Source organism: Pedobacter sp. GQ55 (assembly GCF_059758925.1).
In genome coordinates, this window is sequence record NZ_JCAXEI010000004.1 from 288,358 (window position 1) to 403,700 (window position 115,343).

A 115,343-nucleotide genomic window follows, 5' to 3' on the forward strand; every position below is an offset into this window, starting at 1 on the left:
CATTTAGCTCTTTAGCCACTTCAACAATATGTGTTGAAATAACAAAAAAGCTCCCTCTGATCTGGCTAAACGCTGTTATGATTGAAAGCGAAGCATCATAGGCATCTTTTACATTCGTTCCTCTAAACAGCTCATCAAATATAACCACCATATTCTTAGATGTGGTTACTTTTTGTGCAACTTGCTTTACCCTTAATACCTCATTATAAAAGTGGCTATATCCCTGATTCAAATTATCTGAAAGATTGATTGTTGTAATGAGGCCATCAAAAATGCTGGTTTCCATACTTTCTGCAGGAATAGGAAAGCCCAAATGGGCCAGGTATATGGATATTGCAATAGATTTTAGCAAGGTCGATTTCCCTGCCATATTTACCCCTGTAATGAAACAAACATTTTTATCAGTACTGAAATCGATGTTGTTGGGTATTGGGTGCTTGACAAATAAATGAAATACCCCTTTAATTACAATTGATCTCTCCTTTGAAGAACTAAATACAGGAAATGACAAGCCGTAAGTGCGTGCAGATTTTGCAACGGATAAATAGGCATCTAATGAATAACAAACATCCAGTAATTCTTTAATTTCTGTGATCTCTGAATTTCTGATTATAAAATCGTATTTCTCTAACTCAAAGAGTTTAAAGGCGTCAGGTCTTAATTGATTATGTTGTTTGATGCCGGGCCGTCTGTCTATAATTCCATGAACTTTATTGTGGAGTGATTTTAGTAGTTCAGGAGCGTTCTCAATAATTAATTCGCCGCAAAAATCATATAATAAATGGATCAGCTTTAATACTTCCTGAGCCCCGCGTTGCCTTAAATACTGCTGCTGACTGCTCTTAAAGAAAAATCTGGAAGTAACCCCTATAATATCTAAAGCAACTGGCTGGTTGGGCTTATCATTTTGCCGTAAGTAAAACTCAATGAAATCAAGCGATTCCTTATCGAACGCTATAGTTTTGTTATACTTCAACAGATATTCGACGAGTTTTTTTCGCTCTTCAATAATGTGAATATCAGTTTGAGGGTGATTAAAAAGGCTCCTAAGTTTTTCTTTCCCTCCTATTGTTGAGCTGAAGTCGAAAAAAGAGAAAATGCATCTTTCACTAGCAGCACTTTCAAATATCTCCAGATCGTTTAAAGTCTGATTATCTATATCAAATGGAACCATTTACAAAACATGTTGATTTTCGTCAATGAACATACAATAATTTATGCTTTTTAATGCATTTATTTTCTGATTAACAATGGTTCTTTTATGGAGCTTGGTATGCCCTGCGTTAACACTCGTTCGAGACTTCTTCGGAAAAAGGCAGCTGTTTTCCGAAGCAATGAGCTCCCAGTCGTTAACCTGCCTCGATTCAGCCAAACAAGAGATTACTAAAAGGCCGTCATCTCAACAATAAGAGAGATGACGGCCGTGGTAACAGAATTTTAGACACCTACTGTTTCCCAGTAAGCATTTTTATAGAATCGACCTCTGCTTTTTTATATGGGCTTCCGTCTTTTCTAAAAATATCATGAAACCATAGTTTAGGTTCGTTTCCATCAGGCATCGGGCTATCCCATGCATAAATTGTATTGGTTTTTCCTGCAACTAAGCCCCAGTTGTAAGCCCCAATATTTTCTTTTTTAAGGATAGGCATAATGTTGCTGAATAAGCTGTTTCTTGATCTTGCCATATATTCAGTACAGATAAGCGGACGCTTAGAGACACTTCTAAGTGTATCAATCCATTTTTCATGATCCTTTACATCACCATAATTATGATAAGTAGTTACGTCAGAATTCTGAATCTGATAATCTGAAAGTTCTTTCAAATCTAATTTCCATACCCCTACAGAAAGTGGCTGACTAGGGTTGACTGTACGGCCCCATTCAAATACCTTTTTAAGCAGATCCATGCTTTTGTTGCCATAGTTTGAGTTTCCAGGTTCATTATAAAGATCCCAAAGTACAATGCGTTTATCATCCTTAAACGTTGTTAATACATCTTTAACATAAGTTTCAAGCGTATCTACAAGCGTAGAGTCCTGATAATACAGATCTCCCGGGTCTCTTACCCAACCGGAATTGTGAATACCAATTTTTGGTTCCGGTTGTTTTCCGGTTTTAAAAGTTGGGTTCCAGCAATCATCAAATAGCACAAACAAGGTAGAGATGTGGTGCCTATCGGCGATATCAAGATACTGTTTTACCCTTCCCTTAAAGCCATCTTTATCTTGTTGCCAGGCAGCATGGTGCAGGTAAACACGCATTGAGTTCATGCCAATTCCTTCAGCATAACCTAGTTCCTTATCAATAGTTGCAGGGTCAAAAGTTTCCTTTTGCCACATTTCTAATTGATTGATTGCAGTACTTGGTATAAAGTCGCTACCTCTTAACCAGCCCCATTGCTCGTACCATTTGTTGGCCTGTTCTACAGTCCATATATCTCTTGGCTTTTGTTCTGTTTGTGATGTTTGATCCGCTGGTTTTTGTACGCACGACTGAAACGTAAGCCCAAGCAAGCATAGTGCTAGATAATAGGTTTTTAGATTTCTCATTTTTAAAGGTTCTAGTTATAATTTAGTGATTTGTTCATTCTGTATGTTTATTAAATGTGGTGTTTTTATTTGGTTTCGGCATCAGTAAAAAGAAGTTTAAATGTCGATTCATCGGCTTGCAGCACTTCATCGCCTTTGGCAAACTTTACATCTATAATTCCGGTTGACCGTGGCGAGACTTTTGTAGCAGAATGGTGAGTATGCATTACATACTTGTAATTTCCCACTTTATCGGTAAACAAATCGCCATGTCCTGTTCCGTTATACTTTAGCTTTTCTCTGCTTATGATCGGGCTGCCTGCATATTTTTTCCATGGCCCCGTAGGCGAAGTTGAGGTGGCATAACCTACTGCGTAATCCTTATTGCGAAAATCGTTTGCAGAATAGATCAGGTAATAAAGGTTTTTATGTTTTAATACTGTTGGCCCTTCGGTAACCGGCCAATCTGTTTTCTCTGTGTTTTCCCATGGAAGCACACCACTAATACATTCCTTGGTGGTTTCCTGCAATACATCGGAAAGATCAGGTTTCATCTCAGAAACAAAAATCCTGTTGCCTTCTTTAAGCTTTACATGGTACATATAGGTTTTGCCATCGGTATCGAAATACACAAAGGGATCTATCTGTTTGCCAATACCGGATAGCGACTTTATCTGCTCCTGCTTAAAAGGCCCCAACGGGCTATCGCTTTTTGCTATTGCAATCTGTTCATCAGCAGTGTAGGCCATGTAATAGGCATTTTTGTGTTTAAAAACCTGCGGGGCCCAAAAGCCTTTACTCCCAAAAGATTCTCCTTTTACAAGAGCGAAACCGTTGTTTTTACCTACAGGACCTTTCCAGTTCTTTAAATCTGATGATTCATATACCTCAAAGCCCTTATCACTACTAGTACCATATAAGTAATACTTGTCGTTATCCAGAAATATAGTAGGATCGGCAAGTGCTATAGGATCCTGCACCAAACGTCCTTTTATCATCCAAATTTCAGAATGGTCGGAATATGCATTTGTACTGGTTACCGCAACAATGGTATTGTCGTTTAAAACGGCTACACTACTCCATAAGCACGATTTGTTTGCTGGAATAATGAACGGTGTTGATTTTCTATTAAAATTACGAGCCTCATCATCTCCAATAACCACCTTCATATCTGCAAATTCCATTTTATTGGCGCGCCCTTCGGTGCCTTGATAGGAAAGTATGGTTTCGCCGGTTTTCAATTGCCTTAAATAAGGTGCGCCTGCATAAATATTGTCGGCAATTTTATCTGCCAGCGCATAGCTTCGGTTGGGGCTGCCAGCGTCTACAGTGTTTGCCCAATTGTCTTTTAAAGTATTTCTGATGATGTAAGGTTTAAAAGTATCAAACCCGTTGTCTTCTATAGCAAATACAATTTCTTTTCCATTATTAAGCAATAAGGGCACTGGCATACCATCTCGTTTCCCTGCTCTGAAACTTACAATTTGAGGTTTTCCGGTCCATGTTTGTCCGTTATCGCTGGAACGCAGCATAGAGATATTCTGCTCATCGGAATTGAGATAGTCTCCTTCGTTAGCGAAGTATAGCTGAATTTCTCCGCTGGGCAGTTGCAGGGCTGAAGGCTCCCAACATCCATTCTTAAATTCATATCCTGCTTCGTAAAGCAGCTTTTCGTCTTTCCATGTTAGTCCCCCATCATAGCTTTTCTTGGTACGGATACCGAATTTTCTGGAAGGTGAAATATCATAGGGCCTTGGGTTGTAGCAAGCCAGTAAGGAATGATCTTTTAATTCCAATATATCCGGGACAGACATATTTGTGCCATTGGCACGTTGGGCAACTGAAACAGGTGCCGACCAGGTAGCTCCCAGGTCGGTACTTTTTACAGCAACAATATTTCCATCGGCCTCATATATGGCTAAGAGCGATTGATCGTGCAATTGAATCATCCTGGCATATCCGCAATACCTTTCGCCTGCGGCAGATGATGAAACCTTTTTTAAGGTATTATAATCCCATTCGATATGGTTTTTAACAGATGGTTTTTGTGGAACACCAACCGTTTCGTTCTTTTTACCGCAGCCAAAAGACAACAGTGCGCAGAAGTGTACTATAGTACAGATTTGGATAGCTACTCTCATTCACCTGAAGGTTTTAGGATTGGCGTATCGATCTTTACAGGTTCACCAAAGTTTGGTGTTCCATCGGCATTCCAGCTAAACTTCTGCATCCTTGGGCTACGGTCGTTAGAACATGCTAACCCCGCTCTGGGATTAGCATGGTAAAGAATCCAGTCTTCCGTTCCATCGGGTGATTTAAAAAAGCTGTTATGGCCCGGGCCATAAGCTCCGCTTTCCGGTTTTTTAGTAAACACGGGTTTATCTGTTTTGGTCCAGTCTGCCGGTTTCAGCGGATCGCCGTTCTCTTTTAAACTGATCATACCTAACGAATAATCATCCGTCCAGCAACCACTGGCCGAAAATATCAGAAAGGTTCTGCCATTCTTGTTGGTTAGAATTTCGGGCCCTTCATTTACATGAGGTGAACCTATTTTTTCCCAGTCGTAAGTAGGAGTAGAAATTTCTGTTCTTGGGGTGGCCATCTTCCATGGTTCATCAGCTAACTGTGCAATATATAATCGCTGGGTATTATCAGTTGCTGAAATATGTCCGCTCCAGATAATGTAATTTTTACCGTTGTTAGAGAACACCGTAGCATCAATGGCAAAAAAATCAGCATTGTTGTCCTTTATCTGTCCCTTTACAACCCAGGTACCTTTTGTAGGGTCGGCATTACTGTTCTCCAACACAAACATGCGTTGGGTAGATAAATCTCCGGACGATCCCGCGGTATAATAGATGTACCATTTGTTGTTCAGAAAATGTAGTTCTGGTGCCCATATATTCTTTGAATCTGCCCCTGCAGTAGGCGCCTTATAAGCCACCGTAACCTCTGCTCTGCTTAACTGCGAAAGGGCTTTTGTTTTACGTATAGAAACCTGGGTTCCCTGAGTATTCATATAATAGTAATATCCATCCTTTTGGATAACCCATGGATCTGGTCCGCTGCTAAGCAAGGGATTTGTGAATGTGGTTATAGCAGGCGCAGGCTTGTCTTTATCAGGCTCAGATTTTTTCTGACTCTTGCTACAACCAACTATAGCTTGCAATAACAGAATAACGGTTACACTTCTTAAAAACATAGTTTCTGAATTAATAATTAGGGTTCTGTGAAAGATTGGTGTTATTGTCTACTTCGACCTGTGGCAATGGTAATCTGATGTGCTTTCCTACCACAAAGTTCTTAAAGTCGGGGTCGCGTAATGCAACTTTATCTACATTAGCTTTGTTGTCGAGATCACCCCATCGCTTTAAATCGGCCCATCTAACACTTTCACCACAAAGCTCTAAGCTTCTTTCTACTTTCAATCGTTCTCTGAACAGATCCTTGTTGTTACCAATTGCAGGATAGGCAGTAGCTAGGCCAGCCATATTTACCCTGGTGCGTACACGGTTTACGTACTGATAAGCATCGGCTGTTTGCCCAAGCTCGTTTAATGCTTCTGCATACATCAGTAAAACATCGGCAAAGCGAATTACCCTGTTGTTAACCTGATTAAAATAGTCTTCATTACTGCGCATATAGTCACGTGAATATTTTTTGAACCAGGCTTCATCAGCACCCCAGGCCCAACTTCTGCCATAAATCTTATCACCAAAATCAGCTTCAAGACCAGGGTAGAACAATGTATATCTTAACCTTGAATCAATTTTATTATCAATAGTTTTCTCTTTTTTAAACTCATTAACCAACCAGAATCTGGCTTGTCCATCTGACCATCCGATACTTCTAGGTGCAAAAAACTGCGCACGGTTACTGCCCATATTAGAGCTGGGAATATCGCCTTCAGCAGATTTGTTGGCATCAGAAAATTGAATTTCAAAAACAGACTCTTTGTTATTTTCGTTTTCTGCCCTGAAGTTATCTTTATAATCAACAAGATCATAATAATTTTTACCGGCACCGCTAACAAGGTAATCCAAAGCAGTTTTAGCGTCAGCCCATTTATGTTGCTGCAATAATGTCTTACCCAGCATAGCTTGTGCTGCGCCTTTAGTGGCGCGACCTACCTCATCTCCAGTCCATTGTTCTGGCAAATCAGCGCTTGCCTCTGTTAAATCTTTTTCCACCTGTGCCCAAACCTGAGCTAAGGTGCTTTGTTCAGGTAAATCTGTTGGTTTTTGAATGGTAGTTACAATAGGGAAGTTCTCCCACAATATAGCGGCATAGTAATAATAAAATCCTCTAAGGAATTTTGCTTGTGCTAAAATTTCCGCTTTTGCTTTCTCATCTGCAAATGGTATTTCAGGTACAAATGTCAAAACCTGATTACACCTAAAAATTGCTTTGTATGTATCTCTGTAAGTATTTACATTTCCTTCCCAGAAATTATAGTTAATGTACTGGAAGCGCGTCCAGTCGCCTAGTTCAGTCCACGGACTATTGCTCCATCCTTCGTCAGAAGTTAGGTCGAGTCTGAAATAAATCCACCTGTTCCATCCTCCATTTTGGTAAAACATGGCATACGCGGCATTTATACCTTTTTTTGCGTCTGATTCAGTTTTCCAATATTGATCAACTGTCAGTGTATTGGGGCTATCCTGATCCAACAACGACTTTTTACAGGAAGACATTAGAATTATTACGCCTAATATTAATATTTTTGAAATTATCTTTTTCATCTTGTTTTTTATTAAAATCCGAAGTTTAAACCAAGAGATACTGTTCTCAAATTGGGGAAAGCACCATAATCAAATCCTTTTTCGAAAATGCTGGCATTACTAAATTCAGGATCAAGACCTGTATATTTGGTAATGGTGATCAGATTCTGTCCGGAAAGTGTCACCCTTGCGGTACTAAACCCAATTTTCTTAAGGGCGGTAGCTGGAATGTTATAAGAAATACCGATATACTTCATGCGGGCAAAACTTCCATTCTCCAGCCAACGGTCGGTGTCACCTCTGGCATTAATTGTGCTTCCGTAAAAAGCACGGGGGATATTTGTATTAGGGTTTTCAGGAGTCCATGGCTGAACACCGGCGCGATAATTAGAGTTGTCGGAAAAATTATCTGTGACACTTCTTGGTCCGTTAAATACTTTAGCTCCAAAAGAGCCAAACCAATCCATAGAAAACTCGAATCCTTTATACGAAGCTCCGATGTTTAAACCCAACTCATAATCGGCCCACGGGCTCCCAACAACAACTTTGTCTTTATTTGTGATTTCACCATCACCATCGTTATCCTTATAACGAATATCACCTGGCTGAGCAGCGGGCTGAATAACTTTACCATTAGCATTTTTATAACTAGCAACTTCATCTGCACTCTGGAATAAGCCATCTGTTTGTAACACGTACCACATACCAAGTGGCTTACCAACTTCAGTAACGGTATTGCCGACAAATGTTTTGTTCTTACCATAACCAAGATCTAGAATCTTATTGTTCAGCGTAGTTAAATTTGCGGTCACATTGTATTTAAAGTCACTTGAATTTTCTGAATAAGTGGCAGTAAACTCCATGCCCCGATTTCCAAGATAAACACCATTTACAAATGGATTCCCACCATCATTTCCCGTTGAAATAAGAATAGGATATTGAAGAAGTGCATCTTTTGTTTTTGAAATAAAATATTCAGCAGTTACAGTTAGTTTATTATTTAAGAAGGATGCATCAAACCCATAATTTTGCTGACGTAATATTTCCCATCTCAAATCAGCATTTGCTAATTGCACCTGTGCAGCACCAGATTGAGTATGTCCATTTGGGCCAAAAGAAACTGTTGAGAAAGTATTTATTAAAGCGATATAATCATACGGACCAATATTTCCACTTCCCAGGGTACCATAGTTTGCTCTTACTTTCAGATCATCAATCCATGAGGATTTGAAGAAATCTTCTTTACTGATACGCCATGCAGCAGATATAGAAGGAAAGCTTTTAAACTTATAGTCTTTGCCTAAACGCGATGACCCATCAGATCTGATAATTGCATTAAGCAAGTACTTATCAGCATAATTATATTCTAACCTGCCAAAATAGGAAATCAAATCAACACGCTGTCTGTAACCACCGGTTTGCGGCTCATTTCCCTGATCCAGAACATCATAATAATGTCCTGAAGTTTGGTTCAGCAAAATATTACGTTTGGTTCCCCACATCGTTGCAAGATTATCCTTCTGGTAAGATTGGCCAGCAATAACATTTAGGGTATGTTTACCAAGTTCTTTATTAAAAGTTAAGGTATTCTCTATCAGGATTGTTGATGATTCTCCTCTACTTTCGTTAAATATAGCGGGATCATATGCCTGATTAAGTGTCCAGAATCCATCTTTTTTCAAATAAGTATAATGATCTCTGCTGGTTTCGTATCCCAGGCTTGTTCTAAATTTTAACGGTTTAATTAATTGGAGTTCGGCAAACAGGTTCCCTCTGATTCTTAGATTCTGATTAACCCTATCCTCAAGGTTAGCTATTGCAAGTGGGTTAGTTCCAAATGTACGGGCTTTTACTTCATCGCCATAACCATAACCACCTGGATGTGAGGGATCATAAACTGGGATTGTAGGAAGCATTCTAAAGATATCTACAATTGGATTTCCAGACATTTCATTTTTTTTGGCACTGGTAATTGCCAGATTTTCACCTATGGTAAAAATTCCCTTAGTCCCTTTGGTATTTACCCTGAAACTATACCTGTCAAAGTCTGTGCTGATAACAGTTCCTTTATTTCCAAAATATCCTCCTGAGACAAAATACGTTGCATCCTTAGAGCCTCCGGAAAAACTCAAATTGTAATCCTGCATATTTCCATTTCTAAATGCCACATCTTGCCAATCTGTATTTGTATTTAGATCCAATTTTTGGCGGTCTATCCCGGCATTATCATATGCCATGAAGTTTATCCTTGAAAATTCCTCAGTTCCGGCAAGATCATATCTAGGGATAGTTTGTATACTGCTTTTTCCTGAAAACTCAATTTTCATGGGCCCTTCTGCCCCTTTTTTGGTGGTAATGATAATTACTCCGTTGGCTGCCCTGGATCCATAAATCGCTGCTGCAGAGGCATCCTTCAGTATTTGAATGGATTCTATATCTGCAGGGTTAAAATCACGATTGGCATTTGTAATTAAACCATCAATAACATACAATGGGTTAGTCATCGATAAATTTTTTAATCCTCTGATTTGAATCTGGGCTTCAGACCCCGGCTCTCCCCCTCCCCTAACTTTGATCCCTGTAGCCAGTCCCTGCAAAGATTCAGCAACAGTAGTACCTTGTTTCTTATTAACATCTGCTGCCTTTACAACAGAAATGGCACCAGTCAGATCCTTTTTTCTTTGCGTTCCGTAACCAACAACTACTACTTCATTTAAATCAGAAGCTGATTCAACTAAGGACACATTTACGGTAGATCGGCCGTTAACCAGAACCTCCTGAGTAGTGTAACCAATATAAGAAAACACAAGAACTGCATTTCCGGCATTAGGCACTGAAATGGTATAAACACCATTCTGACTTGTCGTGGTAGACGCAGATGTACCCTTGACCTGCACCCCAACTCCTATTAATGGCCCAGATTTATCTGATACGGTTCCAGTTATGTTGCTCTGAGCAAATACTGCCTGGCAACAGAGGATAAATAATGAACTAAGAATAAAGCAGAGCTTTAACTCTTTGCTAAAGTGTAATTTTTTTTTCATGCTCATTTACAATTTATATTTGGTTGGTTCAATTCATTCCGTAACCGAGTGAATTGTTATGCTAATTGAGGAATTAACATTTGATCTTACTGATCAAACGTTGTTCAATTTGTCTCAATTCTCAGCATAATGGCAGAAATAAGGAATTCATGTTCCTTTTTGGGGGTTTTCGACCTATCTTTATAATAACCAATATAAAATAGCATTGAACAAGTTTTTATTGATATTATCCATACTCATTGGTGTGGTCATTTCAACATTCGCACAGTCATATACCTTCAGACATTATCAGGTTGAAAACGGCTTATCTTATAATTCTGTAATCTGCAGTTTACAGGACAGAAAAGGATTTTTATGGTTTGGAACTAAAGATGGTCTGAACAGATTTGACGGTTATACCTTTAAAATTTTCAGAAATGACGCCGACAATCCTAAAAGCATAGGCAATAATTTCATACACAGTCTTTATGAAGATAAGAATGAGAACATTTGGGTCGGCACACTGATCGGTCTATACAAATACAATCCTTTAAATGAAAGTTTTGACCTTGTTGAATCTACAAAAAACAGAGATATAAGAGATATTAAGCTGGACAGTAAAGGCAATATCTGGTATATAGCAGGTTTAACGCTTTGCAAGTATAATGAGAAATCTAAAAAGCTAAATACATTTGAACAAAGGGTACATTCAGGCGCTACATCTTTAAGTATTACTGCAAATGATGAGGTTTGGGTTTCGACAACTGATGGGTTTATTCAGAAATACAACGATAAAAAAAATACGTTTGAAAATTATAATGTATTTATTAATTCTAAACCAACCATCTCTTCCTGGATAGAAAAACTATATGACACGGGAAGAGGTTTCTTTTTTATCGGGACATCGAACCAGGGTATAAAAACATTTGACATCAACACCCTTACTTACAAGGATATTTTAGTTACCAATCCTGATCAAACACCCATTTATGCAAGGGATTTTATTGCTAAAGGTGAGGGGGAATATTGGATAGCTACAGAATCTGGTCTGTTCATTTACAACGTAAAAACAGGTAAATACAGTAACCTGCGCAATAAGTTTAACGATCCATATTCAATTTCTGACAATGCGGTATATACATTAGCCCGGGATAAAGAAGGTGGAATATGGGCAGGAACATATTTTGGAGGCGTAAACTATTATCCAAATCAATACACATCCTTCGACAAATTCTTCCCTCAGGGTGGAAGCAACAGTTTAAGCGGATATGCGGTTAGAGAGATTTGTAACGACAAAGAAGGTAATATCTGGATAGGCACTGAAGATGGGGGTCTAAATAAATTGAATCCTAGAACAGGTGTTTTTGAGCATTTTAAGCCTACCGGCGATAAGACCAGCATATCTCATACAAACATCCACGGACTGCTTGTTGTGGATGATGAATTATGGATTGGAACTTTTGAGCGTGGGCTGGATGTAATGGATATAAGAACGTCGAAAGTGATCAGACATTATCGTGCCGGGCAAGCCCCAAATGAATTAAAAAGCAATTTTATTGAAAGCCTGCTCAAAACCCGGTCAGGCGAAATTCTTGTGGGCACCTCATTTGGTTTGTACCGCTACAATAGGGCAAGCAATGATTTCACTTTGTTAAATGAGGTGCCGGGCAACCTGCATTATTCAAACTTGATTGAAGATAACCACGGTACGATTTGGGCGAGTTCTTTACGAGATGGCTTATACTTTTATAATCCGACCAACAGAACATCTGGCTATTACAAATACGAAGAAAACAACAGAAAAAGTTTAAGCGCTAATGCCATAAACAGCACGTTTGTAGATGCAAAGGGAGGATTGTGGGTGGCAACCGAAAATGGCTTAAATCAATTTAACGAGAAGGAGAGAAACTTTAAGAGATATAACAGCAAAAATGGTTTTCTGAGTAATGTATTCTATAAAATTCTGGAAGACAAGAATAGTAATCTGTGGATAAGTACCTCAAGAGGCCTGGTATGCTTTAACCCTGCTACCAATAGAATTAAATCATACACCAAGGCAAATGGGCTTCTTAGTGATCAATTTAATTACAGTTCTGCATTTAAAGATAGGAACGACAGGATGTATTTTGGCAGTGTAAAAGGATTGATTAGCTACCTGCCGGATCAGTTCAGGCAGAATAAATTTGTCTCACCGGTTTACATTACCGGTTTTCAGGTTTATAATAAAGAGATAGAAATTAATAAGAAGAATTCTCCTTTAAGCCGTTCCATTAATTTTACGGACGAGATTGAGCTGGCTCATGATCAATCGACCTTTAGCATAGACTTTGCCGCTTTGGGGTATACCGCACCAGAAATGACTGAATACACCTTTAAAATGGACGGATTGGATAAAAGCTGGACATACTTAAAAACCAACAGAAAGGTATATTTTACAAACTTGTTTCCGGGCACCTACGTATTCAAGTTAAAGGCAGCAAACAGTAGTGGTGTGTGGAGCAACAAGGTTACTGAGCTAAAGATCATTATAAAACCACCGATATGGGCCAGTCCGCTTGCCTTTTTATTTTATGCCTTAGTAATTGCGGTGGCTATATATTATGCGATCCGTTATTACCATCAACGCATCAGCAGCAAAAATAAACGTAAAATTGAATTGTGGGAATCGAAAAAAGAAAAAGAATTATATCACGCTAAAATTGAATTCTTCACCTATGTTACTCACGAGATTCGCACTCCGCTAACTTTAATTAAAGGACCGTTAGAGGAGGTAATGAAAAAAGCTGAAGAGATACCTGCTATTACCGACAACCTGGTGATCATGAAGAAGAATACCAATCGGCTAATTGAGTTAACAGATCAGCTACTTGACTTCAGAAAAACAGAAATCAAAGGATTTAACCTCAACTTTGTAAACATTAATGTAAGCAGGTTACTGGAAGAAAATTGCCTAAGGTATAAATCTGCGATGGAACAAAAAGGGCTTAGGTTAAGTGTTAACCTGCCGGAGAAACCACTTTATGCATATGCAGACCCTGAAGCATTAAATAAAATACTAAGTAATTTGATTGACAATGCAGTTAAATATGCCTCTGGGCAGATTGCTATTACTTTAAATTCAGATCTGAATAATTTTGATATCGAAGTAAAAAGCGATGGAGATCTTATTCCATTTAACTTGCATAAAAAAATCTTTGAGCCATTCTATAGAATGGAAAGCAATAAAAATCAGAGAGGTACAGGAATAGGTTTACCATTAGCACGTTCACTGGCAGAACTACATGAAGGAACATTGCAGCTTAGGACTGATGATGGCATTTGGAATGTGTTTTCTCTTGTTTTACCTAAACATCATGAAAGGGAATTTAAAATAAATGACGACTTATCAGATGAATTGCAAGTAGTTAGAGAGGTTTTTACAGAAAATAAAAACACAGAATCGCCAGTTATTTTGCTTGTTGAAGACAATATTGAGATCAGGGAATTTATAACAGATAAATTGATTAGAGATTTTCAGGTGATCCAGACTGGTAACGGAGAAGAAGCTTTGGATGTTTTAAAACAAAAAAGTATTCATTTAATTATTAGTGACATTATGATGCCCATAATGGATGGTTATGAATTGTGTAAGGCAGTTAAGGACAATCTGGAATACACCCACATCCCGATTATCCTGTTAACAGCTAAAAACACACTGCAATCTAAAATAGAAGGCCTGGAAGTTGGTGCTGATGCCTATCTGGAAAAACCATTTTCTCCGGATCATTTGCTAACCCAGATTTCAAATCTGCTTGCCAGTCGTGATAAGATTAAGAATTACTTTGCAAGCTCTCCTTTGGTGCACATTAAAAGTATGGCGTACAATAAGGCTGATGAAGCATTTCTTGAAAAGTTAAATGAAATTATCAATAAAAACATTGATAATAAGTCCCTGGACGTAGATCTGCTTGCAGATGCTATGAATATGAGCAGGCCAACATTGTACAGGAAGATAAAGGCGATCTCTAGTCTTTCACCACATGAACTGATTAATATAACAAGGTTAAAAAAGGCGGCTGAATTGTTAGTTGAAGGGCATTATAAAATTTTAAAAATTGCATCTATGACAGGGTTTAGCTCGCAAGCGCAATTTGGAAGATGTTTTGTTAAACAGTTTGGAATAACCCCATCTGAATATGCAGGATCAAAACATTTGGTTGGCACCGATGTGGAATAAAAAAAGGTCTGGTTCAAAATAGATTCCAGACCTTTTAAGAGGGTTAATATGCCGTATCAATTAATACGTATAGACACTAAACTCCGCAAGATGAGTCGACTTTTGCTTCCCTTCGAGCATGGTTAATTTTATGTGTTTATACCAATTGTGCTCAACCGGATATTCCTGAGCTTGTTTTACAGCCGGATTAAACACTAAATTATCACCAATAACTGTCCAGGTTGTGCCGTCTACACTTGCTTCAAGTTTAAAATTTGTAAAGCCGTTTGAATTGTTTTGACGAGGTGTCAGTGCAATTTTTGTAACGTAAGTAGAATCGACCATATCAAATGCTAGCCAATGTGGAAATGGTGGTTCCGCACTTGACCACGATGAGTGCCAGAAGGTATTAATATCTCCATCAATAACAGCTGCCACGCGGCCATTTGTAGCACCTTCTCCGCTCAATTCCTCAGTACTGGCAGTTACCTTCCATTTACCTCTGGAAGTTACTTTGTCTACCAGTTTAGGAACCACTATTAAAATTGTTTTTACGGTAGGATTAATTGTATAGCCTGAAGCATCAGTTATACTAATTGGTAAAAGATAATCCTTTTCTGTATCGAATTTCTTTGAGAAATATTTGACATTAACCAGTTCTGAAGATACTTCTCCTTTAGGAATAGTTAGATCTGTGCGATCTATATTATAGGCATCAGCTGGGAACTTTTGATAAAGAGGTAAGGCAGAATTGCTGCGTATCACATTTATACTATCAAAAGCCCTGTCGTCTATTGCCATTTTAACGCGAATTGGGCTTGCGGGTAAACCTAGAGCACCAAAGCCTACACCAAAACTAATGGAGCGTGCATCATCTGTAAACGGAAAGATCTGAAGTTCCTGCAAACCGCGGTTTGCCTTTGCTAAAAAAACCTGCGCACCATTTTTAGAGTCTGTCTCTTCGTCAAATACATTATTCTGCTTGCAGCCAAAGAATATACCTAGGCCCAGAACAATAAGTATGTTATATTTTATTTTTGTATTCATAATTTCTAATGTAGTGAAGTCTAAAATTCTACTTAGCTAGTAACCAGGGAATTGCACTAAAAGCTTATTCCTATCCATCTCGTTTTGTCCATATGGGAAGAAATAGTATTTCCTTTGCCACGTTTTTCTTATTGTTGCAACTGTACGCACATGGAATGCCGGGTCAGATAGGGAAGTACCTGCATCTATATTCATTCCGTACATTGCTCCACCTTGATTGGAGCCTGGCTTATCAGCTATTTTCCAACGACGCACATCAAAATAGCGCATACCTGCTTCATAGCATAATTCAATTCTTCTTTCCAAACGAATTTCCTTGCGCATTTCATCCTGACTAAGCGCTCCTGCTAGCGCTGGAAGGCCTCCCCTAACACGAATCTCATTTAAATATTTCAATATATCGGAGTTACCAGGTTCGGCTTCATTTAGTGCCTCCGCATAGTTTAAATACAATTCAGCTAAACGGATCAGCATAGCCGGTCTGTCGTTAGTTACCGAAGGATTAAAGTTAATGTTAGGTATAATGTTTTTGCGGGCTGTATAACCTGTTTTAGGCCAGTCGCGGGCATTACCATCTTTACCTGAGCTACCCGTTTTAAAGAATTCAACTCTTGAGTTGTTTTCTGTAGGTGTGTTTGCTTTTGCAACTCCCGGATTTACTGCGCCGTTGAAGGTAACATCAACATAAAAACGTGCTTCTCTGTTGCGGTACATTTGGTTGGTTCCGGCAACATACAGAGTTGTTGTTTTAGAGCCTGTTCCAATAATACCTTCGGTATTTGGATAGGTATTTTCATTGTAACTTGGGTTTCCGGCTATCGAAGAACCATCTTTCATTCTAAAATCATCTACCAGGCTTTGTAATACCCCCATTCCATTCCATGCACCACCAGAGATAGAGCGTGGACAAGAGTGACGTTCCCAGCTTCCGTTCTCATCAGACGCACTTCTCAACCAGATACCCTCTGTTTTCCATCCATCCCAGAACATGTTTCTGCACGACAAATAAGCCGCCCTAAATGGATCATCATCTGCAACCTTAAATAATCCTTTGCCATTGGTGATAGCCATGTCAATAGCAACTTTGGACGCATCTGCCGCTTTTTTCCAGCGTGTAGCATCGTAACTCTGATTAAATAGCTGCTTGCCATCAAAGTTTTTGAAATCGCCAAGTTCTGTATTACCATTAAACAAAGGGCTTGCATGGTACAGCAAAATCTGGGACTCGACGGATGAAACAATTAACTTATTGATTCTACCTGTTTGTGCAGGATCCAATTCAGTTGAACTTCCTACTGCATAGTTTTGCAAAGGCACGTCTGCTTTGGCAATGGCCATTTCAGCAAGTACAAAATTCACACACTCATCCCATGAGCTTCTTGGAATTTGGAAATCATCTTTTATACTTGCTGATTTTAAGGGCATTAATACCACCGGTCCTAATTCTTTCATCATTAACCAATAATAATAGGCTCTCATAAACCGGGCTTCGCCTTTATATTGTTTAATTAGTTCTGCTCCGTTAGGCAAAGCAAGAATCTCCTTATTGTTATCAATCTTTTCCAAAAAGATAGAAGCAAGGCGGATTTTCTCATAATATGCGGAAAAGTTTGATGGTGAAGCATCTGCAGTAATTGCTCCGTTATTAATTGATGGTGCTGTCCCTACCCCCCAGTTAGCAAATTCTATTTCATCACTTATACCCATATATTGATAGGTATATGGAGCGGCCCAAATGTCTGGAATAGAACTATACAAGCCGGCTAACCAGCGCTCTGTTTGACCTCTATTTTCGAATATATTATCAACAGTGATAATATTATCAGGTATATTATCAAAATATCCCTTTTTGCAACCCGCAGGTGCAAGCATTACCAGGCAAATAACACCTACCAACGCTTTTCTAATATTTTTATGTTTTAAAGTCATGATCTGTTATTGAAAGTTTGCACGTAAACCAAGGTTATAAGTAGTGATGTTTGGATATGAAGCACCCCTTGCATCACCGAGTTCCGGATCCCAGAATTTCCATTTAGAGAAGGTGATCAGGTTTGTACCATTTGCATATATTCTTAGACGCTTGATGGCAATTTTTTCAAGAAATTTTTTGGTAAAGGTAAAACCAACCTCTGCACTCTTTAAGCGGATATAATCTGCTCTTTTAATCCACCAGGTACTGGTGTTATAATTAGAGGTAATATCCTGACTGGTTGACATTCTTGGATAAAATGGTCGTTTGTTAGGATTATCAGGAGTCCAGCGGTCCATTGCATATTCATACATGTTTCCGAAGGTTGCTCCATTTGAAAACGGTTGTGTGGCAAAACCACTTGCATAATTAAAATCAACCAGTCCCGAACCCTGGAAAAACAAGCTCATATCAAATCCTCTATAGCCACCACCAAAACTAAGCCCGTAAACTACACGGGGAACGTTTCCATAACCTATAGCCGTTTGATCATTTGAATTGATGATACCATCGCCATTTAAATCTTTATAACGAATATCACCCGGTCTAACATCCCCTGCCTGAACCGCCGCATTGGCTATCTCATCTTCACTTTGAAACAAACCGGTTGCGACGTATCCAAAACGCTGACTGATAGATTGTCCAATACGATTTAGGTAATCATATCTCCATGGTGGCAAGCCGTCAAATTCTGCTAAGTTTTTATTGGTATTAAAGGTTCCTCTAAAAGAAAAGAAGTTTTCTTTAGTCCAGTTTTTGGTATAGTTTAAAGTGACATCAATTCCTTTATTGTTGGTAATACCAATGTTTCCGTAAGGAATATTGCCACTGGTAAAACCAGAGTTGTACGGAATTACATAGTTAGGCAATAAAATTCCTGTACGTCTTTCTTTAAACAATTCGACAATGAGCTGAAGGTCATCTTTAAGGAAATTTAATTCGACACCTAAGTTTTGACGACGAGCTGTTTCCCACTGTACATCTCCACCAATACGGCTTTCGACATATCCGGTATTTTCTCTTAGCTGACCAGGCTCACCAAAAGTATAGTCGCCGCCGCTTCCAATTGTCGTTAAATAAAGAAAGCGCAGCGCATTGTTATTAACGGCCGAATTACCTGATAAACCATAGGTATAGCGCAGTTTAAAATGTGAAATAACATCCTTAACTGACTCAAAGAACTTTTCGTTTGACACTACCCAGCCTGCTCCAATTGAAGGAAAAAGACCGAAACGACGGGAAGGCACAAAGTTGTCTGACCCAGAGTATCCGAAGTTACCTTCGATAAAATACTTGTTCATATAACCATACGTTGCCCTACCTACTACATTGCGCTGACGATAGGGAATGGCCTTGGTCCAGTTATCTATTCCACTTAAACCACTTCTGTAATCTGATTGATTAAATAACAACAATCCAGAAATATCGTGGTCACCGAATTTTCCTGTATAATTTAAAGATGTTTCTGTGTAAAATCTTCTATCGCTTTCATTACTCATTCCGAAAGCAAGGTCACTGCTTCCAGGAGTTGAAATAGTGCTAACAAGATTCCCGTCTGAATCTCTGGCCGTAGCATAGTATGTTTGCAGTGTTCTGAAACGACGCTGGGTATTAATCCCCTTAAAATCAAAGGCAAACATGGTAGATGCAGACAAACCTTTTACTAAAAAATTCAGATCCTGAGTTACCCTGATGTTTGACCTAACAGTATTGTTATAAGCGTTAGAAACACCGGACTGAGTTAAATACATCCACGGACTTGCTCCGGTTCCTGTTAATTGTGGCCATTGTCCGTTTGAATAACGGATTGGAATAACATGAGGTGATGTTTGAGTAGCAATATTAAAAATTGCATCAATACCATAATTGGGTTGATTAACATTGGTTATGAATCCATTGACACCTAAATCGAGTTTAGTGGTTTTGGTTAAATTTACACCGACATTACTGGTAAAGTTAAACCTGTCGAGTTTTAAGTCAGAGTTGTACGCCTGAGTTTCATCACGCTTAAACTGGCCCTGTTCTCCAAAATATCCGGCTGAGATGTAATATGTTGCACTTTCAGAACCTCCACCAACATTTAATGTAGCACGATGATTATAACCAAAATCATTGAACAACTCGTCATACCAGTTTACATTTGGATATAAATCAGGATCTTCCCCACTAGCGTGTTTAGCAATACGTTCTGCTGAATATAAAGGGGTTCTACCACGCATAGTTAAACCTTCATTATATAATGACATAAATCCTGGTGCATCTAAAAACTTAGGCAATTCGGTAAATTGGCTTGCAGCCTGATTAAACTCTGCATTTATGCTTGGTTTTCCAATCTTGCCTTTTTTGGTATTGATCAGGATAACACCATTAGCTCCCCTGGTTCCATAAACAGCAGTTGCTGAGGCATCTTTTAGCACAGTAAAATTTTCGATATCCTCCGGATCTATATTTGAAATGTCCCTATCTGGAACTCCGTCAACAACTAACAGAGGCCCTTGCGGGCTCGAGGCAAAGGTTGCAATACCCCTGATAAAGATATTAGAGCCGTCAAATCCGGGGGCTCCACCGCGTTGAGTGGCAACAACCCCGGCTAATCTACCAGCTAAAGCACTGGTTAGATCTCTAACCGGAAGCTTTAGTTCTTCGGGCCTTATAGTTACCTGCGACCCCACTACACTGGCTTTCTTTTGTTTACCAAAACCTACAATGGCAACCTCTTGTAGACCACCATCCATTGGTTCCATAATCACATCCAGATCAAGCCTGTTTCTTACCGGGATTTTTTGCTTGTTATAACCAACAGATGAGAATTCAAGGGTATCTGATGGGTTTACTTCGATTGAATATTTACCATTGTTATTTGTAGCTGTTCCATTTTTAGTACCTAGTACTCTTATTGAAACACCTGGCAAAGGCATTGCCAAATTATCTTTTACAGTACCCGATACTTTAAGTTTGGGTTCAGTTTGGGCTGTGGCATCGGAGATAAAAACTGCTCCGGAAAAAAGCCAAAGAAGTCCCCCTACGCCTATTAAGCGTAAAATTTTTGCATTCATACAATTGTAAGGTTGGTTTGTTTGTTAAAATTGGTTTGGTTGATCATTTACCAGAATTGACAAATGATATTGTCCCTGGCATCTTACTTTAAGATCCAAAGAGGATACAGAGAATTAATATAGTTTCATATTTAGCTAGTATTAGGTTAACAATAGGGTTAGCGTATTCCGGATACTTGTGTTAAGTTATACATAACAGCCACAAAATAATATCTGGGCCCAGTTTAATATCATGCAAACGTTTGCGTATGTAAATAAACCATCAGAATAGGGGCAAAAAATTATCTATGTTAACGATGCAAAAACCAAACAATCCTTTTCAGTGGATCTAAAACACTAAATACTAATGGGAATTAGGTTGATTGATCAATAGAAATACTGAACAAACGTTTGTTTTATCTTGATAATACGTTTTATCAATTGATAAACATTTATGATTAAAGGTAATTTTATTAATAGAATCCACATATATTACCAAATAGCCTGCAGATATTAACCGCAGGCTATTGAATAAATTAATCATAAGAAAATAGTTAAATTTCTTACTTAAAAAGTATGAATGCAATAATTAAAGTCACGATAATATTAAAACCTTGTGCAATTAAAAAGGCATAGAAAGGTTTTTTACTGTTTTTACCGAACAGATCCGCAAAGTTGGTTTCTAATCCGATACTGGTAAAGGCCAATACAAACCAAAGCCCCTGTAAGTTCTTTAAGCTACCCTTAACTTCTGCATTTACTTCTGGTGTAATGAAGAAAGAAAATAATAGTGATGCTGCGATAAAACCGATCACAAATTTGGGAAAACGCTCCCAAATCACCCTAAGTGTCGGCTTAGTTTCTTTATCTTTCCCGGCAGGATGTTGTGTATATGTCCAGTATACAGAAATCGCAAATGCTGCAATACCTAATAAAACATTCTGAGAAAACTTAACAATAGTACTGATTTTTAGCGCTTCCTCTCCTACCAAAGAACCTGATGCAACTACTGCTCCGGTGGTATCTATACTACCACCTAACCATGCACCCGTAACTGCCTGTGGGAAATGAAAGTAGGCTGCAATATACGGCATAAAGATCATCATAGGTATGGCTGTAATAAGCACCATAGATATCACATAAGATAGTTTTTTTGAATCGCCTTTAATGGCCCCTGATGTTGCTATTGCTGCTGATACGCCGCAAATAGATACTGCACTGGAAATCATCATGGTTAGCTCCTCATCTATCTTCATTTTTTTACATAGCCAAAATGCGAAATACCAAACAGAAAGCACTACTACCAAGGCTTGGATTAGGCCCAGAGAGCCCGCTTTTAATACATCTGAAAAGATTACACTTGTACCCAATAGTACCAATCCTATTTTAACAAATAGCTCGGTAGATAAAGATGATTTAAACCATTCCGGTAACTTAAAAAAGTTACTGATTGCCAAACCAATAGCCAGGCTAAAAATAACAGCTTCCAAATTCAATGCCTTAACCTGGCTATTGCCTGCAAGCACAAGTGCTATCATGGTCAAAACGTATACAGATGGAAAAGTTAGCACAGCACTTTTAACAGATTTACCCGTTAAAAAAGAACCTAATGCTGCTATAATGATTACCAATATAAATTGTAATCCAATATACCCCAGGTTAGCAGCAGTTAGTACCGATGAGGTAAGATCAGCAATGCTAGCCCAGTTAAATGCTGGCACTGGCAATAGCAGTCCGGAAAGCGTTAAAATAATTGTTAGTGCTCCCAGGATGACTACTACCCAATCTTCATGAATGTTTAGTTTTTTAATTTCTGACATTAGAATTTAGTTTGATTTGTGTATTGTATTTGTTTTGTTTTAAATTGAGATGGAAAAAATGTCTTTTAAAGCACGTTTTGCAGCATGATAGCCACACATTCCATGTACCCCTCCTCCTGGAGGAGTGGATGAGGAACACAGATATAACCCCTTAGCAGAAGTTCTATAAGGTGAACTTCGTAAAGCCGGTCGCGTAAAAATCTGACCAAGGTCGATTACACCACCATTAATATCTCCTCCTATATAATTTGGATTGTAAGCCTCCATCTGTGCGGTGTTCATGGTATGCTTTGCTAATATCCTATCCCTGAAACCAGGAGCAAAGCGCTCTATTTGTTTTTCAATAGTTTCAGTCATGTCTGTTACCGATCCATTTGGCACATGACAGTAGGCCCATGCTGTATGTTTCCCTTCCGGAGCCCTGGATGTATCAAATAAACTTTGCTGCCCAAGTAATACAAAAGGTTTGTCGGCATGTTTCCCCTGCCAGCTAAGCTTTTCAGATAAGGTAATTTCTTCCAGCGTATTGCCAATGTGTACTGTTCCTGCGCGGCGCGCCTCTTTCGCAGTAAAGGGAATGGCTTCATCTAAAGCCCAGTCAACTTTAAAAACACCCATTCCGTAACGATATCTTTCCAATTGCCATTTATAAATGGAAGAAAACTTATGACCAGCTATTTGCAGCAATTGCTTAGGTGTTACATCAAATAATACCGTTCTGGAAGAAGGCAATTCATCTAAAGATTTTATAAAACGTCCGGTTTCTATTTTACCTCCTAAAGCAATAAAATAAGACGACAATGCATTCGCGATTTCTTTAGATCCCCCTACGGGAACAGGCCATCCTTTTAGATGTGCCGCAGCCATTAACACTAGTCCTATTGCCGATGTGGTTAAGTTAGACAGCGGTTGAATGGAGTGTGCTGCCATTCCTGCCCATAATCCCCTTGCAGCTGTGGTTTTAAATCTTTTAGCTAAAAAAGTTGCCGATGTAAGCGCATTTAATCCAAATTTAGCCATAGCAACGGGGTGTTTAGGGAAATGCAAGGGACCTAGAACATCAGCTGCTATATCCGGCCAGTCTTTAACTAGGGGCTTTAATAATTTAAGATAGGCTTGCTCATCGTCGCCAAGTAATCTTGCAGTTTCTTCAATGGAACTACCCAGGACAGCCGCTGTGCCGTCATCAAATGGATGAGCAGCAGCAAGATCTGGAAATGTATAAAACAATCCATAATCCTGAAGTGGGAGTGTATTAAAAAACGGCGAGCCAATTGCAAGAGGATGAATAGCAGAACAAACATCATGCACAAAGCCAGGTAAGGTAAGTTCGGCAGACCTCAATCCGCCACCAATCTCATTCTTTCCCTCTATAATCAATACCGACAGGCCTTCCTGTTGTAATGCTATGGCAGCCGCTAAACCATTTGGCCCTGAACCAACCACTACTGCATCAAAATCTGGTTTTCCCACTATAATTTATTTCTTACTTAATGATAATTTATTTTCGTTTAACAACCTTACTACTGCATCGTGAAGGTAGGGATATTTGAATTTAAATCCATTCTTTTCCAAAATGGACGATACCACTCTTCTTCCTGAAAGGACAAGTTCTGCCTCCGTACCGATAAAAACAGCACCTATTTTTATAAATATAGCGGGGTTTGGTAACCCAAAGGGGATGTGAACGGATTGTCTGATTGTTTTCATAAATTCTTTATTAGTTACCGGAAAAGGGCTGGCAGCATGAATAATTCCTTTAACCTCAGCCTCTAAGATTGTATATCTTATCAGATCCGTGAAATCCTGCTCATGTATCCAGGTCATATATTGGTTACCTGTGCCTATTTTGCCGCCCAGTCCAAACTTAGCCATATTCAGGAATGGTTTTAAAATGCCACCATTTTGTTGCAAAACCATTCCTATTCTTAAAAACACTTTTCGTGTTTTCGGCGCATCATATTTAGTAAAAGCTTTCTCCCAGGCCTTACAGACTTCCGGAGAAAAACCATTTCCTGTAACTGAATCTTCAACTTTCACTTCATCGCCAGAATTTCCAAAAATAGCTGCAGAACCAGCATTAATCCATACTTCAGGTGGCTTATTCAATTCTCCTATTGCCTTTCCAATAATTAATGTTGCATCCACCCTCGAGTTAATGATTTCCTGTTTATTAGCATTTGTGTAACGACAGTTTACAGATCGCCCTACCAGATTAATTATGGCCTTGCTACCTTCCAGTTCCTTGGTCCAATTGCCTATGTTTTTGGCATCCCAAAGCACATATCGGATATGCTGTTCATCCTTCCTTACCGTTCTGGTCAGCACAACAATTTCATGATCAGGGAAAGCTTTTATTAACGCGGACCCTAAAAAACCTGTCCCACCGGCTATAATTATTTTGTTACTCATTGAATTCAAGGTTTAATATTCCTTTACTGAACTGTATCGACCTTCAACCAAGGGATACCTTTTATCAGATCTATCTAGCACTACATAAATAGAATCTCTAAATTCATTAATTCCGTTAAGAATAATTCTATTTGTCGTGGGCCTGCTGTAATGTAACACTTGTGTTTCTTCTTTATGATTCTTGTTTTTGTTCTGCAAATAAAGGATGTGGTTTACTGTATCTGCTTTATAGAAAAAGTACCTACGTTCTCCGGCCATGCCACCAACTTCCCATCTGGTTACTCCAAGGTCACGGTTTTTCTTTAGCTTATCTAATTGATCAGAATCTTGAGTATTCACCTGATTAAGTTTATTGTTCTTTTTATCATTCTTTACACGGAGCGGGGAATAGCCAATCATGCGGTCGGCAATGGCACCACGATTGGTTTTATAGCTTAATGACGACCAACCTTCAAATGTTGCATCTTGCCAGCGAATGGAGTCTTGAGGAGTAAAAGGAACTACCTTGTTATTTAACCTGTATTCTGTTACGCTATAATAACCTTTTGCTCCTGCTAAGCCGGGAGTGCTGGGAATGTTATAATTGTTTCCGTTAAAAAAACCATAGGCCCACAAACCCGCTGCAACTGGTACAAATAAGAAATTAAAGGTCCATTTTACACCTGCGGCAAGATTGCGCTGCCATTTTTCGGAGATGACCGGCTGATATCTGTATGGCAGAATATCTTTTTCATTTACCAGCAGGTTCCAGATTTTAGGCAAATCGTACCACACTATAAATATACCAATAATGGCAAAATAAGCGGCGGGCACTGCTACTCCAGCATCATAAGCATGGTTTGCAATACAGATGTTAAAAGTTACCACAGCCGCTAGTGCTGCTCCCAAGGGAGAAGTTTTTCTATTTAACAGCAAAAGTCCGGGAATGATTTCGGCAAATCCAAGGAATACAGTGTACCAGAAAGAAACACCAACATGCGACCAGTATAACTTTTTCTCTGCCATATCGATAAATGGCGTATTTAACATCCCTACTGTAGGGAAAACCATTTGCATTGGGAAAGCTTTCTTTAATCCCCATCCAATCATCCCATATGCCAGGCGATAGCGGGCAAGTACCCTGATCCAATAATAAAGCTTACTATATCCTGTTGATTTCTTATCAAGAGCAGTCCAGATCAATCCTCCGGCAACAGATCCTGCAAATAGCAGAATCAAGTTAATATAGTTTAGGAGTCCAAACACCCCTTCTTCGGATTCTATAGTTACAATCTGTGGGGGCCAGAACGCAACTATGGCTTGAAAATCATGATAGGTGATCTTTGAAAATTTCAAAGCAAAAAGCTCCTCATAGAACTTTGGATAAGTAGGAATACACAAAAAAAGCATATATAAAAACCCTATCCGAAATGCTATTTTCTGATAGTTCTTCCACTTGCCGGTTTTAGGCGATTCTTTAACTACTTCCTGCTCTTGTTTGTTTACTCCTGCTATATCTACAGGGGCATCCAGATTTATCTCTAATGTGGACATTTTAATTTCTTTTAAGTGATAACTAGATTTTTACAGGCTTACGGCGACCTTCGAACATCATATATTTCTTATTTATTTTGGCAAGAACCACATGTATCGAATCTCTGTTTTCGTTGATACCCGACAGTACTATTGTGGAATCATTTGGTCGCTCATATTTGAGTTGAAGCTTTTCATTCCGTTGATTTTTATTTTTATTCTGTAATGAAAGTGTATGGTTTACAGTATCAGCGTCATAGTAGAAATAGTGGCGCCCGGCATATCCCGCCAGTTCATAATTTCTATCAATATCTTTTTCATGAACTTCTTCGCCGCTCGATAAATCTATCTTAACCGGGCGATTCACTTTAATAGTTAAAGTCGACCATTTTTCAAAAACGACATCCTGCCATCTGTTCGGGTCAGTTTTAGAGTATGGTATAGTATCTTTATTTAATACAAACTCCTTTACATTATAATACCCAAATGCGTTACTTAAACCCGGTGTATGGGGTATCTTATAAGGATCATTTGTGTAATTGTCGTAAGCCTTATATGCAAAGAGTACAACAAAGGCCAGAAATGCTAATTTTAATCCTTTCCGTGCATTTCTTAAGCGACTGTCAGTAAATTTTGGAATAAACTTATTGGCATATGCCGGTTTTTCTTTAATGAGCAGATCATATAATCTGGGGATGTCGTATACAAATAAGAAAGTTGCTAAGAGCACAATAAAAGTACTTAGCGCCTGCTCACCTATATCATAAAATCCATTTGCTACAGCTACATTCCCTAAAAACCCAAATATTAGTCCTACACCAAACGTGACAGTCTTCCTGTTAAAAAGCAAGAAGGCAGCAAGTATTTCAACAAAACCTAAAAAAGATTCGTACTTAGGTGCTATACCTACCGTTTGGAAATAGATTTTCCAGGCAAAGTAATCTCCATAATTAGTCAGCAGATTGCTTAACGAAGGATACGGCATCTGCAACGGAAAAAATTTAATAAAGCCATAAGTAACCAGTACAAATGCAAGGCGATACCTCACCAGCACCCTTAACCAGTAATATAGCCTGGTATATTCCTTTCTGTTGGCGTCTGCTTTACTCCAAATCACAGTACCTATGGTTGCAATAATTATAAATACTACCCAGTTTGCAAAATCTCCTATGCCCCATTCGGCAATTTGATTTTCAGAAAAAAATTGAGCTTGGTACTTGGTTAACTTAAACAGATCGTGAAAATGCAGATGAAGCCAATTGATAGAGAATAGTTCTTTGTAAAATTTCCAATCTATCGGAATAATCTGTATCACCAGGAAGATAAAGAAGAACCGGAACAAATTCTTTTCCCAGGGTTTCCACTCCCGTGATTCCTTGTTCGTGTTGGTTGTTATTTTGCTCATAACAAATATATTTTAATGATGTTAAAATTTTAATTTCTGCCGTACCCCGGATTCTGAACAAGCGATGGATCAGCAATGATCTCTCCAGCCGGTATTGGAAAAATGTATTTATTAGGATCGTTCAGGTTCAGTACCGCAGGAGCTCTACCTGTTCTGACCAAATCAAACCACCTGAAGGGTTCCAAGGCAAACTCTACACGCCTCTCATTTTCTATAGCCAACAATACTTCATCTTTATTAAGACTTGTGCTTATTTCAGGCACACTCGACCTGACCCTTACCGCATTTATATCTGCAATTGCTCCGCTTAAATCAGGTACTGTTTTAAGTACACGTGCTTCGGCCCTGTTAAGAAATAATTCTGCCGTTCTGATAATGTATCCTGAAGAAGTGTTAGTAGGGTAAATACCGCCTATAAATTGTCCTGCAGCATTTTTTACGGAAAGAATTTTACGATCGCCACCAACAGCAGGATCATTCAAAAGATTGTGAATTACTGCTTTTGGCTCAAGTGCCCTATTACTGGTATTCCATTGAGAATAAGCCGCATTAACATCATTTACGCTATAAGAAAGTTCTAATACAGACTCTGAAGTTCCCGCAGCAAGATTAAAAGGTTTAATTAATTTATATCCGGGATTTGCCAACACGGTATTGATATCAGCCTCGGCCTCAGTATATTTTTTCTGATATAGATAAAGCCTGGCTCTTAATGCAATTGCTGTAAATTTGGTTATCCTGTTCCTCACAATAGTAGTAGGCAACAGGGGGTCTGCCTTGTTTAAATCTTCGAGCACCTGAGCAAAAACTTCAGCCTGTGTACTTTGCTTAACGCCTAATTTATCAGCCACCACATTCGTTGGCGTTAAAAATATCTGCACATTTCCAAACACGCGGGCAAGGTCAAAATAGGATAAGGCCCTAATGGTGTAAGCCTCACCTAACAGCTGATTTTTAAGATCATTGCCAAGTTTATTATCTGTTACCAAAGGCACCTTTTCTATAATATGATTGGTGCGGTTAATGGTGTTGTAGAAGTTTCCCCAATAGGTAGATAAGAATGCAATATCTGACCGCAGATCATAATTGATTACATTCAAATCCGTTTGCGCATTGTTTAGTGATTTTATGTCTCCGCCCGACTGAAGTATTGTATTCTGGAAAGCGCTTCCATAATTAAGACTTGCCAATCCGCGGTAAGCCCCTCTTACTGCAGCTTCCGCCGATGATCTATCATAGATCGTAGTTTCATCGGGTATGGTATCGTATGGTGAAACTTCTAAATATTTTTTGCAAGAGAACAGCGAAGAACTGATCAGCAATAAAAATAGGAATGTTTTATTTTTGGTATTCATGATTCTAATATTAAAATGAGATGTTGGCTCCAAACTGAATTCCTCTTGGTTGCGGTGGTGTGGCTGTATCCAAACCGTCGAGATTCTGGCCCGCACTACCCGAACTTTCCGGATCGGCACCTGAATATTTTGTTTTAAGCCAGAGATTAGTTCCCAAAACATATAGCCTTACTTTGCCCAACCTTAGTTTTGAAGTTACGGATACAGGCAAAGTATAGCCTAAAGAGGCCGCTTTGAGTCTGATGAAGGATCCATCTTCCAGATACCTGCTGTTCTGTTCGATGTTATAATTATTACCCACACTGGTAACTCGAGGTGTATTGGTAATATCTCCTTCTTTTTGCCACCTGTTCAGTTGGCTCTTTAAAATCGCTCGGGAGGCATCTCTTGTACCCCCACCTTCCAAAATGTATTTGTTGAAATTGAAGACTTTATTGCCATATTGGTAAGTAAACAAAACGTTCAAATCAAATCCTTTATAGCTGATATTATTGGAAAAACCTCCAAAGAAATCAGGAATAAGATTACCCATTAGCTGACGATCTGCCGTAGTCACAGTAGTTCCTGTAGTTCCATCAGCGTGTTGAAATATAGCATCTCCGGTTGTAGGGTCAACATATAGCTGTTTGTATAACCAGAAGCTTCCCAGTGCAGCCCCTTCTTGTGTTCTTCGATACTCTCTGGCTTCAAAGGTGATAGGGCTAACCAGTTTCTCAGCGCGGTTTACATTTCTTGAAATGTTAAAATTTGCTGACCATTCAAAGTCCTTAGATTTTATAATTGTTCCGGTTATCGCCAGCTCAATTCCCTTATTGCTTACTTCACCGGCGTTAGCTAATGTACTTGAATAACCTGTTGACTGTGGCACAGGCAAATAAAGCAAAGCATCTGTGGTGTACTTGTAGTAAGCATCAAAATTCAAAAACAACCTGTCCTTAAATAAACCCAAATCAATTCCTGCATTATAGGTAGTGGTTTTTTCCCATTTCAAATCCGGGTTTTTTAATTGAGCAGGTGCTACACCAGGTTTAGGTCCGCTTGTCAGGTTATCAGGATACGCCGCCGAGCCGGACCATAAACCCAGTGCGGCGTAGTCATTAATACCATTTTGATTTCCGGCAGAGCCGGCACTTAGCCTAAGCTTGAATTCAGATATAGTTTCCGAGTTTTGTAGAAAAGCCTCCTGTTTGATCCTCCATGAAGCGCCTATACCAGGAAAGAATCCCCAGCGGTTATTGGCACCAAATTTAGAGGAGCCATCAGCTCTGATTACACCTTCAAGAAAATATTTGTTATCGAGACTGTAGTTTAGCCTACCAAAAAATGAAGCAAGTGTAGACTTAGATCTTCTCTGATCAGCTGTCCTCACAGAAGCAGCAGAGATTTGCTGAAAGAAATTATTTGGGAAACCTTGTCCTACTTCCTGAGCTACCTTAACATCGGTACTCTGAACACTGTTTCCAATTAAAACAGTAATATTTTGTCTTGAATTAAGTGCTTTTACATAGGATAGTGTTTGTTCATTCTGAATAATCGTACTGGTAGTAAACACCTCTTTTCTATAGCCCAATGGATTGGGGCTGCCACCAATAATTGTTTGATCGTTAAAGAACTCACGTTCATTATAGTTATCGTAATCTAAGCCGATCGAAGATTTAAACTTAAGACCAGGTAAAATATTAACTTCTATAAACTGATTACCTATATACCGAATACTTGTGGTCGAGATATTGGTAATATCAGTATTTACAAGATTATCAATATTTTCATAAATAGAGCCCCTCGCTGGTGTTCCATCTGCGTTGTATAAAGGCAAATAAGTCGGGTGGTGCAAGGCCGCAAGTAAATGTCCGGCCTGCTGACCAGCGCCGCCTCGAACTTGTTGTCTGAACGTTCTGTAAACGCCGTTACTTGAACTAAGGGTTACTTTATCATTCAGCTTGCTATCAAGGTTTAGTTTGAAACTTCCCCGCTGGAAATCAGCTGGTTTTAATATCCCTTCCTGATCGGTATAACCCGCACCTATGTTATAACGGATCTTCTCACCCCCACCTTGAATACTAAGGTCATAATTCTTAACCTGCGCAGTTCTGAAAACCCTGCTTAATCGATCATAAGTCTGCTGATCTTCTGGATTACCTCTTCCTGGAACACCATTAATAACAGCTGTTACGGATCTGAACGGACGGTTCTCGTAGGTTTGATTTAGGCTGGGCTTGTCTTTACCAGAGTTTATCCATTGTTCGTTAACCAACATGGCATGCTCCGGACCAGTAGCGAGTTCCCATAATTTATCAGGATCAGCCTTTTGCCAGCCATGTGATATCTCTAAATTATATTTTGTTTTACCTAAAAGGTACTCTCCTCTTTTAGTGGTTACTAAAATAACTCCATTGGCTCCACGAGAACCATAAATGGCAATAGCACTCGCATCTTTCAGTACTTCAATACTCTCAATATCCGCGGGATTTATATCTGCCAGAGGCGATGTTTTTTTTCCTCCAAGATCAAGCGTTGACAAGGAGTTGTTGTTCACAAATACACCATCAATAACATATAATGGCTCATTACTCGCGTTAATAGAAGCAGTGCCTCGCACTTGTACTTTTACCCCTTCACCAGGAGAACCAGAGTAGGTTCCTACCTGAACACCTGCCGCCCTGCCTTGTAACTGGGCATCAAAACTGGCTACAGGAATCTGCTTGGTTTCGGCAGCATTTACTTTAACAATAGCGCCTACAACACTTTTACGCGTTTGGGCACCATATCCAACAACAACGACGTCATTTAGCTGACTTGCACTCTCTTTTAATTCTACCAGGATTGGGCTTCCGTTGGCCACAACCTGTTTTTTTTCGTAGCCTACATAAGTAATTTCTAAGGTATATGGAAACTTCTGACCGGTAACAAAATCGAACTTTCCATTCTTATCTGTCTGGACAACGTGTGTAGTACCGGTAATGTGAATGCTAACCCCGGGAATTCCAAGCTTTGTTACCGCGTCTATAATTTGACCTTTAAGCGTAGAATTAATGAGGGGTTGAGTTTGTGAGAAGGAAATAAGCGGCAATAAGATCATTACCAGGATACTGTTCTTCAATAGCAGTACCTTTTTTAACAAGGAATAAGCATTATACAGATGCTTACCCTTTTTAAAATTTTGCATAACTTTAAAAAGTTTTAATTAATAAAATTCTATTGGTTGAAACGAGTTGGCATTTCAGTAAGTGATTGGCGTTGCGTACTGAATGCTTGATAAAGGCAGGATTCTAATCCTGTCTTTATTATTACTTTATAGCTTGAAATGCTATTGCATGGAACAGCAACAACAGTGAGAAGAAAATCTCAATCGATTTAGACTGCAGAGCGCAATTTCTTTTTTTAAGTGTAGAATTCTTTTCATTGTTTGGTTTTGTTTCTTATCAATTCAAGGCAAATGTAATAGCATTTTTGCAAAAAACAAATAAAATCTATGGATTTAATAGAGTATTAGTGAAAAAAGATATAAAACGATACCTTAGGCTTTAATTAAGTTTAAACACATTATACTATCCAAACACATTAAAAATGAAGAAGTATCAACTTTTGCTCTGCCTTTCGTTCATAGCACTTTCCTTATCCGCACAAAAAAAATCAAAAGAGACTTCTGGAAATCCAATATTTCCAGGTTGGTATGCAGATCCTGAGGCAGTTATATTCGGTAACGAATATTGGGTTTACCCGACCTTTTCTGCCAAATATGAAGAACAGACATTTATGGACGCCTATAGTTCCAAAGATCTTGTTACCTGGAAAAAACACCCGCACATTATTGATACAAGCAATGTTAAGTGGGCGAAAAAAGCGGTATGGGCACCATCAATAACTAAAAAAGGAAATAAATACTATCTTTTTTTTGGTGCTAATGACATTCAAAATGATAATGAATTAGGTGGCATAGGTGTTGCCGTTTCAAATAAACCGAACGGCCCATTTAAAGATCTTATCGGCAAACCCCTGATCGATAAATTTCATAATGGTGCGCAACCAATTGATCAATATGTTTTTAAAGATAAAGACGGCCAATACTATCTATTTTATGGCGGCTGGTCTCATTGCAACGTTGTAAAATTAAGTGATGATTTTAAAAGCATTGTGCCGTTCCCTGATGGAACAACTTATAAAGAGGTAACGCCTAAGGGATATGTTGAGGGACCTTTTATGTTTATCAAAGATGGAAAGTACTATTTCATGTGGTCTGAAGGAGGCTGGACCGGTCCGGATTATTCAGTAGCTTACGCTATAGCAGATTCACCTTTAGGTCCATTTAAACGTATAGATAAGATATTAAAGCAAGATCCATCAATCGCTACCGGTGCGGGTCATCATTCAGTAATCAAGAATCCAAAAACTGGCGATTATTACATTATCTACCACCGTCGTCCATTAGGAGAAACTAATGGTAATCACAGGGTTACCTGCATAGACAAAATGGAATTTGATGAAAACGGATTGATCAAACCTATTAAAATCACTTTCGAAGGTGTAGGTGCTAATCCCCTGTAGGACGATTAGCATCACCCCAGTCGGATAACAACCGGAGCACTGGCTCAAGCGCCAAACCTAATTCTGTAAGCTTATACTCTACCCTGGGCGGAACCTCAGGGTAGATCATTCTACTTACCAAACCATCATTTTCCAATTCTCTAAGCTGTAAAATCAATATCCGCTCAGAAATATTAGGCATTGATTTACGAAGTTTGCTATACCTTAAACTTCCGTAATTTAACAGACGCCACAATATAGTTGGCTTCCATCGGCCGCCAATTAAATCTAAAGTATAGGCCATACCACAATTGGCATTTATCTGTACCTCGTTTTCGAGATTTGTTGAGCTTTCTTTTCTCATTACTTACATTTATGTTAGTACTATACAATTTTATCAGTACATGCAATTGTAAAAGTACAAATATACCTTTGCAATAAGTATTTAAACTAATATTTATTACAGAAAACAGATATGGAACATTTGAAAAACAAAGTAGCAGTAGTAACAGGTGGAACTCGCGGTATAGGAGCTGCAATTGTAAAAAGACTTGCAAAAGAAGGCGCAACTGTGGCTTTCACTTATGTAAATGGGAAAGAAAAAGCAGATGCATTAGTTAATGAGCTAACGGAAATAGGTTCGAAAGTTTTGGCAATTAAAGCAGATAATGCTATTGAAGGAGAAATAACAGCTGCAATACAAAAGGCTATTACAACTTTCGGGAAATTAGATATACTGGTTAACAGCGCCGGAGTTTACATTGGGAAACCATTTGAAGAACATACACTCGCTGATTATGATACAACCATGGCAGTAAACGTAAAAGCTGTAGTGGAGGCCTGCCTAGTTGCTGCAAAAAAGATGGAAAACGCGGGCAGAATCATAACCATAGGAAGTAATATGGCTGATAAAGTACCTGCCGCTCAGGGCACATTATACGCGATGAGCAAATCTGCTTTAAGCGGACTTACAAAAGGCCTGTCCCGTGACTTGGGCCCCAGAGAAATTACGGTTAATCTGGTGCAACCGGGTCCTATAAATACAGATATGAATCCTGAGACCTCAGAACATGCAGACTTTCAGCGCAGCTTAATGGCAATAAAAAAATATGGTAAACCAGAGCATATAGCAGATGTGGTAGCTTATTTAGCAAACCCCAACAGTGGCTATACCACAGGCTCAATAATTACAATTGATGCAGGAACTACCAGCTAATTGCGGCATACAGCGCCACCCTTTGGTGCGCGCTGTATTGTTGTTATTCCCAAATGTTATTTACGGCAGTAAGGATTACCGGCTTACCATCTGTAACCATTATAGTATGTTCATGTTGCGCTACGTAGCCACCTTTGTTACCAACTAGTGTCCATCCATCCTTTTCCTGGTCGGCATAAGTTGAAGCAGTGGCAATAAATGTTTCAATAGCCACAATAGAATTCTTTCTGAAGCGTGTAGTATTAAATCTATCATAGCAGTTCAAGATCTCATGCGGTTCTTCGTGTAAACTTCTACCTACTCCATGTCCGGCAAGGTTTTTAATCACCTTATATCCAGATTTACGGGCCTCTGTTTCAATCAATCTACCGATATCTGCAATCTTTACTCCTCCTTTTATCTGATCTATGGCTTTACGCAATATTTGTTTTGAAGCATCCACAAGCGGCTGAAGCTCATTTATATCTTTACCTAAAATAAAAGAACCGCCGTTGTCAGCCCAAAAGCCATTTAACTCGGCAGATACATCAATATTAATGATGTCGCCTTCTTTAAAAACTTTATTTTCTGTGGGAATCCCATGAGCAATCTCATTATTCACGCTTATGCACGTCCATCCAGGAAAGTCATAAGTCAGCTTAGGTGCCGATTTTGCGCCTAAGGCACTTAAAATTGCCCCTCCAAAATCATCCAATTCTTTAGCTGACATACCTGGAGCAGCATGCTCCCTCATTTGTTTAAGGGTTTCTGCTACCGCATTACTGATCTGCTGCATTCCTGAAAGTTCTTCGTCTGATGTAATTGACATGGTCTTTTTTTATACAAAGATAGGAATATTTAGACTTACCTGCTTCCTTGCTCAACAATCTGTAGAGGAACTCCACAGCTTTCCGAAACCCCCAATAAAATAAACCATTGAAAATCAGACCAGTGCCAAAAACCATATACTTAGGCACTATTATGTAGCATAGTCTAAACATAATTAACAAGAATATTAATTGAAATTTAAAATAAGTATTATGAAAAAGATCATTTTATCAGCAGCATTTTTAGCAGTAGCAGGATTAACAACAGTAAAAGCAAGCGACATTAAAAACTCAGTAGAAGTTGCTGTAAGACAAGATAGTACTACAAAAACTCCAGTTGAATTAAAAGACCTACCTGAGCCGGTTCAAAAAACTTTACAAGCTGAGCCAGCAAAAGAATGGACTCCAACTGCAGCATTCCTTGTTGTTAACGCAGACAAATCTGAGTATTACTTGATTAATGTTAAAAAAGGAGAAGAAACAGGATCTCTTAAGATCGACAAAGACGGTAAAGTGGTTCAATAAATCACGATACATATATAGCTAATACACACAAAAGCCGGAGGATTCCGGCTTTTGTGCTTTTTATTAAACCGATACTTAGAATAAATCATCATATTTAATCGTTGTATAGAAATATGAGAATAGGACTAATTACGCTTTTATTATTTTGCTGCTTTGCTACGTATGCTCAATCTTTTAAATATCCAGTGCTTATCCCTCAAGGAAAAACTATAAAATCACTCATTCCAGCCCAATGGAAGGTTATAGATTCTGTTTATGGAGATTTAAACAATGATAAAGTTGAAGATCTGGCCTTGATATATGAGTTTTATGCTGCTGTTAAAGAAAACAGGGCATATGGAGATAATACAACAGAACTTATCACCGAAATCCAAAGACCCAGGATGCTGGCAGTCTATTTTAAATCGGGCAGAAACTACAAACTAGTTACCCAAAACAATAATTTTATTTTAAGATCAGAAGAAGGTGGCTCAATGGGTGATCCCTTGCGTCCTTTGGTTATCGCTGATAATGTACTCAACCTCGCCTTCGAGGGAGGCGCAAATTGGAGATGGAAACTTAATTACAGCTTTAAATATCAGAATAAAGATTGGAAGCTTACCAAGGCAAGCAATTACTCTTATCATAGCGGATCTGGTGACATGAATAGCAAAAAGTATGACTTTGTAAACAAGAAACGCATTATTACTATTGGTAAAATCAATAATAAGGATTCAGGAAACGAGATTATTGAACAGAACTTAACATTTAAAACGCTGCGTACTTTTTCGAGCTTTAAAAAACCCTGGACCTGGGAATTGGGTCCTGATGAGTTTCTATAAACCCCTACCACATGTCAGACTCAAGTCAGACGCTGTTAAGCTATAGTAAAAGTTAAGTCTGTTTTAACGCAAAAAAGGGCCTGAAATGTTGATTCAGACCCTTTTTGGAATTATTTAATCCAAATTATTAACGTGAATAATTTGGAGCTTCTTTAGTGATTGAAATATCATGAGGATGACTCTCTCTCATTCCGGCAGCTGTAATGCGTACAAATTTAGCTTTCTGTAAATCTTCAATGGTTGCAGCACCACAATAGTGCATACCTGCTCTTAAGCCACCTACATATTGATAAATCACCTCGGCCAACGTTCCCTTATAGGGTACGCGACCAACAATACCTTCTGGTACCAATTTGGTAACTACATCTTCCTCATCTTGGAAATAACGGTCTTTTGACCCTTGTTGCATTGCTTCAACAGAGCCCATACCACGGTAAGATTTAAACTTACGTCCTTCGTAAATGATGGTTTCACCTGGCGACTCCTCTACTCCAGCGAATAAAGATCCTGCCATAATAGAGCTAGCTCCGGCTGCGATGGCTTTAACAATATCTCCTGTTTGTTTGATACCACCATCAGCAATTACAGGAATTCCTGTGCCAATTAATGCCTGAGCACATTCAAAAACTGCATATAACTGAGGTACACCAACACCAGCAATGATTCTGGTAGTACAGATAGAACCTGGACCAATACCAACTTTTACTGCATCAGCTCCGGCGGCTGCCAAAGCTCTTGCAGCTTCTGCTGTAGCAATATTACCTGCAATAACCTGTAAGTCTGGGAACTTAGCTTTAATGGCCTTAACCATATCGATAACACCTTTAGAGTGACCGTGAGCAGTATCAACTGTAACTACATCAACTCCTGCTTGCACCAATGCAGCAACACGATCAATGTTATCAGCAGCTACACCTACTGCAGCACCTACACGTAACCTGCCGCGTTCGTCTTTACAAGCTTTAGGATAGTTTTTATATTTTTGAATGTCCTTAAAAGTGATTAACCCGGCTAGCTTACCCTCTTTATCAATTACAGGAAGTTTTTCAATTTTATAATCCTGTAAAATTTCCTCTGCCTGTAAAAGGGTTGTACCCTCTGCAGCAGTGATCAGGTTTTCGCTGGTCATCACTTCAGAAACTTTACGTTGCATATCTTTTTGGAAGCGCAAATCTCTATTGGTAATTATACCAACCAATTTACCTTCTGAATCTATAACAGGAATTCCACCTATTTTAAATTCTTTCATGATCTGGAAGGCATCGGCAACTTTAGCATCTTTACTTAAAGTAACTGGATCCTGGATCATTCCGCTTTCTGAGCGTTTTACTTTTCTTACCTCCTCTGCCTGACGCTCGATGCTCATGTTTTTGTGAAGCATACCGATACCACCTGCCTGGGCAATGGCAATCGCCAATCCAGATTCAGTTACAGTATCCATTGCAGCAGAAACTACAGGAACATTAATACGTATTTTTTTTGTAAGGAAACTCCCTGTATCCACGTCACGTGGCAGAACTTCAGAGTAAGCTGGCACTAATAATACGTCATCGTATGTTAGACCTTCGGCGATAAATTTATTGGGATCGAGTTGCATAGCAAATAATTTATGAGTTACTATTTGCCGGGCAAAAATACGATTATTATTGATACTACGCAACAGTTTTGCAAATATTGAGCTTAGGTCCCAAAAGTTTACAATTAAATTAAATAGCGCCAAAAAATAATATTGAGCAAATTGTTTTATACTTTCGCGTAAAAATTAACGACATGAAGAAAACGCTCTTTTCAATTGCGATTGCAATTGCTACAACGGCTTGCTATGCCCAAACGCCAAAAGTTAAAACTGATACAGTTATAACGGATATAACTAATCTATCTGACGTAACTGTTGATCAAGCAACTCAGTCTCTAAAACCAACTACAGGCGCAATAGTGACGGAACTTAATTTCAATCCTTTTAAAGGAAACTTAAGTTTGAACAACTCTCTTAACCAAATTAAAGTAAGGTATTTTATTAGCCCTGATGTGGCTTTAAGATTAGGCTTTCATGCAAGCCAAAAGGATTCAACTGCAAACGTAAATAATCCTTATGGTCCACAAGGTGTTTTTATTAAAAATGAAAGGAAAAGCACTTTAATTGGATTTAACTTCGGTGTAGAAAAACATTTCAAAGGTACCAGACGCTTATCTCCTTACATCGCCGCAGATATTTCAGTAAGCAGTAAATCCGCAAACCAGGAAATTAAAGACAACGGCGTTTCTACATCCATTAAAAATGGCTGGCTTGAGACAATTTATTTACCAAACAATCAGAGCTATTACACTCAGTTGCAAGAAAACGCATATACTCGGTATGGCATTAATTTAATTACAGGCTTTGATTTTTATATAGCAAAAGATTTCTTTTTTGGCTATGAGTTTAATTTCAACTTATCTAAAACTGAATATAAGAATATCGAGACTACTGCGACAGGGACAAATACTGGCACAGGGCAACCTACCACCAATTTTAATGATACAGGAAAGAAATCTGCATCAACATTTGGCCCAACGCTAATAAATGGCGTCCGCATTGGTTATTCATTTTAATCCGAGACTCGATATGAAAAAGAATATACTATTAATAGCGATCACGCTAATTTCCTTATTTCAGTTTCAAAGCTGCAAAAAAGACAATCTTACAGGTCCAGAAATTCAAACGTTATCTGCAACCGCACTGGCGCCAAACGCAGCAACCTTTACAGGGAACATTGTCAGTAAAGGTAACTTTAATCCATCTGACTACGGTTTTATATACAGTACAACCGCTGATGTTAGCGATGTAAAAGGAACAAAAATTTCTCTAGGTAAAGATATACCTCAAGGAGAATTTACAAAGGAAATCCGCAATCTGAATTTAAGCAGTCCGTATTACCAATCAACCCTTTTTGTTAGGGCTTATATAACTGATGAAAAAGGAACCGCATTAGGAAAAACGATACAGATAAATCTACCTACTCAACAGGCTGGGAATGTTAGCCCAAATTCGGGGAAAGTGGGAGATCAGGTTAAGATTACCGGGAAATTCTATATAGAATCTGATAACGCAATTGAGGTTACATTTAATAACATAAAGGCCAAAGTACTGTCCTCTTCAGATACAGAAATTGTAGCTGAGGTACCCCAAGGAATTCAAGCAAGACATGGTAATCAACTTAGTGTAGAAGTAAGTATTAGCGCCCAGAAAGTATCAGTTTCAAATGGGTTTACCATATACGCCAATGTTAAAGATTTTTCTCCAAAGTCAGGACCAATAGGTACAATGGTTACTTTTACGGGTGACAATCTTCCCGACTACTATAATTACCCAAGTACTTTTAGCATATTTTTTGGAAACACACAAGTAAATACCCTGTATGGAAGCACCCCTCAAATATCTGTACCATCTACTGTTGAGTTGAAATCAGAAGTTTCAGTAAGATTAGCTGATAAAAAAATAGTTTTACCTGGCGAATTTACAGTTACTCCTCCGGTAATAACAGGCTTGAATCCAGCGATCACTTTACCCGGAACTTCCGTTGCAATTTCCGGTAATAATTTTCCAACTAATTTCGAACACAATCAAGGGATGCCTACGGCTACTATTGGAAGCACTGATGCGCAGGTTTTCCCTGATTATCAAGGTGGCTTTACGATGATCGTTCCTGAAAGCTTGTCTGCAGGTGATTATACAGTTACCTTTAAATCGGGCCCAAATGCGGTAACCGCACCTAACAAGCTTAAAGTCCTTTCTTATGCATTTACTAATTTTTCGCCCGCATCCGGCGCTCCCGGTATGGAAATAGATATTACAGGAAATTTTATTAAGGATCAGAGTTATTATGTTTACTTTGGAACTATACCATCTTCTGGTGTCGCTACTTCCGCAACAAGTTTAAAAATAGCAGTTCCAGGAGGAATTAATGCAGGAAATGTAAAGCTTTATCTGGAAGCTGGCGGAAAAAAATATACAATAGCTAAAGAATTTAAAATGCTTGGACCGGCTATTACTTCTTTTACACCAACATCTGCCGTTGCAGGATCCATTGTAACGATAAAAGGTGAGGGCTTTGCTCAGTATTATTATAGCACTGTTGTTAAATTCGGCACTATTGAAGCTCCGATTACAAGCATCACCGAAAACACAATCACTGTAGCCGTACCTTCCAATTTAAATCCAGGAACGATGAAATTAACTGTGATTTCAAATGGCCAAACAGTGATAAGTTCTACTAATTTCACAGCAACAAATTAAAAAGACTAACATATTATATTTAACTAAAAGAGCTTATCTCATGAATGGGGATAAGCTCTTTAAACTAAACAATAAATACTTACAATCCAGTATCAAAGCGCTTAACCCCTGTTCCTATCCTAACTGGTTCAGGATTCTTTGCAGGATTAAATGGATCGTAATAGTAAAGTGATGCTTGCTGAAACAGTCGCATATGCTTTTTTAAACGCTGCATAAATCCTTGGAAATCCTTTGCGTTTTTACTCCATGCAGCTTCTGCAAGTGCAGTTATTCGCGGAAACAACAGATAATCTAATCGTTGATCGCTTTGAATCGTCTCTGTCCATAAATCTGCTTGTATACCCAAGATCTGTTTTTTACTTACTGGACCATCTAAGTAATTATCCTGGGAAAAGGAGTAAACATTTTCTAATGCATTGTATAATTTATTGTTCCACTTGCGACCGTAGTTGTGAGTACTATCCTGAACAAAATCAAAATAAAACGGTAATCTCGGACATAGCACTGTTTCATAACCCTTTTTAAGAGACAGATTTAGCATATCAGGTTTATCATGTCTCCACCAGAAGATAATTGTCTTGTCTTTAGGAAGATCAACTTCTGCCATCTCGTCCCACACAAGTAATTTCGCATTCATATTGTATACCGAATCTGCCATGCGTTTCATGAAGTATTTTTCTACTTCTTTAACATTTGCCAGTCCCTTACTTTGCATTAGCGTTTTAATATCCGCATTTGTAGACCATTGCTGATTACCATAACTTACCTCATCGCCGCCAAGGTGAATCATCCCTGAAGGAAATAATGCATTGGTCTCGCGCAGGATATTTGAAAGGTATTGATAAGTACTTTCTTTACCAGGATTGAATGTGAATTCAGGATGTCCTTCAGACCCACCTCCGCTAAATTCAGGATATGCCCGGTTCGCGGCAGAAGCATGTCCAGGCATATCTATCTCTGGAATAACGGTGATAAATCTCTGGGCCGCATACGCCACTACCTCCTTCACCTGCTCTTGCGTATAATACTGTGAGGGTAAAGTTCCATTCAAAAAATCACCAATACCACCAATCAAGGCGAGTCCCGGATATTTTTTAATTTCAATACGCCATGCAGGCTCATCGGTAAGGTGCCAGTGGAAACGATTCAATTTATAGAAAGCCATCCAATCCAGAATAGATTTAACTTTTGCTACACCAAAGAAATGCCTTGATTCATCAAGCATCAAACCTCGCCATTCGTATAAAGGATTATCCTGTATCTTCCATCCTTCTAATGAAAGTGAACCCTTTAAATTTTTCGACTGTCTGGCAACCTGCAGCAGCGACACAACCCCATAGAAAGCGCCTTCAGCATCGCTAGCAGTTATTACAACTCCTTTTGAATTGATTTCCAGAGTGTATGCGTCTGAGCTTTTTTTCGATGTAAGCACTAATTTTACCCCAGATTCTTTTGATGCATTATAAACAGTTAAAGGCAATCCCTGTTCCTTTAGTAATTCCTGTTGAAGATAATAAGCTACCGGTTTTAAAAGCTCAGATTCTGCAACTATAGGACTATGCTGAGTGAGCACAAAAGAGCCATCGGTTTTAGCAAACTTTACTGGTTGAGGGATAATCGGACATACTTCCTGAGCACTTGTGATTTGATACCCAATCAGCAAACTACAAACCAGTATTAATCTTTCTAAATTCATTTACTCAGTTATTTTATACCATTATCTACCCATCCATCCGCCATCTACTGTCATCACGGTGCCGTGCATATAAGAAGAAGCCTCTGTAGCCAGGAAAACTATTGGACCTTTAAAATCTTCCGGTTCACCCCATCTTCCTGCAGGAATTCGCTCCATAATAGAGCGACTACGGTTCTCATCGGCTCTCAACGCAGTTGTATTATCAGTTGAAATATATCCGGGTGCTATTGCATTTACATTTACCCCTTTAGCTGCCCATTCATTAGCAAAAGCTTTTGTTAACTGGCCAATTGCTCCTTTACTGGCTGCATAACCAGGCACAGTAATGCCACCTTGAAACGTTAGCAGAGAAGCTGTAAAAATTACCTTTCCATGTCCACGCAAAACCATTTCTTTTCCAATTTCCCTGGTAAGGATAAAAGGAGCTGATTGATTTACGGCGATCACTTCATCCCAATACTCATCAGGATGTTCAGATATAGGCTTTCTTAAAATTGTTCCTGCATTATTTACAAGAATATCTATTATCGGATGATCCCTTTTTACCTGATCAATAAATAGTTTAAGTGAATTACGATTGCTAAAATCGCATTGATATGCATAAAATTTCCTACCAAGTAAGGTTATAGATTTTTCTATATCACTTCCCGATCGTTCTAAATTTGCGGATACGCCAATAATGTCTGCTCCTGCTTCTGCAAGGGCTTCTGCCATAGCCTTACCTATGCCTCTTTTACAGCCTGTTACTAAAGCCGTTTTTCCTTTTAAATTAAATAAATCAAGTATCGCCATTTTATATATTTCTTATTGCACTTTTATAACTAACGGCTGGTTTAACTTCTGACTAAAAGTATCCAGATGTTTAAACCATTCATTTGCTGTTGTAATTTCATTTCCCTTACTCCATGCAGAGCCATTATAGTAAACAACAGGTTCTTTGCCTTTAACCAAAGTATGGGTTAGCAAATGAACCTTATCGGTATTCATTTTCACCTTTCCACCTGGAATAATCGTTGCTACCCCTGTAATTCCATCTGCGCCATGCTCTGGCTCCCAGTAACCCATTATGCCTTGTTTTTCATCCATCAGGATAACCCCTGACTCGGCTCTTTTAACAATCCCTATTACTGCAGGAAGATCGGCTCCGTCTGAATAAGAGTAATCAGCTTGTATACGGTTAAAGTGAGAGCCTGCATCAAGAGATATTGTTTTTACTACTTTTACCGGTTTGCCTGCCACATCCCACTCATCATAACCTAACTGAAATGAGGTACGCAAAGGGCCATTATCCAATACTTTCCAGTTATGATAATTTTTAGAATAGTAAACAGAGTCGTTAACATAAGGAGCTATATCTCCTGCTCCTAAAGTTAATCCGACGCTATAATAATCCATTCCATCACCATGATCTGTATGGTAATCGCCAGTTTTGTACCAGTCATTAATTACCAGCTTACTTGATCTTTTAACCCAAACATCAATTCCAAAAGCATTGTCCTTTCTGGTTTCTAATGCTTTACCGTACATGCGGTTAGCAACTTTATCGTTCTCCCACGCAAAGTCATCATAGCGTTCAGGGACATAGCGACCGTAGGTCTTTTTAGTTATAGCAGCAGGTTTGCCTGCTACTATAAGGAGTTTAGCATTCCCTTTTGCCTTAACGTTAATTTGTACCAGTAAATTCTGTATAGCTGTTTCTCCTTTGTGCTCCAATTGAAAAGGAATTTCTTTTTTGGCAGCTGCATCTAATACTTTGAAATTAGCAGTATCAATACCTGGATATTTTGTGATAATGCTAGCCCAGTTAATAGACAACACCTCACCTACCCGCTCTATATCAGATGAATTATTCACTATAATGGTTGTTTTCACCACATTTGTTTGTGCCTGCGCAAAGAACGATGCTCCCGGCAGTAACAATAAGAAAGCAAATACGTTTTTCATAATCTATCTATTATTTAAGCTCATTAATTGCACAATGATCCATATCTCCATAGTCAAGATTCTCACCTGCCATACCCCAGATAAACGTATAGTTGCTTGTGCCCGCTCCTGAATGTATAGACCAGTTAGGCGAAATCACGGCCTGCTCATTTTGCATCCAGATGTGTCTTGTTTCCTGTGGTTCGCCCATAAAATGGCAAACGCTTTGACCTTGCGGAACTTCAAAATAGAAATAAACCTCCATCCTACGGTCATGAGTATGTGCCGGCATGGTGTTCCAAACGCTTCCACTCTTTAGCTCAGTCATACCCATTTGTAGTTGACAAGTAGGCAAAACACTATTCACCAATAGTTTATTTATAACCCGGTGATTTGCTGTTTCAGGACTTCCGAGCTCAACAATTTCTGCCTCAGCTTTTGAAACCTTTTTACTTGGATATTTATGATGAGCAGGTGCAGAATTAATATAAAATTTTGCTGGCTTCTTTTTATCGGCAGAGGCAAATGTTACAATTTTAGTTCCCTTACCAATATAAAGTGCTTCTTTAAAATCCAGATCATGTTTAACTCCATCGGCCACAACAGTACCCTTGCCACCTACGTTAATAATCCCAAGTTCTCTTCTTTCTAAAAAGTATTCGGCTTTTAAACTATCAGGATTTGAAAGTTGTATAGTTTCATTTACAGGCATTATTCCTCCGGCTATATAGCGGTCGTAATGAGACAAGGTAAGATGAATATGGTCGGCTTCGAATATCTCGGGGATTAGAAAATTTTTGCACAGATCTGCGGTAACCATTTGTTTGGTTTCAGATGGACTAAGAGCGTATCGGCTTTCAAAATGTGTTTGCATGTTCTTTATCTTTTTTATTTAAATTTTATAAATACCAGTTTTTATAGCGGTGTAATGCCTCTAAAAAATAGTAATCGGCATAGGTCAATGGAACATCAACTTCCGATTTATGAGGTAGTGAACCTACACTATGTTTTAACAGAAATCCACCATTCTCACCCAATTTTGCACGATAAGTATCAGAGGCCAATGTTCTTAATGCTGTTTCAGCAGCACTTAAATATTGTTTACCCTCTTTTTTATCTGAATACTGAGCGAGTTCCAATAATGCAGAAGCCATGACCGCACCCGCAGAGGCATCACGAAGCGCATTAGGTATTCCCGGAGCATCATAATCCCAGTAAGGAATCATGTCTGCAGGCATATTGCGGTCATTTAACATGAATTTGGCAATATTTTTTGCCTGGTTTAAATACTGTTTGTTTTTAGTAAAACGATACATCATGGTGTATCCATATAAGCCCCAGGCTTGACCTCTACTCCATGCAGATGAGTCTGCAGCTCCCTGCGCGGTTATTTTTTGCAAGATCTTACCTGTTTTCATATCATAATCAATAACATGATAGGAACTAAAATCTGGTCTGAAATGATTTTTAATGGTTGAATTTGCATGCGTAACTGCAATCTCTTTGTACTTTTTATCACCTCCATGGTCGCTTACCCAGCTTAGCAGCTCAAGGTTCATCATGTTATCTATAATAACAGGGCCAGCCATTTTTTTGCTTGAATTCCAGGATTGAATCACACCTGCCTCAGGATGGAAGCGTGTTGACAAAGATTCTGCCGCTGTATCTATTGTCTTTTTATAGGAAGGGTCTTTCAGAATGCGATAAGCATTACCAAAACTACAATACATCATAAAGCCCAGATCGTGATTACCGGTATAATGCTTTTCCTTTTCTAAAATAGAAAGGCGTTCTTTAGCTTCCTTCAGAATGCCGGCATCTTTTGTATACTCATAAATATAAAGTAACGTACCAGGAAAAAACCCACTGCACCACCATTTGGTATCACTTGTTTCTACTTTACCTGTGTTTTCGTAATAGGTTTTAGGCATTACATCTGCAGGTACATTTTTGGCAAGTACCTTGTATTGCTGATCAGCAAATTTAAATTGCTCATCAATCAATTGGCTCATTTTTCCGTCCTTACTCTGGGCGCTTAGCATGCCATTATTTATCAGTAAAAAACAGATTACAACAATTAGTTTTCTCATCATCAATGTTATTTAATATTTAGTTTTTAGGTTGTCATTCTTCTAATTAACTGAACAGGTATCGTAATTGGCACTGTTCTTTCATCAATTATATTTGTACTATTCTTCAAAGAATTTATTAGTGTTTCAACTATCTTTTTCCCTACTTCATCAGGAAACTGTTCTATAGTCGTTATTGCAGGAGTAATTATTGATGTTCTGGGATCATTTGAATAACCTATAATTTTTAATTCGCCCGGCACATCAATTCCCTTTTCTCTTGCAAATTCGAGCGCCGCTATTGCACTCGTATCGTTATCGGTAAATAAACCATCGGGCACAACATCTCCTTCAAACATTTTACGCATAGCTGCTCTCGCATTGGCATGTGTCAACTCCTGATGAAACACCCAATTTTCTCTCACAGGAAGCTTATGCTGTTCCATTGCTTTTAAAAACCCGGCCGATCGGTCCTGGTATAAATTTGAAGTTAAAGGCCCCGAAATATGAGCAATCTTTTTACAGCCAGTTTCAATGAGGTGTGAACTTGCGATGTATCCTCCTCTAAAATCATCACCTTTTATTATTGTTGCTTTTTGTTCGTTTAAGGGTACGCGATCGTAAAAAACTACGGGTGTACCATTTTGCAAAAACTTATCGAAATGGCTAAAATCTGTGGTACCTAAGGTACATGCTGCAATTAAAGCATCAACTCTTGAGGATAAAAGTATCTCTGTAAGTTCCTTTTCCATATCCAATGAGTCATTAGACTGGCATATGATCAGATTATATCCATACTTCTGTAAACCATTCTGAATAGTGGTAATGACCTCTGCATGAAAAAACATTGAAATCCTTGGCACGATAAGTCCAATGGTATGCGTTTTATTGCTACGTAAACCTGAAGCCATATTATTACGCCTGTAACCCAGCTGAGCAGCCATTTTTAGTACATCATTTTTTGTTTTTTCCTTTACGTGTGGGTGATCATTAAGCGCACGGGAAATTGTTGCAGGCGAAAGCTTCAACGCTTCCGCAATATCCAGAATTGTATTTTGCTGTACCCTTTTTTGGTTGGCCATTTTAATATTATATAAGGCTACTGATTTAAGCTAATCCATATACCAAGCTAATCAATATTACAATTATATGAAAACGTTTTCATAAATTCCAACAAATTAATCCGGCATAGTTTAAACATTATAAAAACACATAAGTAGTTCATGTAATTCAGGTTAAACTAAGCCATACCAACTTTTTTGTTACAAAAAACTGTTGAATGAATATCATTATATGAAATCGTTTCCGTTCTAAATAGCAAACTAATCTGCATAATAATCTTAATAACATTATATTTACCGCTGAGCACTGTATATTTGCTTGAACGCACAACCTAAACCAAATAAGATCAGATACTTTTAGCCATGACTGTTGGACTTTTTATTCCGTGTTATATTGACCAGTTCTACCCAAACGCCGCTATTGCAACCTTAACTTTACTGAAGAAACTAGGAGTTGACGTGGTTTATCCCACAAAGCAAACCTGTTGCGGTCAGCCTATGGCCAATTCGGGCTTTGAACATCTCACACAAGGGTGCAATGATTTATTTATAGAAAACTTTTCTGAATTTGATTACGTGGTATCCCCTTCCGGGAGCTGTGTACTCCATATTAAGGATCATCTTCATGCTGATAAAGCCGAAGATAAGGCCCTTGGAATCAGAAAAAAGATCTATGAATTAACCGAGTTCCTTACAGATGTACTTAAAGTTGAGAAATTGACTGCAAGCTTCCCTCATAAAGTTGGTGTACACCAAAGTTGCCATGGGCAACGTGGATTAATGCTTGCGCAAATGAGTGAACTTGTTGAGGCGCCTTTCTCTAAACCACTGCACCTGCTAAATATGGTTGAAGGTCTGGAACTCATTAATCTGCAGCGTCCCGATGAGTGCTGTGGTTTTGGTGGTACTTTTTGTGTTGCAGAAGAAGCCGTATCTGTAAAAATGGGTAAAGACAGGGTTGCGGACCATCTTAACGGTGGTGCCGAATATATTACCGCAGCAGACATGTCTTGCCTGATGCATATGGAAGGTATTTTACGCAGACAAAACAGCAATGTTAAAGTAATACACATTGCCGAGATATTAAACGCACAGGAATTTTAAACCTACAACCAGCAATAATAAAATGAGTACAGGAGCAAAAGATCACGCTCAATTATCCGACATCTTTAATAAAGATGAAGCGCGTGTAGACTGGCATGATGAAACGCTTTGGTTTGTGAGGGCCAAGCGGGATAAGGCTGCAAATAGCCTACCCGAATGGGAAACCTTGCGCGAAACCGCATCACAAATAAAAGACAATGTGCTATCAAACTTACATGATTATCTTTTGCAGTTTGAGGCCAATGCTGAAAAGAACGGCATAAAAGTTCACTGGGCTGCCAATGGCGAAGAACACAATAAAATAGTGCATTCCATTTTAAAGGAAAGCGGTGTAAACCGCATTGTTAAAAGTAAATCAATGCTTACCGAGGAATGCCATCTAAATGATTATCTCCAAAAAAACGACATAGAGGTTATAGATACTGACTTAGGAGAACGTATTGTACAATTAGCTGAAGAGCCACCTAGCCACATCGTACTTCCTTGTATTCATAAGAAAAAGGAAGAGATAGGAGATTTGTTCCACAAGCATCTTGGCACACCCGAAGGTGCTTCTGATCCGGTATTTTTGACTGCCGCAGCAAGGGATCATTTACGTGAAAAGTTTATTACCAGAAAGGCTGCTATCACCGGAGTAAATTTTGCAATAGCTGAAACCGGCGAGTTTGTTGTATGCACGAATGAAGGAAATGCCGATATGGGTGCACATCTTGCCGATGTGCATATTGCTTGCATGGGAATTGAGAAAATAGTACCCTTACGTAAGCATCTTTCTGTATTTCTAAGGATACTTACCAGAAGTGCCACCGGACAACCCATTACCACCTACTCTAGTCATTTTAAAAGGCCAAGACCAGGGCAAACCATGCATATCGTTTTGGTAGACAATGGCAGGACTACACAACTCGGCAGAGAAGACTTCCGCAATTCACTTAAGTGTATCCGCTGTGCAGCATGTATGAATACCTGTCCTGTTTATCGCAGAAGCGGCGGACATAGTTATCACACGGCAATCGCAGGGCCTATTGGCTCCATATTGGCTCCAAACCTGGACATGAAAAACTATGCCGATCTTCCATTCGCTTCCACCCTTTGTGGATCGTGCAGCAATGTGTGTCCGGTAAAAATAAACATTCATGAACAGCTTTATAAATGGCGTCAGGTAATTGTTAAAGAAGGCTACGCAGATCCAAAAAAGGCAATGGCCATGAAAGCAATGGATTTTACATTATCAAATCCATCAATATATAAAATCGCCGGAAAAGCAGGTCGCTGGGTTTTAAAACATGCCCCCTTCACCGTAAACAACAAACTTAATCTTTGGTATAAACACAGAGAAATGCCTGAGTCTCCAAAACAATCATTTGGAGAATGGTATAAACAAAACAATAAAAATGACTAGCAGAGAAGAAATACTGGCTAAAATAAAAACCAATCAGCCAGGTGCCAGGCCTTTACCGGCAGACCTTACTACTGTACCAGGTGGGATGGAAAGCATAACGCAATTTAAAACGGTATTAACTACCATAGGTGGCGCAATAGTTGAAGTTTCAAATTTTGAAGAAATCATACAATACATTCAACAGGAATTTAAAGATAAAAAAAGACTCATATCTACTTTACCTGAACTTGCCTCTGTAACAGAATCAGGATGGGAGAATAAAGATCCCCATAGCTATGAAGATGTTGATCTGGCTGTAATTAAGGCTCATTTGGGTGTTGCCGAAAACGCAGCGCTATGGATTACTGAAGATCTGATGCAACAAAGGGTTGTCCCCTTTATTTGTCAGCAATTAGCTGTTGTGGTAAACAAAGCCGACATTGTTGCTACCATGCACGATGCCTATAGTAAAATAGGTGATGCAGAATATGGATTCGGATCCTTTATTGCAGGTCCATCAAAAACTGCAGATATTGAACAATCTTTAGTACTTGGAGCCCACGGGCCTAAAAGTATGACTGTATTTTTATTAGGCTAGGGATATCCCTAGCCTAATTTAAAATATTCTTTAGCGTTGTAATAGCAGATATCACTGATGATTTGCCCGATCCACTTCTCATCATTAGGTAATATTCCATTCTCCATTTCTGCTCCAAACAGGTTACACAATATTCGTCTGAAGTATTCATGTCGTGAATAAGAAAGGAAGCTACGTGAGTCAGTAAGCATACCTACAAAATTGCTCACCATCCCCATATTAGATAATGCGTTCAATTGTTTTTCCATGCCATCTTTCTGATCCAGAAACCACCAGCCAGAACCGAATTGCATTTTACCTTTCATCCTTCCATCGGCAAAATTACCAGTCATAGCTGCAAAAACCTCATTATCCGCTGGATTTAGATTATAAATAATGGTTTTAGTAAGCTGATCAGTTACGCTCAGATTGCCTAAAAATCCCGATAATCTTTCAGCATGTCTAAAGTCGCCTATAGAGTCATACCCCGTATCAGCGCCTAATTTATTGAACATTCCGAGGTTGTTATTTCTAATTGCGCCCAAGTGAAACTGTTGCACCCAGTCCTTTTCATGATACAGTTTGCTCAATTCCGTTAAAACATAACCGGCAAAAGCATCAGGATTAGAAAACACAGCGCCATCGGTTTTTAAGAAACTGATAAATTCCTTTTTCTCCCCGTCAGTTAAGTCATATGTTGCAGGCAAAGTAGCTAATCCATGGTCAGAAACGCTGCAATTATGCGCAGCAAAATAATCAATACGCTGTCTTAAAGCCGCCAGCAATCCCTCAATATCTGTTATAACAATTCCTGAAACAGCAGAAAGCTGTTTTACGTAATCCTTAAATTGAACTGTCTTATCAATCAATAAAGCTTTATCTGGCCTGAATGAAGGTTTTACTTTTACTGAAAAACCACTCTCACCTAATTGTTTATGATATTTAAGATCATCGCAAGGATCATCTGTTGTACCAACCATTTCCACTTTAAAATGGTTTAACAATCCTTGTGTAGAAAACTCATCTTTTGCAAGCAACGCATTACAGTCTTCATAAATTCTCTTTCCGGAATCAGCATTTAGAAAAGAATTGATACCAAAAGGATTTTTAAGTTCCATATGCGTCCAGTGAAACAGGGGATTTCTAACTGTTGCAGGCACCACCCTGGCCCAGGCCATAAATTTATCCTGATCTGCAGCACTTCCTGTAATCAGCTCTTCGCTAACACCCAATGCACGCATGCCTCTCCATTTATAGTGATCACCTTTCAGCCAGATCTCAGTCAGATTAGCAAACTTCTTATTCTCTGCTATTTCCTGCGGTGGCAGGTGATTATGATAATCAATTATAGGTAGGTTTTTTGCATAATCATTAAAAAGTATTTTCGCTTTCTTGCTGCTCAACAAAAAATCTTCAGGTATTACTGCTCCTTCTATCATGTTATTTATCTAAAAACTGGTTTATTATTCCGAACTCTAATCCTCTCAATTCAGCCAGGCCTTTTAATCTGCCGATAGCAGAATAACCTGGGTTAGTTTTTTTCTTGAGGTCATCAAGCATCTGGTGACCATGATCAGGTCGCATTGGAATGCTAACCTGTCTTTTCTGTTGTATCAAGATGATTTGTTTTACCACATTATACATATCTACATCGCCTTCCAAATGGTTGTCCTCGTAAAAATCACCCGCTTCATTTCTTTTTGTACTCCTTAAATGAATAAAATGAATTCTTTCTCCGAATACATCTACCATTTCAGGCAGGTTATTATCAGCTCTTACACCGAAAGAACCTGTACAGAAGCAAAGTCCGTTATTTAATGAAGGAACAGCAGTAAACAATTTCTGAACCTGCTTGGCCGTACTAACAACTCTTGGCAAACCAAAAATAGGATAAGGCGGATCATCAGGGTGAATAGCGAGTTTTATTCCTGCAGCATCAGCAACCGGAACAATTTCTGAAAGAAAATGAATAAGGTTTTGAGAAAGTCCGCCTTCATCAATTCCTTTATACTTATCTAAAGCATCCTGAAACTGTTTTAAGGTAAAACTCTCCTCACTTCCAGGCAAGCCTGCAATAATATTTCTTTGCAACCCTAAGCGTTCCTCGGCAGACATTTGCTCAAAACGGAGTCTACCCTTTTCAAGTTCCTGATAGGTGTAATCATTAACTGCATTTGGCCTGTTCAGCATATATACATCAAATGCCACAAGTGCTGCTTTTTCGAATTTTAAAGCTTTAGCGCCATTTTCAAGTTCAAATGCAAGATTGGTTCTTGTCCAATCCAGCACAGGCATAAAATTGTAGGTAACAACCGATATACCACAAGAAGCCAGATTCTTTAAGGAAGTTTTATAATTGGAAATATAATTTTCAAAGCCCCTATCCTGAGTTTTTATAGATTCATGAACGGGTACACTTTCTACCACATTCCACTCAAGACCAGCTGTTTCAATTAGATTTTTATGTTTTAAGATCTCTTCAACCGTCCAAATTTCGCCATTTGGAATATGATGAAGTGCACTAACAACTCCTGTGCAGCCAGCTTGCCTGATGTCTGATAGGCTTACCGGATCTTTAGGACCAAACCACCGCATGGTTTGTGTCATTCTGTGTATTTTACTGCCTTGGCTCATATTATATTTAGTTTCCTTATACCGTAATTTACTTTTGCAGTAATAGATGGTATAAAAACTAAATATATACGTTGTTTACAAGATTAAATGCATACTAAACTGCATTTATTATCGAAAACGTTTGCGACAGGCTTATTATGCTGGTACTTCTTCTTTCCCGAACAGGTCCATTACATCATTCCAGTTATCAACTCTTTGATGATGTGTTTTGTAAACATTATGTGCTGCAGTAAACATAATCGTTTTGCCCTTAAAATAATCAAGGTTTTTGCAGTGGTCATCTATCATGTAATCTGTATTAATAATACTTTTATCGCCACAAAAAACTATGTTTTTCCAACTAATAAATGGAAAGTATTCTTGCAACCATTCTTGCTTTTCAGATAAACATTGAGGAAATTCCATTGCTGCTGAAACAACATATACATCGTAGGTTTCCATGAGTTCTTTTACCGCCTCAATTGCTCCGGGCATTACAGGTATTGTCCTGAAAAATCCAGGCGTATAAACAAACCTTTTTACAGCTGTCTTATCAGGAAACCCTTCCGATTCAAGTACTCCCAGCATGTCTTCACGATTAACTTTAACACCATAATCTCTCTCATACCAGTTTATGAAATGGGTCTCTGTATCGGCGAGCACACCATCCATATCAATTGCTATTGTTTTTTTCATATTCTATTTATTTATATCTTGTAATAAGTTGCAACAAAAATACAATATTTTGCAACATATTGCAATTTAATTTTCTTAATATTGCATAATATTGCAAACAAATTATGATAAAGGCAGAAAGATTACAGCATATAATAGATCACATCACTAAAGAAGGCAAAGTTCTTTTAGGAGATTTAAGTAAACTATTAAATGTTTCTGAAGACACGGTAAGAAGAGATATTAAAGAATTATCCGATGAAGGTTTGCTTAAAGCAGTTCGTGGAGGAGCAATCTTACACTCTCCTATTCAAAGACATTATAGAGAAAGAGAACATTACGACATTGGCCATAAAGAAATATTTGCAGCCAAAGCTTTGAAATTCATTAAAGATGGCCAGGTAATCATATTCGATGCCGGAACATCAGCTTTAGCTGTTGCAACCAATTTACCTAAGGAAATTAATATTACCGTAGTAACCAATAATTTCCCTGTAGCTAATATTCTTGAAGACCATCCAAATGCAGAAGTTATTTTTGTAGGCGGACGATTAAATAAATGGTCATTTTCTACAATGGGACATGATGCTATACAAGCCATTAAAAATGTTCGTGCCGACATCTGTTTTCTAGGTATCTGTAGTATTGACCTAAACATTGGGGTTACAGGGTTGAATTACGAAGATTGTCAGATGAAGAAAGCAATGATTGAAACATCCAAACACATCATTGCGCTTTCAACCTTTGAGAAATTGGATACAGCTGAAAATTACTACATCTGCGCAACAAATGAATTGAATACCATCATAACAGATATAGATCCAAAGGAAGGTAGCCTACAGCGATATAAGGATGCTGGTATTGAAATTATTTAACCTGATAACGATAAACCTGTCTTCCAAGTAAACCATCTGCGTTGATCCCTTCTACGGTTACGCGGTAAGTTCCTTTGTTATCAGAATTGAAATAACTAAGCGTGGCTTTACCTTCCTTATCAGTAACTGTTGCAGGGTTCCAATAGATAGTGCTTCTTAAATCTGCAAGAGGGCTATTAATAGTATTATCATATTTAGGCACATAAAACTCCTTTACAGAAGCAAACCCTTTTGGAGCATAATAAACTACCGACGGATCGTATTTTTGTCGAAAATTACCACTTTTAGTATAAATTGCCATTACTGGCGGAGGCTTTAATCCAAACCTCCCGCCAAGTAACCTCGCCCTCATCGCATAACTATCATATACAAAATATACCTTACTGATATTTGATCCATCTCCTAATAGGAGCTCCTGAAAATCACAACTTTCAAGCACCCATCCGTCAATAGTTACAGCATAAACCCCATCCCCCGATAAGGTACGTGCTACCCACATAGGTCCACAATCTACCGACATGATCTGATCAAAACGCACACTTTTGTTGTTGTTCATTTTCTCCAAACAGTCTTTAAACGTTCCGCAGTTTTGCCTGGAATCTGGTCTAAAAACTTGATCAGCCTGGTTTTCATGTATGGTATTACCAAATTTAGGTAATTTACTCGCCTGAATCCGAACTTCTTTCAAATGCTGACCACGCCCCGTTCTACCATGTTTTTGCATGTCTAAATCTTGCTTTACACTATTTTCAATAGACGCCATAAGCGCCTTAGGAATATCAGAATTGATGTCGCCAATATTTATATTAGGGGTGGCATCTTGTTCAACGAACTTATCAATTTGTATTTCTAATCTCTTACCATTTTTTGCTGTCCTACCCTGGATTGTAAAATCAATTCCTTCGGTAATAAGAAGATTGCTAAACTTAAATTTCCCTTTGCCGTCAGAAATAGTGTCTAAGACCAAGCCTAGCTTGTTATTAATTAGTGTAATCTTACCATCAGCGACCGGTTTATTGTTCAATGTCATTAACTTTCCGGTAATGTTTGTTACCAGCTTTTCAGCTTTATAAACTAGCGGCACCTGTTTGTTAGAAATCAGGTCTTTCCAAACAAACCTTCTATATCCCTGGGTAAGCATTAAAATATCAAGATTAGCTCTTGTTTCATCTGTTGGGTTATGAAAATAATAATTAGGTTTCTCTATATAGCCTTTTATATCAGAGCTCAACAACAGTTGAGAGAATATAGAGTTCTCAGTCGTTTCATCTGAAGGAACTACATCTTCATTAATTACTGATACCGAAAAATTCCCTACTAAAGGATTCCCGGAAGCATCTTGAGCATTCAGTTCTATTTCTACTTTCTCTCTTATCGAGTATTCTTTTTTGGAACTGTTAACTTTTAAGTCCATATGATCATTCTTTTGTACAAAAACGATCCTTTCATTTAATGGATCGCCAGATTTAGAAAAGAGCGCAAATTGTAGAATACCAGATGAAAATCCATTTGAAGGAATTGGAATGGAGGTAACAGCCTTGTTTATGTGAATATCAACAGCATATTGAAGATCACCTTCTGAGAGCGCAACCAAACTAACAACCTGGTCTCCTTTTTTCAAAATCGAACTGCCGGTCCCTATCCTTACTAAAATGGTATCTCCTCCTGTATTATTATACACAGAAAGCGCATAACCTTCATTAACAGCATTAGGCAATTTTAACGTATTTACTGATCCGTCAGGATAAGTTATTTTTGCCTGATAGGTTTTGCCTTGTTCCGATTTCAAATTAAAATAACCCATACCCAAATGTTTCGTTTCCAACTTAGAAACCTCTTTATTTTCATTATCAATTATCACCCCTTGAACAGGTACACCTAAACCATTAGCGCCAACCGCTTTAACTCCAACCTTTGTCCATATATCGTTTACAAGATTTCCCCCCTCAGGAAAAAATTGAACATCTGTTTGCTGCGAAGCTCTTTTAATAGGAAATGATTTAGGGACATTTTCTCCATCAGCGATGGTAATCCTAGTCAAAATATAAGCGCTACCGGCCTTTTCTGATTTAGAGCTCGGCAGGATTACACTTAGTTCTCCCGACTCATTTGTTTTGCCTCCGCCGGTGGCTATTGATTTATAACCTTCTTTTAATTCGTATCTAACGGCTTTATCTGCATATGGACCTCCCTTTTGATCGGTATATTTTATCAATGCTATTACTTTAGTTTGCTCCCCATCCTTAGCGTAGATATAATCTATTTTTGCAAAAACAGTATTTGCTGCAGAATTACCTACACTAAAAGTTTTATCATAGAAATATTCGGAACCTGCATTGCGCATCCATTGGGTATAAGCCCTTAAGCGATAGTTTCCCTCACGTAAAACGGTATCGGACAAAACAATATTACCTTTAGCCATACCTGCCATAAGCGGCAACTTAAGCGACTGAGCAATAGAATCACCTTCATTAATCAGCTCCACATAAACAGCCCCACTAAGCGCTGATAGCTGATGTTTGCTACCAATAGTCACATACGTTTTAAACCATATCGTATCTCCAACAATATAATAAGGCTTATCAGTATGCAGGTAAACCTTTTCCTGAGGATTATTCTCTGTCCAACTTTGGAGAGAGGCTAAAAGCTTCTCAATAGGATCCTCATCTCGGCCTGTAAAAGCCACAATGCCAATAAATGCTATTGAACAAAATAGGAAAATGGAGCGTTTCAATTTCATAGTTGCCTTAGTGAACGATTAAATACGTGCAATCAAATACAAAGACAACTATGACGTCTCCATTGAGGACACCCATTCAAGAAAAATAACACTTATTATTTAACTTCGTATTTATAAACCTGTCTTCCTAATAACCCATCTCCATTAATACCTTCAATAACTACACGGTAAACACCCTTTGTATCTGCATTAAAAAAGCTGATCTTTCCTTTACCATTTGATCCGACTAAAACACCAGGATTCCAATACACCGTACTTCTTAGATCTGTTATACGACTGTTACTATCATAAACCGGAGCATAAAATTCCTTTACAGGGTTAAAACCTCTTGGCGCATAACTTACAACTTCAGGAGTGTATCCCGAACGCAATACTCCAATCCCCCTTTTCGTTGCTAAGAATAAGGTAGGCCCTCCGGTCATATTCATTATGGCAGCATTGGTACGAGCAACATCTACCCTATCAATATCCAATGGATCCAAATAAAACAGATCCTGAACCTCGCAATCATTAATTTGTCTACCATCAAGATATACTTTCATCCTTTCATTTCTTGAAAATGGCATTGTAACGGGCCCGCAATCGGCCTCGGCCGATCTAAATTCAATATTGGTGACCGTAGCTCTTAACCACTCCAAAAGTGTCCCAAATGCCTGCACATTACTCGGCCTGTAAGTAAAATCTGCGTGTCCATCTAACACAAGGTCATAGCCAAATAGCCTTTTACGCTTTTTCGCACTAATTATAACCTCATTAAGCTGTTGAGCCCGTCCCATTTGTCCATTCCTCACCATTTCAGCATCTTGTTTTTTACTATTCTCAAGAGAAGCCATCAATGACTTACCCAGATCAGTATCCAGATCGCCAACATTAATATTTGGTGTTCTATCTTGCTCACGAATCTTATCAACTTTTATTTCTACATTTTTACCACCTTTTGCATTTCTGCCTTGCACAGTGAAGCTGATTTCATTAGTAATTAAGAGATCACTAAATTTATAATACCCTTCTGCATTGGTCACTGTATCAATTACCACCCCTAATTTATTATTTATCAGTGTTATCTTTCCGCCCGCAATGGGCTTCTCTCCCAAGCTTAATAACCTTCCAGTAACATTAGTGGTTAATTTCTCCGCTTTAAAAGCAGGTTGAAATGGCTTACCCGCGGTTATATCTTTCCATACAAACCTTCTGTAACCCTGCGTAAGCATTAAAAGGTCAAGATTTGCTTTGGTTTCCTCAGTAGGCTTATTAAAATAATAGTTTGGTTTCTCTATATAGCCCTTAATATCAGAGCTCAACAATATTTGAGAAAATATAGTATTTTCTTTAGCCTCATCAACTGGAACAGCGTCTTCACTAACTACAGATACCGAGAAATTGCCGGAAATTGGAGTCCCATTTGCACCGGCAGCACTTACGTCTATTTCAACCTTTTCCTTTGCTGCATAAACTTTTTTAGGTGTCGATAGTTTAACATCCATCTGATCATTGTTCTGGATAAAAATGATCCTTTCATTCATCGGAGCTCCGGCAGAGGAAAACAGCGTAAACTGTGTAATTCCTGATGGTAAATCTTTTGCCGGTATAGAGAGCGATGTCTGCGCCTTACTTATCGGCATACTGCTTGCATAACTTACACTACCGCTCGATTGAGCGATCAAACTAACAGTTTGGCTACCCTTTTCAAGTACAGAAGGATTCGCTATAACACGCACGAGAACAGTATCTGTTTCAGTGTTGTTATAAACAGAAAGAACATATCCACTTTCCAGGACAGAAGGTAACTTAACAGACTTTTCTGATCCATCAGGATACGTCACTTTTGCCTGATAAAGTTTACCCTTTTCAGGCATTAACCTAAACTGCCCCATCCCTAGATGTGTTGCTTCAAAAGTTTCTACTTCTTTGCCATCGCTATCAATTATAACTCCTTTAACCGGAACACCTAATCCATCAGTACCCGTTGCCTTAAATGCAACCCTTGTACGAACACCACTTACTAAAGGACCACTTTCCGGGAAAAACTGAACGTCAGTTTGCGTAGATATGCTTTTGATTGCAAATTCCTTAATAACAATTTCCTTCTCTCTGGTTTGAAGCTTGGCCGTTAGGTGCTTATCTTGTAATTTACCGGATTTACCACCCTGTAATTTTATCTTTAGCTGCCCATAATTATCGGTTTCCTTATTGCCACTAAATACCTTTTCATAGCCATTTTCCAAAAGTGCATAATCGACTTTCCGGTTACTTAAGACCTCCCCCTTATCATTTGAATAGGTTAACACAGCAGTCACAACATCTTTCGATCCATCTTTACTATACTCATAGTTAATTTTACAGAAAACAGTGTTTGCAACTGAATTACCAACTCTAAGTATCTTGTCATAAAAAAATGCGGGATCCGAATTACGCATCCATTGTGTGTAGGCTCTTATCCGATAATTGCCATCACGCGAGCTACTGTCAGGCAATACAAAACTACCTTTAGTCATTCCGGCAATAAGTGGTAGCTTTAATGATTTTGCAAGTGAATCTGCCTCATTATAAAGGTCAACATATACCGCACCGCTAAGAGCCGAAAGCTGATGTTTGCTACCAATGGTTACATAGGCTTTAAACCAAATGGTATCGCCTACCATGTAATAGGGTTTATCGGTATGAAGGTATACCTTTTCTTGTGGTTGAGTTTCTGTCCATTTTTGCAGTGAGGCAACTAGTTTTTCTACGGGATCGTTGTCCTTTTGCGTAAAAGAAAACGCAGCTGCAACTAACAGCACTGAAAAAATAGGAATAGCAATTTTAAGAGCGTTTTTAAATTTCATACAGTTTAATTTGGTTGGTTGGAATTTCATAAATATAAAAAAATATCGTGAAGAGAATGCAATTAAAAACAAAGACATTTCAGAATAACCAAATAGGGACAACATCTAAAATTATTTTAACAATAACATAATCTTATACTTAGATAATAGTAATCTTCCAACAATACATTCGCTGCTTAAACGTATACGATATATGAAAAGAACGCTACTACTTAGTTTCCTTGTAATTGCTTTACTCAGCTGTAAAAAAGAGAAGCCATCAACAGACCAGGAGGTTGTTTTAAATGAAGACCCGGCAACTTATGCTGAGATTGGATCTCTTGATATCGGAGAACTGGGCGCAGCTGAGATCTCTGCATTTGACCCTGCAACAAACAAACTTTTTGTTGTAAAAAATGAAAATGAAGGCGAGCCAAATCAGGTTAACCGAATTGAGGTTGTTGATTTTGCAAATCCATCAAACATGAAAGCCACTGGTTTTATAAGTGTTACCCCTTATGGAGGTGCAGTTAACAGTGTTGCAGTGTACGACGGCAAACTAGCTGCAGCTATCCAGGCTAATAATAAACAAGCAAACGGCAAGGTTGTTGTCTTTAAAACAAGCGATCACAGTAAAATCAGTGAAATAAATGTAGGGGCTTTGCCAGATATGGTTACTTTTTCTCCGGATGGAAAATACATTTTAACTGCTAATGAAGGAGAACCTAATACCGACTATACAAATGATCCGGTAGGTACAATCTCAATAATATCCGTTAATGACAATTATGCGGTAACTACCATCGACTTCTCGTCTATGATAGGTCAACAAGCTGCATTAACAGCCAAAGGGTTCAGAATCTTTGGTCCTGGAAAAAACTTCGTAAATGATATAGAACCCGAATACATTACAGTTTCTGACGATTCAAAAACTGCCTGGGTTACTTTACAGGAGAACAATGCAATAGCTAAAATCGATATCGCTTCAAAAACCATCACTAATATATTCGCGCTGGGTTTTAAAGATTACAATGCTGATGGTAACGAAATAGATCCCAGCGATAAAGACAGTGGCTTTGCTCCTGCAAAATGGCCGGTAAAAGGTATTTATATGCCTGATGCTATTGCCGTACTTGAGCAAAATGGAACTCCATACTTATTTACTGCCAACGAAGGCGATGCAAGAGATTACGATGCCTTCTCAGAAATAAAGAGCGTAAAGGATATTGTGCTTGACCCTACAACTTTCCCAGATGCTGCCGAATTAAGAAAAGATGGTAAACTTGGTCGTCTTAAGATTACAACAACCCTAGGAGATGCCAATGGTGATGGAGTTTTCGATGCACTATATTCATTAGGAGCCCGTTCGTTTAGTGTTTGGAACGGCAATAATGGAAGTCAGATTTTCGACAGCAAAAACGAGTTGGATGCTAAATGCGCCACTAACACCACTTATGATGATGGCAGAAGCGACGACAAAAGTGTTGAGCCCGAAGGAATAACAATTGGAACAGTTGGATCCAAAAAAGTTGCATTTGTAGGTATGGAAAGAGCCGATGCGGTAGCAGTATATGATGTAACTAATCCGGTTAAGCCAGTTTTCTTGCAACTTTTAAAATGTGGCGATGCTCCTGAAGGAGTACTATTTATCTCTGCAAAAAATAGCCCTACCAAAAAAAGCTTATTGGTAGTGAGTAGTGAAAACGATGGCGTAATCAAAGTATACACACCAAAAACGATATAACAACTCTCATTATTAATTGCTTGTTTGCGCCCCCTCAGGGTACAAACAAGCAATTATTACCAACACAATGGCCATAGTAGCGGCAATTGCCCTGATGGTATTTAACGAGTTCCATGTGGCCTCGAAACCACTCCTTTGCAACCTCATGGTCTCCGCGGTTGCTGATTTCAGGTCAAAAGCATCCAATGCATTATTAAGTGGTACATTACCAAAAATAGTAACGCCAAAAGTGCCTATAATGTAGCACAAAGCCGCAGCAACCAATAACCAGAACTTAAGCTGAACAGGTTGACCATAGTGCAGATATGCGCTTAATGGCAATAGCACCAATGCGCCAAAAAATCCGGCAAAGAATACCGGATTTAATATCGCTCTGTTAATTTCCTGCATTGCAGTTAAATACCCTTCATCCGACAGCTTTGCCAAACCCAGATTCACTGAACAAGACCAGGCATAAAACAATCCTGCCATCAGTGCGGTTGTGGTGCCCGCAAGCACCAATACTATATTTGTTAACGAGATCATACGATTTAACTTTTCCATAAATTACTAAAGATTTCTTAGATATTCCTTAAGCTCAGATGGTTTGCGCTTCAATAAATCCTCTAGTGCACCATCTACGTAAGAAAACTCATCAGCTTTAATGCTATCCGCCAAACTCAACTGCCAGCCTATCTGATCATCAGGCATTTGAAACTTATCCAGTTCTTCTGCTAAAACTACATTAGGGATGTTCACATAAGAAACTTCCACCCCCTTTTCCGCTGTTAAAATTGCCGCCAGGTCTTTAAAGGTATAAGCCTTTGAACCGGTTATTTCATACCGCCTATTTTCATGTCCATTGCTTGCAAGTACATTACTTAGCGCCTCAGCAATATCCATACGCAATACAAAACTTACTGCTCCATTACCTGCCGGATAGTAAATATTACCATGCTCCAGTGCCTCGCCAAGAAATATTGGGATCGTTTCCATATACAGACTATTGCCAAAAAAGGTATGAGGTATTCCTGAATCCAAAATAGCCTTTTCTGTTGCCAAACATTGTTGGGTCGCCATAAAGTGCGCATCCAATTTTGGCTTTACTGCACCGGTATAAACAATGTGCTGCACGCCCTGCTGTTTTGCAGCCTTAACCACATTAGCTTCCTCTTTAACACCCTGCACGCCTATACTTATTGCAGATATTTGCAATAGCTTATCAACACCCTTTAATGCTTCATTCAACGATTCAAGATCATCATAATCGGCAATGCGAATTTGAATACCTGAATCTTTTAGATCCTCAATTTTCTTTGGATCTCTTACTATCGCCACAATTTGCTCTGGTTTAATCTTTTTTAATAGAAAACCTATAGTTGCTTTACCAAGGTTTCCGTTTGCTCCTGTTATCGCTATCATAATTTCTTTTTTTACCAAAATTATGAGCTATGCAAAACCATGAATAGAACAAAACCGACACTAAATATTTAGTTAAATAAAAGATGGGTTATTTAATGAGCTCAGGAAAATTCTCGACAAGCTCATTTGATTTTTTTTGATATTGCTCCGGACTAAATCCAGTAAATTCTTTAAAAGAGCGGATAAAATGAGATTGATCTGCGTAGCCATTTTCAAAAGCTACGTCTGTAAGGATATTATATTTATTATTTCTAAGCTGACTTAAAGATGCCTGAAAACGACATACTCTGGAAAACAGTTTCGGACTGATACCAATATGCTGGTTAAACCGGCGTTCAAAAGTTCTTTCAGATAATCTTAAATCCTGCTGTAACTCTTTTAAGGTAATGTTACCATTTGAACTGATCATTTTAGATGCGGCATACTGTGTTAAATCATCAGGAACATTCCTGTTTTTAGTAATCAAATTAATCAGATAGCCAGAGATGAATTCTATTTGATGAGCCTGAGATGAGGCATTCAAAAGTCTTTCTGACAAGTTGTAATCCGTCTTTTTTGATGTCAGATCTACATCTAAACAAGTATTTGTAATTTCAACTGCACTAAACCCAAATATAGATTTTACTGCATCCGGATAAAAATAAACCCCAATAGTATTGAATTTTCCTACCGCACGAATTTCCGTGTGTTTAGTAGTTTGGCCGTATAAAAACACTTCCGGCAATTTGTAATCATGAGATTTCGAAAAGGTACCCTCCTCTGCCTGTCCAAAAATCATTCCCGGACAACCGTCTGGGAGTGCAACAAATGTTGTAGGTGCACAGCTATTACTTCCACCCTCTAAAATCCAGAAGTAGCGAACATATCTTTTAAGATAATCAGGCGGCTGTACCAGTTTGCAATTCATTCCATTTGTTTGACTCAGTTGTTAAGATAAAATTACAAATAATTTGTAAAGTCATAATTCTAAATCTGTTTGTCAATTATTACATTACGCTGTTTATACTATTTTGTACAAATAGTAAATACCCCGTATCTTTGATATATATTAATATTTCAACAAATTAATATAGGCTATCATGAAAGAAAAACCAGGTACTCTGGAACAGGCCGTATTAACCGAATACAAATACGGATTTGTAACAGACATAGATACAGACGTAATTGCCAAGGGCCTTAGCGAAAACACCATCCGACTGATCTCGAATAAAAAGAACGAACCGGAATGGATGCTGGATTGGCGACTTAAAGCTTATAACCACTGGTTAAAGCTAGAGGAACCAAAATGGTCAAATGTTAAGTACCCTATAATCAATTATCAGGATATAATATATTACGCGGCTCCTAAACCTAAAAAACAGCTGAACAGCCTCGATGAGGCCGATCCGGAATTGCTGGCAACATTTGAGAAACTCGGGATATCTCTGAACGAACAAAAACGACTTACAGGAGTAGCTGTAGATGTGGTAATGGATAGCGTTTCTATAGCTACCTCATTTAAAGAACAACTTTCAGAAATCGGCGTTATTTTTTGCTCAATCAGCGAAGCCATACAGCTGCATCCCGAATTGGTAAAAAAATACCTCGGATCGGTAGTACCTATGACGGATAACTATTTCGCAGCACTAAATTCTGCGGTATTTACCGATGGCTCGTTCTGCTATATCCCTAAGGGAGTTCGTTGCCCAATGGAACTTTCAACTTATTTCCGCATCAATACAGAAAATGCGGGTCAGTTTGAACGTACTTTAATTATTGCCGAAGATGAAAGCTATGTAAGCTATCTGGAAGGTTGTACCGCGCCAATGCGTGATGAAAATCAGTTACACGCAGCGGTAGTAGAACTTGTAGCCCATACAAAGGCAGAAATCAAATACTCAACTGTACAAAATTGGTATCCGGGCGACAAAAATGGTATGGGTGGTATATACAACTTCGTAACGAAACGTGGTATGTGTAAGGGCGATCATTCTAAAATCTCCTGGACACAGGTTGAAACAGGTTCAGCAATTACCTGGAAATATCCAAGTGTAATCCTAAAAGGTGATCATTCTATTGGTGAGTTTTATTCGGTTGCGTTTACAAACAATCATCAACAAGCAGACACAGGTACAAAAATGATTCACCTTGGTAAAAATACAAGGAGCAGGATCGTGTCTAAAGGAATCTCTGCAGGACATAGTCAAAACAGTTACAGAGGATTGGTTAGAGCCAGCAAACAGGCCACTAACGCACGTAATTATTCGCAATGCGATTCTTTGTTGTTGGGCGATAAATGCGGGGCACATACCTTCCCTTACATAGAAGTTAAAAATAAAACCGCAATTGTAGAGCATGAAGCAACTACTTCAAAAATTGGAGAAGATCAGCTCTTTTATTGCAAACAGAGAGGCATTGATGCAGAAACTGCAGTGGCCCTTATTGTAAATGGCTTTGCCAAAGAAGTAATGAATCAGTTGCCAATGGAATTTGCCGTTGAAGCACAGAAACTACTAGCCATCAGTATGGAAGGCAGTGTAGGTTAAAAAAATTATAAGAATTATGCTATCAGTAAAGAATATACACGCAAACATCGACGGAAGAGAAATTTTAAAAGGAATTAACCTCGATATTAAACCAGGGGAAGTACACGCGATTATGGGGCCAAATGGCTCCGGAAAAAGCACCCTTGCCTCTGTACTTGCCGGCAGAGAAGAATATGAAGTTACAGAAGGTGCCGTTTCTTTTTTAGGCAAAAATCTGTTGGAACTATCAACCGAGGACAGGGCTCGCGAAGGTCTGTTCCTTGCCTTTCAATATCCAGTAGAAATACCAGGTGTAAGTACCACCAACTTTATAAAAGCTGCTGTAAATGAAAAGCGCAAATACCTTGGTCAGGAACCTCTTGATGCCGTTGCCTTTTTAAAGATGATGAAAGAAAAGATGGCTTTGGTTGAAATTGATCAGCGTTTATTGAGTCGTTCTATCAACGAAGGTTTCTCTGGTGGAGAGAAAAAACGTAACGAGGTTTTCCAAATGGCTATGCTTGAACCTAAACTCGCGATCATGGACGAGACTGATTCAGGCCTTGACATTGATGCACTTCGTATAGTTGCAAATGGCATCAACAAGCTCAGGAGCCCCGATCGTGCAATATTGCTGATCACCCACTATCAGCGTTTGCTTGATTATATTCAGCCTGATTATGTTCATGTGCTTTACAATGGCCGCATTGTTAAATCAGGCACTAAAGAACTGGCGCTTGAACTGGAAGAAAAAGGATACGACTTCATTACCGATGATGTTGATTTAGCTGCCAATCAATAGCAGTCCATTTAAAAGACTTTACAATGAACAATATAACTTATTTTAAAGATCAGTTTGAACAGCTGCAGGATGCAAATCCGAAAGGTACAATTGCCGATATGAGGCAGAATGGATTTGATGCATTCACTAAAGACGGCGTTCCAACATATCGCGATGAAGACTGGAAATATACAAACGTAAGTAGTCTGTTCGACAAAGAATATCAAATAGCAGAAAACTCCACAATTACTTTCGCGGATGTGGACGCTGTCAGACTACCGGGATACAAACAAGCAAATGAGCTAGTGTTTGTAAACGGATGCTTTATAGCCGACCTTTCTACCATCCGTTCGGGCACTACAGATCTTATCGTATTGCCACTTGAGGAAGCTGCTAAGGGCGAATATAAAGAAATAGTCGCCGCGCACTTAAACCAAAGCAGTAATTACTTAAACGATGGCATTCATGCCTTAAATACTTCTTTTATCAATGGTGGTGTTTTTGTTCATGTCCTAAAGGGCAAAGAACCAGAGCATCCTGTTTATTGCTATCATATTTTAGATGCCAGGCAAAATCCAGCCCTTGCACAGCCGAGAAGTCTGGTCTTGGCTGATGAAAATAGCAGACTACAAATAACCGAAAGCTATACCACTCTTGGTGGGTCAGACAGTTTTAACAACCAGGTAATGGAAGTAGTGGTTAAAGAAAATGCTTATGTAGAGTATTATAAGATTCAAAATGATACCGCAAATGCCAGTCAGGTAAGCAGTACTCATATCAGACAAATTGGACGAAGTTATGTGCACACGGTAACCGTTACACTAAATGGAGGCATAGTACGTAACAATATGAATCTGGTGCTTGATGCCGCTGGTAATGAAACCCATCTTTATGGTTTGTACCTGTTAAAAGGCAAAAGCCATGCTGATAACCATACGCTGATAGACAATTTAAAACCAAATTGCTTTAGCAATCAATTATATAAAGGAATTGCCGATGATACCTCTACAGCTGTTTTTAATGGTCGTATTATGGTTCAGCCAGATGCACAAAAAACCAATGCTTACCAGAGCAATAAGAACATCCTGCTATCAGAGAATGCAACCATAAATACAAAACCGCAGCTAGAGATTTTTGCAGATGATGTTAAATGCTCACATGGTTGTACCATAGGTCAGCTAGACGAAGAAGCAATGTTTTATCTGAGGGCAAGGGGCATTCCAAAAGAAAGTGCCGAAGTGCTTTTACTACAAGCTTTTGCAGCTGATATCGTTGACCAGATCAAGCCGGAGCCTTTGCGTTCTTACGTATCTAAACTTATCTATGAACATTTAGCAATTCAATAACATGGCCATTTTAGATCTCAGACGGCAGTTCCCAATACTTAAACGCATGGTTAAGGGCAAACCTTTGGTGTATTTTGACAACGCTGCCACTTCTCAAAAACCGCAAGTGGTTATTGATGCGCTTACGCATTATTACACGCATTACAATGCCAATATACACAGAGGGATCCACACCCTGGCCGAAGAAGCCACGATGGCCTATGAGGCTACCCGTCGCACTGCACAAGAGTTTATAGGTGCACCATCCGAAGAAGAAATCATCTTTACCAGAGGCACTACAGAAGGGATTAACCTGGTTGCATATACCTGGGGCCGACAAAACATAGGAATGGGCGATGAGATCATTATTTCTGGAATGGAGCACCATTCTAACATCGTTCCATGGCAAATACTTTGCGAAGAAAAAGGTGCTGTTTTAAAAGTTATTCCTGTTAACGATAATGGCGAGCTTGTAATGGATGCCTACAAAGCTTTGCTTAACGGCAAAACCAAGTTGGTTTCTATTGTTCATGTTTCAAACTCATTAGGTACAGTTAACCCGATTAAAGAGATCATTGAAGCAGCACATCAGGTTGGTGCAAAAGTATTGATAGATGGTGCACAGTCTGCTGTACATCTTGATATCAATGTACAGGAAATGGATTGCGATTTTTTCGCTTTCTCTGGTCATAAAGTATATGGGCCAACAGGTGTTGGTGTGCTTTACGGCAAGAAAGAGTTGCTCGAAAGCATGCCTGTTTTTCAAGGTGGTGGTGAGATGATCAAGGAAGTTACCTTCGAAAAAACTACCTATAATGATCTGCCCTACAAATATGAAGCAGGTACGCCAAACATAGCCGATACCATTGCATTAAAAGCAGCACTCAACTTTATTAAAGAAACCGGAAAACCCGCGATAAGAGCTCATGAAGAAGAATTACTTGCTTATGCTACAACTCAGCTCCAAGCCATTCCGGGTCTTACTATTATTGGTAATGCCAAAGAAAAGGTAAGCCTGATCTCTTTTATCATTAAAGATGTACACCCTCAGGATGTTGGCGTTTTACTCGACAATCAAGGAATTGCAGTGAGAACAGGGCATCATTGCACACAGCCGTTAATGGCGCGCTTTGGCATTCCTGGCACCATAAGAGCTTCCTTTGCCCTTTACAACCAAAAAGAAGAAATAGATGCACTAGTTACAGGTTTACATAAAACCATAAAAATGCTTTCATAATGAATATTAAGCCGATATATGAAATAGAAAAAGAGATAATTGAGGACTTTGCATTGTTTGATTCATGGGAAGACAAGTACGAGTACATTATTGATATGGGCAAAAAGTTGCCTGTTCTTGAGGATGAGCATAAGCTTGACGAAAACAAAATAAAAGGATGCCAGAGTACCGTATGGCTGGTGGCTTCCTATAATGAGGGCCGTGTATTTTTTAAGGCTGATAGTGATGCTGTAATTGTAAAAGGTTTGATCAGTATGCTTATAAAGGTATTATCTGGCCATACCCCTACTGAAATTATTGACGCCCGATTGGATTTTATAAGAGAGATCGGCATGATGACCCATTTGGCACAGACCCGTTCTAACGGTTTACTGTCAATGATAAAACAGATGAAAAATTACGCTATCGCTTTTCAGGCGATTGGCAGTCAAAAAACTGATCATAAATAAATTAAAAGATCATGGATAAAGAAGAATTAAAGCAGAAAGTCATCGATTGTTTACAAACCATTTACGATCCTGAAATTCCTGTAAGCATTTATGAACTGGGGCTTATCTATGAAACAGAGATATTGCCTCCGTTAAACAACGTACAGATTGTGATGACGCTTACCGCTCCCGGATGCCCTGCGGCACAATCGATCCCTCTAGAAGTAGAGCAAAAGGTAAAAGAAATTGACGGTGTAAATGAGGTTACTGTAATTGTAACCTGGGAACCTGCCTGGAACAGAGACATGATGTCGGAAACAGCACGGTTCGAATTAGGAATGATGTAATATAAGAAACAATGAAAATTACTGCTCAGGAAGAATATGGCTTAAGGATATTACTCCATATAGCCCGACATGCGGATAAAGAAGGAGCAAGCATTCCTATGATTAGCGATGCAGAGGGTCTTTCTGCAGCCTATGTGGCAAAGCTTACCCGCACGCTTCGCCTGGCGGGTTACATAAACAGTACACCAGGCAACAAAGGTGGATATATTTTAGCCAAGCCTGCCCAAGATATAAATATCAACCAGGTTATGAAGGTACTTGGCGGTTCTCTATACAGCAATAAGTTCTGCGAAGATTATTCCGGCGCATTAAAACTATGCACCAACTCTGTAGATTGTTCTGTGCGTTCTTTGTGGCAAATGATTCAGCTATCTGTTGATCAGTTATTGGATCATATTTCCCTTAAGGAATTGATTAGTACAGAGCAGGAATCTAACCTTCAGATCATCAATAAAATAAATGCCTTAAGAACAGCCAAGCTATAATTAGAATCTTGTTATAGTATTTGAATAAATTTTTCATTTTCTCAGGAAATTTTCCGTTTTCCTTTGTTATAGTTAAAACACTAATTCAACTTATTATGAAAAAGATACTACTGTTTGCGGTTTGCCTGCTTATTTCTGGCTTATCCTACGCTCAGGATATAACCGTTAGTGAGGTTCCTCCTGCTGCATTAAATGCTTTTAACAAGTCGTTTCCAAAAGCTACAAGAGTAGAATGGGAAAGAAAAGGCGACTTATATAATGTCGAATTTGACATAGCCAGAAGAGATCATGAACTCTGGTTAACAAGTAAAGGAGGCATTGTTAAACATAAAAAAGAACTTCGTTCCTCAGAATTACCGGCAGCGGTATTGAACACTCTTAAACAAAACTACAAAGGCTTCAGAATTGGTGATGTAGACCGTTATGAAGAGGGTAAAAAATTCTTTTATAAAGTTGAATTAAAGAAACTACTCGAGGAACAAAAAGTTGTTGTTGACCAGAGTGGTAAAATATCAAACAAGATATATTAGATGACGGCAGCTTTAAAAGCATGCCGTCATCGGTAATCTATTTAACCCTTAAAGATTCTTCATACTAATCGCCTTTAAGCGGGCAGAAGGCTCTGCAAACACAAAATAAACATTGTATTTACCTTTAAGCGCTTCAATATCTGCGATGGTATTTAAACCGCCGTTTTCTTTCGAAGATGATTGTCCGATAAGTTTTCCTTCCGGTGAATCAATATGAATCTCAATTTTACCTGCCGATACATTGTCTGCGCCAACAAATTCAATCTTTTTAATATCTGTTAAATCAACTTTATTGAGTTGCAGATAAGCTCCTTTACTTTTTGCCGTTGCAACAGACTTGTTGTCATTAAAGCTAATTTCACTAGCGTTATCCGTGTTGTTAACAAGCACATAAGGATGGCGCAAAACAACTATATCTTCTCCAAACTGTGCAGGCGCAAGTTTAGTTCCATGGTCTTTATACGCTGCTCTAAAAATAAAGCTTCCTTTGTTAGGCTGATCTGGTTGAACATTTGTAGTGTATGAGCCTGTTACCGGAAGTGATTTCTGCGTAGTTTTCTTATCACTAAAGCTCAATACATATTTAATGATCGAGGTCACTTCATTGGTAGACATAGATGAATGCGCTGGCATCATTGCATCACCCCATACACCCGAACCACCATCAATAACCTTTTTAGTAAGCTTTCCTTCTGCAGTTTTATCTCCTTTATACTTTAACGCCACTTCAGTAAATGATGGGCCTAAAGATTTAGTATCTACAGCGTGACAAGCATTACAATCACTTTTCTTGATTAAAGCTTTTGCTTTAGCATACTGTGCAGAAACATCAAACTGATTTTGATTTTGTGCGACAACAGTTAAGTCATATCCTTCAGACAAGTAATTGATGGCTACAGAAACCTGCGAAGCCGGTATTCTTTTATCAGCAAGGCTTCCGTCCTCTTTATCTGTAACACTAACCGCATAATTGATTATGCTGGCAGGGAAATAGAAACTAGCGTTCCCTTTGGTAAAGTTAAACTTAACTACAGGAGTTGCATTTCCAGCTACTAATTCAACCGATTTGCTATTTTTTGCACCATGCGGATCGGTAACAGTAAGTGTCGCTTTGTAAACGCCGGCTGCTGCCAGTTGTACTTCAGGGTTGGCTGTTTTAAACGTTTGTTTTAACACTCCGCCTTTGGTAATTTTCCATTCGTATTTTAATACATCACCATCACTATCGGACGTGCCTGCCGAAGACAATTTTACTTTTAAAGGCAAAGCACCGGCAGTTTTATTTGCAGCTGCCTGTACCTGAGGTTTACGGTTACCACCATTGAACTCAATTTTGATTAACTCAGCTTCCGGATTATCTTTAAAGTACCCATTTCCATATTCAAGCACATATAAACTTCCATCAGGACCAAATTTCATATCAATTGGACCTCTTAAAGTAAGCTCAGGCAAGAAACGCTCCATAGATTTGTACATGCCATTTTCATCAAAAGTTACCGCTAATATCCAACCACGTACCCAGTCTGTAATTAACCATTTACCTTCATAATATGCAGGAAACAAATATTTAGCATTGGCAAAATCAGACTTGTGAAATACCGGGCCGCCAACTGCACTTCGGCCCCCGCTTCCCATCACCGGAAACTCTTCGCTAGCCGCATAAGGATACCAGATCATAGCTGATACTGTTGGAGGTAATTCTTTTAGCCCCGTGTTGTTTGGAGAATTATTTATTGGCTTCTGGACATCATACAGCTCTCCGGATTTCTTGGTCGCAAAATCATAATAACGGTACGCCTGGTTATTCCCTATAAAATAAGGCCAGCCATAGTTACCCGACTTTTTAGCCACATTAAATTCATCATAAGATCTTGGACCTCTGGATTCTGAAGAGTTTGAACCATCCGGACCAACTTCACCCCAGTATAACCAGCCGGTATGACTATCTATAGTTAACCTCCAGGGGTTTCTATTACCCATGGTATAAATTTCAGGGCGGGTATTTACTGTTCCTTTAGGAAACAGGTTACCTTCTGGAATGGTATATGTACCATTTGGTTCAGGATGTATACGTAAAATTTTACCTCTTAAATCGTTGGTATTACCAGACGATTTCTGAGCATCACGCGGAGCCTCTCCCGGACGTTCGTCAATTGGTGTAAAACCATCCGAAGATCTGGAAAACGTATTATCACCGGTACTTAAGTACAAGTTTTTATCCTTATCGAATAGCATACCACCCCCTACATGGCAGCATTCTTCTCGTTGAACCACCACATCTAATACTTTCTTTTCTGTAGTCATGTTCAGTTTACCACCAGCCCATGTAAATCTGGAAAGCCTGTTTACCGATACATCTTTTGGAGAATAGTAAATGTAAATCCATTTGTTTTTAGCATAATCAGGGTCAAGGATAACCCCCTGCAATCCGTCTTCACCTTCAGAACGCTCACCTTTTTTACTTACATACTCTCTGCTAACAGCAAAATCTGCTATTACATCCATTTTATTAGTTGCAGGATCGTATATTTTTAATTTTCCTTTACGCTCTGCATACAAAACCTTTCCTCCATCCAGAATCTGGAATTGCATAGGCTCTTCTAATTTTTGTTGAAGTACAACTTTGGTAAACCTGTTATCATCAGGTTTTTCCGGAGATTGCGCCTTTACTATATATGAAGAAACCAATAACAGCGACAATGCTGTTATTGGTTTCAATAATGATAATTTTATCATGTTTGGGGTTAATTACAATTTAGACACAAGGTTACGGAAGTTAACTACACTAGCAGCAACATCAGCGCTGTTGCTTTCCCAGTTGTATTCATATTCAGCTGAGATGGCTCCTTTAAAGTTTTGTCTTTTTAACTCTGCGATAACTGCAGGGATGTTAGAAACACCTTCTCCCCAATGTACATCATGTCCACCTTTACCTTTTTCATGAAGATCTTTCATGTGCGAGTGCAATACGTGTCCGTCAAGTTTTTTCAAGCACTCAACAGGATCTAATCCTGAACGTACCCAGTGACCTATATCAGCACATGCACCTAAGCGTTTGCTTTTTCCTTTGATAGCGTTTAATACGATATCAGGATTCCAGTAATGAGATGGGTTTGGGTGATTGTGAATGGCAACGTTGATCTGATATTTATCGCATAGATCAGATACCAACTGCAAATCTTTTTCATTAGGCTCTGAAGTAATGGTATGAATATCCATTGCTTTGCAGAATTCGAATAATTTAATCCATTCAGCCTCACTGTTAGCACCTGTTACACCAAATGCTACAACTTTTACATTATTTTCTTTAAGCTTTGCTAAAACAGCTTGTCTTTTAGCATCATCCATATCAGGCCCCATTGTTCCTTCGATACCACCACCTATTTTCTGACCTGGGAAAGCCTCTACATATCTTAAGTTACAGCTGTCGATCTTTTTAATTGCCTCAGCAAATGTAAATAATCTGAAAGTATAAGCTTGTGAACCAAGTTCCCAGCCCAATTTTACTTCCGGATTTTTAGCAGAAGCATTAGATGCTCCTGTCTTTACACTTTTACAGGCAGCAAGACAAGCCAATAAAACAACAGCAAATTGTAGTTTTAAAGCAAATCTATTTTTTAATAAATTCATGTTTGGTTAATTAAAGTTTGAAAATTATCTAGGTTACATTTGTTATTCTATCTCTCCAAAATCTTATTCTGTAAAAAGACGCCAACAATATAGTTATTCTTGAAGTTTTTCCTTTTACTAATGGATCGAAATATTTTGGTTACTAAAAATCGTCTTTTAAATAAGCCATAAAAATGGACTTAATAAGTTAAGTCATGGATAATATGATCAGACAGCCTTACTCTTCTCTATTTCAAACTCGGTATCAATACCCAATGCGCTTCTATTTTTGGAGGCGGCAACAGCAAGTTCATCGCAGCGTTCATTTTCGGGATGATTATTATGACCCTTTATCCAAACGAATTTAACGTGGTGTAGTTTATAAACGTTAAGAAAACGCATCCAAAGGTCCTTATTCTTTTTGCCTTTAAATCCTGTTTTAACCCAACCAAACACCCATTTCTTTTCAACAGAATCAATCACATATTTGGAATCTGAGAATATGGTAATTTCTTGCCCTGGATTTTTAAGTGCATTTAAGCCTACTATAACCGCCAGCAATTCCATTCTGTTGTTTGTAGTTAAACGGAATCCGGCACTCAGTTCCTTATAATGAGAACCGGAGCGTAAAATCACTCCGTATCCACCTGGTCCTGGGTTTCCGCTGGCTGCTCCGTCGGTATAAAGTTCAATCATATGTTAGGCAAATCTAGCTTTTTAAGCCATAAAAGCAATTTTTAGGGCACTTTTTATATTTCCACCAGAATTTAATCGACTGAGATTTAATCGATTAAAAAAAAGATCTGATCTAACTGAAAAAAGATTTGAATAAAATATTTTAAATCGTACTTTTGTAGCGTTGAAAAACACATGGTGGTTTTAGCTCAGTTGGTTAGAGCATCGGTTTGTGGTACCGAGGGTCGTGGGTTCGAGCCCCATATTCCACCCCAAGTTTTGAAAGCAGCTCTGAAAAGAGCTGCTTTTTTTTTGTTTAAAGCCTTTGTTTTCAATTGTTTATAAACATAAATTTCTGGTTAAAGATGGTTCGATGTTTAGGTATTAGAAATTACGTTCTTGGCGAAAGCTCATTTCTGAGCAAATAACAACGATTTATTGGTTCGAGCCCCGTCATTGAGTTGTGTTATAACCGATTTTTTTCTCAAAATTAAATTTTAGCAATATACTTGTGGTAATATCAAAAAATTGTCAGTGATTGTCTGTTGGAACAGTATTATTCTCCGGCATCTTTAATAATTTGTGTAGTCAACCATTCAGAAATCCTGAAATTAGTTTGCTGTATTTTGACGATGTATGGTTTAACTGAAGGAATGATACCGTTAAGTTTCGCGTTAAGTATAACACCAACAGTTCCTATAATGTTAAGTTCAAGCTTTTTAGCAAATCTCCTGCCTCCTGCATCATCTATAATGATTAGGTCAGCGTGGATTTCTGATGCAAGCGCCATCGCGCTGGCCTCACCTATATCTACGGTTTCAGCATAATTATATAATAAATCACGATTCTGCACAGCTTTTACATCAACCCAATTAGGTAGTCTTTTGCCAAATTCAGCAGCTATCTCTGGAGTAGTTATTACTTGTTTGTACAAGGATTGGAGCAAATGCATGCCCTCTATTTTGTCTAGGGTAATGAAACAACTGGCATCGGTAATGACAATTTTATTCCGTATGAGCATGCTTGAATGTTTCAAGATCTTCAGCCGCACTTTCGTCCAGGTAGTGGACGTCATACTTGATTAGTATTTCAGCAAAATCCCATTTTTTCATCTGGCACATTTCAGCGGCTTGTCTTAAGGTAAGCTTACCTGCTTCATATAGCTTGGCTGCAATAAGGCGTGTTGTTTCATCATGCTCTCTCTCAAGGGCATCAGGAACTTGTATGGTCATTGTAGTCATGATATAAAGATACGTATTATTAAAATTTAAAACAAAATGTGTACTAATGATAGAATGGGTTTTGATATATTACAAGGGATAATTATTCTATTTTTTGTTTAATTTGCTATCTCAAGAATTTAAACAGTGGATAATTTGCTATTATACAGATCCTTATTTAAAGGACGTGATGATGTTTATGCCATTCATTGGTCAAAAGGAAGTAAAAGCGGTTACATGCCTGCTAAATTATATGATCCTTACTTCAACAAGATTTATAAAAAAAGTACAGTCACCACTAGTTCAGAAACTATAAATTATCTCCCTCTGACTAATGATCAGATTCAAAGGCATCTTGAAGGTAGGCAGCTAATAGGATTGTATCCACTTTTACAGGACAATACCTCCTGGTTGATAGCGGCAGATTTTGATAAGAATAGTTGGTTGGAAGACTGCAAAAGTTTCATTACTATATGTGCAAAGTATAATATTTCTGCTTATCTGGAACGGTCTCGTAGTGGCAAAGGTGGGCATGTCTGGATATTTTTTAACCAACCATATCCGGCTTTTAAGAGCAGAATAATTGTACTTACTTTATTAGAGCGTGCAGGAGTAGTCTCGACTTTTGACAAAAATTCTAGTTTTGATAGGTTATTCCCTAATCAAGATAAGCATTCTGGTAAAGGTTTTGGGAATCTGATTGCCTTACCTTTGTATAAACCTGCATTTGAACTTGGGAACAGTTGTTTCATTGCGCCTGAAACAGCTATACCTTACAGAAATCAATGGGAGTTTCTAAAAAGTATCAGCCGAATTTCTACTAATAACTTAGACCAGATATTTTTTCACTCACAACTTCTAAAAGTGCAAGTATTGTTGAGCCAGGTAAACTCGCAATCAAGTTGTCAAATACAATAGAAATCAATCGTAGTGGAATGAGTGCAGCTTTGGTGTCCTTTTTAAGAGATGAACTTAACTTTTTTAACACTGATTTCATCATTAAAAAGAATAGTGGTAGGAGCACATTTGGAACAAAAAGATATTTTAAGTTTATTGAGGAAGTAAATGAATACGCTGTTATTCCAAAGGGTTTTATTAGAAAACTATTGGTTTATTGCATTAAAAATAATGTACAATATCAGCTAGATGATAATCGGAAGTTACTAACTCCTTCAGGTTTTTCATTTCATGCTTCTTTACGAGAATATCAGTTGCCTGCGGTAGAAGCTGCATCTAAAAAAGATATAGGTGTAATCGTTGCACCACCTGGTTCTGGAAAGACTGTAGTTGGCCTTAAAATTATTGCTGATAAACAACAGCCAGCGTTAATTATCGTTCACCGTAATCAATTGGCAGATCAATGGGCGGAAAGAATTGAAGCATTCCTGGGAATCCCAAAGCAGGATATCGGTCGGATAGGTCAAGGCAAAACTAAAATAGGAAAACAGGTTACCATTGCAATGATACAAAGTTTAGGCAAAGAATTGCAAAAACCTGGTGCAGATCAGCTGGTTTGTGCCTTTGGAATTATTATTGTTGACGAGTGTCATCATATTGCTGCGGAAACATTCAAAAATGCGGTATCACTTTTCCATTCTTACTATTTATATGGCCTGACTGCAACGCCTTTTCGGAAAAATGGTGATGACAGATTAATTTCTGTACATCTCGGAGAGGTAGTTTCAGAAATGAAATCCAGCGACAAGGGAGCATCGGAACAACCTGAGATTATTATTAGAAATACAGCATTGAACGTAGCATATAATGCCAAAACAGATCGCTTCGAAACACTATCAAATATACTTATTCATGATTCTGAAAGAAATGAGCTGATTTTAAAGGACGTAACTTTTCAATTGAGTACGGGAAAACGAGTAGTTATACTTACGGAGAGAAAAGAGCACATTGAAACTTTACAACAATACTTAAAACAATCTTTTGAAACAGTTACATTAAGTGGCGACGATTCGGAATCCAGCCGTAATACTAAATGGAAAGTCTTAAAGGACGGAAACTATCAAGTACTCATTACAACTGGACAATTCTTAGGGGAAGGTTCTGATCTTCATAATGCCCAATGCTTATTTTTAGTCTATCCGTTTTCTTTTGAGGGTAAATTGATTCAATATATTGGCCGGGTACAACGTTCTGAGCTAACTCCTGTGATTTATGATTATAGAGATATTAAGATTGATTATTTAAATGCGATGTTTCTTAAAAGGAACGTTTACTACAAAAAGCTGATACGGCATAGAACATTATTTGATGATGTTATTGAGACTGATGAGGAGATAAAGCCTGTAGATGTTTTAGTAAATCCCTTCAACGATCAAATCATTGAGCGGAATATTAAAGTAGCTATTGAATCACTTGATTTTTTATATGGTGGAGCTGCTTTTCGTGAATTTATAAAGGAGATAGAACAAGAGGTTTCATTTGGTATTGAGAATCTCCATATGCGCCCGGAATTCGATGTCTTGAAATCGTATTTTGAGAAGTTTTTGAATGCCAAAACGATTACGGTAGTTATCTGTGTAGTTGTAGAGAAGGGTATTATAGTTGGCAAATCTGCAACGTGCGAGGATATAAAAAAATTGGATCGTGAAGTTGTAGACAGTGTGCGTTTTCGTTTTGTAGAGAAGAATCTGTTTAAAAAAGGAAATCTATTGGGCAAGAAGATCGAACTGTCCCAACTCAGTGCGGGAGATACTAGTCAGACATTATATGAATCGGGAGAAGAATTACTAAATGATGTATTGACAAGAGGGAATTATCGACATAAAATACAGCTAAGATATTTATCGGATCTACATCTTGGAAATGTATTGAAAATAAGATTTGTGTTAAGTCCGTTTGCTTTTGTTTTCCTTGTAGCGGGAAAGGAGCAATATCATATTGTCATGGAGACACTGGATACGGATGAAGCTACTTATATATGGCATACGTCAAAAGAAATTCCGGAACTCAAAAATACACTTCATAGTATTGATAAAGATCTTAACAAAATCCGAAATGAAGGGAGATATGTATTTTTACAGTCTGCACCAGGAAATTTCAGTCGTGTATTGCATGATTACTCGGACGAAAGGAACGGATTTGTGATCTGGAAAGATGATTTGGAGCAGTATCTGACTTAATAAAAATATTTTATCACTACTATAGATGTTTAAACTTCTCTAGTAGTGATAAAAGTCAACTGATATAAAATCATTTTTGTGGACTAATATAGCTGGGATTTTAACCGCTTTCCAACCGCATCCATTTCATCTATTTTTCTTTTTAAATCGGCCAATCGCTTCAAATCAGCAATAAAACGGGTTGAAATTTGTACCATAAACGACCCTTTATCGGGCAAAGACTTTTCAATAAGTTTTTGCCCGTTTTTTTTGCTCGTAACTCCTTGTTTTTCATATAGATTACGGATCGGAATTGATTACAGATCAAGCGGAATTACCTCAGCCATCTCGTCCATTTTTGTGGTTCGATGTACCCCATCTGAATAGATCAATTTTTCGGGAAATAACAACCCTACTAGGTATCTTTTGCCAGGAACGATAGCCTCATCATAGAATTTATCCAGCAAAGCGAGGTTTTGGGTCGCTTGGGATGCAATCGCTTTCATGTCCATAACACATCATCGTTTTGCACCGCAACCTCCGTTAGCTTCGCCTCCAGACGATTTATTTTCTCATTACATTCCTCTTTTATTCTACGGAATTCCTTTGCTTCAATTTCATCGGATAGCAGTAAATCCCTTGCTTTGTCAATCTGCTTATAGTATTCACCAATCTGTTTGTTTAAGTCCTTGCGCTCATCTTTAATGGCCTGTGTTTTCTTGTTATAGGCATCTGTGACTGTTTCTACAAATAATTCCGCATAATCTGGATGTAGCAAAAACAAGGTTAGTTTATTTTTTTACAGCCCAAGCGCTTTTAAAAAATGACTTGTTGAACCTGGCTACTTACCATTATTGTCGCACTAAGTATTAACTTAATGGACCAAACCATAGCATTGATGAGAAGCCCATACCTGTCTACTTTTCGAAATCAATTGTCTGAACTAAACAACCGCCTTTCACATTACATTTTTGTTTGGGAGCAGTTTTCTATCGACAACGCAGAAATTTTAGTAAAAAATAACAACAGCCAGACGATAACAGTTTATCCAGGTAACAAATTCGCACCTCAATATAACGTCAAATTAGGAAAGCTTGAAAATTCCTACGATGAAACAGCAGTGTTTATTCTGAAAAGTTTGTTTATTCTTCTTTATACGGAATTTGAAGTTTATATGCGGAATCTCTATGAATTGGCTCGTAAAACGGATAGCTGTCTGCCTCATCTCGGTGTGAAGGAGCATGTACCGGATAAAATATTTGAGCATCTAAATATGGACATGGTTACTTTGTTTAAGCAAAAGGAGATCTGGACATTAGAATATTTTCGTCTAATAGAATCGTTCACAGCGGAGGTCAGTCAAAAGGTGAACTAGCCGAGACAATAAAAGTTAATGTCTTTTTGCAATAATAATATATCTTATTGCAGAGTCCGGGTAACGATTACAAACCAGACTCTGCTAAAGAACTACTAAATTTAACCTTCCGTCAATTCATTTATATCACTAATTGCCAATGTCAGATCGTTCAGTGTAACCAGTGGTGTAGTATTATCTGATGCTGAATATATGATCAGTTTCAGCGTAAACATACCGTTCTGTGTATTAGGGTTTGTGTTTTTGAACCAGGTAATAAGCGTGGTCGCCACAGTACAAAGGAATGATTGCTGGGTGCTGCAGTATGGCGGCCCGCTTCCAATTTCAAGATCCGTTGAAAGATTTAATGGGAATGGCAGCGCTAAAAATACCGGCAGATCAATCTGGTTCCATAATCCTGTTCCGCTAAGGTTGTACGAATACAGCGCTTCAAGACGGATGGTAGGGTTGCCCGGCAGGCCGTAATTATTGAAGATCGCGTTGAACAAGCTTTGCAACTGTACTACCAGGTAATTTCCCTGTGGTTTTCCGGTACTGATGGCAGAAATATCGATCTGTGCATTAGCGGTTAGCATTGGAGCCAACGGAGTATAGAACCGGACTAATGGTGTTTGATACAGGAACAGTTGATTAGTGCTATAAGCTGTTACCAGGTTTTTATTCCGTGTAATTTGTAAGCCGGCCCAGCTCTCCTGATATTGCATTAAATTAAGAGGTGTAAGTTCAAAGCTGCGTGTATTTACCACCTGACGATTCTCATAACTCAGGTAGCTTTTGTCTGAAGCCTGGAACTGGTAGCTCACAGTGCCTGCCGAACTACTGATTTCAACCGAATTATAACCAGTAATAGTAACCATTGGAACAGCCATTCCCGCAGGGTTACCACTAATCGCTGTAACGGTTAGTGTAAGTGGAGATGTTGGATCTCCTGCGGTTGTTTCTGTTTCATCAATAGTGTAGTTAAACTCAATACCGGCATAGCTGTCATCGGCCGTATCGCCCGAAGTTTTCAGCATTGTTTCTTCTGCCGGTGGAGGTGGTGGCCATGGGTTAAACTGGTTCTGGGTACTCCAGCCGGTGGCTACAAGGGCAGCAAGTGAACCTAAAGATTCCAGGGCTGCCTGGGCATTTTGGGCAACAATGGTTTTTTGTTTCACATCCTGTGGAGTCACTGCTGCAACGTATTTCAGGAAGTCGGCAGTTAATGCCGGGAGTGATGCCGTGAACTGAGCCAGCGCATCTCCCAGTGAAACAGACGAGGTATCGGTATAACTATCAACCGGAGGTGTTGACGTATTGAAAGCAACCTGTGCAGTGATGATATCCTGAGTAGCCTCTTGCTGACTGTACTCATACATAAAGCCCCATGTTAGCGCATCATGGATAGTAGTTGTGTCACCTGTCACATTATTCTGATCATAGTCTGCCGATTGTGCTGTAACACTTGGAGGAACCGGATAAGCCCGCAAAGGCACAGGGATATCAACTGTTCCGCCAGTAGTGAAGGTCGAATTGCTCAGCGGAATTACAAATGCCAACCAGGTACTTGCCTGGTAACCTTCTACGTTTGGTACGTTTTCAATCTGATGCTCAATATTCGATAACACAAAGTCGATCTCGCTGAACTGGAAGCTTTCAACTTGTGAAGCATCCTTAACATAAAGACAATAATTCACCCACGAAGCACCATTTCCCACAGGAATCTTTCCGTTTGTAAACGAATACTGCGTAGAGAGATTACCCGTGTCTGCACCTATACTGCCTACCGGCTGAGGATCAATGCCATTCAAAGAACCGTACAGACGGGGATTGATAGGTGATGATGTATAAGGGACCATATTAGAGCCCGTGTATTGTGAACTTACCGCCAGTGGATGCTGAATGATGGTGCTTATATTATACGCATTACCAAGGCTAATGAGTAATTGCTGATTAAACACATCTTGTGCATTGGTTATCTGCGCTTCATCAAGCGGTTGGTCCAAAATGTTTGTCACCGTACCTGTGATGTAATTCGCAAGATCATTTTTAGCATCAAGTACGGCTTGCAGTGTAACGCCATTATCAATCAGGAATGCCGGAACAGAAAATTGCGGTGAAAGAAAATTATCAATCGCCTGAAGGCAAACAAGTCCCCATTGATCAAGATCAACCGAAGCAAAATTCTTCGTTGGAGCTTTTGGATTGTAAACAAATGGTGTTCCGGTTACATATGGGGTTATTGGTGTACTATTCAGTGTTACAAGGCTGGTACTAATAGGCGCCGGACTGTAATAATAAGCCGCAGGCTCATTATTTACCTGGTTAAAGGCCACATTCATTCCGTATTTTCCCGCTGCATCGAAGCGTACCACCCATACTTTCTGATTGTTACCATTGCTGGAAACATTGTCGCTGTCTACGCCGGAAGCCACTTTCAGGAAAGCTCCGCTTACCGGAGTATCAGCAAATGTTGCTTCAAACCCTGTTGCGAAATACGTAAGAGAAGCACTGGTTGAAGAGGTGCTTGTACAAGCTTCCTGCGTTATGGGACGGATAATGGTAGTGACTGAGGAAACAGCCGGAACATTCGTGAAATTTGGATCGATGTTCGCCGTACGTGCTATGGTGAGATCGGTAATAAGCTCATAGATATTTTCCATGTTTGAGGCTTGAACTACCGACACAATCGACCAGGGGACAGGAATGGTTACCGGCTGTGTGCTTATACCAGCAATGTATGCCAGGTAAGCATAAATAGTTCCTGCAAAATCAGACAAACTTTGATTTGGCGTTAGCGGTACTCCCTCAGGATACTGTGTGCTCGTATACAGTGAAGTACGGTAGCTCACTGTTACATCGGTCTGGATAAGCTGATAGTAAATTGCCGCATAGATTTCCATATCAGCTTGTGCCAATTGCTGTGGCGTTATATTGCTGTTACCATTAGCCGTATAGCGGGAAGTATCGAAGCATAAATCGATCTGGATGTTTGGAGAGCCTCCAATCTCCGGGAACGAGAAACGTGACGTAATATTCGGCCATTGGGAAAGCGCTATCAGATTATCAGTGTATGCAATGTCAGCGGTGACTAAACCAGCGGTGTCGGAAATATTGGAATTGATTGGGTTTCCGAACAGGTCTACAAGTGAGAGCTGTATACTTACGCTGTTTCCATTTCCGCTGTAAGGGTCGTTTGCTCCCACTGGGAACAGCGGGTTTGATGGCTGAATACGAGAGATAGCAAACGGATAAACCGGCACAGTTCCCTGATATGGCCATTTGCTCGTATCAGGATCATTGTTAGGTGCTCCGGGACTACTTGTATTCATTGGTCCTACAGGCATCAGGCTCTCTGGAGAGGCATTAAAAATAGTGTTTCCTTCCAGCTTGTAGCTAATTAGATTAAACTGATTCTGCAGGAACAATATATCTTCTGCCGTGCTGGCAGTAGTAGGCGGAATAGGATACGGAACTGTTGGTGTATATGTTCCCGGATTATTCATCGTAAGTTCAAAACCGGCATTCCCCGGAGGCATGGTAGCGTTGCGGGTTTTTAATGCTTCAGACTGTACGAACAGTACAGATGAAGAGATATCAATAGGATCACCAACGGCAACAGCATTCAGATAATCTCCTGAAGGTGCACCCTGATAAGTGATGAGTAAATATAAGTTGGCCAACGGATTATTGCTGAAGAGCGAATCCGGTAATCCTGCGTTTCCTGCTGTTTCATTAAAATACAGATAGAAGCCACCACTACGTGTAATGCTGCACTCCCATACAAACGACAGGAAGTCGAGATAACTATTTAGTGTATTAGGTGCGGGAGGAGTGTACACGTTTTCTACCAGCATGCGGCTCATCAATTTTGGAGCAGCTTCCGGATTGGTTTCAGTAGAGAGATTGATTTTTACAACACCTATCTGATAAGCTCCGTCTGCAAGAGACTGTACGCCATCTGTTGATGCATTGCCCGAAGGGTTCGGGTCGTACATGATACGAATCTGGTCGATCTTAGGTCCGTTTCCGCTGTTTAATGCAGCAACAATACGTTCCAGATACACTATGTCGCCTCCCGTTGCTCCTGAAAGATTATAAGTATTAGCAAACACTGGCGCACTAACGTTCTGATCGGTAAGTTTTTCAACGCCTATATTGATAAGTGTTGCCCATCCATAATTCTGTATGGCGCTTTGAGTATAGGTGTTTCCGTCAGAATTAAGCGTTTGCAGCAACATCTCAAGCTGAAGATTTGTGGTCGCATCTTGTAAAGCACCGGTCAGCGTATCCGGGAAGTACCAAAGTGAAGGCGTTCCTACTACCTGAGCAGGCGGTGTTCCGACAGGTAAAGTCAATGTACCCGGGTATTGCCACGGAATCTGCGATTTCAATGTAAACGCCTGATAAGCATCCTGATAAAGCGTTAATGCGACAGGTGGTTGTGGAGAAGTATCTTGCGTAACATTAAGTGTAAGCAAGTTGTTAATACGACTTATCTCGTTATTATCAACGTTAAGCGATGCTGCAGTTCCATCTATTCCAATCCATGCACCATTCGCACCCTGACTTAATTCCAGGTTGTAAACATCGGTTTGTTTTAGTGCAGGAATTGTTAATTGTTGACCTGTAAGCACATAAAGCGGCTCGGTATTACTTGTATCGGCAGGATCCGGTAAGCTAAGTCCATGCAGTAGGAAGCGTGCTGCCATGCTAGAATACGTATTAATATTTGCAAGGACAATTACCTGGTTAACCACATCCTGTACACCAAGGGTAGTAATGCCAGGCACTATGATAGATGATGCATTGAATGTTACCTGTGGGTTAGCTGCTGCTAATAAGTCAGTTTTAACACCATATGCGGTAGAAAGTGACTGGAAATTATCAGAAGCACCTGTCGTATAGGTTAATACAGGAATATTAATCACCGCCAATGCGGTAAGAACTTTTAGGTCAGCAACGGCATTAATTACATCAGTCACTGTAGCTTGAGCACTTCCGGTGGTTGGTACTAATGCCGCTGCAATAGTGGTCAGCGAATCTGTTGCGATTACACTGTATGGGTTAAATCCAGTTACTGTAATGGTTGTTCCCTGAACAATCAATCCACTGATACCAGAGTTGAAAGCGGTTCCAAGACTGGCAGCCGAGATCTGATTGGCCGTTTGCAGACCTATATTGTAAGCGTCAGCTATCGTGTTTAATGTATCCTCGGATGCAACCGGGTAGGTAATACCACTGAGGTAAAATACCTGTTCTTGATTTAATGTCACAGTTGCATTAGCGGTAACCACATCAGCCGCTGTAAGCGTATTGTTTAATGGAGCTTGCGTGAAATGGGTCACCACGTCGCCCAGGGTTACATTGCTATTTATTGTATAGTTAAATTTGCTGAAAGCATTGAGCGCATCCTGAATTACGTTCTTCACCATCATTTCGAAATAATCCTGGATGATGAATGTTGCAAACGATACCTCTGGTGGCAAAGCAGGAAGAGAAGGATCTTTTACCTGGATAGAATCGGGCGTGTCATTATCAGCCTCGGTACCCGATTGGTACCCAACAGTTAATTGATTTAGCTGTGTCTGTACTTCCTCTAAGTAGGAGAAAGGCTGAGTATTCGCACTAAAATCAACGGGCGTTCCCTGAGTCCCATTGAGACTGGAATTGAATATAAGATCGGGAAATATGGGCAGTACTGTAGCATTATTTTCAGCCTGACTGTCAACATTTTGAGCCTGAATATTTACTTTAAAATAAGTATCTAAGAATGCACGTATGTCGTATTCAACTTTATTACCCCCGTTATCACTGCTATTAGAATACATAATCGGGAAGAATTCTTCCGACTCGTAGGTAAGGTAATCGAAGATCCCCTGTAGCTGATCAATGGTAACAGCCTGATTCATCAAATCAGAAACTTTGGTAACAGTTCCCGGATTATTGCTGTTAACAATAGCATTAATTGCCCATTGCAGCACAGCGGTTGCTAATGTAGTGAACGTTGAATCAATTGATCCCGTAGAAGATGAAGGATCTGGTGCATCAATAAATAGCAGATTAACGAATTGAGCTTTATTGCTTCCTGAAGCATTTGAAAGCGAAAGCAGAGGAAGATACATTAAGTTTAACGTTACTTGTGTATCCGGCTGAATCGGCTGCCAAAGGATAGTGTAAGAAGGGGACGCAAGATAAGAAGCCGAAGCCATCAAGCGTTTGCTCATCATCCTCTGGCCAGATTTTAGTTGCTGATTCCATGGTGCATTTGCTGTATTGTTGGTTCCGATAGTGAATGAAGCAGAAATCGTTGCAGAGAATTTTAGCGTGATATGGATCTTGAATAAGCCAAGATTCACAGTAACAGTGAGAGAAATGCTGACCCCTGCCGTAAACGAGATATCGATAACATTGTAACACTCCAGACTAATAGTGATGTAAGCATAAGCCGTAAGGTCAAAGCTGGCAGAAATTATTGCAAAATTTACTGAGCCATAGATACGGCCCGTAAGCCCGAATGTACCGGTGGCTTTGAAGTAATAATCACCATCTCCAGAATATAAACTAGTGTCATTTACGTTAAAACGTGCCAGTACACCCTGGAAAACACCTACAGCCATCAGACTTAGTCCGGCGCTTAGTATGCCTTCGTTAATAGTCTTTCCAACACCAAGGGAAAGCCCTACACCCAACTCGATAACCGGATTAAAGTTTCCAACCTGCGAGGTTGGAACACTCGAAGAGGTAGCGCCGTTAAGCACTCCAAAGTAAAATCCCCCTTGTCCGATGAATGGGAATACCTGTATAGTAAACGAACGGGAGAAATTGTTGCTCCACGGGAAACCAAGGTCAACCATAAAGTTCCCGTTTGTATAAATCTGAATTGAAGCAGAGGGTAGCGTAATTGATACTTCTCCAAGCTCCAACGTGCGCATGGCTGTAGGAAGTTGCAGATCAATCTGATATACTCCTATCGAATCGTTCACCTTTTTATAAAGAATCTCAAAATCAAGCCCTGCGAAAATGCCGGCACTTGTGCCGGAAAGGCCAACTGCAAGTCCGTAAAGGTTGGGATCATTAAACACAATACCCAGACTTACAGTGTTCATCACTGTGCATTGCAAGCCAATAAGCCAGTTGCTTGTCTCATCAAATATGAGCATTGATTTCTGTGGCGTTGAATTTGGCTTTGGTGGGATAGGGATAATTGGTTTTTGTCCCGGCGGCTGAACCGGTGGATTACCAAAAACGGTTTTTAATTCAGAAACGGCTTGCGTTACGGTGGTTAAATTTTGTGTGGGGTAAAGCGCAACGTGTTGACCAAGCCCGAAGTATTGAAGGTCAAAAATATTACCACCAAGCCCCGGAACTTTAGGCATATTGTTTACAGGTGTTCCCTGTCCGGCTAATTGTTTTGCCGATTCGTTAGAACTATCCGAGCTGATAGCAAATCCTAGGAAGGTTCCTGTAAAGCCGAGGTATGTTTGTGCTGTAGAACCGGAGCCAGAACGTGTAAGTGTAGCTGTTTTGATATCGATAAACCCGAGGTTAAGATTAATCGGTATGCTTACTACCAAGCTGTTTTTGCTTTGATCTGCTTCTGCGATGTACTGGATGCATACAATTGAAAGTCCGTCAAGATTGATATCGTTTAACAAATTCCATGGCGGAGATAGTGTAAAGCCCGGAATAATATCGCTCATCACCGATGTAATTAACGAGCCGAGCGAAAGGTTACTTACCGTGAGTGAATATTTACTGTATGTGCTTGTTGAAGTATATTCAGCCTTGATGCCGTTCCAGATCAAATAAACATCTGTTTCGGCAGTTCCAAACTGGTAGCCGATTAAAAAGTTAAGACCAAATAGAGTTGTGCTGACCGTAATTGATCCGGAAGTGGTTGCAGGTTTTGTTCCATCCGCAGAAACATAATCCACCAGAACATTTGCGGTCATTTCTGGAAGACTGAATGCACCTACAACAAGTTGCCACACCACTGTTCCGCTTACAATGTATTCTGTTGGAGGAGTTGTTTTACCCGAAGGCGGTGTTTTTATAACGATTTGGAATGCTGTTATCTCCAGCGTACTGCCTACCCATGCCGGAACAGTACTATCTTGTGCGAAGAACTGATCAAGTAAATCAATAATATTGATTGTTGCACGCGGGGCAAGCCCTGCTGTGAAAACCCAGCCTGTTGTTTTGGCTACAGAAGCATTCAGTTGCAGAAAAGGGGCATTTGATAGCGTAATTACTCCGCCAACGTTGCCCGAATAATTATTATTGGAAGAACTGAGGGGATTTGTTAGACTTAATGAGAAATATGGGTTTTGTACGCCTATGATGTTAGGAACAATAGGAAAATCAAGAACCGAAGTTACCGACAGGTCTACCTCACTAAGTGTAACTGTGGTTGGATTAAACGAAATATTAAGGTATTCGAGGATAATTTTTTCGAGTTGGAAACCATTTGGTGCTGCCGGGGGCGGATAAGTATTCATCCCCGGGGTTGATGCCACAAGCGTGTTGTAATCTACATTATCAATTTCACCTGATATATTAAAGAACCAATCAGAACCTCCTAGTGGAAGTGTGGCTGCAACCGCAAGCGTTGCTACAGGATGTTGTGGATCGCTGCCTACCAGAAACGTTCCGTTAACAAAGAAAGTGGTACTTCGCGATGTACTGCTGAACGGATTAAAAACTTGCACACCGAAATTAGTGTCCTGAATGCTGAATTCATTTGGAATAACCGACCAGGCTGGCGCACCGATATTTATTTGAAGCTGATAAACCGTTAATGTCGATGGATCAAATTGTACGTAAAAATACGTTAATGTGAATTCGAGCAATGCGGTTAAGGAAGAAGGGAATACCTGGTATACATTTACCCCTCCAAGGTTTTGAACAAGGTTGGCAATATTTAACCCTGTTTGACCTACTTCAGAAGAAACGGCCAACGACCAGGTATTTGCCTGCGAGAAAGGATCTACAGGTAGCGTAACAGTGATTTCTGTTTCAATAGAACCAATGCTTACACCTCCGCTAAGACTGAATGAATTTGTAACTACCTCACTTTTATTCATGCTGTTGGTTACCTGGAATCCCATCGAATTCATTGATAATCCTAGCGATGAAACAAGTGGCCATGCGGGTGATATCGGGATTGCTAAAAGTCCGAAGGTTAAAGTACAGTTTGGTAAGGCGCTTGCGGATGTAGAAATTACTGAAAGCGGAACGTTGGTCATCACATACGACGGCAGCAGGTTACCTGCTACTGAATCCGAAGGTATAAGACCCGAACCAGAGATCTGTTGAATATTAAAACTGGAATAGGATGCCACTATACCGGTATTTGCGTATGTAACTGTATTTCCAGCGTCTCCGCTAGAGAGTGTAATAGTATAAGGTAGCGCATTCCAGCCCGAATAAGGTGTACAATTACCTGTAATCGTAAGTGTCGCTTTGCCTAGATCATATACAATACCGGTAGAAGGGTCTGGAATCTGAACAGTGAGCGAAGTTAGTCCCATAGTTTGCAAGGACCAGCCAAATGTAGCAGATGGAACAGATGTTTTATTTAATACCAGATTTCCGTCGGATATCGCACTTGTTAATTGGCTGGCAAGTTGCTGTAGGGTTGTAGATGAGCTCATAATGCATCAAGGTTGAATTTGTGAGTTTAGGATTCTAATTTCCGGTATCGATTATCTCCAATCGTGTCCTTTAGTACAATTGAGATAGCTGATGGTTGCAGCTCCTCTGTAGCTAAAATCAAGGTTCTTTGCTCGCTGACTCACACTGATCGGAAGATTATCGCCAATACGCGGATAGCCCGGGCCTCCGATCACTTTAAGGGTTACATCGTTATAATATTGAAGGTAATTATAAGTCCAGTAACTTTCCTGCACTCCCGAATTTTGAGGAATGAACGTATACAAGATATTGGTCCCGTTCGGATTACAAAGCAGGTTTTTGATAGCCGTCTCAGTTGGCAGAGGGTTGCGGCTGCTGCCGTATGCCCTTAAGGACGCCTGAATTACTGCCAGAAAAATGTTATTGTCTGCCGCGAATTTCTTAGTAGTACTTTCGGCACTGCCGTGGTGGCTTACTTTATGTGCGCACAAATGATAGTCCGGGTCATTGGCTACAGTTTCCAGAAAGTTGGTAACGTATGTTTCGCCATCTACATAATTACCACCAGTTACCCCACCCAGATCGCCAAACGTTGTATAGTGAAATCCCTGGAAAGAAAGTATCCATCCATACGAAAGGTCATTTTCACTTTTCGCCGTAAAGGTTCCGTTGTTGTTAGATGGGAGAAATGTCAGGAGATTGGGGCCTTTTTGATCATAAGTTGTTCCAACAGCAACTATACACTTCATAGAGATATTGACGAAGTTATTAAATAGGAAAAGATTAGCTCCTACAGTAATGACGGGTTGAACAATTCCATTGGACCTAATCGATTTAAAAAATGACATTAAACGGGGACCTCTCGGCTTGTTAAGGGTAATGCTGGAATAACACGTATCAATCTGACTACCGGCATTAGTAATGGCGGCTGACGCGACTGCGTCTCGGGTAACAACGCGCGTAATACTAAATCCATTTCCCACAGCAGTGTCAATCAGTTTTGTGAGACCACCGTAATGATCAATATGCAGGTGTGATAATACGATGTAATCAATTTTTAACCGTGTGGGAAAGCGTGCACTGATCGTATCACGTACATACCTCCAGACTTCCCCGCCACCGCTTGAGCGTTGCCCGTCGATCAACACTACGCAGGTGTCCCAAACCACAGCGCCGGTGATCGTATGGGCATTTGTTGAGTCAATAGCAATAATCAATGTTCCGTCACCATCGCCGGCACCAATATGATGCACTTCTAATCTTGGTACTTGTGCGGTTGCCTGTTTATTCCAGAAAAGGATGGCAAAAAGAAATAATAAAATATTTTTCATATAGTGTATTAATTATCAGAATGATCTTTATTGCAAGTAATAGCGGCTACTGTTGCCGGCCCGCTATAAACGCCTTGTTTTGATTTCGCATGCTGTATAGCTTTCATTCTTACATTAGTTCCATAACCTGGCACCCCCCCCATTTTCAAAATGACTTCATTGTATTCACTAAGATTTCCTTTGGTCCAGAAGCTTGCCAGCGTTCCGGGATTTTTAGGCACAAACATATATAGAAGCGTATTTTGCGGGATACTTCGGATGTTCATAATCGCAGTTTCAGTGGGCAGGGCATTTTCTGATTTTCCATAGTTTCGTAAACTTGCCGGAATAACAGATGTCGTAAAATTATTAGTTGCAGCAAACCAGGGCGAGGTACTCGCTTCGCTGCCATGATGGCTCCCTTTATTGGCACAAATATGATAACCTGTACCCATGGCGTGTTGAAGCCATTTTGTGACAGGCGTTTCTCCGTCTGTATAACCGCCACCGGAAACTCCTCCGAGGTCGCCTAAACTAAGGTAATGAAAGCCCTGAAATTCTATCAAGAACCCGATCGACATGTCATTTTCACTTGTAGGCTTATAAAGGTATTTGCCGGAAGCATTAACCACAGGAAGAAAACAAGTGTCGGCCGCCTTAGGGTTAGTAGCAAGAGTAGCCCCACTGGAAGCAACACAGATCATACTCCTGTATTTAAAGTTGAAAAGGCCCTTAAGAACATCATTAACAGGGATAGGAGATATCGTGGGATACAGATTATTTGCTTTTAGTATTTGGATGTACTTAGTGAAACTTTTGTTGTCGGGAGCAGGAGCAGAAAGGTCATAGCAAGCGTCAGGGATGTCCCCTGGTTGAAAATAGTTCTTGTAGTTAGCAAATTGACGGTCAAGTACTTTACCTATTTCCCATCCTGTTTTACTTGCTTCCTCAATAATGAAAGGTAACCCTCCGTAATGATCGATATGCAGGTGTGTAAGTACAATACAATCGATTTTTTCTAATGTTGGCGAAAGTGCGTTTACTGTATCGCGAACATACCGCCATACTTCTTTGCCTCCCGATGACCGCTGGCCATCGATCAATATGATCGCGGTGTCAAGGAAGCTTTTCCCTAAAATATTTGGGACATCAACCGTGTCTATAGCAATGATTAAGGAAGCATCGCCGTCTCGGGCGCCTATATGATGAAATTCCAGACGAGGTGTTTGGGCAGATGCGGTGCTTATTAAGCAAAGCCAGCAAATCAATATTAAAAACTGTTTCATAAGTTCAGATGTTAAGTTTGGTTAGGTTGCTTGATATCCCAGGTACCATCCAAGACTCGATGGTTGTGCATCTGCGTTAGGATCACCGAATAAATAGAAATTAACTGCTCCTGAAGGAGGGAAGCTAAATGACAAAAACTTGAGTGTGATCTGATTCATCGAAAGCATGTAAGCTACCGGATTTCCGCCTTCCTGGTTCTGAGCAGCTTGCAATTGCAGGTTGCCAATATTGAGGCTTAGTACACCCTGCAGGCTCAATGTTTTCGATTGTGTGCTTAATCCCGGAAGCTGTAACATAGCGCCCATTTGTCCGGTTGCACCGGCTGTCCAAACCATCATCATGGTGCTGTTAAATCCCAGGGCGTTTGTAAGTGCACCCATCGTTCCCATATTCAGGTTAAACACCAATCCGTACCAGGTACCGGCCCATGTGCTGCTTCCGACCATCCCAGGTATAGGAAGTGAAATATAACCCTGAGAAGAAGGTTGGCTTGAAGTATCGCCGGTAAGGATGCCAGTTAGCTGCAAGGGGAAGTGCCCATAAAGGCTGGTGCTGCGCCAGTCACTTTGTCCGAGGTCAAAAGCCATCTGACTCACATCAAACGTAAAGATTTGTACGGAAGATGTTTCCAGCGCGAAGCTCATATCAATAGCCATATTCGAATAAGAAAGGCCGTCGCCGCTAAGGAACTGATTCTTGCCATTATTATCCTGAGGACTTCCAAAAGAATAGAGATCAAATTCCTGCTGAGCGAAATTCATAAACCCCCAGAAAGAAAACTTTACATTCACCATGGTGGCATCGGTTCCATTCTGAGGTTGCTCGGTTACGAAATTTGCTTTTACAATCTCGATGCCGTTTATAACATTACTGGTAAGCGCTAATAGGTTGTCTCCAGTTTCGTTAAAGGTGTAATTTGGTATACCGTTCTGATTTTCGTAGGCACCGGTAAAAATAATGATATTAGAATTATTAACGGGTGCTACTGCACATCCAAAAAGGCTGTTAATGGCCAACTGCACATAGCTATTAAAGTTCTGAATATTGGAGTTTGCAAAAAGGACTTTGAGCGAAAGTACTTTGTAATTATAGTTGCCCGGAGGGTTAGTAACATTCTGAAGATAAGTGGTGATGCTGTCGCCATATTGGTTAAAGACGGGATCGGTATAATCGATCAAACCAAACAGTGAGCTTTGAGGATTCATAGACAGGGTGCCACCTGCTCCTGAAGAAATGTGATTCACATTAATACCAAAATGGTGTCCGTAGAATCGGGAAAGATCAATCCCGGCGAGCAGTCCCTGCAATTCCGGTGGAAAATCGCTTACGCTGATATCACATTGCAGTACTAAAATACCATTCCAGTTTGGATCCTGAACAATAGTAGAAAATTGATAATAATTTGTATCGCCGTTTTTATATTTCTGGATTGCTGTATTGCAATAATCTGTTACCCATGCCTGTAATAGCCCAAGATTCCCGTTTGCTGTACTGTTGAATACATCCGGGCTGGTCCAGGTGCTGGAATCATTAATACGGTCCATTAGTGTTCCTTCGCAAAACTTGAAAATAAATACATTCGTGAACACGCCATTTGGATCACTGGTTGGCACATTTGCCAAAAAAGGCCAGCCTTCAATCACCATTTCGCTAGCAAAGTTTGAAGGAGATGTTTGAGCACCATAGAGTACATAATCCTGCCCACCTGATGTAACCGGCTTGTTCCATGACATCACCAGGAACTGCTGATTTGTTTGGAATGCTGATTGCAAGGTTGGGTTCAGGTCGAGAAACTCCATAGTAATAGGAGGATTTCCAGCTTCGTTGACATTGGTATTGCTGGCTAAAACAAGCTGTTCCCACTGGTTAGTCGAAGTGTCAACCTGTACAAGTAATCCTTGCGGTGAGGTAGAATAAATGAGGGTGTCAGTGTCTTCGGTTGTTTCGGCCGATGCCTCTGCTTTCAACTGTAATTGTTGCAAAAGCATAGATTTAATAGTAGGCTCTAATACCGATTTTCGGTTGGTAGAAAGTACTTTAAGCTCAAAGTCGTTGTAATCATTCTCGTCAGCACTTGTTTCCGGGTCCAGCAACCGATACGGAACCATCGGAACAGGAATTAGAGGTGATCCTGATTTAAGAGTGCAGGCAACCGGCTCAAAAAATCCTAATAGGCTCGGTGAAGTTTGATTTACACCATAACCGGCAGCATACAATGAAGCACCGGTTGGCTGCGAATAATACAGGTTACCAGAGGTGTTGCTGATACCGTTACTAATAGCTATCCAGGAGGTTGTCCACGTTTCATCCAGTTGTGCTGCTCCGGATTGACTGGTTCCTTCTGATGGTGGAACATAAGCTGTAGCATATGCGGCCAGACCGTGGAAAAAAGTGAGCATATCTCCGGCATATGCTGAAGTAGCAGGTTGAAAGGTAAATGTTTCAATTCCTGACAAGCCTGCGAGAAGGTTGAGAGAGGTTCCTGGTTTTGCGGGTGGCAGGTTCCAAAGGCTCATGCTATATTGCCCTTGTGGAACCAGATCATAATCAATACCCGCACTCTGCTGATTATTGGTATATACAAGCATACCTGTAGTGTTCTGAGGCATCCAGATTAGTGTTGTATCCGGATAAGCGGAACTATTAGCGATAGAAGAAAGTCCGAGTTGCAGTCCCGAATCTGTCGAGAAGCCCGAGGGTAAAATCTCAGCACCTCCATTTCCTGTGGGTACAATAAATGTACGTAAGTGGCTTCCGGTGTTTAACTGATTATTAGGATCAAAAGACATATAATAACTGCCTTCGTTCTGTGACTGGCTAGAGTCGAACAATGGGTAAGTGAACCGATTTACCGTCGAACCTTGACCTGGATAAAAATAATTTAGTGCTGCATTGTTTGCCGGGAAATTAAAATTACTGGAAGGAACTACAAGGTCGAATACAAGGCATCCCATAAGGGGGCCAGCGGTAGGAACATAAATATTTTGAATCGGATTTTTGAAATTCGATCCGAATTGAGTGTTTAAGCTAAGTGTCGGGTTATTGGGTGTATTAAAAAAGTTGAACATCACCCCATTAGAATCTAATGAACACGGTGAGGATGAAGGTATTGCCAGCTCGATGTTTTGGCTTGGATTATACGAAAGTGGTGCTACTACACTGTAGAATGACGTATAGGAAAAGGTCAGCGCATTCATCGCAGCGCTGTTGATCACTGTAGGATCTTGCAGCCACACCAATGCATAATAGTTTAGGGCTCCTTGATTTCCATATTGGCTAATCAAGCAATTTAGCACGTTCGTTGCAAACGTGTTTGCGGATGTTTCGTCTGTCACTACGGGTGCTGTAGGACAAAATAAAAAGATCCCGTTAGGATATTGTGGAGAAGCGCCCGGGAAAAGCTCCCCGAGAGTTACACCTGAAACTGGTGGCGTTCCGGTACCATTGAAAACATATCCGCACCATCCGATATCGCCACTACTCGGAGATGTTTGATATAGGCTAGAACTGAACAATCGGGTGAATGTCGTCATTGCAAGTAGATTTAGTAGTTAAGTTATCTCAGTTCCCAAGTAGCCACAAACGCATTGAAACGTGTTGGCGGAATGGTTGAAGAACTGAAGGTAGCTAGTAAGCGTACTGATCCCATTTGCACTGTCGACGGGATTTGGAGCGTAAGCTGCATTCCCTTTTCGATCTTCATGTCCCCGATTATAATATCGGAATCATACGTAATTACTGGCGCCGTTTGTGTCAAGGTTGACGTAAATGCTAGCAGGGAGCCACTGTAAATGGCCACACTGGCATTATTTTTAGCATTGCCCAGTGGCTTAACCACAACTGTTACAATTGGGGTTAGTTGATAAATAACAGAATCGTGATTTGTTGCTGAACTTCCTGCCGGAAGCCAAGCTGCTACCAATCCGATAAAGTTCTGCGAAGAATCTCGCTGAGCTGTTGCCGGGCTTAGAATCTGTGCATTTAACTGCATTATATCCGTAATGTCATCCGGGAGCTTTAAATTTAGCAGGCATGATCCCTGTAGTCCGGGATTTCCAAAGTTAAATACAGCACTTGTCAAGGACCGCTCCAGATGCACTATCCCAGCGATAGAATCTTTCCAGAGAAACTTGCAGAGCACCCCCTTTCCTGAAGGGTCAATTCGATATTGAAACACTGCGCTACCAATTTTCCGGGTAAGCTCTGTACTAGTTTTGGAAAGTTGCGCCTTAGAAGAAAGGCAAACCAACCATAAGCAGATACTAAAAAGGAGCTTTGGATACATTATGAATAATTAACCGAGCAAAAGCTGGCGTGCCGGAATAGTTTATCCTGACATGCCAACCTTGATACGTTAAATTATTGATTCAGATTCCAAGTAGCAATCACTGCATTAAGTGGCTGTGGAGTTTTCACATTTGTATCTGTGAATTGACAGTTTAATGTTACTGTACCAGCCTGAATAGCACTTGGAAGTTGCATTTTCAATGTTCCAGAAACAATAATATAATCACCTATCTGTAAATTTGCAGGAATCTCCTGTGTAGGGGCTTGCTGTACAAGAGTAAGCGAATAAACGGTTGTGCCTGCAGAGGCGAAAACCACCTGTGCAGTGGTGTAATTCGATACAATAGTAACCTGAACAGTTGCTGTAGGATCGAGGATGTAAGCGGGTAACGTTAATGGTAAAGCCATAATGAGGATGATTTTGGTTTTTTTTATTTAATTGTTGATTTATGTTTCATGAGTTAACCGAATGTTTTTCCGCCTAAGTTTGGTAGACTTCATACCTCACGGCAAGGCGGCTGCGTTATCGAAGTTTTGAACTTATCACCGAAAATCAGTAAAGTATTACTATTGATTATTATAAGATTAAGCGATGCTGACATCTTCGTGAAAATTTATTTTCGGTATTCTTAGTGAAAGTAACTATTTTTTCATATAAAAACAATTTTACATGAAAAAAAATATTTTTTTTCATGTAAAATAACTCACAGGAGGTAAACTCTATATTTCACTAAAAGTGGTTCTTCCCCACTTTTGGTGGTAATTATGATAATTGAAGGCTAATGTTCGTTAGAAATTAATGAACCTTGCGAATCTAATTTTCTCTTCTGCTGATGTATTTAAGATTATTTCGGTAGACAATCAGACTGATCAGATAAATATATACGTTCAAAGCCGGCAGAAAATATGTTTATGTCCGAATTGCTGTGAGCCGTCCACCAAATTACATAGTTACTACACGAGGAAATTTAATGACTTGCCCACCTTTGGAAAGTCTTGCAGGATCTTTCTGAAATCTCGTAAATATCATTGTCTAACGGACGAGTGTCCACTTAAAATTTTTACAGAACGCTATGAAAATCATTTCCAACCATGCAAGCGGACAACAAAGCGTCTGGAAGATAAGCTATTTAATACTGCTTTAGAATTGGGTGGCAAACCTGCAGAAAGAATATGTTGTCATTTTTCAATACCAGTCAGCGATACTACTTTACTGAGACTTATCAATAGAGCTCCTTTACCTGCCCCAGGTGTTTTTACAGCTATAGGCGTTGATGATTGGGCCTACAAAAAGCGTGAAAGATATGGCAGCATTCTGGTAGATTTAACAACAAGAAGAGTTGTCGATTTGCTACCCGACAGAGAAGAAGAGAGTTTAATTACCTGGTTAAAGAAACAGCCAAAACTTGAAGTAATAACCAGGGATCGTTATGGCAAATACAAGCGTGCGGCAACTAAAGGTGCACCTCAGGCGATACAAGTGACCGATCGCTGGCATTTGCTAAAAAACCTCGGTGAGGCGCTCACCAAAATGATGACCCGTGAATATGCCAGATTAACTAGATCATTAGCGCCGAGGATTGAGGAAAGCCCAGTGGAAATACCTGACGAATTACCTATAAGAGAAAAAGAATTGGCCACAACGGGGATTATAAGGCGACGGTTTGATGAGATGAAGAAATTACAGGCAGAAGGTTTATCAATAAAGGCAATTGCAAGACAATTGGGTATGCATAGGGAAACCGTTAGAAAATACATGTTGACGGAAAATTTAGTCCGTAAATCCTACAAGGACAGGGGGATGATCGAGAACTACTTCAATTATATTAAAAAGCGAATGGAAGAAGATGAGGGACTTTATTTGAAAACATTATGGAGTGAGTTACGGCATATGGGTTATCCAGGAGGGTACAGCACACTCTCTGAAGCCTTAGCTTATTATGGCATTCGCATCGGGAAAAAAGCCAGGAATCCAAAAACGCCACAGCACTCAGGCTCATTCTTTAAGCCTTCTAATGCTGCAATGCTATTCCTGACCTCGGAAAACAGGCTTACCGCAACGCAGAAAAAGCTAATAGACAAATTATGTAAATCATCATGTGGCTTAGAACGCGCCTTGGTATTGGTAAGAGATTTCCGAAATCTTATGGAAAACAAGTTGGGAAATCAACTCCAGGGCTGGATAGAGAATGTACTGCACTCAGGGATTAGCGAGATGGCAACTTTTGCGAATGGTCTGTTAAGGGATTGTCAGTCCATTGAAAATGCGATCAGCTTGCCTTGGAGCAATGGCCCGGTAGAAGGCAATGTAAATAAGCTAAAGACTATCAAACGGCAAATGTATGGCAGGGCCAGCTTTGATTTGCTCAGAAAAAGATTAGTGCTGAAACCCACATAACCACCAAAAGTGGGGAAGAACCTAAAAGTGACCCTCCCATTTCAGGCCAAAATGGCCGCTAGTGTAGTTGCCGGGAGTAGTCAAGAGTTTTACGCTGATGCGCAAAACATAACCAATGATCTTTACCATTACTAAACCTTGCCTTATCGAGATATTTTAATTCGACTTGATTTAAGCACTTCTAAGCCATTCAAATACTTACTCGGACACTCTGTTGGCCTCTCAGATCAGCACCTAAAGGCTTTATACAGCTTTAAATCACGAGCACACATGATCCAAATGAGAAGCAAAAACTAGCTTCAACATATCAAAACCACCACTTTTACCGAAATAAAGGGGTCAGCTTGGAGCGTAAATTAATGTCAGTTTAATTCCCGAAATACCCAACTTCGTCGAAACATGCAGTCAAATGTCCTGAATTTAATACTGGAATTAGTTAACACTTTTGAGACAGCTTCTTTTGTTTACATCGGTTTTTCTGCTGAATGCTTTTTTTAATTAATGTTGTTTATATTTGCGTAGAGGTCAACTGCTTTAAATCAAAGAGATGCAGACTCTTCAATCTTTGTTTCTCCCGAAGGTCTCTTCATCTCTCCCCTGCCATTAGGAATGCCAAACACCGGATTTCCATCCTTTTCAAAAGTAAATCGCTGCAGATACACCTCTCTGTTATCCCAACCCCCATCCAAAGCGGCTTTAGAATGATAATAAATCCAATATTCACTGTCATCAGGCGAAGTTGTCATACTTGCATGTCCAAGTCCATGAACGGTAGAAGTACCTTGAAAAACAGGCTTTGAAGATTTTATCCACGATGAAGGATTCAGCGGATTTTTACCTTTTGTTAAACGAAGCTGCCCCAACTTATAGTGTTCAGTCCATGAGCCTCGGGTAGAGTAAATAACAAACACATCATCCTTGTGTTTCAATATTTGGGGTCCTTCCTGCAATACAATGTTGTCACCCTTTTCCCAATTGAGTTCGGGTCTAGATAATAACACACGTTTCCCAAGCGTCCATGGATTTTTCATTTCTGCGATATAGAGATTCTGATCTACATCATGATGGTCATGAAGTGTTTCCCAGCCAGACCAAACAGCATATTTCTTACCACCTAACTCTAGAACAGTCATGTCTATAGCCCAGCAATTGTCTTTCTTTTGATTAGGATCATCACCTGTGTATAGTCTTTCCTTATCTGTGTAAGGCCCAAACGGGCTGTCGCTTTCCAACACTCCTGCCCTTTGCGCATAATAAGGAGCTCCCTTATGCACAGAGCCTGCATAGTAGATGTACCATTTCCCATCGATATGATGAATTTCCGGTGCCCAAAGATTATAGCTGTTCCATTTACCTTCAGGGGGAGTCCATACTACCTCTTTCTTTTCGAATTTTGTCAGATATCTTGATTCTGTAACAGCAAACCCACCCTTTTCATTGAAAATCGTATAATATTTACCATCATGTTTTGTAATGTATGGATCAGCGCCCTTACGAAGTGGGTTCATAAACGTCTCAGAGACTTTACCCTTCTCGGTCTGTTGCGCGTTTAGGTTCAATGAAAATGCAGTTAGCAGAAAAATGATCGAAAAGACTTTGTTCATAGCGGAAATACTTTGGCTAAATATACAAAAAGATGCCTCGATCATTTCACCAACCACAAGTAACAGTATTGTTCACTTCAGAACACCTATGTTCACTTATGAACAGAGAAGGCAAAAAAATAGTTCACAACAAATTGATAATCAATACATTAAATTAAAACCTTAAATTGGCACAGGCTTCGCTGTTTACAGAAAAATGATTGGATATGTTTTATATCAATATTAAAATTGCTTTACGAAATCTTTGGAAACACAGGGGTTATACCTTTATCAATACGGTTGGCCTGTCCATAGGTATGACTTGCGCACTGATCATATTCCTTTTTATTCGACAATATCTGAGTGCCGATAATTTCCATCCAAATACAGACAAGATCTTTAGGGTAGTTTCCCTCGGTAATGGTACAGACGGAAAAGTACCTATGATGGGCGTTCCTGTACCAATGGCCGGCGCATTACGTACAGACTTCCCTCAATTAGAGAAAATTGCAAATCTCGTACAGGGTTATCATCTGGTCGAGATTGCAGGAGAAGATAGGTCGGCAAAGCAATACTATAAAGAGTATGGAACTGCATTTTATACCGACCCAGCCATTTTTGATATCTTTAATTTCCCCTGGGCGTTGGGCGACCCGGCTTCATTAAATGCCCCCAATCATATCGCACTTACCCAAAGTACGGCAACACAATACTTTGGCAACTGGCAAAATGCTATGGGTAAAAAGCTTAAGCTTAGCGGTGACGAGACTTTTTATGAGGTAACCGGAATTATAAAAGATCTGCCAAAAAATACTGATTTCCCAATTCATCTGGTCATCTCCTATCAGAACTTTGGAAATGCCACAAGTATGCGCTGGAACTCTGTAAACATGGGCCATAATTGCTATGTGATGGTAAAGCCTAATACTGATATTAAGCAATTGCAAGTTCAGCTGGATGGATATACCAAAAAATATTACGACGCAAAAGATCCGCTTTCAAATACACATCTGTTTCAACCTTTTTCTGATGTACATCTAGATAGTAAGTTTGGTAATTTTTCGCCCAGGCGATATACCCCGCTGCAAATTAATTCTTTAAGGATTTTAGGATCGCTAATCTTGTTAATTGCCTGCATCAATTTCATTAACATGGCAACGGCACAGGCAATTGGCCGTTCAAAAGAGGTAGGAATCCGTAAGGTCTTAGGCAGCAATCGTAAACAACTTCTGTTTCGTTTTTTAGCCGAAACTTTTGTAATCACGTTTGTAGCTATCACAATAGCTTGTATTGCTACTGAGATTGCACTGCCAGTAGTAGGAAATTTTCTCGGCCAGCAGATTCCATTCAATATAATTGATCATCCTATTATCCTCGCCTTTATCCTCACCCTTTGGCTGGCGGTAAGTTTTCTTGCAGGTCTGTATCCTGCCGTTTTCGTATCTGGATACAATCCAATAAATGCACTAAAGAATAAAATCATCCAGGGAAATAAGGGCATCTGGAGTCTAAGAAGTGTCCTCTTAATTTTTCAATTTACAGTAACACTGATTTTCATTATCGGAACTCTTGTAGTACTGAAACAGATCGATTACTTTAAAAATAAGTCACTTGGATTTAATAACAATGCCATTTTACAGGTCGATGTCCCGACCGATTCCGTTAACAAAACCAGGTTTGATACTTTTAAACAAAAGTTATTGCAACATAGCGGAGTAGAAATGGTAACCTATGCCTATACTCCGCCAAGCACCAGCTCCAATAACTTTACGAGTTTCTACTTCAATAACTCTTCTCAGAAAACCGATTTTCTGCTTTGTAATAAACCAGCCGACGAGGATTACTTCAAAATATTTGGTCTGAAAATGATTGCAGGAAAACCCTTGTCCAAAAGTGATACGGTGAATGGCTATATATTAAACGAAACATTGCTGCACAAACTTCATCTTAAAGATCCTAAAGATGCATTAGGAAAATATATCCAGCTAAACAGAAGACCATTAGCCCAAATAATTGGAGTGGTAAAAGACTTTAACAACCTCAGTCTGCATGGAGATATCTCTCCGGTCATATTTTATACAAGTAAAGAAGAGTACGCAAGTGCATTTGTGAAGCTTAATCCCCTCCATATGCAGGAAACTGTTAAAGAAATAGGGGCAGATTTCAAATCAACTTTTCCTGATCAATTTTATGAACCAAGCTATTATGATGAGTACATCGCCAATTACTACATCGTTGAGGAAAAAACAGCTGTTTTATTGAGCTTTTTTACATCAGTGGCTATATTTATTTCTTGCTTTGGCTTGTTCGCCCTCATCTCATTTGTAGCTATTCAGCGCACCAAAGAGATGGCAATCAGAAAAGTGTTGGGCGCTACTACAATTGAACTCATCAGCGTTCTCAATCAGTCCTTTATGAAGATGATCGTCATAGCCAATCTTATTGCCTGGCCTTTAGCCTATATCTTGCTAAATCGGTGGTTACAGGGATTTGCCTATAAAATAGATCTGCCAATGTTGCCATTTGTACTTGCAGCACTGGGCTCTGTTGGAATCATAGTGCTCACTGTAGCGCTGAGGACCTATAAAATGACTACTGCTAATCCGGTAGAAGCGCTAAAATATGATTAAACAACAAGACACATCAGACACTGATATACTGCAGTTTAGAATAATTACCTGAAGAATGTTAAATTGCAATAACCAATTTAACGCCTCAAATGAATGAACAAATAAAACTCACCACTCCTTCAAAGAAAAGAACTTTATGGACCTGTATAAATTGCGCTATAATTCTTCTTTTTATGTATGTTGGAATTTTTCATCAATATCATAATGTTAAATTAGATACGAGTTTACTTTTGGTGTTCGGCTTCAACAACCTGACATACTTAAAGCATTTGTGGATAGACACCAGCAAAATGAATTGGATAAAACACCTATTGCCCATTCTAATGTTGCTAATCCTAGGTCTACTGGTAGTTGCAACATATAAACTACAGAAAGTCTACTACGCCCATCAACTCGCAAATCACGGCCAAACGGTGATTGGAAAAGTAGAATTGGTGAACACGTTCGAATTCCCTGTATTTGATCTTTATTACAACCGCTACGCCCTAGTCCGCTACAGATTCAACAATAAAAACTATTTCCAAGAAATAGACAACAAGAATCAAAAGCTCACTCAAGGAGATATGATAATGCTTCGGTTATCAACTCAACATCCTCAAATAATTGAGGCAGTCGACAACTGATTTCACCACTTTATCTTCCTTTTATTTATGTTTATTAACTTGTCAGTTTTATTAAATGACAGGGCAAAGTCTGGATTATTTATGCTTACAGAAGAAATTGCTTTGTCAGAATTCACCAATAATGAAAGATCATACCATGATATATTCTTATTAAGAACCGTAGCGTAATCCAGGGTTAAGGTAAGTGTATTACCATCAATCGTTTCCTTTTTTGTAACGTGGTCTTTAATGTATATATATTCTAAAAACTCCCTTAAGCTGCAAAAGATCAAATTATCCTTAGCTTTTAAAGCAATATCATCTATCCAATGATTAAAATTCTTAATGGCCTCTTCATCTTTAATCCCATGCGTTCCAATTTCAAAAAAATCAAAGGAATTATCGGCAAATAAAGAATTTGACAATTCCCAATGCGACCCATCATTTGACCAATCGTCAGTAAATCCTCTTCTTATTGCTAAGTAATCAAAAGGTTCGATATCACTTAATTTGCCTTTAGGTGTATATTTCCCAATTTGCTCAAATTTGTCAAATGTTCCTTGAGATGCACCACCAATATAGCCAAAATCAGATGAGGCAGTATGAAATCCGACCAGGTTAGTTGGAACGATAACGGTATTCATTTTATATCCCTGATTCAGTAATATCATCGCATCCAAATCTTTTATATTTTTCTCGCGATCTTCACCGTTATTGAAGTTACCTTTTTCATCATGATAATAAGAGTGATTCATGATATCCATTCCCTTAAGTACTAACGGGAGTCTTTGCGCATATGTAGCAGCATAATCAGTATAAAAACCTATCTCTTTATTACTATATTGATTTTTACCATTAACAGCCAAACCTAAACTGTAATTCTTTTTGTTACCACAACCGTCAGTATAAAATGTATTTGATAGCTTCTCATAAGCTTTAACTACTGTTAAAGCAGCATCATCAAACTCCATAAGTATTGCCTTACCTTTATTGTATTTTAATTTAGGAAAGCTTGTGGTGGCCGATGAAGGATTATCACTAAACACTACTTTTATTTCGATTTTTCCATTAAAAGGAGGTGTTACCGCGCCATCGGGGATTGAAGGAATATTCTTTTCTTCCTCGACAGGTTTTTTTTCAGGATCTACGGGAACTTTGCTGGTGCAGCTTAAAATAAAAATGGAACAGATAAGAAGATTGAGAGCTAATAATTTTTTCATTAATATGCTTTTTTTTCAAAAATACATATTTTATCTGTTTTAAACATCATGGACAGCTTTAAGATTCCAGCTTAAACCGATTCATACTTAATGTATTCATGGTCAAAACTTCCATCCTCATAAAGATTTAAAAGAGAATAGCCAGGAACTGTTTGCTTATATGCACTTTTGCCATCATCACCTGGCTCCCACCAAAAACCACTTGTAGCGCCATTACACAAATAGGCGACATCATTATACCAAACTTTGTCAAGCAAATGAATATGTCCGCTTAAGCAAAGTTTAATGTTCTTATTCTTGTTAAAAACTTCGATGAACTTCATAATGTCCAGATGATTGTAGCTCCCGCTAACCTTAAACGGCCCTCTAAAATCTGATTTATTATCTACAATGCCTGTACAGCTCAATAAAGGGTAATGCGACATAATCAGTATAGGTTTATCTTTAGCGTTCTTTTCAACATCCTTTACAAACCAATCCCACTGCTGCTCATCAAGCATTCCCGGGCTTGTGGGATGATTACTGTCCAGCATAATAAAATGCCAGCCATTTTTATCAAAGCTGTAATAATTATGCTCCATTTGCAGCATCTTTAACACTCCTGCTTTACCTCCCAACTCATCATCTTTACCCTGCCACCACATATCATGATTTCCCAATACATGGTGCATAGGAATACCTTTAACAACTTGAACACTTTCATTCCAGCAAGCCCATTGCTGCTCTACCCTATCTTTGGTAATGTTGTCATAATCTGCAGCATAAATAGAATCACCCCCGTTAAGAATAAGCTCTACCCTGTCTTTTTTGATCATTTCCAGACATTTCTTGAAACGGGCAACGGCATTATGTTCAGGCCTGATATGCACATCAGTGATGTGTGCAATTTTTAATGCCTTCTTTTTCTTTATTGGAGCAGCAATTGATGCCTCTGCAACACTGCTCAATGCAATTGTTCCTGCTGTAACTCCAAGTGATTTAATTAAATCTCTTCTTTTCATTTATGTGTTTGAATTTGTTTACCCTAACCTTCTGTCTGATATATATGGAACAATCGGGTAGATGTAATTGTCCATATTCACACCTAATTTTTCAGGAGATGAGCCCACAAATACAGTCCTTTTCCCTTTAATTGTAATTCTGCCTTTGTAGTCAATTTCAATCATTGCCCATATTGGATCTTTGTATGGCACGGTATACTTGATATTTGGATGTGCTTTATCTACCTCTTGGGAATAACGAATTTCTTTATAATCATCTCCAAGCCATTGGTACGATGCACTGTTAATTTGTACATAATGTATCCTATTGATGTGATTGTGATAGTCCTGATGATGATGACCACTGATTACCAGAATAACCTTTTCCTTAGCTGCCTTTTCATCTGCCTTCTCCAGGGTATAACGTAACAAGGTACCATTTTCAAGTCCGCCTGCATCATTATCCAAACCTTGGTGACAAAAGATAACAGTTGGAAAAGAAGTTTCATCCAAATCTTTCCTTAACCATTCTAATTGAACAGGAGAGATATAACGTGCATATCCCTTTGGGCGGTCGGGACTTTCATTATGTTCATTACCATCTAATACTACAATGTGGAAGCCATTCGAATCAAACGAATAATATTTAGCCTTAGCATTCCAAAATTCAACAACCTGATCACGGGTATATCCCCCGTCGTTATCATGATTACCAATTACATGATACTTCGGGCCTTTAAATTGATTCCAAACATCCAGTAATGGAGTATTGCTTTTTTTAGGAATACAAAAATCTCCACCCTGTATAATAAAATCGGGGTTTTCAGTATTCATTTCGTTGATAAACGCAGACAAGCGTTCAATACCATCATGCATAATATCATGATGAAGATCTGTGATCATTCCAATCCTGATTTTTTTATCTGCCGGACTTAATTCAGGATATCGGGCAAAAAACAAGGTGCCTCCGGCCAGCCCTGTTGTTTTTAAAAATTCTTTTCTATCCATTTCTTATTTTGTAATTTAAAACTCGTACCTCAAGACGCCATAAATATACAAATACTAAATAAATGTTTAATATTTGTATCCATATTAATATATAAATAATATCTGAACCACCTATTGCTTATAGCTGCGCCTCACATAGTTCACACCTTCTTCACAAAAAGGCTCTTTTTTGGGTTTGGTGTGAATAATATGTGAAGAAGCACCAATCTTGTGAAGAGCCATTTAACTTAATCATAACTTCAAGTAATAATTACTTAACCCGAATAATCTTATTATTGCTATTTTTAATAACACCATTTCTAAAGTTTCACCATGTCAAACAGAAGAATTTTCCTTAAAGGCAGCCTTGCAAGTATACTATTAGCAGGCCTTTCAAAAAGTGTTTCGGCCTTAACGCCAGAAAACCACACAAGTCTACCTTCGGGTGCAAAAGCAAAACTTCGCTTTGCAATTGCATCAGACGGCCATTATGGACAACCCGGAACAAACTACAAAGCAGACCACGAAAATATCGTTCAATGGATTAATGAAGCCCATGATACTAATCCACTTGATTTTGTAATCTTCAACGGAGATCTTGTTCATGACCGTCCCGAGTTGCTTGCTGAAGTAAAGGAAACCTATTTTAGCAAACTCAAAGTTCCATTTTATGCTATCCCGGGCAATCACGATCTTGCTGATGCAACACTTTGGAAAGCTGTTTTTGGCTATGAGGATAATTACTCCTTTAAAAAAAATGACGTTGGTTTTATCCTGGCAAATACCTCAGATACGAAAGGTAAATACATATGCCCTGACAATAATTTCATAAAACGAGAGCTGGAAAAGTTTAAAGACTTAAAGACAGTACTGGTGGTTTTACATATACCTCCACACTTCTGGGTACCAGAAAGTCCGTTTGTTGATTGCCCTGAAACCATTACCCTCCTGCATAGCTACAATAATGTTAAAGCGGTTTTTCATGGACACGACCATAGTTTGGATGCTGTGTTTTACACCAATAAATTACCCCATTTTTTTGATGCACACTACGGTGGCAACTGGGGCACACAATATAAGGGCTATAGAATTGTTGAGATTGATGAATCCGACAAAATAACTACGTATCAGGTTAATGCAAGTAAGAATCCAGTACTCAATGAAACCAAGTTTTAGCGTTACTTAAAATGCAATGGTGCTTTTAACTGTTAAAAAGACTACCTTCACCAGCCTGCGGTTTTACTCCCGTATTAAGCCGCTATTTTGGAAAATACATTTGATTGCCTGATCGATTCTTTTATAGACCAACACGTAGGCATTGCCGATCACTTTTTAAGTGAAGGCCTTGCTGCCGATTTAAAGGAAAACCTGATTTCTCTTTACAGTAACAAAATGCTCCTTTCGGCCGGAACAGGAAACGACAAGGTAATAAGACATAATTCTGAAGTGCGCGGCGATCGTATTTACTGGTTAGACCGCAACCATAATACGCCTTGCGAAAATGCCTTTTTTATCTTAATGGACAAGTTTGTAAAATACTTAAATGAAACTTGTTACACCGGAATTACCGGATACGAGTTTCATTATACCTTATATGAAAAAGGTAGTTTTTACAAAAAGCATCTTGATCAGTTCCAAAATAACGACAGCAGAAAGTATTCAATGATTATCTATTTAAACGCAAACTGGCTACTAGCTGATGGTGGTGAATTGTGTATCCACCATGATGATCATTTGCAAAACATATCTCCTGAAAACAGAAAAGGCGTCTTTTTTAAAAGTGATGAACTTATGCATGAAGTGTTACTCACCCACCAACCCAGAATGAGCATCACCGGATGGTTAAAGATTTGAAATTACTGAGCTGAAGGAGGCGGAACATCTACCCCCCACTGCTGATTAGGCTTCGCTCCCATTATGAGTATCATTTTTCCACCCTTCATCAGTTCATCTCTATATAACCAGCAGTTGTTTAGTGGTTTACCATTAAACGTGGCCGACTGCACGTAAACATTTTCTGCTGAAGTATTTCTGGTTTCTATAATCAACTGTTTTTTATTACCCAATGTAATTGTTGCCTTTTCAAAAAGAGGACTCCCCAATTCAATTATAGGTCGCAGGTCGGTAAGTCCTTTCACGTCAAATAACCCTAATGCGGCCATTACATACCATGAACCTAATTGCCCCTGGTCTTCATCTTGCCCGTAGCCATAGCCATGAATGGTTTCTGTGCCGTAAAACTCATCACAGATGGCTCTTGTCCATTTTTGAGTAAGCCAGGGTTTACCAGAGAAATTAAACAACCAGCTGACATGTAAATTAGGCTGATTACCATGATTATAAATTGATTTCACCCCTGCAAACGCATCTATCTCTTTACCACCCCCAAAACTGTTTTTCTGTGCAACAGTAAAAACACTATCTAAACGATTGTTAAATTCAGTTTTACCCATTTGAGCGATTAAGCCTGCAGGATTATGAGGTATATAAAAAGTATATTGAATCGCATTTCCTTCCTGAAAACCTCTCCATGGCTGATAAGGATCGAACTTATCTATAAAGGACCCATCTGCCCTTTTAGGATGGATCATTTTATTTTCAGGATTAAAAAGCAATTTCCAGCCATCAGATCTTTTAATTAAATTCTGATAATCGTCTTTTTTACCTAAAGCTTTAGCCATTTGCGCGACAGCAAAAGCGCTAAAACTATATTCCAATGTGTGCGAAGCAGAAAAATTTGAACCTAATGAATCTGTCTCCCCTTCGGCATAAGGTACAAAACCGCGCTCAATAAACTGCTTGGTGTCCATTTTTCCTGAACCTTGGTTTCTGTTTACCCATTCCAGCTCATTTGCTTTTACCGCTTTATAAGCCAAATTTACATCGTAATCTCTGATTCCTAAATTATACGCACCGGCAATGGTAAGCCCTATAAAATTTGTTCCTACACCGGATGCAAACTGGCCATTTGCAATTCCATCACCAAACCAGCCTCTATGCTTATAAACTTCTAAATGAGTTTGTACAAAATCTTTATATCTATCCGGATAAGAAAGAGCCCATAGCTGTGTAAGGTTCCAAAAGGCACCCCAAATGGCATCTGTGTTATAGAAATTGTACTTAGGTTTCCCTGTTTCATCAAGTGGCAACTGCCCTATTGTTCCACCGTATTGAGGGAATGTTCCGCTTACATCGCTTGCAGTCCCCCGACCCAATAAACCGTGAAACAGGCCGGTATAAAACTTTACTTTATTGTTTTTATCAGTTCCTTCAACATAAATTTTACCCAGTTCCTGCTCCCATACTTTTTGAGCCCTTGCCTTAGCCTGGTCAAATGACAGCCCTGTTGCTTCTGCTTCTAAGTTTCTTTTAGCATTTTCTGTTGAGGTATATGACAAACCTACTTTCATCTCCACAACAGCTCCTTCGGCTGTATTATACTCCAAAAACAAACCTGCTCCCTTACCTTTTGCAGATGTGCTGTTCTGAGAAATACCTTCGGCATTAAAAGAACCTGTCTTTATTGGCTTCTGATTGGTTTCTCCCCAGAAATACATAGTGATCTGACCTTTGGGATCGTCACTTTTGATGTATTTTGGATATGTGGTTACAGAACCTTCAAAATGAGTATCATCAATCACCCGTACAAAAGCATCTTTCACCTCACCACTTTCGCCCTGCTTATTCCCGATATCCAGAATAACCCTCGATTGATCGTTTTGAGGAAAAGTATAGCGATGAAAACCAACATGTTCTGTTGCCGTAAGTTCCGCTGTAATACGGTAATCACCTAACAGAACTTTGTAATAACCAGGCTCGGCTACTTCGTTTTTATGATCAAAATGAGAACGATAACCGTCCTGTCGACCTTCCAAATCACCCGGCTTCACTTTTAAAGGTCCATTTGTGGGCATAAATGAGACACCCCCAATTTGCCATTCATGAAAATGGACGAACCCTTCTATTGAGGGATGCCTGGTATCATACCCTACTGCCTCCCATCCCGATTTATTGCCATAATGACCATTGGTTGATGGTGCAAGCTTTGCCATCCCATAAGGTAAGGCAGCTGGCGTAAAAAAGAACCAGCGACTATGTGCAGTACCAATACCAGAATCTACATACTTTAATACACTCTCCTTCTTTACTTCACAGGAAGATAATACAGCAACCACTAAAAAAGCAGCAATTATGATATTACTATTTCTTCTCATCCCAAAATGATTCTATTTCTTCTAATGATTTACCTTTAGTTTCGGGCAATAACTTATAAACAACAAAAAAGGCGATGAAACAGAAAAAGGCAAATACCCAAAAGGTTGCAGGTGTTCCGGCCTGTTTTAATAATATTGGTGTAACCTGGCCCATTATAGTATCGGCCACCCACATCACCATTATACTTACACCCAAAGCTTTCCCTCTGATATTTGTTGGAAATATTTCAGAAGCTACCACAAACTTTAAAGGACCTATAGAAAATGCGAAACATGCCAAAAAGAGTGTAACACTTATAATTAAGAAGATACTTGAGGTAAGACCCAGATAAAACAGAAAGCCCGTAACAAATAAACTTATTGTTGCCCCAATTGTACCAGTTAAATAAAGTGGCCTCCTGCCCCATTCGTCAACTTTCCATATCGCAATAAAAGTAAACACCAGATTGGCCACGCCAAATATGATCTGTCCTAAAAAAGAATTACTTAAAGCAATACCTGCATCATTTAGTATGGATGGCCCATAATAAATAATGGCATTTATACCGCTTAGCTGAGAAAACAAAGGCAGCAAGATACCAAGCAACATGGCTTTCCTTAATTTAGGTGAGAACAACTCTTTATACGAACCATTATCATCATGTTTATCTCCCGATAAAGCTGCCTCTACAGCATCTGCTTTGCCGTTATTAATACTCTTTAAAATGGCTAAACCCTCCAGATTCCGGCCTTTTTTTATTAACCACCGCGGACTTTCGGGCACAAAAAACAAACCAGCCAAAAACAGGGTAGCCAGCACCCCACCTATGCTAAACATGCCGCGCCATATTTCTTTAATGTAAATAAGATCAATCAGTCCTGAAGTAGCCGTATGATGTTCCGAATAATTTAACAGCACCGAATTGGTTATATAAGCCATCAAAATCCCTACAGTAATTGCCAGCTGGTAAAAAGTAACCAGTCTGCCTCTAATAGCTGCTGGAGATATTTCTGAAAGATACAAGGGCACTACAATGGATGCAATACCAACACCTATACCGCCTAATAACCTTGATGCAATTAACCAATCAAGAGATGTCACCAAAGAACAACCAATGGCAGAGAAAAGGAATAAAACGGCAGAAATGAAGAGTAGTTTTTTACGACCAAGTCTATCACTCAGATCTCCTGAAAATGCCACCCCCACAATACAGCCCACAAGGGCCGAAGAAACAAACCACCCTTCCTGCAAAGGAGTTAAATTAAATTGTTTCTCTACAAAGGGCAATACTCCAGATATTACCGCCATATCAAAGCCAAAAAGCAAGCCTCCTAAAGATGCAACAAGGGTAATTAAGCCCAAATAAATTCTATAATTATTATTCATACTCGCTCGGTTTATAAATGGTTAAGGTATTAGGTTAGGTTATTCTTTACAATTCAATATCATGTTTAAGGAAAGCTTTAATCACTTTTGCTCTTCCTTTTCCATGATTTATCAGCTTATATTTTTGGGTTGCAGCTGGAATAATAAAGGTCTCTGCATAGTGAAATTTATTGGGCTCATTCTCTTCAATCTCCACTGAAATAGAAGTACCTTCAACAAGCATCAACACATGACACCTATCCTCAGTTGCAATAGTCAGCTCAGTATCAAACTCAATGCGATGTACATCATAAAAATGATCCTTATGCGTTGGTAAATGTAGTATTTCCCAATCATCACCTCTATCAAACAAGACTTGCTTAGCAATTAGCTCTTTTGGCACCTTCTCTCCTTTTCTTTCAAACCTAAGGTTATTAAAGGCATGCTCTATATTAATCGGTCTAGGTTCCCCGTTAAGATCCAGAGATAGCCAGTCGTACATTTTAAACGTAAAAATGTACGGGGTAGCGCTAATCTCAAGCACCATGTTATTTATCCCGGAGCTATGAACGGTACCATTAGGAATTAAATATAGTTCATGCTTGCGCGAAGGAAAACTACGCACATATCTCTCTACTAAAATCTCTTGTTTTTTAAGCTGACTCAGTTCCAACGCTTTTCTGAATTCCTGAGGATCTATATTCTCCTGAAAACCCAGGTAAACTTTTGCACCTGGCTCGCAATCTAAAATATAGTAGGTCTCATCCTGAGTAATGGTTTCTCCGAATTTTTCTCTGATGTATGATTTTGACGGGTGACACTGAATGGAGAGGTTACCTCCTTTAAAAGTATCTAGAAAATCAAAACGAATAGGAAAATAGCTACCAAACTGTTCAGCATGTTCTCCTAATATGGCTTTATGCTCAACTGTCATTAAAAGATCAAAAGGTATTTCCAGCAAGTTTCCGTCACTCTCCAACACAATACCATTCTCTGGTGTGATTAACTCAAATGACCATGCATAATTGACCTCTTTGGTATTTAAGCCCTGCAGATGTTTCTTCATCCATTGCCCTCCCCAGGATCCACTTTCAAACCAGGGGCGTGCACGCAAAACAGAGTGACTAAGTTTATGTAATCCATCAATCAGATCTTTTTTAAACAACCAGTTTGGCCTACCTACTCTTTGCCCGTCTGCAACTATAGCTATCTTTTTAAGTAATTCAGCCTTATATTTATTTAGTACTACCCAATCTACAAAGTAGAAGCGTTTATACATTTTAAATGCCTTGTCTGTGATGTTATTCCCAAGATTTCCAATGGACCCTGCTCGCATACGGTATTGTATCTCGTTCTTAGGGATATCAAAATACACCACTGGAGCATCCCAATTCAGTAAA

At 39.2% G+C, this 115,343-nt stretch carries 80 protein-coding genes and 1 tRNA gene (2 of these 81 only partly in view); 28 read left to right on the forward strand and 53 right to left on the reverse strand.

What is annotated here, in order from left to right; translation table 11 throughout:
* From AC6CH7_RS13945 to AC6CH7_RS13970, 6 genes are all read right to left on the reverse strand, one after another.
* Positions 1-1,174 carry the 5' portion of a MutS-related protein gene (locus AC6CH7_RS13945; protein ID WP_498263322.1) on the reverse strand. Its footprint begins 170 nt before the window's first position, so 1,174 of the gene's 1,344 nt are visible here — the first part of the coding sequence; it begins with the start codon at positions 1,172-1,174; its stop codon lies beyond the left edge, outside the window.
* Between the two features lie 271 nt (positions 1,175-1,445).
* Positions 1,446-2,549 carry a cellulase family glycosylhydrolase gene (locus AC6CH7_RS13950; protein WP_498263323.1) on the reverse strand — a complete coding sequence of 368 codons (1,104 nt, stop codon included), beginning with the start codon at positions 2,547-2,549 and terminating at the stop codon, positions 1,446-1,448.
* Positions 2,550-2,614: 65 nt separating this feature from the next.
* The gene (locus AC6CH7_RS13955) at positions 2,615-4,669 is read right to left on the reverse strand and encodes a family 43 glycosylhydrolase (protein WP_498263324.1); all 2,055 of its coding nucleotides are present in this window, start codon (positions 4,667-4,669) and stop codon (positions 2,615-2,617) included.
* Positions 4,666-5,730, reverse strand: a complete 1,065-nt coding sequence (locus tag AC6CH7_RS13960; RefSeq protein WP_498263325.1) for a glycoside hydrolase family 43 protein — start codon at positions 5,728-5,730, stop codon at positions 4,666-4,668. The genes AC6CH7_RS13955 and AC6CH7_RS13960 overlap by 4 nt, the downstream gene beginning before the upstream one ends.
* A gap of 10 nt (positions 5,731-5,740) precedes the next feature.
* The gene (locus tag AC6CH7_RS13965; RefSeq protein ID WP_498263326.1) at positions 5,741-7,270 is read right to left on the reverse strand and encodes a RagB/SusD family nutrient uptake outer membrane protein; all 1,530 of its coding nucleotides are present in this window, start codon (positions 7,268-7,270) and stop codon (positions 5,741-5,743) included.
* A gap of 11 nt (positions 7,271-7,281) precedes the next feature.
* Positions 7,282-10,293, reverse strand: coding sequence for a SusC/RagA family TonB-linked outer membrane protein (locus AC6CH7_RS13970; RefSeq protein WP_498263327.1), 3,012 nt, complete (start codon positions 10,291-10,293; stop codon positions 7,282-7,284).
* A gap of 205 nt (positions 10,294-10,498) precedes the next feature.
* Here AC6CH7_RS13970 and AC6CH7_RS13975 point away from each other — a divergent pair, with 205 nt between their 5' ends.
* Positions 10,499-14,488: a hybrid sensor histidine kinase/response regulator gene (locus AC6CH7_RS13975; protein ID WP_498263328.1), complete on the forward strand. Its 3,990-nt coding sequence runs from the start codon at positions 10,499-10,501 to the stop codon at positions 14,486-14,488.
* A gap of 60 nt (positions 14,489-14,548) precedes the next feature.
* On the opposite strand, the gene AC6CH7_RS13980 is transcribed toward AC6CH7_RS13975, so the two are convergent.
* The 10 genes from AC6CH7_RS13980 to AC6CH7_RS14025 form a co-directional block, all read right to left on the reverse strand.
* Positions 14,549-15,514 carry a discoidin domain-containing protein gene (locus tag AC6CH7_RS13980; protein WP_498263329.1) on the reverse strand — a complete coding sequence of 322 codons (966 nt, stop codon included), beginning with the start codon at positions 15,512-15,514 and terminating at the stop codon, positions 14,549-14,551.
* Between the two features lie 36 nt (positions 15,515-15,550).
* Complete coding sequence (locus tag AC6CH7_RS13985) at positions 15,551-17,443, reverse strand: RagB/SusD family nutrient uptake outer membrane protein (RefSeq protein WP_498263330.1); 1,893 nt, start codon at positions 17,441-17,443, stop codon at positions 15,551-15,553.
* 6 nt (positions 17,444-17,449) lie between these two features.
* Entirely contained in the window at positions 17,450-20,539 is a 3,090-nt protein-coding gene (locus tag AC6CH7_RS13990; RefSeq protein ID WP_498263331.1) for a SusC/RagA family TonB-linked outer membrane protein, read from the reverse strand.
* Between the two features lie 542 nt (positions 20,540-21,081).
* A complete protein-coding gene (locus tag AC6CH7_RS13995) occupies positions 21,082-22,338 on the reverse strand; it encodes a YeiH family protein (protein ID WP_498263332.1) in 1,257 nt (418 codons plus the stop codon).
* 39 nt (positions 22,339-22,377) lie between these two features.
* Entirely contained in the window at positions 22,378-23,811 is a 1,434-nt protein-coding gene (locus AC6CH7_RS14000) for a phytoene desaturase family protein (RefSeq protein WP_498263333.1), read from the reverse strand.
* A gap of 6 nt (positions 23,812-23,817) precedes the next feature.
* Positions 23,818-24,750: a TIGR01777 family oxidoreductase gene (locus tag AC6CH7_RS14005; protein ID WP_498263334.1), complete on the reverse strand. Its 933-nt coding sequence runs from the start codon at positions 24,748-24,750 to the stop codon at positions 23,818-23,820.
* 12 nt (positions 24,751-24,762) lie between these two features.
* Complete coding sequence (locus tag AC6CH7_RS14010) at positions 24,763-26,283, reverse strand: hypothetical protein (protein ID WP_498263335.1); 1,521 nt, start codon at positions 26,281-26,283, stop codon at positions 24,763-24,765.
* A 22-nt stretch (positions 26,284-26,305) separates the two neighbouring features.
* The gene (locus AC6CH7_RS14015) at positions 26,306-27,667 is read right to left on the reverse strand and encodes a DoxX family protein (protein ID WP_498263336.1); all 1,362 of its coding nucleotides are present in this window, start codon (positions 27,665-27,667) and stop codon (positions 26,306-26,308) included.
* Positions 27,668-27,696: 29 nt separating this feature from the next.
* Positions 27,697-29,022 (reverse strand): RagB/SusD family nutrient uptake outer membrane protein, encoded by a 1,326-nt coding sequence (locus tag AC6CH7_RS14020; RefSeq protein ID WP_498263337.1) that lies wholly within the window; start codon positions 29,020-29,022, stop codon positions 27,697-27,699.
* Positions 29,023-29,032: 10 nt separating this feature from the next.
* A complete protein-coding gene (locus AC6CH7_RS14025; protein WP_498263338.1) occupies positions 29,033-32,188 on the reverse strand; it encodes a SusC/RagA family TonB-linked outer membrane protein in 3,156 nt (1,051 codons plus the stop codon).
* A 401-nt stretch (positions 32,189-32,589) separates the two neighbouring features.
* Between AC6CH7_RS14025 and AC6CH7_RS14030 the strand changes: the two genes are divergently transcribed.
* Positions 32,590-33,567 (forward strand): glycoside hydrolase family 43 protein, encoded by a 978-nt coding sequence (locus tag AC6CH7_RS14030; RefSeq protein WP_498263339.1) that lies wholly within the window; start codon positions 32,590-32,592, stop codon positions 33,565-33,567.
* On the opposite strand, the gene AC6CH7_RS14035 is transcribed toward AC6CH7_RS14030, so the two are convergent.
* Positions 33,554-33,910: a winged helix-turn-helix transcriptional regulator gene (locus AC6CH7_RS14035; RefSeq protein WP_498263340.1), complete on the reverse strand. Its 357-nt coding sequence runs from the start codon at positions 33,908-33,910 to the stop codon at positions 33,554-33,556. The genes AC6CH7_RS14030 and AC6CH7_RS14035 overlap by 14 nt on opposite strands.
* A 111-nt stretch (positions 33,911-34,021) precedes the next feature.
* Between AC6CH7_RS14035 and AC6CH7_RS14040 the strand changes: the two genes are divergently transcribed.
* Positions 34,022-34,762 (forward strand): SDR family NAD(P)-dependent oxidoreductase, encoded by a 741-nt coding sequence (locus AC6CH7_RS14040; RefSeq protein ID WP_498263341.1) that lies wholly within the window; start codon positions 34,022-34,024, stop codon positions 34,760-34,762.
* 43 nt (positions 34,763-34,805) lie between these two features.
* Here AC6CH7_RS14040 and map read toward each other — a convergent pair whose 3' ends face one another.
* Positions 34,806-35,570, reverse strand: coding sequence for a type I methionyl aminopeptidase (map, locus tag AC6CH7_RS14045; protein ID WP_498263342.1), 765 nt, complete (start codon positions 35,568-35,570; stop codon positions 34,806-34,808).
* Positions 35,571-35,781: 211 nt separating this feature from the next.
* Here map and AC6CH7_RS14050 point away from each other — a divergent pair, with 211 nt between their 5' ends.
* Both AC6CH7_RS14050 and AC6CH7_RS14055 read left to right on the forward strand, forming a co-directional pair.
* On the forward strand, positions 35,782-36,093 hold the full coding sequence (locus AC6CH7_RS14050) for a hypothetical protein (RefSeq protein WP_048904544.1): 312 nt from the start codon (positions 35,782-35,784) through the stop codon (positions 36,091-36,093).
* A gap of 113 nt (positions 36,094-36,206) precedes the next feature.
* A complete protein-coding gene (locus AC6CH7_RS14055) occupies positions 36,207-36,914 on the forward strand; it encodes a hypothetical protein (RefSeq protein WP_498263343.1) in 708 nt (235 codons plus the stop codon).
* A 127-nt stretch (positions 36,915-37,041) separates the two neighbouring features.
* Here the strand turns inward: AC6CH7_RS14055 and guaB are convergent, their stop codons facing one another.
* A complete protein-coding gene (guaB, locus tag AC6CH7_RS14060; protein WP_498263344.1) occupies positions 37,042-38,511 on the reverse strand; it encodes an IMP dehydrogenase in 1,470 nt (489 codons plus the stop codon).
* Between the two features lie 173 nt (positions 38,512-38,684).
* Between guaB and AC6CH7_RS14065 the strand changes: the two genes are divergently transcribed.
* Positions 38,685-39,506, forward strand: coding sequence for a hypothetical protein (locus AC6CH7_RS14065; RefSeq protein WP_498263345.1), 822 nt, complete (start codon positions 38,685-38,687; stop codon positions 39,504-39,506).
* Positions 39,507-39,519: 13 nt separating this feature from the next.
* A complete protein-coding gene (locus tag AC6CH7_RS14070; protein WP_498263346.1) occupies positions 39,520-41,190 on the forward strand; it encodes an IPT/TIG domain-containing protein in 1,671 nt (556 codons plus the stop codon).
* 79 nt (positions 41,191-41,269) lie between these two features.
* Here AC6CH7_RS14070 and AC6CH7_RS14075 read toward each other — a convergent pair whose 3' ends face one another.
* Genes AC6CH7_RS14075 through AC6CH7_RS14100 form a run of 6 tightly spaced genes read right to left on the reverse strand, consistent with a single transcriptional unit; the run spans position 41,270 to position 47,960 of the window.
* Entirely contained in the window at positions 41,270-42,886 is a 1,617-nt protein-coding gene (locus AC6CH7_RS14075; RefSeq protein ID WP_498263347.1) for a beta-N-acetylhexosaminidase, read from the reverse strand.
* 21 nt (positions 42,887-42,907) lie between these two features.
* On the reverse strand, positions 42,908-43,678 hold the full coding sequence (locus tag AC6CH7_RS14080) for an SDR family NAD(P)-dependent oxidoreductase (RefSeq protein ID WP_498263348.1): 771 nt from the start codon (positions 43,676-43,678) through the stop codon (positions 42,908-42,910).
* 12 nt (positions 43,679-43,690) lie between these two features.
* Positions 43,691-44,830 carry a BT3233 family polysaccharide utilization protein gene (locus AC6CH7_RS14085; RefSeq protein WP_498263349.1) on the reverse strand — a complete coding sequence of 380 codons (1,140 nt, stop codon included), beginning with the start codon at positions 44,828-44,830 and terminating at the stop codon, positions 43,691-43,693.
* Positions 44,831-44,840: 10 nt separating this feature from the next.
* Positions 44,841-45,683 (reverse strand): 5-dehydro-4-deoxy-D-glucuronate isomerase, encoded by an 843-nt coding sequence (gene kduI / locus AC6CH7_RS14090; RefSeq protein WP_498263350.1) that lies wholly within the window; start codon positions 45,681-45,683, stop codon positions 44,841-44,843.
* 25 nt (positions 45,684-45,708) lie between these two features.
* Entirely contained in the window at positions 45,709-46,902 is a 1,194-nt protein-coding gene (locus tag AC6CH7_RS14095; RefSeq protein WP_498263351.1) for a glycoside hydrolase family 88 protein, read from the reverse strand.
* A gap of 23 nt (positions 46,903-46,925) precedes the next feature.
* Positions 46,926-47,960 (reverse strand): LacI family DNA-binding transcriptional regulator, encoded by a 1,035-nt coding sequence (locus tag AC6CH7_RS14100; RefSeq protein WP_498263352.1) that lies wholly within the window; start codon positions 47,958-47,960, stop codon positions 46,926-46,928.
* 342 nt (positions 47,961-48,302) lie between these two features.
* Between AC6CH7_RS14100 and AC6CH7_RS14105 the strand changes: the two genes are divergently transcribed.
* From AC6CH7_RS14105 to AC6CH7_RS14115, 3 genes are read left to right on the forward strand one after another with little or no spacing between them, the layout of a single operon-like run.
* Entirely contained in the window at positions 48,303-49,043 is a 741-nt protein-coding gene (locus AC6CH7_RS14105) for a (Fe-S)-binding protein (RefSeq protein WP_498263353.1), read from the forward strand.
* A gap of 22 nt (positions 49,044-49,065) precedes the next feature.
* Complete coding sequence (locus AC6CH7_RS14110; RefSeq protein WP_498263354.1) at positions 49,066-50,445, forward strand: lactate utilization protein B; 1,380 nt, start codon at positions 49,066-49,068, stop codon at positions 50,443-50,445.
* Positions 50,438-51,022: a LutC/YkgG family protein gene (locus tag AC6CH7_RS14115; RefSeq protein WP_498263355.1), complete on the forward strand. Its 585-nt coding sequence runs from the start codon at positions 50,438-50,440 to the stop codon at positions 51,020-51,022. Before AC6CH7_RS14110 ends, AC6CH7_RS14115 begins: the two co-directional genes overlap by 8 nt.
* Before the next feature lie 8 nt (positions 51,023-51,030).
* Here AC6CH7_RS14115 and uxaC read toward each other — a convergent pair whose 3' ends face one another.
* From uxaC to AC6CH7_RS14130, 3 genes are all read right to left on the reverse strand, one after another.
* The gene (uxaC, locus tag AC6CH7_RS14120; protein ID WP_498263356.1) at positions 51,031-52,440 is read right to left on the reverse strand and encodes a glucuronate isomerase; all 1,410 of its coding nucleotides are present in this window, start codon (positions 52,438-52,440) and stop codon (positions 51,031-51,033) included.
* A 1-nt stretch (position 52,441) separates the two neighbouring features.
* Positions 52,442-53,635, reverse strand: a complete 1,194-nt coding sequence (gene uxuA, locus AC6CH7_RS14125) for a mannonate dehydratase (RefSeq protein ID WP_498263357.1) — start codon at positions 53,633-53,635, stop codon at positions 52,442-52,444.
* A 135-nt stretch (positions 53,636-53,770) separates the two neighbouring features.
* Positions 53,771-54,310 carry a 5' nucleotidase, NT5C type gene (locus AC6CH7_RS14130; RefSeq protein ID WP_498263358.1) on the reverse strand — a complete coding sequence of 180 codons (540 nt, stop codon included), beginning with the start codon at positions 54,308-54,310 and terminating at the stop codon, positions 53,771-53,773.
* Between the two features lie 104 nt (positions 54,311-54,414).
* On the opposite strand from AC6CH7_RS14130, the gene AC6CH7_RS14135 reads away from it, so the two are divergent.
* On the forward strand, positions 54,415-55,164 hold the full coding sequence (locus tag AC6CH7_RS14135) for a DeoR/GlpR family DNA-binding transcription regulator (RefSeq protein WP_498263359.1): 750 nt from the start codon (positions 54,415-54,417) through the stop codon (positions 55,162-55,164).
* On the opposite strand, the gene AC6CH7_RS14140 is transcribed toward AC6CH7_RS14135, so the two are convergent.
* Both AC6CH7_RS14140 and AC6CH7_RS14145 read right to left on the reverse strand, forming a co-directional pair.
* Complete coding sequence (locus tag AC6CH7_RS14140) at positions 55,157-57,904, reverse strand: carboxypeptidase-like regulatory domain-containing protein (protein WP_498263360.1); 2,748 nt, start codon at positions 57,902-57,904, stop codon at positions 55,157-55,159. The two genes, AC6CH7_RS14135 and AC6CH7_RS14140, sit on opposite strands and share 8 nt — an antisense overlap.
* 95 nt (positions 57,905-57,999) lie before the next feature.
* Positions 58,000-60,729, reverse strand: a complete 2,730-nt coding sequence (locus AC6CH7_RS14145) for a carboxypeptidase-like regulatory domain-containing protein (protein WP_498263361.1) — start codon at positions 60,727-60,729, stop codon at positions 58,000-58,002.
* Positions 60,730-60,922: 193 nt separating this feature from the next.
* Between AC6CH7_RS14145 and AC6CH7_RS14150 the strand changes: the two genes are divergently transcribed.
* On the forward strand, positions 60,923-62,452 hold the full coding sequence (locus AC6CH7_RS14150) for a choice-of-anchor I family protein (protein ID WP_498263362.1): 1,530 nt from the start codon (positions 60,923-60,925) through the stop codon (positions 62,450-62,452).
* A gap of 12 nt (positions 62,453-62,464) precedes the next feature.
* Here AC6CH7_RS14150 and AC6CH7_RS14155 read toward each other — a convergent pair whose 3' ends face one another.
* From AC6CH7_RS14155 to AC6CH7_RS14165, 3 genes are all read right to left on the reverse strand, one after another.
* A complete protein-coding gene (locus tag AC6CH7_RS14155) occupies positions 62,465-62,995 on the reverse strand; it encodes an anthrone oxygenase family protein (protein ID WP_498263363.1) in 531 nt (176 codons plus the stop codon).
* A 6-nt stretch (positions 62,996-63,001) separates the two neighbouring features.
* Positions 63,002-63,853 carry an SDR family oxidoreductase gene (locus tag AC6CH7_RS14160; RefSeq protein ID WP_498263364.1) on the reverse strand — a complete coding sequence of 284 codons (852 nt, stop codon included), beginning with the start codon at positions 63,851-63,853 and terminating at the stop codon, positions 63,002-63,004.
* Between the two features lie 88 nt (positions 63,854-63,941).
* Positions 63,942-64,760: a DUF6597 domain-containing transcriptional factor gene (locus AC6CH7_RS14165; RefSeq protein ID WP_498263365.1), complete on the reverse strand. Its 819-nt coding sequence runs from the start codon at positions 64,758-64,760 to the stop codon at positions 63,942-63,944.
* Positions 64,761-64,932: 172 nt separating this feature from the next.
* Here AC6CH7_RS14165 and sufB point away from each other — a divergent pair, with 172 nt between their 5' ends.
* From sufB to AC6CH7_RS14205, 8 genes are all read left to right on the forward strand, one after another.
* Positions 64,933-66,378, forward strand: a complete 1,446-nt coding sequence (gene sufB, locus AC6CH7_RS14170) for a Fe-S cluster assembly protein SufB (RefSeq protein ID WP_498263366.1) — start codon at positions 64,933-64,935, stop codon at positions 66,376-66,378.
* 16 nt (positions 66,379-66,394) lie between these two features.
* Positions 66,395-67,159, forward strand: coding sequence for a Fe-S cluster assembly ATPase SufC (gene sufC / locus AC6CH7_RS14175; RefSeq protein WP_498263367.1), 765 nt, complete (start codon positions 66,395-66,397; stop codon positions 67,157-67,159).
* Between the two features lie 23 nt (positions 67,160-67,182).
* Positions 67,183-68,484 carry a Fe-S cluster assembly protein SufD gene (gene sufD, locus AC6CH7_RS14180; RefSeq protein WP_498263368.1) on the forward strand — a complete coding sequence of 434 codons (1,302 nt, stop codon included), beginning with the start codon at positions 67,183-67,185 and terminating at the stop codon, positions 68,482-68,484.
* A 1-nt stretch (position 68,485) separates the two neighbouring features.
* Positions 68,486-69,700 carry a SufS family cysteine desulfurase gene (locus AC6CH7_RS14185; RefSeq protein ID WP_498263369.1) on the forward strand — a complete coding sequence of 405 codons (1,215 nt, stop codon included), beginning with the start codon at positions 68,486-68,488 and terminating at the stop codon, positions 69,698-69,700.
* Entirely contained in the window at positions 69,700-70,149 is a 450-nt protein-coding gene (locus AC6CH7_RS14190) for a SufE family protein (protein ID WP_498263370.1), read from the forward strand. Before AC6CH7_RS14185 ends, AC6CH7_RS14190 begins: the two co-directional genes overlap by 1 nt.
* A gap of 11 nt (positions 70,150-70,160) precedes the next feature.
* Positions 70,161-70,475: an iron-sulfur cluster assembly protein gene (locus AC6CH7_RS14195; RefSeq protein ID WP_498263371.1), complete on the forward strand. Its 315-nt coding sequence runs from the start codon at positions 70,161-70,163 to the stop codon at positions 70,473-70,475.
* Positions 70,476-70,486: 11 nt separating this feature from the next.
* Entirely contained in the window at positions 70,487-70,960 is a 474-nt protein-coding gene (locus tag AC6CH7_RS14200) for an RrF2 family transcriptional regulator (RefSeq protein WP_498263372.1), read from the forward strand.
* A 95-nt stretch (positions 70,961-71,055) separates the two neighbouring features.
* Positions 71,056-71,490, forward strand: coding sequence for a PepSY-like domain-containing protein (locus AC6CH7_RS14205; protein ID WP_498263373.1), 435 nt, complete (start codon positions 71,056-71,058; stop codon positions 71,488-71,490).
* Positions 71,491-71,538: 48 nt separating this feature from the next.
* Here the strand turns inward: AC6CH7_RS14205 and AC6CH7_RS14210 are convergent, their stop codons facing one another.
* From AC6CH7_RS14210 to rnhA, 3 genes are all read right to left on the reverse strand, one after another.
* Entirely contained in the window at positions 71,539-74,226 is a 2,688-nt protein-coding gene (locus AC6CH7_RS14210; RefSeq protein ID WP_498263374.1) for a PQQ-dependent sugar dehydrogenase, read from the reverse strand.
* 12 nt (positions 74,227-74,238) lie between these two features.
* Positions 74,239-75,120 (reverse strand): sugar phosphate isomerase/epimerase family protein, encoded by an 882-nt coding sequence (locus tag AC6CH7_RS14215; RefSeq protein ID WP_498263375.1) that lies wholly within the window; start codon positions 75,118-75,120, stop codon positions 74,239-74,241.
* A 207-nt stretch (positions 75,121-75,327) separates the two neighbouring features.
* Entirely contained in the window at positions 75,328-75,795 is a 468-nt protein-coding gene (gene rnhA / locus AC6CH7_RS14220; RefSeq protein ID WP_498263376.1) for a ribonuclease HI, read from the reverse strand.
* Between the two features lie 177 nt (positions 75,796-75,972).
* Here rnhA and AC6CH7_RS14225 point away from each other — a divergent pair.
* Positions 75,973-76,049: transfer RNA gene (locus AC6CH7_RS14225), tRNA-His, on the forward strand.
* A gap of 281 nt (positions 76,050-76,330) precedes the next feature.
* Here the strand turns inward: AC6CH7_RS14225 and AC6CH7_RS14230 are convergent.
* Positions 76,331-76,795 (reverse strand): PIN domain-containing protein, encoded by a 465-nt coding sequence (locus tag AC6CH7_RS14230; protein WP_498263377.1) that lies wholly within the window; start codon positions 76,793-76,795, stop codon positions 76,331-76,333.
* Positions 76,779-77,015 carry a UPF0175 family protein gene (locus AC6CH7_RS14235; RefSeq protein ID WP_498263378.1) on the reverse strand — a complete coding sequence of 79 codons (237 nt, stop codon included), beginning with the start codon at positions 77,013-77,015 and terminating at the stop codon, positions 76,779-76,781. Before AC6CH7_RS14235 ends, AC6CH7_RS14230 begins: the two co-directional genes overlap by 17 nt.
* A gap of 135 nt (positions 77,016-77,150) precedes the next feature.
* On the opposite strand from AC6CH7_RS14235, the gene AC6CH7_RS14240 reads away from it, so the two are divergent.
* Together AC6CH7_RS14240 and AC6CH7_RS14245 are read left to right on the forward strand one after the other, a co-directional pair.
* Positions 77,151-77,912: a TOTE conflict system archaeo-eukaryotic primase domain-containing protein gene (locus AC6CH7_RS14240; protein WP_498263379.1), complete on the forward strand. Its 762-nt coding sequence runs from the start codon at positions 77,151-77,153 to the stop codon at positions 77,910-77,912.
* Positions 77,897-80,131 (forward strand): DEAD/DEAH box helicase family protein, encoded by a 2,235-nt coding sequence (locus tag AC6CH7_RS14245; RefSeq protein WP_498263380.1) that lies wholly within the window; start codon positions 77,897-77,899, stop codon positions 80,129-80,131. Before AC6CH7_RS14240 ends, AC6CH7_RS14245 begins: the two co-directional genes overlap by 16 nt.
* Before the next feature lie 296 nt (positions 80,132-80,427).
* Here the strand turns inward: AC6CH7_RS14245 and AC6CH7_RS14250 are convergent, their stop codons facing one another.
* A complete protein-coding gene (locus tag AC6CH7_RS14250) occupies positions 80,428-80,622 on the reverse strand; it encodes a hypothetical protein (RefSeq protein ID WP_498263381.1) in 195 nt (64 codons plus the stop codon).
* Positions 80,613-80,888: a hypothetical protein gene (locus AC6CH7_RS14255; RefSeq protein ID WP_498263382.1), complete on the reverse strand. Its 276-nt coding sequence runs from the start codon at positions 80,886-80,888 to the stop codon at positions 80,613-80,615. Before AC6CH7_RS14255 ends, AC6CH7_RS14250 begins: the two co-directional genes overlap by 10 nt.
* A 99-nt stretch (positions 80,889-80,987) precedes the next feature.
* Between AC6CH7_RS14255 and AC6CH7_RS14260 the strand changes: the two genes are divergently transcribed.
* A complete protein-coding gene (locus tag AC6CH7_RS14260) occupies positions 80,988-81,485 on the forward strand; it encodes a hypothetical protein (RefSeq protein ID WP_498263383.1) in 498 nt (165 codons plus the stop codon).
* 101 nt (positions 81,486-81,586) lie between these two features.
* Here the strand turns inward: AC6CH7_RS14260 and AC6CH7_RS14265 are convergent, their stop codons facing one another.
* The 6 genes from AC6CH7_RS14265 to AC6CH7_RS14290 form a co-directional block, all read right to left on the reverse strand.
* Positions 81,587-91,120 (reverse strand): hypothetical protein, encoded by a 9,534-nt coding sequence (locus AC6CH7_RS14265; RefSeq protein ID WP_498263384.1) that lies wholly within the window; start codon positions 91,118-91,120, stop codon positions 81,587-81,589.
* A gap of 51 nt (positions 91,121-91,171) precedes the next feature.
* Complete coding sequence (locus AC6CH7_RS14270; RefSeq protein ID WP_498263385.1) at positions 91,172-92,431, reverse strand: MBL fold metallo-hydrolase; 1,260 nt, start codon at positions 92,429-92,431, stop codon at positions 91,172-91,174.
* Between the two features lie 8 nt (positions 92,432-92,439).
* Positions 92,440-93,696 (reverse strand): MBL fold metallo-hydrolase, encoded by a 1,257-nt coding sequence (locus tag AC6CH7_RS14275; protein ID WP_498263386.1) that lies wholly within the window; start codon positions 93,694-93,696, stop codon positions 92,440-92,442.
* Between the two features lie 21 nt (positions 93,697-93,717).
* Positions 93,718-97,230, reverse strand: a complete 3,513-nt coding sequence (locus AC6CH7_RS14280; RefSeq protein WP_498263387.1) for a hypothetical protein — start codon at positions 97,228-97,230, stop codon at positions 93,718-93,720.
* A gap of 23 nt (positions 97,231-97,253) precedes the next feature.
* Positions 97,254-97,982 (reverse strand): hypothetical protein, encoded by a 729-nt coding sequence (locus AC6CH7_RS14285; RefSeq protein ID WP_498263388.1) that lies wholly within the window; start codon positions 97,980-97,982, stop codon positions 97,254-97,256.
* Between the two features lie 74 nt (positions 97,983-98,056).
* Positions 98,057-98,392, reverse strand: a complete 336-nt coding sequence (locus AC6CH7_RS14290; RefSeq protein ID WP_498263389.1) for a hypothetical protein — start codon at positions 98,390-98,392, stop codon at positions 98,057-98,059.
* 391 nt (positions 98,393-98,783) lie between these two features.
* Here AC6CH7_RS14290 and AC6CH7_RS14295 point away from each other — a divergent pair, with 391 nt between their 5' ends.
* Positions 98,784-100,382 carry an ISL3 family transposase gene (locus AC6CH7_RS14295; RefSeq protein WP_498263390.1) on the forward strand — a complete coding sequence of 533 codons (1,599 nt, stop codon included), beginning with the start codon at positions 98,784-98,786 and terminating at the stop codon, positions 100,380-100,382.
* Positions 100,383-100,921: 539 nt separating this feature from the next.
* On the opposite strand, the gene AC6CH7_RS14300 is transcribed toward AC6CH7_RS14295, so the two are convergent.
* Positions 100,922-101,986 carry a glycoside hydrolase family 43 protein gene (locus AC6CH7_RS14300; RefSeq protein WP_498263391.1) on the reverse strand — a complete coding sequence of 355 codons (1,065 nt, stop codon included), beginning with the start codon at positions 101,984-101,986 and terminating at the stop codon, positions 100,922-100,924.
* A gap of 206 nt (positions 101,987-102,192) precedes the next feature.
* Here AC6CH7_RS14300 and AC6CH7_RS14305 point away from each other — a divergent pair, with 206 nt between their 5' ends.
* Positions 102,193-104,595, forward strand: coding sequence for an ABC transporter permease (locus tag AC6CH7_RS14305; RefSeq protein ID WP_498263392.1), 2,403 nt, complete (start codon positions 102,193-102,195; stop codon positions 104,593-104,595).
* Positions 104,596-105,220: 625 nt separating this feature from the next.
* Here AC6CH7_RS14305 and AC6CH7_RS14310 read toward each other — a convergent pair.
* The 3 genes from AC6CH7_RS14310 to AC6CH7_RS14320 all read right to left on the reverse strand — a co-directional run bounded on the left by AC6CH7_RS14310 (position 105,221) and on the right by AC6CH7_RS14320 (position 108,405).
* The gene (locus AC6CH7_RS14310) at positions 105,221-106,417 is read right to left on the reverse strand and encodes a hypothetical protein (RefSeq protein ID WP_498263393.1); all 1,197 of its coding nucleotides are present in this window, start codon (positions 106,415-106,417) and stop codon (positions 105,221-105,223) included.
* Between the two features lie 71 nt (positions 106,418-106,488).
* A complete protein-coding gene (locus tag AC6CH7_RS14315) occupies positions 106,489-107,418 on the reverse strand; it encodes a metallophosphoesterase family protein (RefSeq protein WP_498263394.1) in 930 nt (309 codons plus the stop codon).
* A gap of 18 nt (positions 107,419-107,436) precedes the next feature.
* Entirely contained in the window at positions 107,437-108,405 is a 969-nt protein-coding gene (locus AC6CH7_RS14320; protein ID WP_498263395.1) for a metallophosphoesterase family protein, read from the reverse strand.
* Positions 108,406-108,717: 312 nt separating this feature from the next.
* Here AC6CH7_RS14320 and AC6CH7_RS14325 point away from each other — a divergent pair, with 312 nt between their 5' ends.
* Together AC6CH7_RS14325 and AC6CH7_RS14330 are read left to right on the forward strand one after the other, a co-directional pair.
* Positions 108,718-109,560, forward strand: a complete 843-nt coding sequence (locus AC6CH7_RS14325) for a metallophosphoesterase family protein (protein ID WP_498263396.1) — start codon at positions 108,718-108,720, stop codon at positions 109,558-109,560.
* Between the two features lie 87 nt (positions 109,561-109,647).
* Complete coding sequence (locus AC6CH7_RS14330; RefSeq protein WP_498263397.1) at positions 109,648-110,238, forward strand: 2OG-Fe(II) oxygenase; 591 nt, start codon at positions 109,648-109,650, stop codon at positions 110,236-110,238.
* Between the two features lie 2 nt (positions 110,239-110,240).
* Here AC6CH7_RS14330 and AC6CH7_RS14335 read toward each other — a convergent pair whose 3' ends face one another.
* The 3 genes in view from AC6CH7_RS14335 to AC6CH7_RS14345 are tightly spaced (at most 46 nt apart) and all read right to left on the reverse strand, a layout consistent with a single transcriptional unit that may run on beyond the window.
* Positions 110,241-112,598 (reverse strand): GH92 family glycosyl hydrolase, encoded by a 2,358-nt coding sequence (locus AC6CH7_RS14335; protein ID WP_498263398.1) that lies wholly within the window; start codon positions 112,596-112,598, stop codon positions 110,241-110,243.
* Entirely contained in the window at positions 112,585-113,964 is a 1,380-nt protein-coding gene (locus AC6CH7_RS14340; RefSeq protein WP_498263399.1) for a sugar porter family MFS transporter, read from the reverse strand. The genes AC6CH7_RS14335 and AC6CH7_RS14340 overlap by 14 nt, the downstream gene beginning before the upstream one ends.
* 46 nt (positions 113,965-114,010) lie before the next feature.
* Positions 114,011-115,343 carry the 3' portion of a class I mannose-6-phosphate isomerase gene (locus AC6CH7_RS14345; protein WP_498263400.1) on the reverse strand. 512 nt of this gene lie beyond the right edge of the window, so the window shows 1,333 of its 1,845 coding nt (coding positions 513-1,845); its start codon lies beyond the right edge, outside the window — the gene reads right to left on this strand; the stop codon is at positions 114,011-114,013.

Bases quoted from the DNA above. Each gene is read 5' to 3' on its own strand.
- AC6CH7_RS13950 (WP_498263323.1), bottom strand. From the start codon at position 2,549: ATGAGAAATCTAAAAACCTATTATCTAGCACTATGCTTGCTTGGGCTT.
- AC6CH7_RS13955 (WP_498263324.1), bottom strand. From the start codon at position 4,669: ATGAGAGTAGCTATCCAAATCTGTACTATAGTACACTTCTGCGCACTG.
- AC6CH7_RS13960 (WP_498263325.1), bottom strand. From the start codon at position 5,730: ATGTTTTTAAGAAGTGTAACCGTTATTCTGTTATTGCAAGCTATAGTT.
- AC6CH7_RS13965 (WP_498263326.1), bottom strand. From the start codon at position 7,270: ATGAAAAAGATAATTTCAAAAATATTAATATTAGGCGTAATAATTCTA.
- AC6CH7_RS13970 (WP_498263327.1), bottom strand. From the start codon at position 10,293: ATGAAAAAAAAATTACACTTTAGCAAAGAGTTAAAGCTCTGCTTTATT.
- AC6CH7_RS13980 (WP_498263329.1), bottom strand. From the start codon at position 15,514: ATGAATACAAAAATAAAATATAACATACTTATTGTTCTGGGCCTAGGT.
- AC6CH7_RS13985 (WP_498263330.1), bottom strand. From the start codon at position 17,443: ATGACTTTAAAACATAAAAATATTAGAAAAGCGTTGGTAGGTGTTATT.
- AC6CH7_RS13990 (WP_498263331.1), bottom strand. From the start codon at position 20,539: ATGAATGCAAAAATTTTACGCTTAATAGGCGTAGGGGGACTTCTTTGG.
- AC6CH7_RS13995 (WP_498263332.1), bottom strand. From the start codon at position 22,338: ATGTCAGAAATTAAAAAACTAAACATTCATGAAGATTGGGTAGTAGTC.
- AC6CH7_RS14005 (WP_498263334.1), bottom strand. From the start codon at position 24,750: ATGAGTAACAAAATAATTATAGCCGGTGGGACAGGTTTTTTAGGGTCC.
- AC6CH7_RS14010 (WP_498263335.1), bottom strand. From the start codon at position 26,283: ATGTCCACATTAGAGATAAATCTGGATGCCCCTGTAGATATAGCAGGA.
- AC6CH7_RS14015 (WP_498263336.1), bottom strand. From the start codon at position 27,667: ATGAGCAAAATAACAACCAACACGAACAAGGAATCACGGGAGTGGAAA.
- AC6CH7_RS14020 (WP_498263337.1), bottom strand. From the start codon at position 29,022: ATGAATACCAAAAATAAAACATTCCTATTTTTATTGCTGATCAGTTCT.
- AC6CH7_RS14025 (WP_498263338.1), bottom strand. From the start codon at position 32,188: ATGCAAAATTTTAAAAAGGGTAAGCATCTGTATAATGCTTATTCCTTG.
- AC6CH7_RS14030 (WP_498263339.1), top strand. From the start codon at position 32,590: ATGAAGAAGTATCAACTTTTGCTCTGCCTTTCGTTCATAGCACTTTCC.
- AC6CH7_RS14035 (WP_498263340.1), bottom strand. From the start codon at position 33,910: ATGAGAAAAGAAAGCTCAACAAATCTCGAAAACGAGGTACAGATAAAT.
- AC6CH7_RS14040 (WP_498263341.1), top strand. From the start codon at position 34,022: ATGGAACATTTGAAAAACAAAGTAGCAGTAGTAACAGGTGGAACTCGC.
- map (WP_498263342.1), bottom strand. From the start codon at position 35,570: ATGTCAATTACATCAGACGAAGAACTTTCAGGAATGCAGCAGATCAGT.
- AC6CH7_RS14050 (WP_048904544.1), top strand. From the start codon at position 35,782: ATGAAAAAGATCATTTTATCAGCAGCATTTTTAGCAGTAGCAGGATTA.
- AC6CH7_RS14055 (WP_498263343.1), top strand. From the start codon at position 36,207: ATGAGAATAGGACTAATTACGCTTTTATTATTTTGCTGCTTTGCTACG.
- guaB (WP_498263344.1), bottom strand. From the start codon at position 38,511: ATGCAACTCGATCCCAATAAATTTATCGCCGAAGGTCTAACATACGAT.
- AC6CH7_RS14065 (WP_498263345.1), top strand. From the start codon at position 38,685: ATGAAGAAAACGCTCTTTTCAATTGCGATTGCAATTGCTACAACGGCT.
- AC6CH7_RS14070 (WP_498263346.1), top strand. From the start codon at position 39,520: ATGAAAAAGAATATACTATTAATAGCGATCACGCTAATTTCCTTATTT.
- AC6CH7_RS14075 (WP_498263347.1), bottom strand. From the start codon at position 42,886: ATGAATTTAGAAAGATTAATACTGGTTTGTAGTTTGCTGATTGGGTAT.
- AC6CH7_RS14080 (WP_498263348.1), bottom strand. From the start codon at position 43,678: ATGGCGATACTTGATTTATTTAATTTAAAAGGAAAAACGGCTTTAGTA.
- AC6CH7_RS14085 (WP_498263349.1), bottom strand. From the start codon at position 44,830: ATGAAAAACGTATTTGCTTTCTTATTGTTACTGCCGGGAGCATCGTTC.
- kduI (WP_498263350.1), bottom strand. From the start codon at position 45,683: ATGCAAACACATTTTGAAAGCCGATACGCTCTTAGTCCATCTGAAACC.
- AC6CH7_RS14095 (WP_498263351.1), bottom strand. From the start codon at position 46,902: ATGATGAGAAAACTAATTGTTGTAATCTGTTTTTTACTGATAAATAAT.
- AC6CH7_RS14100 (WP_498263352.1), bottom strand. From the start codon at position 47,960: ATGGCCAACCAAAAAAGGGTACAGCAAAATACAATTCTGGATATTGCG.
- AC6CH7_RS14105 (WP_498263353.1), top strand. From the start codon at position 48,303: ATGACTGTTGGACTTTTTATTCCGTGTTATATTGACCAGTTCTACCCA.
- AC6CH7_RS14110 (WP_498263354.1), top strand. From the start codon at position 49,066: ATGAGTACAGGAGCAAAAGATCACGCTCAATTATCCGACATCTTTAAT.
- AC6CH7_RS14115 (WP_498263355.1), top strand. From the start codon at position 50,438: ATGACTAGCAGAGAAGAAATACTGGCTAAAATAAAAACCAATCAGCCA.
- uxaC (WP_498263356.1), bottom strand. From the start codon at position 52,440: ATGATAGAAGGAGCAGTAATACCTGAAGATTTTTTGTTGAGCAGCAAG.
- uxuA (WP_498263357.1), bottom strand. From the start codon at position 53,635: ATGAGCCAAGGCAGTAAAATACACAGAATGACACAAACCATGCGGTGG.
- AC6CH7_RS14130 (WP_498263358.1), bottom strand. From the start codon at position 54,310: ATGAAAAAAACAATAGCAATTGATATGGATGGTGTGCTCGCCGATACA.
- AC6CH7_RS14135 (WP_498263359.1), top strand. From the start codon at position 54,415: ATGATAAAGGCAGAAAGATTACAGCATATAATAGATCACATCACTAAA.
- AC6CH7_RS14140 (WP_498263360.1), bottom strand. From the start codon at position 57,904: ATGAAATTGAAACGCTCCATTTTCCTATTTTGTTCAATAGCATTTATT.
- AC6CH7_RS14145 (WP_498263361.1), bottom strand. From the start codon at position 60,729: ATGAAATTTAAAAACGCTCTTAAAATTGCTATTCCTATTTTTTCAGTG.
- AC6CH7_RS14150 (WP_498263362.1), top strand. From the start codon at position 60,923: ATGAAAAGAACGCTACTACTTAGTTTCCTTGTAATTGCTTTACTCAGC.
- AC6CH7_RS14155 (WP_498263363.1), bottom strand. From the start codon at position 62,995: ATGGAAAAGTTAAATCGTATGATCTCGTTAACAAATATAGTATTGGTG.
- AC6CH7_RS14160 (WP_498263364.1), bottom strand. From the start codon at position 63,853: ATGATAGCGATAACAGGAGCAAACGGAAACCTTGGTAAAGCAACTATA.
- AC6CH7_RS14165 (WP_498263365.1), bottom strand. From the start codon at position 64,760: ATGAATTGCAAACTGGTACAGCCGCCTGATTATCTTAAAAGATATGTT.
- sufB (WP_498263366.1), top strand. From the start codon at position 64,933: ATGAAAGAAAAACCAGGTACTCTGGAACAGGCCGTATTAACCGAATAC.
- sufC (WP_498263367.1), top strand. From the start codon at position 66,395: ATGCTATCAGTAAAGAATATACACGCAAACATCGACGGAAGAGAAATT.
- sufD (WP_498263368.1), top strand. From the start codon at position 67,183: ATGAACAATATAACTTATTTTAAAGATCAGTTTGAACAGCTGCAGGAT.
- AC6CH7_RS14185 (WP_498263369.1), top strand. From the start codon at position 68,486: ATGGCCATTTTAGATCTCAGACGGCAGTTCCCAATACTTAAACGCATG.
- AC6CH7_RS14190 (WP_498263370.1), top strand. From the start codon at position 69,700: ATGAATATTAAGCCGATATATGAAATAGAAAAAGAGATAATTGAGGAC.
- AC6CH7_RS14195 (WP_498263371.1), top strand. From the start codon at position 70,161: ATGGATAAAGAAGAATTAAAGCAGAAAGTCATCGATTGTTTACAAACC.
- AC6CH7_RS14200 (WP_498263372.1), top strand. From the start codon at position 70,487: ATGAAAATTACTGCTCAGGAAGAATATGGCTTAAGGATATTACTCCAT.
- AC6CH7_RS14205 (WP_498263373.1), top strand. From the start codon at position 71,056: ATGAAAAAGATACTACTGTTTGCGGTTTGCCTGCTTATTTCTGGCTTA.
- AC6CH7_RS14210 (WP_498263374.1), bottom strand. From the start codon at position 74,226: ATGATAAAATTATCATTATTGAAACCAATAACAGCATTGTCGCTGTTA.
- AC6CH7_RS14215 (WP_498263375.1), bottom strand. From the start codon at position 75,120: ATGAATTTATTAAAAAATAGATTTGCTTTAAAACTACAATTTGCTGTT.
- rnhA (WP_498263376.1), bottom strand. From the start codon at position 75,795: ATGATTGAACTTTATACCGACGGAGCAGCCAGCGGAAACCCAGGACCA.
- AC6CH7_RS14230 (WP_498263377.1), bottom strand. From the start codon at position 76,795: ATGCTCATACGGAATAAAATTGTCATTACCGATGCCAGTTGTTTCATT.
- AC6CH7_RS14235 (WP_498263378.1), bottom strand. From the start codon at position 77,015: ATGACTACAATGACCATACAAGTTCCTGATGCCCTTGAGAGAGAGCAT.
- AC6CH7_RS14250 (WP_498263381.1), bottom strand. From the start codon at position 80,622: ATGGACATGAAAGCGATTGCATCCCAAGCGACCCAAAACCTCGCTTTG.
- AC6CH7_RS14260 (WP_498263383.1), top strand. From the start codon at position 80,988: ATGGACCAAACCATAGCATTGATGAGAAGCCCATACCTGTCTACTTTT.
- AC6CH7_RS14265 (WP_498263384.1), bottom strand. From the start codon at position 91,120: ATGAGCTCATCTACAACCCTACAGCAACTTGCCAGCCAATTAACAAGT.
- AC6CH7_RS14270 (WP_498263385.1), bottom strand. From the start codon at position 92,431: ATGAAAAATATTTTATTATTTCTTTTTGCCATCCTTTTCTGGAATAAA.
- AC6CH7_RS14275 (WP_498263386.1), bottom strand. From the start codon at position 93,696: ATGAAACAGTTTTTAATATTGATTTGCTGGCTTTGCTTAATAAGCACC.
- AC6CH7_RS14280 (WP_498263387.1), bottom strand. From the start codon at position 97,230: ATGACGACATTCACCCGATTGTTCAGTTCTAGCCTATATCAAACATCT.
- AC6CH7_RS14285 (WP_498263388.1), bottom strand. From the start codon at position 97,982: ATGTATCCAAAGCTCCTTTTTAGTATCTGCTTATGGTTGGTTTGCCTT.
- AC6CH7_RS14290 (WP_498263389.1), bottom strand. From the start codon at position 98,392: ATGGCTTTACCATTAACGTTACCCGCTTACATCCTCGATCCTACAGCA.
- AC6CH7_RS14295 (WP_498263390.1), top strand. From the start codon at position 98,784: ATGAACCTTGCGAATCTAATTTTCTCTTCTGCTGATGTATTTAAGATT.
- AC6CH7_RS14300 (WP_498263391.1), bottom strand. From the start codon at position 101,986: ATGAACAAAGTCTTTTCGATCATTTTTCTGCTAACTGCATTTTCATTG.
- AC6CH7_RS14305 (WP_498263392.1), top strand. From the start codon at position 102,193: ATGTTTTATATCAATATTAAAATTGCTTTACGAAATCTTTGGAAACAC.
- AC6CH7_RS14310 (WP_498263393.1), bottom strand. From the start codon at position 106,417: ATGAAAAAATTATTAGCTCTCAATCTTCTTATCTGTTCCATTTTTATT.
- AC6CH7_RS14315 (WP_498263394.1), bottom strand. From the start codon at position 107,418: ATGAAAAGAAGAGATTTAATTAAATCACTTGGAGTTACAGCAGGAACA.
- AC6CH7_RS14320 (WP_498263395.1), bottom strand. From the start codon at position 108,405: ATGGATAGAAAAGAATTTTTAAAAACAACAGGGCTGGCCGGAGGCACC.
- AC6CH7_RS14325 (WP_498263396.1), top strand. From the start codon at position 108,718: ATGTCAAACAGAAGAATTTTCCTTAAAGGCAGCCTTGCAAGTATACTA.
- AC6CH7_RS14335 (WP_498263398.1), bottom strand. From the start codon at position 112,598: ATGAGAAGAAATAGTAATATCATAATTGCTGCTTTTTTAGTGGTTGCT.
- AC6CH7_RS14340 (WP_498263399.1), bottom strand. From the start codon at position 113,964: ATGAATAATAATTATAGAATTTATTTGGGCTTAATTACCCTTGTTGCA.